Here is a 112716-nt window from a genome sequence, read left to right as displayed (position 1 = left end):
CCTCCTCCAGCAGCTGCTTGATCATGCTGCCGATCCGCATCACCTTGGCCGGCTGCTCGACCAGGCGGGTCGGATCCTCACCCTGACCCTCCTCGGTCTGCACGGTGCCGATCGGCCGCCCGTCCGGACCGACCACCACCACGGTGCCGGAGTGGCCGGAGTCGTCGGGGCCGGGCTGGTCGTTCTGCTCAGCGGTCATGGGGTCCATTTTTACCCAGGAGGTCCGGCCCACGCCGCCCGGGACCGACTCCCCTGGACCGAACCACCCGGGCGGGGCGCGCTACCGTCGCGCCATGTCTGCCGACCCACGCGCCGTGCTGACCCGGCCGGCGCCCGCGCCGGACCGGACGGTGGCGTACGGCGACCACCCCGACCAGGTCGCCGACCTTCGCCGCCCAGCCGGTTCCGGGCCGGCCCGGCCGCTGGTCGTCGTGGTGCACGGGGGCTTCTGGCGGGCCGAATACGACCGGCGGCACACCGGACCGCTGGCCGCCGCGCTCGCGGCCGACGGGTACCCGGTGGCGCAACTGGAGTACCGACGTACCGGGCAACCGGGTGGTGGCTGGCCGGGCACGTTGACGGACGCCCTCGCCGGGATCGCGGCGCTGCCGGCGCTGGCCGCGCCGGCGCTGCCCGGTCGGGTGAGCGGGGCCGCGCCGATCCTGATCGGTCATTCCGCCGGTGGCCACCTGGCGTTGTACGCGGCGGCCACCGCGCCGTCGACGGTGGGTGGGGTGCTGGCCCTGGCCCCGGTGGCCGATCTCGCCGAGGCGTACCGGCTGGACCTGGACTCCGGTGCGGTCGCCGCGCTGCTCGGCGGCGGTCCGGGGGATGCGCCGGACCGGTACGCGGCGGCCGATCCACGATCATTGGTACCGATGCCAACACGCACGGTAGTGATGCACGGCTCACTGGACGAACAGGTGCCGGTCTCGATGAGCCGGGACTTCGTGGTGGCAGCTCGTACCGTGGGATCCGATATTTCCCTTGTCGAGCTGCCCGAATGCGAGCATTTCGGGCTGATCGATCCGGAGTCCTCGGCTTGGCCCCGAGTGCTCGATGCATTGCGGTCCCTGCACGATGATCACTAGCCATTGACGCAGCGTCGCCGAGCAGGTAGAACGCCGGAGGGGCGCTGTTCGCCCTGCAACGCTCCTGGGAAGGAACTCGGTGTCGCAGATGAATCGCAGGCGGGCGCTCCAACTCCTGGCCGCGCTCGGTACGACCGGATTCGCCACCGCGTGCGGCTCCGACACCGAGGCTCAGCCGACCCCCACCAAGAGCCCGATCAAGATTGGTCTGATCGCACCGAAGGGCGGCGGCTTCAAGTCCATCGGTGACGACATCACCAACGGCTTCCAGCTCTTCCTCGACCTGCACAACCAGCAACTGGGCGGGCATCCGGTCGAGCTGCTCACCGCCGACGAGGGCGAGACCGCCAAGACCGGCAAGGCCGCCGTCGACCAGCTCCTCAAGCAGAACGTGCTGGCGCTCACCGGCGTGGTCAACTCGTCGGTGATGGTGGGTATCCGCGACACCATCGAGGACGCCCGAATCCCGCTCATCGGGTCGAACGCCTCACCGAGCAGCCTGCAGAGCGTCGTCTACATCTGGCGTACCTCGTACGTGCTGGACGAGGCCGGGCGGGCACTCGGCCGCTACCTGCGCGACCAGCTCCCGGCGAACGGCCGGATCGCGATCATCGTGCCGGAGAACGTGGGCAGCCCGGACGTCGTGCGGGGCTTCAAGCAGGAGTTCGGCCCCACCGACCCGCGCATCGCCGACCCGGTGACCAACACCAGCCCCACCCCGAACCCGAGCAAGACCACCTATGTGGCGGACATCGAGAAGGCGCTGCGCAAGAACCCGACCGCTGTCTTCTGCTTCTTCGCGGGTGCGGCCGCCGTCGAGTTCATCAAGCAGCTCCGCGACCAGTTCTCCGGGCCCGTGTACGCCCCCGGCTTCCTCACCGAGGGCGCCGTGCTGGATAGCCTGGGCCGGGACGCGCTGGGCATCCAGACCGCCCTGAACTACTCGGCCGACCTCAACAACACGTCGAACCGGGTCTTCGCCTCGGCGTACCGCAAGAAGCACCAGAGCACGCCGACGACCTACGCGATGGCGTCGTACGACGCGGCCCAGGTGCTCGACCAGGCCATCCAGCTGACCGGCGGAACGCCCACCCCGCAGCAGGTCAACCTGGCGCTGGGCAAGATCGGCCAGATCGACAGCCCGCGCGGCATCTGGCAGTTCAACCAGCCGCGTACCCCGCAGCAGAAGTGGTACCTGCGGGAGGTCCAGCAGGACGGTCAGGTCATGTCGAACGTGCTGATCAACGAGCTGGCCACGCTGGGCTAGAGGCTGTCGGGACGAAGCAGGGGCCGGCCTCCCCACGGGAGGCCGGCCCCTGCCGTACTCGGCGCTGTTCGGGTCAGTGCCGCAGTTCGGCGATGCAGCACTTCACGCTGCCGCCGCCCTTCTTCAGCTCGGCCAAATCGACCGGCACCGGCGTGTAACCGGCGGCCTTGAGCTTGCCCGCCAGTCGGGTGGCCTCGCTGTTGAGCACCACGTTCGCGCCGTCGCTGACCAGGTTGAGCCCGAAGGACAACGCGTCCTCGTCGTCGGCGATCACCGCGTCCGGGAAGAGCTGCGTGAGGACGCGCTGACTGGCCGCGGAGAACGCGCCGGGGAAGTAGACGATGTTCGCGTCGTCGAGGGCGGCGAGCGCCACGTCCAGGTGGTAGAAGCGCGGGTCGACCAGCCGCAACGACACCACCGGCCGACCCAGCGCCTCCTGCGCCTCGGCGTGTGCCGGAATCTCGGTACGGAAGCCGTGCCCGGCCAGGATGAGTCCGCCGTGCGCCTCCGGCACGTACGCGAAGTCGCCCTCGCCCTCGTTGGTCTCGTTCGGGGCGAGGAAACGCCAACCCTGCTGCTCGTAGAACGCGTGGTGCGCGGCGGCCTCGGCGGTCCGCTGCTCGTGCTTGAACCGCGCGCCGTAGACGCTGCCGTCGACCACGAAGGCGCCGTTGGCGGCGAACACCATGTCGGGCAGCCCCGGCTCCGGCGTGAGCAGGTGCACCTCGTGGCCGAGACCGACGAGCGTGTCGCACAGCCGGTCCCACTGCTTGACGGCCAGTTCCCGGTCGACCGGGGTGGTCACGTCCATCCACGGATTGATCGCGTACTCGACCGCGAAATGCTCGGGCGAGCACATGAGATATGTCCGCTTTCGCGGGACTCGCTGCTGGTTCACGGTCACCAAGAGTAGGTATCGTTGAACTTTGGTAACAGCCACAACCATTGCTTCCCAGAGGCGGAACGTTGCAGATAGACGCCGTTGACCAGCGGATCATTGCGTTGCTTGTCGCCGACGCCCGCGCGTCGTACGCCGACATCGGCACCCGGGTGTCACTCTCCGCCCCGGCAGTCAAGCGCCGGGTCGACCGACTGCGCGCCACCGGCGTCATCCGGGGATTCACGGCTGTCGTCGACCCGGCCGCCGTCGGCTGGACCACCGAGGCGTTCGTCGAGCTGTTCTGCGCCGGCCGGACCACCCCGGCGCAGATCGGCGTGGCCGCCCGCCGACACCCCGAGGTGGTCGGCGCGTACACCGTCTCCGGCGAGGCGGACGCGCTGGTGCACCTGCGTGCCGCCGACATCGCCCACCTCGAGGCGGCCCTCGAGCGACTGCGCGCCGAGTCGTTCGTGACGTCCACCCGCAGCACCATCGTGCTGTCCCGGCTGGTCGAATCCCCCGGCGTCGGGCCGTCCACCGGCGCCTGACCGTCCGCCGCCCGGCTCGGCCCGCAATGCGCGGCTTGACCTCAAGTCTGGTTCAGGTGTTGGACTCGTGGCGGCATGGCACGACACGAGGGGGAAGTGATGCGGGCGATCTGGCTACGTGAGTTCGGCGGTCCCGAGGTGCTGACGCCCGGCCCGGCGCCGGATCCGACGCCCGGCCCCGGCCAGGTGTTGATCGACGTCGCGCACGCGAACGTCACCTTCGTCGAGACGCAGCAGCGCTCGGGGCGTCCCGGGCCGAACCGGTACACCCCGCCGCTGATCCCCGGCAACGGCGTCGGCGGCGTCATCACCGCCGTCGGGTCGGACGTCGACCCGGCCCGCATCGGGCAACGGGTGGTCACCGCCACCGGCGGCGCCGGCGGGTACGCCGAACAGGTCGCGGTGGACGCGTCCGCGCCCATCGACGTGCCGGCCGGGCTGGCGCTGGACGCGGCCGTGGCGCTGCTCGCCGACGGGCGTACCGCCACCATGCTCGTCGAGGCGGTCGGCGTCCGCGCCGGCGACCGCGTGCTGGTCGAGGCCGCCGCGGGTGGGGTGGGGAGCATGCTCGTCCAGATCGCGAGGCGGGCCGGCGCACACGTGATCGGCGTGGCCGGTGGACCGCGCAAGGTGGCCCTGCTGCCCGGGCTGGGCGCCGACGTGGCGGTCGACTACCTACGGCCGGGCTGGGCCGATGGCGTCCGCGACGCGGTGGGCGGGGTCGACGTGGTGTTCGACGGCGTCGGCGGTTCGGTGGCCAGGGCGGCGTTCGAGCTGTTGAACCCGGGCGGCCGGATGATCAGCTACGGGCTGGCCAGCGGCGAGTGGTCCCCCGTCACACCGGATGCCGCCGCCGAACGCCAGATCACGCTGATCCGGCCGGACGTGCCGCCCGCGCGGCTGCGGGCGTACACCATCGGGGTCCTGGGGGCTGCGGCGGCCGGGCAGCTCCGGCCGCTGGTCGGCCAGCGCTTCCCCCTCGAACGCGCCGCCGACGCGCACGCCGCCATCGAGGCGCGCGCGACGGTCGGCAAGACCCTGTTGGACGTGGCCTAGAGGTACATGCCGGTGCGGTGCTGGGAATCGTCACTCCGGACCGGCTTGTCGCCCTCGCCGAAGAAGCGCTTACCGCCGAACTCACCGTGCAGGCGATCGTCCAACTCGTCGGCGAGACCGGTCATCACCTGCACCGCCAGCATGAGATGGGTCGCCTGGAAGTTACGGCCGAAGACCGGGATGGAGGCCCAGACCGTGTCGTCGGCGCAGTACAGGCGACCGATCGGCATGCGGTTGGTCAGCTCCGACAGCTTGACGTAGAGCCGTTCGGTCGGCTCGACCTCGGTGAGGACCGGGGAGAGGACGTCCACCAGCGGCGGATTGTCCCGCACCCGCACGAAGACCATCGCCGAGCCGGCCCGGATGGTGATGTCGCCGTCCGAGTCGATCTGCAACCGCTCGGCGTCGGACTTCAACATCGTGGACACGACGGTACGGACGCGCTCCGGCAGGTCCAGCACGTCGTCCCGGTCGGCGGACGCCTCGGCCAACGCCTCCTGAAGGTCCCCCTCCACGTCGGCGTCCGGGCCGAACTCGCTGCGCGCGGTGCCCAACGGCTCGACGGCCAGTGGCTCGCCGTCGGCGTCGTGCACCAGGTAGACGAGGAAGGCCGGGTGGGGTGCGCCGTACACGTCGCGCAGCGTCCGGGACAGCAGCGGGGCGATCCGGTTGGCCTCCGCCACCGTGCCGTCCAGCCCGAACGCGCCGCCGGAGCCGGCCACCACGCCGGGCGGGGACCAGCCGAGCGCCACCATGTCCGCCACGGCGGCACGGTCCAGCCGGTAGCCCTGCGGCAGCGCCGCGTTACCGACCGCCCGAGCGGAGAGACCGCCGTCGTCGGTCGCGTCGACGCTGATCGAGTAGACGGCGTCACCCGTACCGGAGGCGGTGGGATCGAGGGTCAGTTCGAGGTGCGCGCCGGCCGGTAGCTCCCGTAGCCGCAGGGCGAGCATCCGGGCGAACTCCCGCCAGGCCTCCGTCACCTTGGCCCGCAGATCGGTGGTGCTGGGGTCGTCGAGCAGGATCGACTCCGCCGGCTCGGGTGTACCGCCGGGCTCTGAATCCGACGCCGAGGGGTGGTCAGCCGTCATGATCGCCTCCGTCCGTTCCGATCACCCTACCCACGGTCCACTCGGCTCGAATCAGCCCGGACCGGGATCGGACACCCGGCGCCGTGACACCCGCACGGGGCGCGGCGGTCAGGAGGTGGGGTCGGCGAGTTCGGCGTCGAGCCCGACCGGCCAGTCGGCCGCGAGGGCACTGAGCCGGGCCGCGGCGTCCGCCGGATCGGCGCCACGACCGACGGCCAACCCCAGGAGGTACGCGCTGACCGGCGCACCCGGTCGCACCACCTGGTGGGCGACGTCGCGGGCCAGGTCCAGCACCGCCGGAACCGGCACCTCGGCCGGGTCCAGACCCACCTCGGCGCAGGCCGCCGTGACCCAGTCGTCCAACACCGTCATCGCACCCACTCCTCCGCCCGGCGTACGTCCTCGTCAGTGTCGCAGTCGAACCAGGGCGGCGGACCGGCACCGGCCCACGGCACGTCGTGGATCGCCAGACCGGCCAACAGCGCCCGCATCGAAGCACCGGCCGGACTGCCGCCCCGCTCGGCGGCCAGCCGCAGCAGCCCGGCCCGCAGCGCGTCGACCCGCCACACTCCGCAGAGCGACTGCCGCCGTCCGTCCGCGTCGACGAAGCACACCCCGTCGACAGCCTCAGGGTGAAGGCCGAGTGCCGGGCTGTCCGCCGGGGCGGCGAGTGCCGGGGTGTCCGCCGGGGCGGCTGGTGCTGGCCTCCCCGCGGCGGTGAGGTGGGTGAGCAGGTCGCCGATCGCGGCGCGGGTGAGCAGCGGCAGGTCGGCGGCGAGCAGCGCGACGAGCGTCGTGTCGGGGTCGAGCAGCGCCAACCCGGCCGCCGTCGCGGCGACCGGCCCGCCTCCGGGCGGATCCTCGCGCGTCACCCGTACGTCGTCCGGCACGTCGTCAGCGGGCCCGACCAGCACCCGCGGCGCGGCGTCCCCCACCGCGGCCAGCACCCGGTCGCGCATCGAGCGACCACCGACCGGCAGCGCGGGCTTGTCCACCCCGCCCATCCGGCGGGCGGCCCCACCCGCGAGCACCACGGCGGCGTACGTCCCCATCCGGTCACGGTAGCCGTGCCGGCGCTCGGCCGCCGGGCGCTGCGGGGTGCCTGATGGGCGGCGGCCGTGCGGGCCGGCCGGGGCGGGGTGCAGGATGGCGGGATGGGACGGGCGACTGACCGACGGCGCGTACTGCGGATCGACCTGGACGCGGCCGACGGACGCGCAGCCGTCAGACGGCCTGACACCCTCGCTGTGGAGGAGCCGTTGGAGATCCGGGTCGGCCCGGCCGGTCCGGACCGACGCAAGCCGCTCGCCGTCACCATGCGCACCCCCGGAGACGACCTGGACCTGGCGATCGGCTTCCTGCTGACCGAGGGGTTGATCCGGTCCACCGACGACGTGCTGACCGCTCAACTCTGCTCCGGCGCGGAGACTCCGAACACGTACAACGTGGTGGACGTGGTGCTGGCCCCCGGCGTCCCGGAACCAACCACCGACCCGTCCCGGAACTTCTACACGACCAGCTCCTGCGGGGTCTGCGGCAAGGCCAGCATCGACGCGGTCCGTACCCGCTCGCTGTTTCCGGTCGTCCAGGACCCGCTCGTCGTACCGGCCACGCTCCTCGCCGAGCTGCCCGGCCGGCTGCGGGCCGCCCAGCACGCCTTCGACCGCACCGGCGGGCTGCACGCAGCGGGACTGTTCACCCCGGCCGGAGAGCTGGTGACACTGCGGGAGGACGTGGGCCGGCACAACGCCGTGGACAAGGTCATCGGCTGGGCGGTGCGGGAACGGCACCTGCCGTTGACCGGGCACCTGCTGCTGGTGTCCGGCCGGGCGAGCTTCGAGTTGACCCAGAAGGCCTGGATGGCGGGACTGCCGCTGCTGGCGGCAGTGTCCGCGCCGAGCACCCTCGCGGTCGAGCTGGCCGAGGAGGCGGGGATGACGCTCGTCGGATTCCTGCGCGGCCGGACCATGAACGTGTACGCCGGCCCACAGCGGATCACCATCGAGCAGCCGACCTGACCCGGGTCAGCGGCGGCCACGTCGACGTCGCTTGCGGGGGCGGACCACGCCGGGCACACCGACCGAGGGCCAGCCGTCCAGTTCGGAGGGGGGTACGCCCCGCCGGAGCAGGTCGTCCAAGAGCAGGGCCAGCGAGTATTCGGGGTGCAGGCTCAGCGTCCGTTCCAGCGCGACCGCCGCCAGGGCCCCCTGACCCGCCCGCCACGCCGCGAACGCCAGGAGCGCGCCGGGCGCGGCGGTCAACTCCGGCTCGGCCCGGCGCAGCACGTCCGTCCAGAGGTCGATGTCCCGCTCGCGGCCGTCGGTCCGTTCCCAGGCGTGGTCGCGGACCGGCAGGTGCCCGAGGAGCAGGCTGAGCCAGGCCACCTCGTCGTCGTCGAGCCGCTCACCGCGCCGCTGTCGTCGTTGCGCGTCGCGGACCGCCGTCACCCCGGCGGAGCGTACGGCCCGCCCGCCCAGCAGGTCGCTGGCGGGCGCCTGCTCGATCAGCTCGATTAGCCGTCGCTCGGCCCGGACGGTGGCCGCCCGCAGCGCCTCGCGGGCCGGGCCGGCCACCGGCGACACCTGCGCCACGAGGGCCGCCCGATCGGGGAGGGCGACCTGACCGGCGAACACGGCCGACGCGGTCACCGCATTGGCCTGCGGGTCGTAGCGCCGACCCTCGGGCGGGCAGCAGTCCACCTCGGTGCACAGGTAGGACCACCACCGGCCGTCGGTCACCCGCAGCGCGTCGAGCACCTCCAGGCCGGCCGCCGTCAGGGCGGCGCGCACCGCGTCCACGCTCGGGGTCACCCTCTCGGGTGACCCGTAGCCCACCACGGTGGCGGCGTCCGCGCCCTGCCGGTGGATCACCCCGGCCAGGTGCCGGGCACGGTCGACCGGATCCGTCGCCGGCTCGGGCAGGTCGGCGCGGGCGGCGAAGATGATCTGTCGACCGCGCAGCGCCACCGCGACCACGCTGTCGGCCGGGTGGAAGCCGAGCAGGTACGGCACGGCGGCGATCAGATCTGCGGGCGAGCGGACGGAGAGCTTCGGACGTTCGGTCGAGGTCATGCAGGAAGGCTGCGTCCGAGCCGCGGAGCCTTCCAGACCCTGTGGATGACACGCGACTTATCCACAACTACGGAGCGTATTCCCAGAGGTAGAAGCGATTCGATGTGCTCACAGGACACCGTGGTGTCATGGGCAGCCGCTACCGTGCGCTGATGGACCTGGCGTACCTGCGCGCGCACCCGGCACACCTGCCGACGTTCCGGACCCACCAGCGGCTCCGGGAGACGCCGGTCGCCGGAGGCGACATCTGCGCCGCCGCCCGGCTGACGCTGGACGACGGTCACTCGGTCTTCGCGAAGTCCTGGCCGGAGGGGTCCGACCGGCCGGCACCCGAGGGCTTCTTCGCTGCCGAGGCCGCCGGGCTGCGCTGGCTGCGGGAGGCCGACGCGATCGGCGTACCCGAGGTGATCGTGGCGTTGCCCGACCTGCTGGCGCTCGACTGGGTGGAGCCCGGCGAGCCGACGCCGCAGGCCGCCGATCGCTTCGGTCGGGAGTTGGCCGCCCTGCACCGGGCCGGCGCGCCTGCCTTCGGCGCGCCGTGGGACGGCTTCATCGGTGCGCTTCCTCAGGACAACACCCCCGACGACGGCCCCTGGTCGACGTGGTTCGCGCGGCGGCGACTCGTTCCCTACCTACGCCTGTCCGTCGACGGCGGTGCGCTGACCAGCAGCGATGCCGCGCTCATCGAACGGGTGATCGGGCACGTCGGTGAGTTCGGCGGGGACGAGCCGCCGGCCCGCGTCCACGGCGACCTGTGGCCGGGCAACGTGCTGTGGGGCATCGACGAGCGGGCCTGGCTGGTCGACCCGGCGGCGCACGGCGGGCACCGCGAGACCGACCTCGCCCAACTGGCGCTCTTCGGTGGTGTCGCGCAGCTGGACCGGGTCCTTGCCGCCTACCGGGAGAGCTGGCCGCTGGCCGACGGTTGGCGCGAGCGGGTGCCGCTGCACCAGCTGCATCTGCTGCTCGTGCACACCGCGCTCTTCGGCGCCGGTTACCGCGATGCGGTTGTCCGGGTCGCCCGAGCCGCCCTGGTCGGCGTCGAGCGCGCTACGGTCGACCGGTGAGTGTCGACCGACGTACCGACGGCGTCCTCGTCGACCGGTACGGCCGCATCGCGCGGGACCTGCGCGTCTCCCTAACCGACAAGTGCAACCTGCGGTGCACGTACTGCATGCCGGCCGAAGGGCTGCCCTGGTTGGCCGGCCCGGAGCTGCTCACCGACGAGGAGATCGTCCGGCTGATCCGGGTGGCCGTCGAGCAGCTCGGCGTGACCGAGGTGCGGTTCACCGGCGGGGAGCCGTTGATCCGGCCCGGCCTGCTCGGCATCGTGGGCGCGGTCGCCGCGCTCGATCCGCGCCCCCGGATCTCGCTCACCACGAACGGCATCGGCCTGGACCGGCTGGCGCCCGCGCTGCGGACGGCCGGCCTGGACCGGGTGAACGTCTCGCTGGACACCCTGGACGCGGCCCGGTTCGCCCAGCTCACCCGCCGTCCCCGCCTCGACGCGGTGCTGGCGGGGCTCGCCGGGGCGGCGGCCGCGGGTCTCGACCCCGTGAAGATCAACTCAGTCCTGATGCGTGGGGTCAACGAGGACGAGGCGCCGGCCCTGCTCCGCTTCGCGCTCGACCACGGCTACCACCTGCGGATCATCGAGCAGATGCCGCTGGACGCGCAGCACGGCTGGGACCGGAGCACGATGGTCACCGCCGAGGAGATCCTGGCCTCCCTGCGTACCCAGTTCGACCTCAGCCCCGACCCGGCCGAGCGCGGCGCGGCGCCCGCCGAGACCTGGCTGGTCGACGGCGGCCCGGCCCGGGTCGGCGTGATCGCCAGCGTCACCCGGCCCTTCTGCGGCGACTGCGACCGAACCCGGCTGACCGCCGACGGCCAGGTGCGCGCCTGCCTGTTCGCCACCGAGGAGTCCGACCTACGGGCGGCGCTGCGCGACGACGCGACCGACGACGAGTTGGCGCAGCGGTGGCGTACCGCGATGTGGGGCAAGCGGGCCGGGCACGGCATCGACGACCCCACCTTCCTCCAGCCGACCCGGCCGATGTCCGCGATCGGGGGTTGAGTCGTGGAACCGAGGCCGTTGACCGTCCGCTACTTCGCCGGGGCGCGGGCCGCCGCGGGCCGCTCGGAGGAGGTCACGCCTGCCGGCCGGTCTCTCGACGACCTGACGGCCGAGCTGTCCCAGCGGCACGGCGACCGACTGGCCGCCGTGCTGCGGGTGGCCAGTTTCCTCGTGGACGGCGTCACCTGCCATGATCGTCGGGCACCCCTGCCGGGCGGGGCCACGATCGATGTCCTACCCCCGTTCGCGGGCGGCTGAGGGGGCGCGCACATGTTGGCGGTTCTAGGGTTCATGGGCGTACTGGCCCTGGTCACCGGGCTGATTCACCTCTACCTGTGGAAGCGTCTCGTCCGGGACACGACGACGCCGGGTCGCTGGCGGCGGGTCGGCGGGATCGCCGCCGGAGTGCTGGCGGTGCTCGTACCGGTCACCCTCGTCGGCACGCAGGCCGGCCTCTACTGGCTCGCCTGGCCGGGCTACGTGTGGCTCGCCGTCATGTTCTACCTGCTGGTCACGCTGGTCGTGCTGGAAGTGCCGATGCTCATCGCGCGTCTGGTGCTACGCCGCCGGGTGACCGTCGCCGAGCCGACCACCGCCGCGCCCGAGCCGGTGCTGGTCGGGGCCGCCGGGCCCGCCGATCCGCCGGCCGCCGGCGCGGTCGCGGCACCGGACCACGACCCGGCCCGTCGCCTGCTGCTGGCGCGCGGCGCGGCCATCTTCGCCGGCCTCACCGCCACCGGCATCACGGGGTACGGCGTCCGCACGGCGCTCGGCCCGCCCCGCCTCGACCGGGTGCGGATCCCCCTGGCCAAGCTTCCACGCAGCATGGACGGCCTGCGTATCGCCACCGTCTCCGACATCCACCTCGGCCCGCTGCGCGGCCGGGCACACACCGAACGGATCGTCGCCGCGATCAACCGCCTCGACGCGGACCTGGTCGCGGTCGTCGGTGACCTGGTCGACGGCTCGGTCGCCGAGCTGGGCCCGGCCGCCGCGCCGCTGCGTGACCTGCGCTCCCGGTACGGCAACTTCTTCGTCACCGGCAACCACGAGTACTACTCGGGGGTCGAGGAGTGGGTCCAGGAGGTGGACCGGCTCGGCCTGCGGGTTCTGCAGAACCGCCGGCAGGAGATCCAGGCCCGGGGCGGTGTGCTCGACCTGGCCGGCGTCAACGACCTGAACGCGGACCCCAAGGGCACCGGCCTGGCCGCCGGCCCGGACTTCGAGGCCGCCCTGGGCGACCGCGACCCGAGCCGCCCGGTCGTCCTGCTCGCACACCAGCCGCTCGCCGCCAAGCAGGCGGCCCGCTACGGCGTCGACCTGCAGCTTTCCGGGCACACGCACGGCGGGCAGCTGATGCCGTTCAACCTGGCGGTCCGTCTTCAGCAGCCGGTGGTGAGCGGGCTCGGCGAGGTCGACGGCACGAAGGTCTACGTGACCAACGGCGCCGGTTTCTGGGGTCCGCCGGTGCGGGTGGGCGCCGAGCCGCAGATCAGCCTCGTGGAGTTGCGCTCGGCATAGCGGAGGTCACGTCCGCGCGTGGCGGAAGGCGGGCCGCGTGGCGGGCGTGACAGGATGCGGCGTGCCCCCGTTCAGTGACGTACCCCCCGGTGGCCTTGCGCCCTTCGTCGCGGACCTGCACATCCACTCGAAGTACTCGCGCGCGTGCAGCCGGGACCTGACCCTGCCGACCCTCGGATGGTGGGCGCGGCGCAAGGGCATCGCCCTGCTCGGCACCGGCGACTTCACCCACCCCGCCTGGTACGACCACCTGGTGGAGGCGCTGCGCCCGGCCGAGCCGGGGCTCTACCGGCTCAGCCCGGAGACGGAGCGCGACATCGCCCGCCGGCTGCCGCCGCGACTGGCCGGTACGACCGACGCGGACGCGGTCCGTTTCATGCTGAGCGTGGAGATCTCCACCATCTACAAGCGGGACGACCGGACGCGCAAGGTGCATCACCTGGTCTACCTGCCCGATCTGGAGGCGGTGGCCCGCTTCAACACCGCTCTGGGGCGGATCGGCAATCTCGGCTCCGACGGCCGGCCGATCCTCGGTCTGGACTCGCGGGACCTGTTGGAGATCACGCTGGAAGCCAGTCCGGACGGGTATCTCGTGCCGGCGCACATCTGGACGCCGTGGTTCTCCGCGTTGGGCTCGAAGTCCGGCTTCGACGCGATCGCCGACTGCTACGCCGATCTGGCCGAGCACATCTTCGCCGTGGAGACCGGTCTGTCGTCCGACCCGGCGATGAACTGGCGGGTCGGCAGCCTGGACGGGTACCAGCTCGTCTCCAACTCGGACGCGCACTCGCCGCCGGCCCTCGGTCGGGAGGCGACCGTGCTGACCGGCGAGCGGGACTACTTCGCCGTCCGGGAGGCGCTGCGCACCGGTGTCGGCCTGGCCGGCACCATCGAGTTCTTCCCCGAGGAGGGCAAGTACCACGCGGACGGGCACCGGCTCTGCGGCGTCAACTGGTCCCCGGAGCGGACCCGGGCCGCCGGAGGGCTCTGCCCCGAGTGCGGCAAGCCGCTCACCGTGGGCGTCCTGAGCCGCATCGAGGAGCTGGCCGACCGACCCGACGGGCACCGCCCGGCGCACGCCCGGGACGTCACCCACCTGGTGCCGCTCGCCGAGATCCTTGGTGAGATCAACAAAGTGGGCGCCCGTTCGAAGAAGGTCGAGGGGCGGCTCAACGAGCTGCTCGCCGCGCTCGGCCCCGAGTTGGAAATTCTGACCACGACGCCGCTGTCCGACATCGCGCAGGCCGGCGGTGAGCTGCTCGCCGAGGGCATCGGTCGGCTGCGGCGGGGCGACGTACGCCGGGTGCCGGGTTACGACGGCGAGTACGGGGTGATCACGCTGTTCGATCCGGCGGAGCTGGGCACGGGCGCTGGCACGGCGCAGGAGACGCTGTTCGACGTACCCGTGTCGGTGCCGTCGCAGCGACGTCCGGCGGAGCCGGCGGCTCGCGCGACGGCGAAGCGCCCGGCGGCGGCCAAGGCGGAGTCGAAGCGCAAGCCGGCCCCGCCTCCCGCGCCACCGATCGCGCCGCCGCCGTCGCCGCACGAACCGTTCGAGCCGATGCTCTCCGGTATGGAGGAGGTCGGCACCGGCCTGCTGGACCGCTTGGACGCGATGCAGCGGGTGGCGGCGTCCGCTCCCGGCGGACCGCTGCTCATCGTGGCCGGACCGGGCACCGGCAAGACCCGGACGCTGACCCACCGGATCGCGTACCTCTGTGCGGAGCTGAACGTCTTTCCCGAGCACTGCCTGGCGATCACGTTCACCCGCCGTGCGGCCGAGGAGCTGCGGCACCGCCTCGACGGGCTGCTCGGTCCGGTCGCCGAGGACGTCACCGTGGGCACGTTCCACGCGCTGGGGTTGACCATTCTGCGGGAGAACGCCGACGCGGCGGGCCTGCCGGCCGGCTTCCGGATCGCCGACGACGTCGAGCGGGCGGCGGCCCGGTCGGAGGCGGGTGACGACACCGCCGGCTACACGGCGCGGCTGCGCAAGCAGGACCTGGTCGACCTGGACGAACTGGTCACCCTGCCGGTGGAGCTGCTGCGCGCGGACCGCAAGCTGGTCGAGCGGTACCGGGACCGCTGGCGGTGGATCTTCGTCGACGAGTACCAGGACGTCGACGCGGTGCAGTACGAGCTGCTGCGGTTGCTCAGCTCCGCCGACGGCAACCTCTGCGCCATCGGCGACCCGGACCAGGCGATCTACTCCTTCCGGGGCGCCGACGTCGGCTACTTCCTGCGTTTCTCGCAGGACTTCACGGACGCCCGGCTGGTCCGGCTCAACCGGAACTACCGCTCGTCGGCACCGATCCTGGCCGCCGCCGTGCAGGCCATCGCGCCGTCCTCGCTGGTCCAGGGCCGGCGACTGGATCCGGCCCGGCTCGACCCGGAGGCCCCGCTGGTCGGCCGATACCCGGCGTCGTCCGTCGCCGACGAGGCCGACTTCGTGGTCCGGACCGTCGACGAACTGGTCGGCGGGCTGTCCCACCGATCGCTGGACTCGGGTCGGATCGACGGCCGGTCCACCACGCTGTCATTCTCCGACATCGCCGTGCTGTACCGCACCGACGCGCAGGCCGCTCCGATCGTGGACGCCCTGACCAGGGCCAACATCCCCGTGCAGAAACGCTCGCACGACCGGCTTCGGGACCGGCCCGGGGTGGCGGCGATCGCCCGCGAGCTGCGGCACGCCGACGGGTTGGCCGGGTCGCTGGCGGCCCGGGTGCGGCTGGCCGGCCAGACGGTCGCCGAGCGGTTCGCGGTACCCACCCTGGATGGCACGGGTAGCGGGGCCCGCCCGGAGGACGTGCGCTCCGCGGTGGATCTGCTGACCCCGCTGGCCCACCGCTGCGGCGACGACCTGGAGGTGTTCCTGTCGCAGCTGGCCACCGGCGCCGAGGTGGACGCGCTCGACCCGCGCGCGGAGGCGGTCACCCTGCTGACCCTGCACGCCGCGAAGGGCCTCGAATTCCCGGTGGTGTTCCTGGTCGGCGCCGAGGACGGGCTGCTGCCGCTGCGCTGGCCCGGCTCGACGCCCGACGAGGACGCGGTCGCCGAGGAGCGCCGGCTCTTCTTCGTCGGCCTGACCCGGGCCCAGGACCGGCTGTACGTCAGCCACGCCGCCCGCCGTACCCGGCACGGCGCGGAACGCGACTGCACACCCTCGCCGTTCCTCGCCACGATCGATCCGGGCCTGTTCGAACGGTTCGGCGAGACCGAACCCCGCCGCCCCAGGGACCGCCAACTCCGCCTGATCTGAGCCCCGGCGGGCGCGGAGGCCAGGTGGCACGTTGAGCGTGATGCCTCAGAGGCATCAAGATGACTCAGAGGCATCACGCTCTTTCGGGCGGGCCGGCGGGAACGCGCCGTGCCGGGCATGCCACAACCTCAGCCAAGGAGCACGCCGAGCCACGCGCCGGCGAGCAGGGCCGGCCCGAGCGGGAGCAGGGTGTCGCGGCGTACCCGTCGCGTGGCGAGCAGGCCGACCACCAGCCCACCCTGTAGCAGGTGCGCCAGCAGGAGCCCGGTGAGCAGGGCGTCGTGTCCCAGCCAGCCGAGCGGCAGTCCGAGGACCACGGCGAGCTTGACGTCCCCGAAGCCGAGCCGGGATCTCGGCAGCAGGGCGAGCAGCACGTGCGCCGCGCCGCAGAGAACCGCACCGACCAGAGCGCCGACGAGACGCCCCGGAGTGGCGGCCAGCAACGCCGTCCCGGTCAGGCCGCCGAGGGCCAGCGTGCCGGCAGCAGCGACCAGTGGGTCGGGCAGCCGCAGGCACCCGAGGTCGACCACGGCCAGCACCAACCCCACCACCGCCACCGCGACAAGGACCGGCAGCGCCGGGTCGTCGCGCCGCACGGTGGCGAGCCCCACGAACACCACGACCGCCACCGGCGGACAGAGCCAGGCCGACCCGATCCGCCGCGCCGGCGGATCGACGAACCGCCGGGCCAGTGAGGGTACGACCAGACCGACCAGACCGCCGAGCAGCGCCACCCCCACCAGCGCGGCCGCCGACATGGGCCGGACGTTACCGGCGGGCTCCCGCCCGCGCCGCCCCCGATCGTGGAACCGCTGCCTTGCGGCGTGGGCGTTCGGTGCTCACCACCAGGGCCACCCCGGCGACGATGACCGCCCCGCCGAGCAGCACCTGCGGTGTGATCGGCTCGGCCACGAGCAACGCGCCGAGCGCCACCGCGACCGCCGGGTTCACGTACGCGTACGTCGACACCAACGAGATCGGCGCGCTCTGCAGCAGCCAGACGTACGCCGTGAAGGCCACCAACGATCCGGCCACCATGAGATAGGCCAGCGCCAACCAGGACCGGGCGCTGACGGCCGACGGGTGGAAGTCACTCAGTTCGCCCCGGCCGGCGGCGACCACGGCCAGGGCCAGCGCTCCGGCCGCCATCTCGTACACGGTCGCCACAAACGGGTCGGCGGGCATTCCGATCCGGCCCGACAGGAACGACCCGAAGGACCAGGCGGCGGCTCCCGCCACCACCGTGAGAGCGCCGACCAGTGGCACCGCGTCCGAGGTACCGGCCGGCAGCACCAGCAGCACCAGACCGACGAAGCCCACGGTGACCCCGGCGAACGTCCAGAGCGGCGGTCGGTCGCCGGTGACCGACCGCAGCAGCACCACGAGCAGGGGCACGGTCGCCACCAGCAGGGCGGCGACGCCGGAGGGCAGCGCCACCCCGGGCGGCCCGGACTCGGCGAGCACCACCAGCCCGTTGCCGCCGGCGAGCAGGAGCACACCGACCAGCGCGGCCGAGCCGAGCTGTCGAGGCCGCACGCGGAGGGCACCCGGGCCTCGGCGTAACCGCAACACCACCGCCAGCACCAGACCGGCCACCGCGAACCGCATCGTGGCGGACAGCAGCGGCGGCAGCGTCTCCACCGTGATCCGGATGGCCAGATAGGTGGAGCCCCACAGCAGGTAGACCACGATCAACGCGGTCCAGACCAGGCTTGGCGCGGCGTCGGCGCGGCGGCCGGATGCGGCGGCGGCGCTCGGTGGAGGTGAGCTCATCGGTGGACCACGCTACGGTGACCTCGGAGTCGGCGTCGCGCTTTGGTGGCCGGCCTCTCACCACTTGTGCAGGAGGGCGGCATGACGAACTACGGACCACCGGGTGAGGGCTACGGACGCCCGTGGCGTGGGCAACGCCCCGACGAGACGCCCAACCGGCCGCCGCAGCAGCCCTATCCGCCGGCCGCGGAGCCCTATCCGCCGGCGGTCCAGCCTTACCCGGTGGCGTCGCAGCGGCCCGGACCCTACGGCGACGGCCCGTACGGCGGCGCACCGGCGGCGCCCTATGAGGGCGGCCAGTACGGGGGCGGCCAGCACGGAGGCGGCCAGCACGGAGGCGGCCAGTACGGGGGCGGCCAGCACGGAGGCGGGCAGTACGGAGGCGGCCAGTACGGAGGCGGCCAGTACGGGGGCGGCCAGTACGGGGGCGGGACGGAGACGCCGTACGGCGGCGGGGCCTCGGAGCCCTACGGCGGCGCGTACCCGACCGTCGACGGGAACCCGGCTTACGGCCCCGGGCCCTACCAGCCCGACGGTGACGGCCCCGAATCCGGGCCGCCGAGGCGCGGACGGGGACCGCTGATCGCGGTGCTGGCGGTCGTTCTGCTGCTGGTGGTGGCCGGCGGCGCGTACTGGTTCCTGCGGGGATCGGACGATCCGGCGCCGACCACGGCCGCGCCAAGCGGCTCGGCCGCCGCGGCGGAGCCCACCGCCGGTGTGACCGAACCGGACGAGCCGGCGCCGAGCGCCGCGGCGCCGGAGTCGTCGGCCGATCCGCGGTTCGTCAAGGTCGGGCAGTGTGTACGCAACGACGGCGTATCGGGCGGCAAGCCCAAGCTGCTGATCAGCGGCTGCGCGCCGAAGTCGTACGAGGTGCTACGCCGCGTCGACGGCGCGACCAGCGGTGAACGCGACGCCGAGGCCAAGTGCGCCAAGGTCGAGGGCTACACGAACTGGTACTTCTTCGATAGCGAGCTGGACACTCTCGACTTCGTGCTCTGCCTCAAGCAGCGCTGACCACCCACCCTGGGGATGACATGACGACCTACGGACCACCGGGTTCCGGGCAGCCGGACGACCCGTACCAGCGTCCGCCGACCGGCCCCGGCGGCCCGCCACCGGTCGATCCGACGCTCCCGCAGTGGGGGCCACCACCTGAGCCCTCGCAGTGGGCTCCGCCGCAGCAGCCGGCGCAGTGGAACGCTCCGCCGCAGCAGCCGACGCAGTGGAACGCTCCACCGGGCCAGCCGGCGCAGTGGAACGCTCCGCCGGGGCCGTTCCCGCCCGCCCCCGGTCAGCCGGGAGCACCGTTGGGCCCGCCGCCGCCCGGCGCGTACCCGATGCCGCCCGCCGCCCCCGCCGGTCGCAACGGCCGCAAGGTCGCCCTGATCGTGGGGTTGGTCGTGTTGCTTCTGCTCTGCCCCTGCCTCGGTCTCGTCGGCTGGGCGGCCTGGCGGATCGCCGACTCCGACAGCGACGTCACGCCCGTGCCGTCGGCGAGCGCGCCGGTCGTTCCTCCCGGCCTACCCAGCGATGCGCCGAGCCAGGTCGCGCCGTCGCAGGACGAGGAGGAGGAGTTCGCCAAGGGCGACTGCGTGGTCAACGACGGCAGCGAGGACGACGCGGAGCTGCGCAAGGTGCCGTGCGGCCCGAACACCTACCAGGTGCTGCTGCGGATCCCGGCGACCACCGACGGGGACCGGTGCGAGACGCTCGCCCCGCAGGCGACCGCGAACTACGTACACGACAACTCGATCGACCTGTTCGACTACGTGCTCTGTCTGAAGAAGCAGTAGACGATTCCCGAAACTAGGGCTGTCTAGCGTGGACGCTAGACAGCCCTAGTTTTGTCTCGACGACCCCGACACGCCGTAGCCTCATCTATCCATATCTAGCTTCCCAGCTAGAGGGCCCGATATTCTGCGATGCGTGGATCCGGTCCGCAACCCGTACGCCCCCGGCGCCGGTCAGCGCCCACCCGAACTCGCCGGACGGGGGCGCGAGCTGGACGTGTTCGACATCGTGCTGGAACGCATCGCCCGCGGCCGGCCCGAGCGCAGCCTCATGCTCACCGGGCTGCGCGGCGTCGGCAAGACCGTCCTGCTCAACACCCTGCGGTCACAGGCGATCAACCGGCTGTGGGGCACCGGCAAGATCGAGGCTCGTCCGGACCAGTCACTGCGCCGCCCCGTCGCCGCCGCGCTGCACATGGCGGTCCGCGAACTCGCCCCACGCCACCGCGCCCCAGACCGGATCGACGCCTTCCTCGGGGTGCTCAAGGCGTTCGCCCAGCGGTCCACGCCGACAGGCCGCGGGGCCACGCCCAAGCTGCGCGACCGGTGGCAACCCGGCATCGACGTACCCGCCGCCAGTGGCCGGGCCGACTCCGGCGACATCGAGATCGACCTGGTCGAGCTGTTCAGCGACGCCGCCGACGTGGCCAGCGACGTCGGCACCGGCATCGCGCTCTTCATCGACGAGATGCAGGACGTCGGGCCGGAGGACGTCTCGGCGCTCTGCGCCGCCTGCCACGAGCTGTCCCAGATCGGCGCCCCACTGATCGTCGTCGGCGCCGGGCTGCCCCACCTACCGGCCGTGCTCAGCGCCGCCAAGTCGTACTCCGAGCGGCTCTTCCGCTACCAGCGCATCGACCGGCTCGACCGGATCGCCGCCGACCAGGCGCTCTGCGCGCCGGCCGAGCGCGAGGAGGTGGAGTACGAGCAGAAGGCGCTCGACCTGCTCTACGAGAAGTCCGGCGGCTACCCGTACTTCGTCCAGGCGTACGGAAAGGCGACCTGGGACCACGCGCCGCGGTCGCCGATCACCGCGGCGGACGTCCGGGTCGCCGCGCCCGAAGCCGAGGCCGAACTGGCGGTCGGGTTCTTCGGCTCCCGGTTCGAGCGGGCCACCCCGGCCGAGCGTGAGTACATGCGGGCGATGGCCACGCTGTCCCTGGTGGAGGGCGAAGCCAGCGGGACGGTACGCGACGACATGGACGCCGCCGTGCCCACCGCCGAGATCGCCCGCGCCCTCGGCCGCAAGCCGGCCAGCCTCTCCCCGGCCCGGGACGCGCTGATCAAGAAGGGGCTCATCTACTCCGGCGAGCGGGGCACGGTGGCCTTCACCGTTCCACACTTCGGCCGCTACCTGCGCACCCAGCCGGCCTGACCCCGCGACCGGTCGGCCCGACGGGCGCGGTGGCGGGCCGGCGAGTCAGACCTGGGACCAGGGCGCGGGGAAGACGACCTCGCCGCGCGGCGGCGGGCCCTCCTCGCTGGTGGACGGCGGCAGCACCAGCGCCTGCCAGGGTTCACCCAGACCGGCCCACGGGCTGCTGAGACCCAGCTCGGTGGCCGGCCCGAAGCCGAAGCGCCGGTAGAAGGCCGGGTCACCGAGCACCACGACCACCCGCTCACCCAGTTCGGTGGCGGCGTCCAGGGCGGCCTGCACCACCGCGCTGCCGTGTCCGACCCGCTGTCGGTGCGGCGCCACGGCCACCGGTCCGAGTGCCAGGGCCGGCACCACGGCACCGCGTTCGGGCCGTACCCGGACCCGGGTGAGCAGCGCGTATCCGACGATTTCCCCGCCGTACTCGGCGACCATGGCCAGTTCGGGCAGCCAGGCGTCGGTGCCGCGCAGGTCGTCGACCAGTCCCACCTCCGGCGGCGTCTGCACGTCCGGGCGGGCGAACGCCGAGGCCAGCACCCGTCGCACCGGGCCGGCGTCGGCCGGGTTCTCGGGGCGGAGCCGCAGCGTCGTCACCCGCGCGACCTTACCCGTCACGCCCCGTCCATCAGCGATGGTCGCTCGATTCGGCGTGGCGCGCGCGGCCGCGGATCGATCCGGATCCGCCGGTTGACCGGGTAGTAAACGCCGCGAGGGGGTATGACTGATCCATGACGCCCGTACGCTCCCTCGCCCGCGCCATGCTGAGCGGCATCTTCGTGATCCAGGGATACCGCAACCTCCGCAACCCGCACCGCCTGGCGGAGACCGCCAAGCCGGTGACCGACAAGGTCGCGCCGTTGCTGCAGAAGGCGCACCCGAAGTTCCCCACCGACACCGAGTCGTTGATCCGGCTCAACGCGGCGACGCAGGTCGGGGCGGGGCTGATGTTGGCCACCGGGCGGTTCAGCCGGCCCGCCGCGCTGGTCCTCGCCGGCACCCTGGTGCCCGTGACCATCGCCGGGCATCCGTTCTGGAAGAACGACGACCCGATCGCCAAGAACAACAACCAGATCCACACCCTCAAGAACCTCGGGCTCCTCGGCGGTCTCCTCCTCGCGGCCGTCGACACCGAGGGCAAGCCCGGCGTGCGCTGGCGTACGGGTCACCGCATCGGCCACTCTCGACGTTCCATGCAGCGGGCGGTGCGCACCGCCCGTCGCGAGGCGCGGATCGCCGTCCGGTCGGCGGCCACCGCGCGTCGACTCCCAGGCTGACCTGCCTCGATGCCTCTCGTTGTCACCCCCACCCCCCGCTAAGGCCGCGAATTACCTGAACCACCCGGTAGGCGTTAACGCGGTGGAAATGTCAAAAACATGTGTGGGATCGGACACGGTCGCATAACGCGGGAGGCATTGACGTGAGGCGCCGTTCTAGGCTCCGTGCAGGACCTGGACGGGTAGGACGACCTTGGTACGGGGGTGGCCACGCCATGCCGACGACTGTCGGTAGACGGGCGGACCGCCTCGCCCCAGTTCAGCGCATGACCCGGGGGATCGATCGCAGGAATGTCGTGCGGGGCGCCGTCGTGGTCGCCGTCGCCTACGCCGCGTGGCTCGCCATCGGCGAGTTCGGGCGGCCGTACAACTTCTTCGATATGAAGATCTACCATGGCGCGGTGGTGTGGTGGGCGAGCGGTCACGAGCTCTACGAGTTCATCGCGCCCGGCACCACGCTCGGTTTCACCTACCCGCCGTTCGCCGGACTCGTCATGTTGCCGATGGCACAGTTGCCGATCGGCGCGGCCGGGATGGTCAACGCGCTCGCCAGCATCGCCGCGCTGGCCCTGGTGCTGGCCGGGCTGCTGCGCCCCATCGTGGACCGGTTGGCGTGGCCACTGTGGTTCACCGTGGCCCTGGCCGTCCCGCTGGCCGTCGCCATCGAGCCCAGCCGCGAGACCCTGGGCTACGGCCAGGTCAACCTCCTGCTCTTCGCCCTGATCATGGCGGACCTCATCGGGCTGCGGTGGCGCTCCCGCCGGGGCACCCACTACGCCGCGACCGACGGTCCGCTGCTGCGCTTCGTCTACGGTGGCGCCTGGGCGGGCGCCGGCATCGGCCTGGCCACCGCCGTCAAGCTCACCCCGGCGCTGTTCATCGCCTATCTGCTGATCACTCGGCAGTGGCGGGTGGCGGCCACCGCGATCGGCACGGCGATCGGCGTGACCATCGGTACCTTCGCGATCGTCGGCGACGAATCACGTACCTACTTCGGCAGCGTGCTCTGGCAGACCGAGCGCGTCGGCGCGGCCGACATGACGCCGAACCAGTCGCTCGCCGGCCTGCTGGCCCGCCTGTACGACTCGATCGAGACACCCGGCCTGCTCTGGCTCGCCTTCTCGGTGCTGATCCTGGCGCTGGGCCTGTCCCGGGCGGCCAGTTCACGCGCCGAGGGCGACGAGCTGACCGCGTTCACGCTTGTCGGACTGACCGCCAACGTGATCAGCCCGATCTCCTGGACGCACCACCTCGTCTGGGTGATCCCGGCGATCATCGTGCTGGCCGACGCCGCCGTACGCCGCCGCGAGGCCAGCCGGGGTCTCCCGCAGCGCACCGGCCAGGGGCCGGCGTTCGGTGGCCTGAGCGGCCTGAACGCCCTTCGCCCGCCGATCTGGTATCCCACGCTGACCGGGCTCCGGCACGGCGTCGCCGCTGTCGGGCTCTACCTGCTGTTCCTCATCTCCCCCATCTGGCCGTACGAGCACCAGTTGCCGGAGGTGTCGCACTACCAGGACGGCCTGTTCGGGGCGCTGATGGAGAACTCGCTGGCTCTCGCCCTGATCGTGCTGGTCGCGGCCCTGCCCTGGCGGCCCGGCGCTGAGCCGGCCTTCTACGGGGAACGACTCGCCCGAGCAGTGGTGGTGAACGGCCGCCGCTAGGGTCTGTTTCAGAAGAACTGGCCGGCCTAGGGCTGTGGCCCGGTCAGGGGCAGTTGACCCACTCCTCGGTGCCGTCGGCGAAGACCTGCCGCTTCCAGATGGGCAAGCGGGCCTTGGCCTCGTCGACCAGTCGGGCACACGCGGTGAAGGCGGCGGCGCGGTGCGCCGTGCTCACCGCGGCGACCAGCGCCACGTCACCGATGGCCAACGGGCCGACCCGGTGCGAGACCGCCACCGCGTAGACGTCGGGGTCGGCCGCGATCTCGGCGGCGACCTCGCGCAGCACCTGCGCGGCGCTCGGGTGTCCCTCGTAGTCCAGGCTCACCACCGCACGCCCGTGGTCGTGGTCGCGGACGACGCCCTGGAAGGAGACGACCGCGCCGGCCCGACGGTCGGCGACCGCCGCCTCGTGGGCGGCGAGGTCCAGGGGCCGGTCGGTGACCTCGACGACGGTGATCGCCGGCGCGGTCACGACGCCCGCTCCCCGGGCAGCAACGGCAGCGGCACGATCGGCACCCGGTCACCCTGCGCACCGCTGGTGCCCGGTCGGATGACAGCGAACCCGTCGGCGCCCGCGAGGCCGCGCAGCATCGCCGAACCGACGTGCCGCACCGGGTACGCCGTGCCGGCGGCCCGGTCCAGCCGAACCAGCGCCAGGTGGGTGTGGTCACCGCGCCCGGGCACCGCCTCGGCCAACGTGGCGTGCGGCAACACCGGCATCGAGCGACCCGCGAGGCCGGCGAGCAGCGGCGCGACCAGTGACACCAGCGCGACGATGGCGGACTGCGGATTGCCCGGCAGGCCGGCGACGAACCGGACCCGCCCGTCCGGATCGGCCAGCCGGGCCAACAACATCGGGAAGCCCGGCCGGACCGCCACCGTGTTGACCACGTAGTCGGCGCCCAGCGCCTCCAGGGTGGGGTGCAGATGGTCCACCGGACCGTGCATCGTGCCGCCGGTGGTGCAAACCAGGTCGGCGGTGGTCAGCGCCGTACGCAGCGCCGCCACGTGCGCGGGCAGCGTGTCCGCCACCGGCCCCACCACGTCCGAGGGGCGGACGTGGCACCCGTACCGCCGCAGCCACGCCGGCACCGCTGGGCCCAGCGCGTCCCGCACCCGACCCGCCGCGGGCGGACCCGCCGTCAGCAACTCGTCGCCGAAGACCAGCAGCGCGGCGCGCGGCGCGCGCCGGACCCGCAGCGTGTCGTGGCCGCAGGAGGCGGCCAGGCCGATTACCGCCGGGTCGACCGGCGTGCCGACGGGCAGGAGCTCCTCATCGGCGTACGCCTCCTCGCCCGGCTGCCGCCACTCCGGCGTGCGCCGGGGCGTTCCGCTGACCAGACCGTCGGCGACGGTTGACTCCTCGACGCGCAGCACGGCGCTGGCGCCCTCCGGGACCATCGCTCCGGTCGCGATCTCGACGGTGGTGCCGTCGTCGGTGAGCGGCCCGGGAGTGTTGCCGGCCAGTACCCGGCCGACGATCCGCCACGGCCCGTCGCCCCGGACGGCCCAGCCGTCCACGCTGGAGGTCGGAAACGCGGGTAGGTCGGTGCGGGTGGTCAGGGGCTCGGCCAGGGTCAGTCCGTCGGTGTCGACCAGCGGCCGGGCGACGGCGGGCAGCGCGGCGGCCAGGCCTACCGCGTACACCCGGGACCGCGCCTCCTCCCACCCGGCCGGCGGGGGCGCGGCGACCTGGGCCACCGTTGGTGTGGTTTCCGTTCGCACCGACCGAGCCTATCGGCACGGACGGACAGCCGGCGCGCTCTGACGACGCGAGACGGGTTGCGGGCCGTTCGGTGATCGCTGCGGCGCGGCTGGCTGGGCAGGTTTCGCGCGTGCGGTCAGTGGTCGCCGCCGCGCAGTTGGTCGACGGTGTGGCTGAGGATCGGCCCCAGCACGGCGAGGCCGTCACGGGCGCCGCCCGTCGAACCGGGCAGGTTGACCACCAGCATCCGGCCGGCCACCCCGGCCAGCCCTCGGGACAGCACCGAGGTGGGCACTCGCTCCCGACTGTGCGACCGGATCGCCTCGGCGATGCCGGGGATCTCGTAGTCCAGCAGGGCCCGGGTCACGTCCGGCGTCCGGTCGGACGGCGTGACGCCGGTGCCACCGCTGGTCAACACCACGTCGACACCGTCGCTGACGGCCTCCCGCAGGGCGTCGCCGACGGGCTCACCGTCGGGCACCACCACCGGATCGTCCACCTGACAGCCCAACTCACGCAGGCCCGCGACGAGCAGCGGACCGCTGGTGTCGGCGTAGACGCCGGCCGCCGCCCGGTTGGACGCCACGATCACCCGGGCCCGGATCACGGCCGGTCCTCCGGCCGCACCCACTCGCCGGTCTTGCCGCCCTCCTTGCGCAGCACCCGGACCGCCTCCACCGAGGCCGCCGGGTCGACCGCCTTGACCATGTCGACAAGCGCGAGGCCGGCGACCGCGACGGCGGTGAGCGCCTCCATCTCGACTCCCGTCCGATCCGCCGTGCGGGCGGTGGCGGTGATCTCCACGGTGTCGGTCGTCAGCCGCAGGTCGACGGTGACGCCGTGCAGGGCGATCGGGTGGCAGAGCGGGATCAGCTCCGGGGTGCGTTTGGCCCCCATGATTCCGGCGAGCCGGCCCACCGCCAGCGCGTCGCCCTTGGGCAACCCGTCCCGGTGTAGCAGGTCGACGACCTCTTCGGTGGTGCGCAGACGGCCCGCCGCGACGGCCAGCCGCCCGGTCACCGCCTTGCCGGAGACATCGACCATGCGGGCCGCGCCGGCACGGTCGACGTGGCTGAGCTGCGCGGGTTCGGTCACGGCGCTGAGCCTATCGGGGCGGTACGACGCTCGGACGCTCAGAAGGGGTGACGGCACAGCGGCTCGCCGGGTGCGACGGCGCCTCCACTGGATCGTCACCCCTTCCTGGCCCGACCCGTCACCGGAGTCGCTGGGGGGTGACCCGGTGACGGGCGTGTCTCGACGACCTGGTTCTGCCCAGGGGCAGAACCTCCCCCGTTCGTCGATACGTGGGAGAAGCTACCGAGCCCGGCGATAAGAAATCGATAAGCGACGTGTGGGCAGGTCAGCGACCTGTCTCGTCGTCCAGCCCGGCGAGGCGACGCTCCACGTCGAGGCGTTCCGGCACACCCATCCGGCGGAAGATGGCGAGCGCCCGTTCCCAGTGCCGCCGGGCCTCGGCCGGATCGATGCTGGCGAAGTGTTCGCCCAGCCCGGCCAGCGCCCGTCCCTGCTCGTGCGGGTGGGCGATCCGGGTCGCCAACCGCAGCGCCTCACGGTGCGTCTCGGCTGCCTCGCGGTCCCGCCCACGTGCCCGCAACGTGCTGCCCAGTTCGTTCAACGCCGCCGCCTCGACGTGCCGTTCGCTCGAACCGACCGCCAGGCTGCGGGCCAACTCGTGCTCGTGTTGCGCCTCCGCCAAACGACCCAGACCGCGATAGGCGACACCGAGGTCCAGGCGTACCTCCGCTTCTCCGTAGCGGTGGCCGGTACGGTCGCGAAGCGCCAGCGAAGCCCTGAGGATCCTGATCGCCTGGGGGAGGTCCCCCTTACGCGCGCGTACCGCCCCGATATGGCTGAGGGCGTTGAGCACGTGGAACTCGCTCGAAGTCGTCCGGGCCCAGGCCAGATGACGGCGATGCATCCACAGCGCCTCTTCGTAACGACCCAGTGACATCAGGGCGAGACCGACATTCGCTAACGCCATCGGTGCCCCGACATTGCCGTAGTCCCGGTAGTCACGCAGACGTTCCTTACCGAGCGCCACAGCTTCGCTGAGATGACCGCTCCAGTAATAGACGGGGGCAAGATTGGCCTGGTAGCGAGCCGTACCCAGCCTGTCCCGCGATTCCTTGGAAAGCTCGACCGCGCGGGTCAGATGTTCGAGCGCCCTCCGATTGTCGCCGGTCTTGACGTAAGCGGATGCAAGGTAATTGTGCATCAGCGCCGTCGGCTCGGTGTCGCCCGTCGCCTCGGCCGCAGCCAGCCCATGCTGGTGCGTCGTGACGATGTCCTCGAAGTACCCGCGGATGTAGCAGAATCGCCACAGGGCGCGGGCCAGTCGCCAAGCGTGTTGATGAAAGCCCGACTCATGGGCTGACACCACCATCGTCACCAACTCCGCCCGTTCCGCCTCCAACCACTCGGCACTCGGCTCGCCGAGGGTCTCGAGCAGTTCGGGTCGGTCGAAGGCAAGATGTTCTACCTGGCTTTTGATGACGACCGGCTCGATGGTCTCGGCGATCCGCAGTGCCGCCTCCAGGGCGAAGCCGAACAGTTGGGCCATGGCCGACCTGCGGTCCTGCGGGGAATCGAGGCGAATGCACAGCTCGACCGAGTACTGACGCATCAGGTCGTGTAAGCCGTACTGCCCCGACTTCAGGTCCTGGGCGAGGTGTCGGTCCGTGAGGTCGTCGAGAGCGGCATGAGCTTGTGCCACCGTCAGTCCGGTAAGCGCCGCGACCGTCGTTGAGCTGAAGCGATTACCGGGATACAGGCCCAGAAATCGAAAGACCCGCTTCGTCGACTCGGGAAGAGGTTCGTACGAGGTGGCGAACGCACCGGTGACGGTGGTGTTCTCTCCGCCCAGATGAGGAAGAACCGACGTGGCGGTGGCCATCTGTGCCGCGAGATCCGCCAACCGCCAACCGGGCCGGTGAGCCAGTCGGGCTCCCGCCAGGCGAATCGCCAGCGGAAGGTGGCCGCACCGCCGGACCACCTCGACGGCCGCTGCCGGCTCGGCGTCGATCCGTTCCCGCCCCACGCTCAGCGCCAACAGGTCGACGCCCTCTTCGGGCGACATGACCGGCAGGGACTGAGACGTTCCGAGATCAGGATGGGTGAGACGTCGTCGTGACGTGACCAGGACGACGGCGGTCGGCTCGATCGGCAGGAGGGGAAGGATCTGGTCGCTGCTGGCGGCATTGTCCAAAATGATCACCGACCTGCGGAGGGCCAGCTCGCGTCGCCAGAGTTCCGTCCTGTCGTCCAGGTCAACCGGTATCCGCTCGGACGGCACTCCGAGCTGGCGAAGCAGGACGACCAGGGCCGACGCCGGTCCCACCAGTTCCTTCTCGCCATGCCCGCGCAGGTCGACGTACAAGCGGGCGTTCGGGTACCGGTCGCTCAGTCGACGGGCCAGGTGCACGGCGAGGGTCGTCTTGCCGCTGCCGGCCATCCCGTCGATGAGGTGCACGGCCGGGACGCGGTCCTCGACACGCCGCGTCTCCGCCAGTAATCGTGCCACCGCGGCCTCGCGACCGACGAAGTCGGTGACCGAACGGGGCAGATGATCCACCGTGGCGACCACGCGTCTTGGCGGGGCCGTCGGGTGTCCCGCCGGCCCCGGGGCGGACGTCACCAGTCGTCCCACCCGGGCTTCGCGGTCGGCGACGACGACGGATGCCAACTTCGGCGTCTCGGCGACGATCAGGCCGCGGAGGTCTTCGAGGTTGTTTCCCGGGCTCACGCCCAACTCCGTGACCAGTTGCCGACGAATCTCGTCGTACACGACAAGCGCCTCGGCGCTGTCACCGCGTTCGTGCAGGGCCCGCATGAGCAGGAGGTACGTCGGTTCCCGGAGCGGATGGCGAGCAGCCACCTCCCGCAACGACGGAATCGCGAGATCGTCCCGCCCGGACCGCAGGTGCACCTCGGCGAGGAGTTCCACCGCCAGTAGCCGCTCCTCCTCGACCGCTACGGTTCGAGCCGTCAGGACGGGGCCGAGCGGTAGGCCGGCGAGCATGGAGCCCTGCCACCGGGCCAACGCACGGCCCAGTAGTTCTGACGCCCGCGCCAGGTCGCCGGCGCCCAGAGCGTTCCGGCCCGCGTAGAGCTCCTTCTGGAAGCGGAAGACATCGATCACATCCGGTCGCACGGTGAGTCGATAGCCGTTCCCCTGCCGTACGAGAGTCGCGTCCGCGAGCGCCAACGTCTCGAACTCCCGGCGAAGATTTGCCGCGTAGGTCCGCACATTCGCTACGGCGGATCGCGGAGGGCGCTCCACCCACAGCTCGTCTATGAGATCGGTCAGCGTCACCAACTGGCCCGGTTGAACAGCGAGCATCGCGAAGACTACCCGTTGTTTCGGTGTGCCCAGGTGCAACTTGTGGTCAGCAAGCAGCACCTCCACGTCACCGAGCAGGTTGATCTTCAACCGTTCCCCCGAATTCACATCCATCGGTGTTTAGCTGATCACACTGGGAAAGGCTATCGGCGTCCACAATTCGGAACAGCCCCTCGACCAGACCCCCCAAACCCACACCGACCAGGCAAGAAAGACCAGATTCTGCCCGACCGGATTGAGCCTGAACCCGAACTGACGGATAGGCCGTCCGCACACCGTCGCCAGACTAGGGAGGAGGTGGCAACGCCGATAGCCTCTCAGCAGGGCGCAAGCTGCGAACCGCCAGTGCAGTACGACCGCGCTCCGCTCAGGCGGCATGGACAGACCGTCACAAAGCTCGCCAGCTTGGCTAATGTTGCGTATACCGACATTTATTGCTACTAAAACCGCGTAGCTCCTCTTAGGCTCCCCGTCACGAGAACGGTTCCGGAATACGGAAACGGCCGGACGAGTGGAGGGGGCATGCAATGCGCGGCAGCGACTGGTACTGACATCCGGGTGACACTGAGCGGTAAGCTCCCGTCGTCAACAGGTAACTGTCGGCGACGACGGGAGCTTCATGGGCCAGGGGTCACCGCAGAGTCCCAGGACAGATCGGCAGCTTCTGCTGCTCGTCGGTCTCATCGTCGTCATGGCAATCGTCCCCACAGTCGTCGCCGGGGCCGACGTGTCGACCCGTCCGCCCGACTCCGTGGGCGACGGCGCGACGTTCGTGGCGCTGACCTTCATGACTGCGCTCGGCACAATCGTCATGGCGCCTATCCGTATCCGCTCCACCACCCACGCCATCACCTGGGTCGAGACGGCGATCGTGATAGGGCTCGCCGTCGCACCACCCTCCTGGGTGGTCCTGGCAACGGGCGCCGGCGTCGGTGTGGGGTCGGTAATCATGAAGCTGCCAACGATCAAGGCAGCTTTCGCAGTCAGCAAGAACATCCTGGTGGCCGGTGGGGCGGGCGTCGCCACCGTGGCCGTCCACTGGCAGTGGCCGTCCGCCGGCGTGGTCGAACTGGCCTCCCTGCTCGGTGTGATCTACCTGGTAGCGGCGCTGCTCGACGATCTGCTGGCGATCCCGGTGATCGCGCTGGCCACCAGCACGCCCATTTCGCGGCAGTTCCTGAACAACCTTGACCTCCGCATCGCCGGCTTCGGCGTGCGCTTCATCGTCGCCTTCTGCACGCTCCTCATCCTCCGGGAAGATCCCCGACTGCTGCTCGCTGTCCCGCCACTGATGTTGAGCCTGCACCTCGCCTACTCCGCACGTATCCGGGGTCGCACCGAACAGCAGGCGTGGCAGCGACTCGCCCGCACCACCGACGCGCTCAACGTGGTCGACCTGGACAACGTCCTCACCACGGCCGTCACCCAGGCCGCCGAACTGTTCTCCGCCGACGAGGTCGAGATCGAGCTCCGCGACGGTGGTCGCACCGTCCGGGGCGCCACCGGTGGCATCACCTTCGACGGGCCGACCGACACAGCCACCGAGGTGGACGGCACCGTCGTGCCCACTCCGCTGGAGGGCCACGACCGCTCCGTCGACATCGGCGTCCTGCGCCTACGCTTCCGTGGGCCGGTACGGCTGTCCGAGCGGGAGCAGTACACGCTGCGGACCTTCGCCTCGGCGCTCTGCACGGCGGTCCGTAACGCACAGGCGTACGCCGAGCTGGCCCGGGTGGCCGACGAGCACGCGTACGCCGCCGCGCACGACGCCCTCACCGGCCTCGCCAACCGGCGGCAGTTGCTCGATCAGGGCACCGAGCAGCTCAGTGCCCGGCACGCCGACGGGGTGACCGCTCTCGTGCTGATCGACCTCAACCACTTCAAGGAGGTCAACGACACCCTCGGCCACGCTGCCGGCGACCAGGTGCTGGTCCAGGTCGCCGACCGGCTGCGCGGGGCCGCCCAGGCGAGCGACCTGGTGGCCCGCCTCGGCGGCGACGAGTTCGCCGTACTCCTGCGCGGGCTGCCGGCGCCGGCGGTGGCCGCGCACCGGGCCGACACGCTGCTGGCTGCCCTGCACGAGCCGTTCGAGCTGGACGGGATGCGGATCAGCGTCGAGGCCAGCGGCGGGATCTCCGTGGCCCCGGCCAGCGGTGGCATGGCCGAGCTGCTGCGCCGCGCGGACGTGGCGATGTACCAGGCGAAGCGGGCCGGACAGCGGATCTCCACGTACGCGCCGACCCGGGACACCGCCGACCTGAACCGCCTCACCCTCGGCGGTGACCTGCCCCGCGCGGTCGCCGACCACGAGTTCATCGTCAACTTCCAACCCATCGTCGACCTGGGCACCGGCGAGGTGACCAGCGCCGAGGCGCTGGCCCGCTGGCACCACCCCACCCACGGGCTGATCGACCCGCTGCGCTTCCTGGAGGCGGTGGAACGCTCGGGAATGCTGCCAGCCTTCGCCGAGGCCATCCTCGACCAGGCACTGATGGCCGCCGCCGACTGGCGTGACGCCGGCTTCGACGTGCCGGTGGCGGTCAACGTCTCGCCGCGCAGCCTGCTCGACGCGCGCTTCCCCGGCTCGGTACTGGCCCGGCTGCGCGCCCACGACCTGCCGCCCGAGCGGCTGGTGCTGGAGCTGACCGAGACGTTGACGCTCAGCCAACTCGACGTGGTCGACCGGGTCCTCAGCCGGCTGCGCGACGAGGGCGTCCGGTTGGCGCTGGACGACTTCGGCACCGGCTACTCCTCCCTCTCGCTGCTCTCCCGGATACCCGTGCACGAGTTGAAGATCGACCGCAGCTTCGTCACGACCATGGAGAGTTCGGCCGAGGCCGCGGCCGTCATCCGCTCCACCCTCGACCTGGGCCGCAGCCTCAACCTTGCGGTGGTCGCCGAAGGCGTGGAGAGCGAACCGCAGCGGCGGGCCCTCTGGGAGCTGGGCTGCTCGGCCGGTCAGGGCCACCTGTTCGCCCGACCGATGCCCGCCGGGACCCTGCTCGCCACGATGCAGCGCGGCTCGGGGGGCCAACCCGGGACGCTGGCGCCGCCGCTGCACGACACCGGCGCGGTGATCCGCCTCAACCAGACCCGCCGCCAGGCCGGTCGCTCCCGCCCGGACCGCCACCTCCCGGCCTGACCGGGCACCTGCGCACCGACCAGGCTGCGGCCGGACGGCCAGCTGGGTGAGCAGCGAGATCTGCCAGACTGGCGGCCGTGACCGCCGACGCCCCGACCGCCCTTCACCAGCGCTGGCGGACGCTCGACACCGCCGCCGGCGGACTCGCCCTCGACCTGGGTCTCTACACCGTGTCGGCCCTGTTCGCGGCGATCACCGCGAGCACGTCGACCCTCCTGCCGCACCGGGCCTGGGGTGCCGTCGCCGCCGTCGGCTACCTGGTCGCGACGATGGCGGTGATCGTCCAACTCGTGCTGCGCCGACGCAGCCCCCGGCTGGCCGGCCTCGCCTCCCGCTGGGTGGTGACGGGTTTCGCCTGGGTGACCACCGCACTGGTACCCGTGCTCTGGCAGAGCATCGAACGGGCCAACGGACGCACCGACCGGGCCCAGGAGGAAGTGCTGGTCGTCGAGCAGGCCGGCATCCGACTGCTCGACCATGCCACGCCGTACCTCGGTCGGGACGCGATCGCCGCCCTGCCGCCCGGTGAGCAACTGCTCGGATACACGCCGTACCAGCCGGGCATGGCGATGTTCGGCCTGCCCCGAGCCCTCGTCGACGTCTGGTGGACCGACGCCCGGGTGTGGTTCGCGCTGGGCACCGCGCTGGCGCTCGCCCTGGCCGTGGTCGCGCTGCGCGCCGCGCAAGCCACCCTCGACGCGAAACAGCGGCGGGACGCCGCCCTGCTGCGGGGAGTGCAGGCCGCCACCGTCCTGCCCGTCTGCGCGCTGACCCTGGCCACCGGCGGCGACGACCTACCCGTACTCGCGCTCTGCCTGCTCGCCCTCGCGCTCGCCGCCGCCGGACGGCCGGGCCGGGCCGGTCTCGCGGTCGGCCTGGCCGGCGCGCTGAAGCTGTTCGCCTGGCCGATCGCCCTGGTCCTGATCGTCTGGGGTCTGACCCGGCGAGCCGGCGCCCGGGTCGCGGCCGGCGCGATCGGGCTACCCGTGCTCGCCCTGCTCCCGGCGTTGCTCGTCGACCGCGGGGCCCTCACCGAAAACGTGCTGCGCTTTCCCCTCGGCCACGGCCTGGTCACCAGCCCGGCGCAGTCTCCGTTCCCCGGCCACCTGATCGCCACCACCCTGCCGGGAGGCCGGCTGATCGCCGCCACCCTCCTGGTCGCGGCCGGCGCGGCCATCGCCGTCCGGCTCGCGCGACGCCCGCCCGGCACCGCCGCGACCGTCGCTTCGATCTGCGGGTACGGGCTACTCGCCGCCATCGCCCTCATGCCCTCCACCCGGTTCGGTTACCTGCTCTACCCGGTGGCGCTGCTCGTCTGGGCACCCGCGGTGCACCGCCCGGAGTCCGCACCCACCACCCCGACGCCCGAGCACCTGCCCGGTCGGGCCACATCGGCGTAACCGGCGGGCGAAACGACGTCGCACGGCGTACACCTGAGGGCATGACCACCTACCGCGACCGCGCCGAGGCGGGCCGGGTGCTCGCCGAACGGCTCACCGCCCTGGTCGGTGACCCGGACGCCGTCGTCCTCGGCCTGGTCCGCGGCGGCGTACCGGTGGCCCAGGTCGTCGCCGAACGGCTCGGCGTCCCCCTCGACGTGCTGGTCGTCCGCAAGCTCGGCATGCCCTGGGCGCGGGAGGTCGCCTTCGGCGCGCTCGGCCCCGGTGGCGTGCAGGTGCTCAACGACGCGATCGCCAGCCGCCTCGGCAGCAGCGACATCGCCGAGGTCAGCCACCGCGAACAGGTCGAGTTGGAGCGCCGCGAGCGGCTCTACCGGGGCGGTCGCCCACCGCTGGACCTCACCGGACGCGTCGCCGTGATCGTCGACGACGGTCTGGCCACCGGCGCGACCGCCCGTGCCGCCGTCGAGGTCGCCCGCCGGCTCGGCGCCCGCCGCGTCGTGGTGGCCGTGCCGGTCGGCGCCCAGGAGGCGTACGAGCTGCTGGCCGCCGAAGCCGACCAGGTCATCTGCGCCCAACGCCCGCCGGAGTTCGGCTCGGTGAGCGTCTACTACGACGACTTCCACGAGGTCTCCGACGACGAAGTCATCGCGGCGCTCACAGCAATCGCTTAGGTCGACCGGGTACCGTCGGGTGATGAGTGACCTCATCTGTCCCAAGTGTCGCGGCGAGATGCGCCAGTACGAGCGCAGCGGCGTCGTCATCGACCAGTGTGGCGAGTGCCGGGGCATCTTCCTCGATCGCGGCGAGCTCGAGAAGCTGTTCGAGGCAGAGGCCAACTGGAGTCGCCAACAGGCCGGGCCGACCGCGCCGGCCCAGCAGCCGGGCGGTTACGCGCCCCCACCGCCGCCGCCCGCCCAGCACCAGCCCGGTTACGGCGCCGTCCCGCCACCGCCGCCCCCGCCGCCCGCGCACGGCTACCCGCCGGCGCCTGCCTATGGCCACCAGCAGCAGCAGCACTACGGCTACCACGGCCACTACCGGCACAAGAAGCGCAAGAGCTTCCTCGACGAGATGTTCGGCTGAGCCCAGCCGAGTCTTCCTGCCCGGGTCGATCCACGTCGACCCGGGCAACGCCGCGAGTGATTGGCTGACCCGGCGGTCCGTGCGAGGCTGCATCGCATGACCGCCACCCGGCACGACGAGGCCCTCGCCGAGGCGTACGACGGCATCACCGCAGTGGTCGACGCCCTCGACAACGCTGACCTGCAACGGGCCACCCGATGCCAGGGCTGGCTCGTCGCCGACCTGCTCCTGCACGTGCTCGGCGACGCCCAGCGGGCACTGGTGGCCCTGGCCAGCCCGGTCGACGGTCCGGCAGACGTGGACGACGTCTCCTACTGGCGGGGCTTCCCGGGCGGCGACGAACAGGCAGCCCGGCACGCCTGGTGGATCCGGCGGTCGGCGTCCGCCTTCGACCGGCCGACGGCCATCGTCCGGCTGTGGCGGGAGACCGCCCCGGCGGCGGTCCACGCCGCCGGGTTCGCGGACCCCGAGGGGTACGTGACCACACAGGGCCACGTGCTGCGCGTACCCGATCTCCTGGCGACCCTGACCACCGAGGCCGTGGTGCACCACCTGGACCTCACGGTGGAGCTGCCGGCCGCGCCGCCGCCCGGACCGCTGGCGGTGCGCGTGGCGGTGTCCACAATGGATGGCCTGTTGAGCGACGACGCCGTACGCCCCGCCGGGTGGGACGACCAGGAGTTCCTGCTGAAGGCGACCGGCCGGCTGCCGCTCACCGACCGGGACCGGCTGGAGTTGGGCGAGGCGGCGGGCTGGTTCCCTCTGCTGGGGTGACGTAATGCACCATGGACACATGGATTCTTCAACCGACCTGCTGCCGAAGATCGGTGCGCCGGCCACCCGCGCCTTGCACAACGCCGGTTACACGACTCTGCGCGAGCTGGCCGGGGTGCCCCGTAAGGAGCTGGCCGCACTGCACGGCATGGGCCCGAAGGCGCTCGACATCCTCCAGGCCGCTCTTGAGAAGCACGACCTCAGCCTGGGGTGATGCCTGTCTCCAGCCGTTGCCTCGGGCGATTCGGCCGGCGGCGGATTGGCGAGCCGTACGGCGCCCCGCGGACGCCGATCATCCGATGGCCATGTCCACGAATCGCGAGAGGTGCAGTTGGGCTGCGACCGTCACCGTGTCGGTCGGGCCATTTCGATGCTTGGCAACGATGAAGTCCGCTTCGCCCGCCCGCGGTGACTCCTTGTCGTAGTAATCGTCGCGATGCAGCAGGATGACAACGTCCGCATCCTGCTCAATTGAACCCGATTCACGCAAATCGGACAACTGCGGACGCTTGTCGGTGCGCTGCTCCGGGCCACGGTTGAGCTGGCTGACCGCGATGACGGGGCACTCGACCTCCTTGGCCAGCAGCTTGAGGCCACGGGAGAGGTCGGCGACCTCCTGCTGGCGGCTTTCGGTGCGTTTGGGCGAGGTCATCAGCTGGAGGTAGTCGACCACGATCATCTTGAGGTCGTGCCGCTGCTTGAGTCGGCGGGCCTTCGCGCGAATCTCCATCAGGTTCATGCTGGGCGTGTCGTCGACGAACAACGGCGCTTCGCTGATCTCACCCATGCAGCGGGCCAGCTTGGTCCAGTCGTCGTCGGAGAGCTGCCCGCTGCGCAGCACGTGCAGCGGCACCCGCGCCTCGGCCGAGAGCAGTCGCATGACGATCTCGACCTTGCTCATTTCCAGCGAGAAGATGGCAGCGGCCTGGTTGGCGCGAATGGCGGCATTTCGGGCAAAGTCCATACTCGCCGTAGATTTGCCCAAACCGGGCCGCCCGGCCACAATGATCAACTGCCCCGCGTGCAGGCCGTTGAGCAGCCGGTCCAGGTCGCTGAAGCCGGTCGGCACGCCCGTCATCACGCCGCCCTGCGCGCCCACCGCCTCGATCTCGTCCAGCGTCGGCTGGAGCATGTCGGCCAGGATCGCGAAGTCCTCGCTGACCCGGCGTTCGGTGACGTCGTAGACGGCCTGCTGGGCGAGATCCACGACGTCGTCGACGTCGCGGCTGCCGCCGCTGGCGGTGCCGTAGCCCAGCTGCACGATCTTGGTGCCGGCCTCGACGAGCCGACGCAGCACGGCACGCTCGCTGACGATGCGGGCGTAGTACGAGGCGTTGGCGGCGGTGGGAACGCTGGCGATGAGGGTGTGCAGATAGGGAGCGCCACCGATGCGGGCCAGGTCGCCCGAGTCGGTCAGGGCGGCGGCCACGGTGATCGGGTCTGCCGGCTCACCCCGACCGTAGATGTCGAGGATGGTGTCGAAGATGGTGGCGTGCACCGGCCGGTAGAAGTCGTTGGTCTTGAGGATCTCGACGACGTCGGCGATGGCGTCCTTGGAGAGCAACATGCCACCGAGGACGCACTGCTCGGCAGCGACGTCCTGGGGTGGAGTCTTGTCGAACTGTCCGTCCCGCTGCACGGGTGGCTGGCCGTTGCCGGACCGGGCCTCCGCCCGCATGTCGTCGGTGACCGACACCGGTCCCCCCTCCACTGCGTCGGATCCGTCCCAGCATTACCGCCCGGGTACGACAGTTCTCCCGACCGAACCGGTCGATCGGGGGCCATCGCGCCGGCGGTCGAGGGCCAACCATACGGACCCCGAGGTCAGCGACTCAACAAGCACGGTGGACGAGCCTCGGGACAACCTGTGGACGCCGGTGGGCGAGCATGTGCGCAGGGTGTGCACAGCCTGTGGACAACCGCTGGGGAATTCTCGGCCGCAGGTCGTTGACCTGGCGATATGCGGTCCCCACCCTGTGGAGGAGAATATTTCGGTCGGTTCTTTTACACGATCTTCCCGTACTATCTCCAGCGAACGGCTACACCTGGACAGCGGATCACGCTTTGGGTTCAGAAGGGTCACACTCCGGCCGTGAGTTACCGGGACTGGGGACGCGGGGAGGGCAGCCCGCGGGAGCGTCCGTCAACCGCCTCGTGGGGTCAGCCCGCGCTGCCCGCTCCGGCCGATCCGTACGACGAGGACGCGCCCTACCGCACCTCCAGTCGGCGGCGTGCGCGGGACCGTGGGCAGGACGAGCCGGTCGACGCCTACCTGCCGCGGTGGGCGCTGGAATCGGGGGTCCAGCGTGCCGACGGTGGTGGACGACACGCCGCGCCCGACGAGGCACAGGACGAGGTGGAGCCGGAGCGTCCGAGCTCCGGCGCCGGTTGGCGCAGCGCCGAGACGACGGGCAGACGCCGGGCTGACGCGAGCGGTCGGCGCGAGCAGCGGGCGATCGGTGCGAGCGGTCGGCGCGAGCAGCCGGCGATCGGGGCGGGTGGTCGGCGCGAGCAGCCAGCGATCGGCGCGGGCCCCGAATCGGACCACACCCGGGAGTGGACGCTCGACCGTCCCCAGGAGCAGGGCTATGCGGGCCGCCGACGCGCCGACTCGGCGGAGGAGGAGCCGGTCTCCGGTGCGGCCGCCGACCGTCGTCCCCGTCGTGCGCCGGCCGGTCGTCCGCAGGTGATCTGGTCCGGTGGGGACCTGGAGGCCGGCCCGGCCGAGGCGACGTCCCGCCCGGAGGTGAGCCGACCGACGCGGCGCAGCCGGCGCGCGGCGGAGGAGTCGTGGACTCGTCCGGCGGTCGATCCCTGGGAACGCGGGTCGGAGCGGCCGGCGGAGCCGGATCCGTCGTACGCGCCCGCGGTGGACCCGTGGGACGCGTCGGGCGTGCACGCGTGGCCGCCGCCCGGCCCGGACACCACGGACCTGAGCGGGCAGTGGTCGCAGGGGGAGAGTGTCGGTGGTTGGGAGCGGTCGGACCGCACCGGCCAGTGGGAGCGGTCTGCGGTCGAGGACGACCAGTGGGACCGGACGCTGCCACCCCGCTCGGATCGACTGACGGAGGGATGGCCGAGCCGGGACAGCGGTTTCTGGCCCGGTACGCGGTTGTCCGGTGACGATCCGCGCTGGATGGACACCACGACGACGTCGGCGCCTCGGTCGCCGGTGGTGGGTTACACCGCCCCGCGACCGCGTAGTGCGCCCGTACCCCCTTCCGGCACCGTGCGTCGGGCGGACCGGTCGCCGGTCGGTACGGCGGCGGTGCGGCGGCGGGTCGAGTCGGTGGCGGCGGGCGGCTGGGCGCGGCGTCTGGAGGATGACCTCCTCGACCCTGATCCCGGTGGGTCGGTCCGGCCGCTGCTGTACACCACCGCCTGCTACGTGGTGCCGGCCGTGCTGATCTTCCTGTGGTTGCTGACGCTGGACGGGCAGGCGCCCGCCGGTTGTGTCACCGACATCTCCGGGGGTGGCTGCGACTCCGCACGGTCCCGTGCGTTGGAGTCGTTGCTCGCCGGTTCCCCGCGTTTCGGGTTGGCGCTGGTGAGCAGCCTGGTGGTGGCTGCGCTGCTGCGGCGGGTCGGCACGACGTGGCGGTCGGCGACGATCGCGCTCGCCGCGGCGGTGGTCGGTGGTGGTCTGTCCACGGTGCTGATCAGCGCGGTGACCGGTCAACCGATCGGCTGAGGCTGGCGAGCCGGATCACTTGTGGCGTATGCGCGAAGGCCCGCACCGATCGCTCGGTGCGGGCCTTCGTCGTGGTCCAGCGGGTCGTCAGCCCTGAACGACGTTCAGGTTGAACGACGCGGTGACCTCGGGGTGCAGCTTGATCTTCACCGGGTAGGTGCCGGTCGACTTGATGTGACCGGGCACCTCCAGCCGACGACGGTCGAGGACCGGACCGCCGGCGCCCTTGACGGCGTCGACGATCTCGGCCGAGGTGACCGAGCCGAAGAGCCGCCCGCCGTCGCCGGCACGGGCCTTCAGGTTGACCTTGAGACCCTCGAGCTGGCCCTTGACCTCGTTGGCGTGGTCGAGGTCGCGGATCTCACGGGCCGAGCGGGCCCGCTTGATGACCGTGACCTGCTTTTCCGCGCCCTTGGTCCAGGCGATCGCGAAGCCCTGCGGCAGCAGGTAGTTACGGCCGAAGCCGTCCTTGACCTCGACGATGTCGCCCGGGGCACCGAGGCCGGACACTTCCTGAGTCAGGATGATCTTCATATCGGTGCCTCCTCTCAGCGGGCCGTTGCGGTGTACGGCAGGAGCGCCATCTCGCGGGCGTTCTTGACCGCGCGGGCGATCTGCCGCTGCTGCTGCGAGGTCACGCCGGTGACCCGCCGAGCGCGGATCTTGCCGCGGTCGGAGATGAACTTGCGCAGCAGCGCCGTGTCCTTGTAATCGATGTAGGTGATCCCGTCCTTGTCGAGCGGGTTCACCTTCTTCTTAGGCTTGCGAAGTGCCGCAGCCTTGGCCATTGACCTTGCTCCTGGTTTGCGATCGCGGGCGCTCGGCGCCATTAGAACGGAGGCTCCTCGTCGAAGTTGCCGCCCGAACCGGCACGCGCGGGAGAGGGTGCGGCCGAAGCCCAGGGGTCGTCGAAGTTGCCTCCGCCGCCACCCTGGCCACCACCACCGCCGCCACCACCGAAGCCGCCGCCACCGCCACCGGAGCGGGACATCTTCTGCACCTTCGCCGTGGCGTAGCGCAGCGACGGGCCGATCTCGTCGACCTCAAGCTCGATGACGGTGCGCTTCTCACCCTCGCGGGTCTCGTATGACCGCTGACGCAGCCGGCCCGAGACGATCACCCGAGCGCCGCGCTGCAGCGACTCGGCGACGTGCTCGGCGGCCTGCCGCCAGACGGTGCAAGCGAGGAACAGCGGCTCGCCGTCCTTCCACTCGCCCGACGCCTTGTCCATGAATCGGGGCGTCGAGGCGATACGGAACTTGGCGACCGCAGCCCCGGAGGGGGTGAACCGCAACTCGGGGTCATCGGTCAGATTGCCGATGACCGTGATGGTGGTGTCTCCTGCCATGACCATCTCCTCGCGCACTCAGCGTCTCGTCGTACAGGCTCTCAGAGCCGTACGACAGAGTCGCGGAGGCTGATCCGGGCGAACCGGGTTGAATGCCGGACAGAATGCTTAGCGCATCTCCGGCCGGATGACCTTGGTGCGCAGCACGGACTCGTTCAGCCGGAGCTGACGGTCCAGCTCAGCCACGGCAGCAGGCGTGGCCTGCAGGTCGACGACGGCGTAGATGCCCTCGGCCTTTTTGTTGATCTCGAACGCGAGGCGCCGGCGGCCCCACACGTCCGTCTTCTCAACCGAGCCACCCGCGGTCCGAATCACGTTCAGGTACGTGTCGAGCGACGGGGCGACGGTGCGCTCCTCGAGGCTGGGGTCGAGGATCACCATGATCTCGTAATGACGCAAGACGTGCTCACCTCCTGTGGGCTAAGCGGCCACGGTCCTTCCGTGGCAGGAGGTCGTGCGTCGCTGCCCGCACGTGCCGGGGGAACCCGGCCGGACGCGGACAACCTGACCAGGATACCCGGTCCGGACGATCATGCCCGGGGTGGTCGGGCCAGTGCCCCGGACATGCCGACGGGGGCCCGCCGCCCGACCGTCACTGGTCGGTGGCGAGCCCCCGTCAACGAGGCCGCGGAGCGTCCCGTCCGCATTCCTTGGGTGGGACCTGGGGAGGAACGACCACACCGATGAGGTTGGACCGGAGACGCCCCGCGGAGCTTTATCGTGTTGTTATCTGACGATACAACGGGTGTCGTCCCGTGTAGGGCGAAAAGGCAGAAATTTCCGAGATTGTGGATCCGGGCCGATCTGGCACTACGACGGGTCTCCCCCCGCGACGCCGGGCCGCGCCGCAGGGGTGACCTCGCTGTCGGGCCGACGAACACCCGCTGGCCGTACCCGGGCACCTCGTCGCGCCCAGCCCCGGGCCCCGCTCGTCGGATCCCATCCCCTCAACGATCGTCCGACGGCCGGAGTGACGACATCGCGCCGACCGTCAGCACACCCGCCGTGGTCCCGACGTAGGCTCGCTGCCATGCGTATCGGAGCCCACGTCGATTCGACCGACCCGCTGGCGGAGGCAGCAGCACGGTCCGCCGACACCGTGCAGTTCTTCCTCTCCGACCCGCAGGGATGGAAGGCACCCAAGCCTCGGGAGGACGCCGAGCGGCTGCGGGCCACCGACGTCGACCTCTACGTGCACGCGCCGTACGTCATCAACGTGGCGACCCTCAACAACCGCATCCGGATCCCCAGTCGCAAGCTGCTGCTCGGGCACGCGACCGCGGCGGCCGAGATCGCCGCCAAGGGCCTGATCGTCCACGGTGGGCACGTCAACGCCGGAGACGACCTGGCGGTCGGCTTCGACAACTGGCGCAAGACCTTCGCGTACGCGGCCGACTCCGGCGGGTTCGGCGTGCCGGTCCTCATCGAGAACACGGCCGGCGGCGACAACGCGTGCGCCCGCCGGCTGGACGCGCTGGCCCGGCTCTGGGACGCGGTCGGCGACTACGAGGTCGGCTTCTGCCTGGACACCTGCCACGCGTACGCCGGAGGTGAGGAGCTCCTCGGCCTCGTCGACCGGGTCAAGGCGATCACCGGCCGGATCGACCTGGTGCACGCCAACAACTCCAAGGGCGCGTTCAACTCGGGGCAGGACCGGCACGACAACCTCGACGGCGGGACGATCGACCCGGAGCTGGTGGTGGCGGTGATCCGCGCCGCCGGGGCGCCGGTGGTCGTCGAGACCCCGGGCGGCGTCGAGGGCCAGGCCGCCGACATCGACTTCCTGCGCCAGCAGCTCCCGACGGAGCGCCCGGCAGCATGACGACCGGCCAGTCCAAGCCGGGGAAGGCTCGGCCCGCGTCCACCGGCGACCAACCCATCCGATCGGCCGCGCCGCCCACCGGTGACACCCCGGCCGCCTCGCCCGGAACCACCACGAACGGCGCGACCCGCGACGACCCGGCGCAGGGGAAGGCTCGCACGAGCGCCAGCACGGCCGCGAGAAGCGCCGCCGACGAGCAGGCCGCGAACACCGCCGGCACGGCCGCGACGGGCACCCCCGGCAGGAACGGTCGCGCCAGGGGCGGCGCGGAGAAGGCCGACAAGGCCACGACCGTCGGTACGACCAGCGACGGCGAGAAGAAGGCCGACGACGCCAGGGACGCCACCGCCAAGGACGACGAGTCGACCGCGAAGGCGACCGACGAGGCCAAGCCGGTCGACCCCGACCGCTGGGAGGCGTTCGCCTCGGCACCGGAGCCCCGGCCCAGCTGGCTCACCCGGGCCGCCCGCCCGGTGGGCCGCTCCCTGGTCCACGAGTGGACCCTGGCGGCCCTCGCCTCGTTGGCGCTGGCCGTGCTGATGACCTGGCCGACGCTGCGCTACCCGCGCTACACCCTGCCGCAGGACACCTGGGACCCGAGCCTCCAGGCGTGGCAGATGGCCTGGTCCGGCCACATCCTGCTGGCCGACCCGGCCCGCCTGTGGCAGTCGAACACGTTCTTCCCGGAGCTGTGGAGCTTCGCGTTCTCCGACACGCTGCTCGGCTACGCCCCGGCCGGGATGCTCGGCAGCGGCCCCGAGGACGCGGTGCTGCGCTACAACATCATGTTCGTGCTGGCGCACGCGCTCGCCACGCTCGGGGCGTACGCCCTGGCCCGGCAGCTCGGGGCCGGCCGGATCGGCGCCGCCGTCGCCGGGGTCGGCTACGCCTACGCGCCGTGGCTGCTCGCCCAGGCCGGGCACCTGCACGTGCTCTCCAACGGTGGCATCCCGCTGGCCCTCGCGATGCTCGCGCGGGGGCACGGCTGGTCGCTGCGCCACGGCTACCGGCCCGAACGACGGCACGACGGCTGGGTGTACGGCGGTTGGCTGGTGGCGGCCTGGCAGATCAGCCTCGGCTTCGGCATCGGCCTGCCGTTCGCGTACTTCCTGGCCGCCGCCGCGCTGGTCGCCGCCGTGCTGTTCGGAGTGAAGTGGCTGCGGTCCGGTCGTACCCTGCCGTTCGGCCGCCGGCTGCTCGTGGCCGACCTGGTCGGCGGGTTGTTCTTCGCCGGGGTGGGGGCGCTGATGGCGTTCCCGTACTTCCAGGTGACCGAGCTGCACCCGTACGCCGAGCGGACCGTCGACGACATCTCCATCTTCTCGCCCCCCGCGTCCGGCTTCGTGACCGCGCCCGCGGAGTCGCGGATCTGGGGTGGGTTGCACGAGGGTGCCCGCGCGGCGCTGCCGTTCCATGCGGAGATGACACTGCTGCCGGGTTTCGTGCTCTACGCGCTGGCGTTCGGCGGGCTGTTCTTCTCGGTCTGGCGGCTGCGACACCGCCTGTTCCTGCTCGGCGGTGTGCTGGTCACGATGGTGTTCGCGATGGGCACCCGCTTCTTCGACGGCACCTTCACCTACGTGCCGCTGTTCGAGCACGCGCCGGGCTGGAACGCGCTGCGTACCCCCGGACGGTTGATGCTCTGGATCACGTTGCTGCTCGCGCTGCTCGCGGCCGGCGCGGTCACCGCCCTCACCGACCGGGTCCGTGAGCTGGCCGCGCAGCGGGTGCCGTCCTGGCCCGGCCCGTGGCTGCGGATCGCCACGCTGTTACCGCTGCTGCTGGTCGCCGTCGAAGGGTTGAACGCCACCCCGCATCCGGTGGTGCCGAGGCAGCCCGCCGCGATGCGCTCGGCGGAGGGTCCGCTGCTCGTGCTCCCCAGCGACCAGGGCATCGACCAGCACGTCATGCTCTGGTCGACGAGTGGGTTCCCGGACGTGGCGAACGGCGGCAGCGGCTTCACGCCCCGGCAGCTCGACGAACTCCGCCGGGCCAGCCAGTCGTTCCCCGACCAGACCAGCGTCAACTACCTGCGGACGTACGGCGTGCGGACGGTGGTGCTGCTACGCGACGAGGTGCCCGGCACGCCATGGGAGATCACCATCGACGCGCCGGTCGAGTCGCTCGGCATCACCCGCCAGGAGGTCGGCGACGCCGTGGTGTATCGGCTCTGATGCGCTCGCCCTGCTGGGGCGGTTTGCGGGGGAGCCCGCCCGGCTCCGGGCGGTCAGGCTTGATCCCTGCGCCGGGCGGGCTCCCCCCGCAAACCTGACGTGGGTTCGGCGCGTCAGGTCCTGGGGATCAGGTGGCGGTGGCGGTGGCGGTTTCGGGCTCCGGGTCGGGATTGGTCGCGGGGCGGCGCCAGCGGTCCAGCCAGGGGGCGTCCGGTGCGCCGTCCAGTACGCCGCCGTCCGGGTCGTCGGCGTAGGTGGCGCGTACCGCGTCCTGCTCCGGGTGCAGGATCTCCCGCACGACAAGCACGCACAGGGTCACCACGGTCGCCAGCCGCAGCGTCGAGGCCAGCACGAACACCCCTTCGGGGAAGACGGGACGGCTGGTCGCCGCGCCCAGCAGCTCACCGTAGAAGGCCACGAAGTAGCAGACCTCGGCGAGTTGCCAGGCCAGGAAGGCACCCCACTTCGGCCGGGCCAGCACCACCAGCGGCAGCATCCAGAGCACGAACTGCTGGGACCAGACCTTGCTGAAGATGAGGAACGCGGCGACCACCAGGAAGGCGAGCTGGGCGAGCCGCGGCCGGCGCGGGGCCCGCAGCGCCAGCACCGCCACGCCGATGCAGGCCAGCCCGAACAGGGCGTACGAGATGGTGTTGAGGGTCGGGATGTTGGTGTTCAACCATTCGAACGGGCCCTGCTCGCCGGGGTCGTTGCCGACCTTGCCGTCGAGGTAGCGCCCGATGTACCAGAGCGTGCCCCAGTCGATCGGCCGAGTGGTGTTCAGCTCGAAGAACCGACCCCAGTTGTCCGGGTTGGCGCGGTAGGCCGGCAGGTTCACCAGCACCACGGCCACCACCGCCGCGCCGAGCGCGGTGAGCGCGGCGCGGAGCCGGTTGGCCCGCAGCGCCAGGACGAGGATCGGCCCCAGCAGGAACAGCGGCCAGAGTTTCGCCGCGCCGGCCAACCCGAGCAGCATGCCGGCCACCACCGGTTGTCGCCGGGCCCAGGCCAACAGACCGAACGCCGCCAACCCGATGGCGAGCAGGTCCCAGTTGACGGTGGCGGTGAGCAGCAACGCCGGGGCGAGCGCGAACAGGGCGGCGTCCCAGGGTCGTCGTCGGCGCAACGCGAGGATCACCGCGACGGTGGCCACGGCGAGCGCGCCCAGCACGAGCGCGTTCAGGTTGTAGAACCACTGACCCTGGTTGATGCTCGGGTCCCCCTTGCCGATCGCGTGCACCGGCAGACCGAGGGCGCCCATGAAGTAGCCGGTGAGCACCGGGTACTCCACCGGGTGATCCCGGTAGGGCACCTTGCCCTCGTTGAGGCCCTCGGCGTAGTAGAGGGCGAGGACGTCCGTGTAGCAGAACCGGTTGTACTGGACGTTGTTCTGCCACGCGCCGTCCTGACACGGGGACTTCTGCACCCAGTGCAGCGCGAGCGTGAGGCAGGCCAGCGCCAGGACGATCCGGACGGCGGTCCAGAATCGTCGTTCCTGCCCGGCCGGCCGGTCCAGTGCCGTCGCGTGGTCGCCCAGCGGTCCGCCGATGGCGCCGGACAGGCCGCGAACGAACCCGTCGGAGCGGGACGGGTGGTCGGTGGTTCCGGCGTCGTCGATGCCGGGCGTCGACTGGGTGCTCATAGAGAGGCATCCTGCCGTACTCGCAGCGGTGCGTCATGTACTCGTGTACCCGTCGAGGTCACAACCCGCACCGTCGACAAGCGACAAGTGCCCGGTGCCACTACGTCAACCGCCGGCCGGACAGGTCGTCCGGCCGGCGGCGGCGGGTGCGCTGTGGCTCTTGTTCCAGGGTGCTCAGTGGCAGGTCGGGTGGCGGTTAACCGTTCGGACCGCCGGGACCACCGGGACCACCCGGCCCACCCGGCCCACCCGGGTTGTTCCCGCCGGGGTTGCCGTCGTTGCGGGGGCAGAACGGATTGGTCAGCGGGTCACACGGCTGCCCCGGCTGGCCGGGCTGACCCGGGGGCGGCGGCGGTGGCGCGGCCGGCTCCTTGCCGTTGCCCTTGGTGATGTCGCCCTCACCGGTGACGGTGGGCAGGGGGATCTCCTCCTGACCCTTGAGGGCGGTGTTCATGTACTTCTCCCAGATCGGGCCGGGAAGGGTCGAACCGCCGATGGGCTTACCGCTCGCGAGACGGATCTCGGGCTTCTTGATGTCCCGACTGCCCACCCAGACGGCCGTGGCGATCTGCGGGGTGTAGCCGACCGTCCAGGCGTGCGCGTTGTCCTTGCTGTTGTACTCCCAGGTGCCCGTCTTGGCGGCGGCCTGGCGGCCGCCTTCCAACGAGAGATTGTTGGGCGCGGGAATCTGCTTCAGGACCGCGGTGACCTCGTCGGTGACCTTCTTGTCGATCCGCTGCTCGGGCTTGATGCGCTCGCTGCCGACGACCTTCCACTTACCGTTGCTCTTGTCCTGCTGCTCCACCTTGATGACGAAGTGCGCCTTGATGTACTTGCCGTCATTGGCGAACGTCGCCATCGCGTTCGCGTGGTCGAACACGGTGAGCGGGTACTTGCCGAAACCGGTGTAGTTGTCGAACGGATTCGGCCCCTTCTTCGACAGGTCGAACGCCTGCGGCGGGTCGACTCCCCACATGGTGGTCACGCCGGCCTTGTGCGCCATGTCGACCACCTTCTCGGCGCCGATCTCCTTGGTGACCCAGTAGAACGGCACGTTGTACGACTGGATCGTCGACTCTTCGAGGGTGCAGTACTTGCCGCACTTGAGATTGGTCCGGCCGGCGTTACCGATCGCGACCTTGGAACCCTCGGGCTTGTACGGCGTGGGGTCCCAGTGCGACTTCACCGAGATGCCCGCCTCGATCGCGGCGGCCAGGGTGTAGACCTTCATCGACGAGCCCGGAGCGTGACCGCCGGCCAGGTCGCCGTTCTTGTCGGTGTTCTTGCCGGCGTAGTCGAAGTCGGCGCCACTGTCACCGCCGTAGTAGGCGAGCACCCGGCCCTTCTTCGGGTCGATCGAAACCACCGCCGCCATCAGGTTCTTGGGCTGGTCGTTGAGCTCCGAGCCCTTCTTCGACTGCATGGCGACGTTCTCGGCGGCCGTCTGGAGCTTCGGGTCGATGGTCGTGGTGATCCGGTAGCCGCCGTCGCGCAGCGCGTCGACACAGCTCGTCTTACCCTCCGCGCCGCTGTCGGAGCAGAGGCCCATCGCGTCCATCTCCTGACGGACGTAGTTGATGACGTTGCCCCGAGGGCTGTCGACGCCGAAGCCGTTGCCGCCCTTCTTCGGTGGCAGCACCTTCGGGTACGCGATCGGGGCGGCGGGGTCCAGCCACTTCTCCTTCTTCATCCCGTCGATCACGTAGTCCCACCGGGTCTTCGCGTCGGTCGGGTTGACCGCCGGGTCGTAACCCTTGTGGGTGTCGGTCGCCACCGGCTGCTTGATCAGCGCCGCCAGGACCGCGCCCTCGGCGGGCGTGAGCTTGATCGCCGGCTTGCCGAAGTACGTCTGTGCCGCCGCCTCGATGCCGTACGCGCCACGTCCGAAGTAGATGACGTTGAGGTAGTGCTGCATGATCTCCGGCTTGCTGTACGCGTCGTTCAGCTTGGAGGCGAGGATGGCCTCCTTGACCTTGCGGCCGTACGTGTCGTCCTGGAGATTCTCGAACGCGTTGCGGGCGTACTGCTGGGTGATCGTCGACGCGCCCTGCTTGTCACCGTTGGAGACGTTGTTCCAGGCGGCACGGACGATGCCCTTGTAGTCGACGCCGGAGTGCCGGTAGAAGTTCCGGTCCTCGGCTGCGGCCACCGCGTGCTGCACGTGCTCCGGAATCTGGTCGATGGTGACGAAGGTGCGGTTCTCGCTGCCCAGCCTGGCCAGTGTGGTCTTGCCGTCCTTGGCGTACACCGTGGTGGACAGCGGCAGCGGCAGTTCCTCGGGCATGACCACGTTTGTCGAGTAGTAGGTGAACCCGACCACGCCGGCACCGGCGAGCATGATGAAGACGGCGAACCCGGCGATCAGCAGGTTCATCCGCTTGCGCTTCTTGGCCCGCGCCGCCGCGGCGGGGTCACCCGCGCCGCGACCGCCCCGGCCACCGCGACCGGGCCCGTTCGGTCCGCCCGGGCCATTCGGACCGCCGGGACCACCCGGCCCGCCGGAGACCGGCGAGACGCTCGCCCGGGCGACCGCGGCACGGCCACCCACCGACGCGGAGCCGACACTGGCCCGGCCCGCCGAGGCGGCGCCGACGGCGGCGGTGCCCACCCGGGCCCGACCGGCGGGCGCTCCCGGCGCAGGGGACACCGGGACGGAGGCCCGTCCGGCGCCGGCGCGACCCGCGGCCGCACCCGGTGCCGGCGACACCGGCACCGAGGCCCGACCGCTGCGGCCGGGCGTGGCCGAGCCCACCGACGCGGATCCGGCGGCAGCGCCGGGGGGCGGCACGGAGGCCGAGCCACCGACCGACGCGCGACCGCCGGCGGCTCTCGGTGTCACCGAGGCCCGGCCGGGGGGCGCCGCGGGCTCCGCGGAGGACCAACCGCCCGCGCGGGAGTCACCGCCGGGTCTGCGGTACGCGTCGTCCGCGCCCGGTCCGGGGTCACCGTCCGGGCCCGGGTACTGGGCCCGACCGCGCGCGGAGCTGGGATCGCCGTACGAGTTCATTCTTCACACCCTGCCGGTCGCGGTGGGGCGCGACAGCGCCGCCACCGGGTTGCCGTGAGTTGCTTCACCCGGACCGCCGGCACGAGGGTGCCGGTTCGCCAGGGTCATTGCCGAATCAATCGGGCTAATCGGACCAACGAGTGGTCGGCCGTCCCGGGTCATGTCCCCAGCCCCGGAGCCGGTCCAACCCGCTGAGATCACCGTTGCGCCTCTCGCCTCCGCCGACCCACGCCTTCGGTGGCCGCGGCGTCCTGCCCGTCAGCGCCAACACCGTCGCCGTCGCCGGTGAGACCGTCCCGGCCGAGCAGGTACTGCTCGACGAGATGGTTCCAGTCACAGCCGAGGCACACCTCCACCACGAAGACCTGGAACTCACGTAGCGTCATCGCCAGTACGGGCAGCTCGGCGAGCGTCCGGGCCTGTCCGGCGGACTGCTTGAGTTCGTCCCCGTAAATGTAGTGGACCAGGGTCAGATTCTCGCTGCGACAGATGGGGCAGCGCAGGTCGGTCGGCTCACCGTGGAAGCGTGCAGCGTTCTTCAGGTACGGCGACGCGTCACACACGTCGTACGTACCGATGCGGCTGGCCATCAGCTCACGCAGCACTGCTCGCTTCTGAAGCGAGTAGTCGACGATCTGGCGCTGCGTACGCATGCGGTGAAGGGTACGCGGTCCGGCCCGACGAGGCGACCACGGTCACGATGCGTGACGGAAGCACCCCGGAACGGGGGTTTGCCCTGGCCGGCGGCAGCCGCTAACGTGCGATGTATCGGTCCGATACATCGCGGCGGTTACCGCTCCGCGCCGGAGGGTAAAGGGAGGGTGGCCCGTGCTCGAATTCGCCATCCTCGGCCTCCTGCAGGAGTCTCCGATGCACGGCTATGAGCTGCGCAAGGAGTTGACCGCCAAACTCGGCGCGATCCGGGCGGCGATCAGCTACGGCTCGCTCTACCCGACCCTGCGCAGGTTGCAGGCGGCGGGCTGGATCACCGAAGCCGCCGAGACACCCGCCACCGCCGAGGAGGTTCCCGCGCTGACCAGCCGACGAGGTCGGGTGGTCTACAAAATCACCGCGGAGGGCAAGGAACGCTTCGCCCAGCTCATCGCACAGGCCGGGCCCGAGACGTACGACGACACGGGTTTCGGTGTGCACTTCGCGTTCTTCGCCCGGACCGACCAGGCGACCCGCCTGCGCATTCTGGAGGGTCGCCGCCGCAAGATCGAGGAACGTCGTGAAGGCCTTCGCGACGTGCTGGGCCGGGCGGCCGAGCGCCTCGACGCTTACACCTTGGAACTGCAGCGCCACGGCCTGGACGCCTGTGAGCGTGAGGTCCGCTGGCTGGAGGAGCTCATTGCCAACGAGCGCTCCGGCCGAGCCCCGACGGTCCCCCACCTGGGGACAGCCGGTGGCCGACGAGAAGACAACAGCCCGCCTCCGCCTGGAGAGACCAGGAAAGAGCGGCCGTGACAGAAAAGAAGGAGGCAGACGCTATGGGCTCCGTCCGCGTCGCCATCGTCGGTGTGGGTAACTGCGCCTCGTCCCTGGTTCAGGGCGTCGAGTACTACCGCAACGCCGACCCGAACGACCGCGTCCCGGGTCTCATGCACGTCACCTTCGGCGACTACCACGTCTCTGACGTTGAGTTCGTCGCGGCGTTCGACGTCGACGCCAAGAAGGTGGGCATGGACCTCGCGGAGGCGATCGTCGCCAGCGAGAACAACACCATCAAGCTCTGCGACGTGCCGCCGACCGGCGTGTCCGTGCAGCGCGGCCCGACCTTCGACGGTCTGGGCCAGTACTACCGCGAGATCGTCGAGGAGTCCGACGCCACCCCGGTCGACGTGGCCCAGGCGCTGCGCGACGCGCAGGTCGACGTCGTCGTCTCCTACCTGCCGGTCGGCTCCGAGCAGGCCGACAAGTTCTACGCCCAGGCCGCGATCGACGCCGGTTGCGCGTTCGTCAACGCCCTGCCGGTCTTCATCGCCTCCGACCCCGAGTGGGCGCAGAAGTTCACCGATGCGGGCCTGCCGATCGTCGGCGACGACATCAAGAGCCAGGTCGGCGCCACCATCGTGCACCGCGCGCTCGCGAAGCTCTTCGAGGACCGCGGTGTCGAGCTGCTGCGCACGTACCAGCTCAACTTCGGCGGCAACATGGACTTCATGAACATGCTGGAGCGCAACCGCCTGGTCTCGAAGAAGATCTCGAAGACCCAGTCGGTGACCTCGCAGATCCCGCACGAGATGAGCAAGAGCGACGTGCACATCGGCCCGTCGGACCACGTGCCGTGGCTGGACGACCGCAAGTGGGCGTACATCCGCCTGGAGGGTCGCTCCTTCGGCGACACCCCGCTCAACGCCGAGCTGAAGCTCGAGGTGTGGGACTCGCCGAACTCGGCCGGTGTCATCATCGACGCCGTCCGGGCCGCGAAGATCGCGCTGGACCGCAAGATCGGCGGCCCGATCCTGTCGGCCTCGTCGTACTTCATGAAGTCCCCGCCGGTGCAGTACGCCGACCACGACGCCCACCAGGCCGTGGAGGAGTTCATCGCCGGCGAGGTCGAGCGCTGACCCGCTGAACCACCAGCACGGCCGAGGGTCGGGTCCGACAGGACCCGGCCCTCGCCGCGTTCGGGCACTGCCGGTGCGGCGATCGGTGGCAGCCCAGCAGCACCCTGTTCGGCGTGTCGCGTCGCTCAGCAGCCAACGAGCAACGAGTCAGGACCAGGCCTGCCGCAGAGCCACCCCCGCCTCCAGCTCCAGCAACCTGACCTTGCGCGGCAGGCCGCCGCCGAAACCGACCAGCTTGCCGCCCGCGCCGACGATCCGGTGACACGGCACGATCACGGGGATCGGGTTGCGGTTGCAGGCCACCCCCACCGCCCGTGCCGCTCCGGGATCGCCGACCAGCCGCGCCACCTGGCCGTACGTCAGCGTCTCGCCGTACGGAATGCGGGTCATCTCCCGCCACACCGCCCGCTCGAACTCGGAGCCGCGCGGGGCCGACAAGGGAACCGTGAACGCGGTCAACGCACCCGCGAAGTACGCCCGCAGCTCGGCCACGACCTGCCGGGACAGCGGATCGCCCGGCTCCTCGACGGCCGTGTCCACCCGACCGAAGTGGGCTCCGCACACACTCGTGCCATCGGTGGCCACGGAGAATTCCCCGATCGGCGAGTCGAGCACAGTCCAGCGCACAAACCCATTGTCCCCCGCGACGAGGCAAAGTTCCGCTGCCGCTCGGCGTCTGAACTACGGAGGTGGGCGGTGGCGGAGGTCGACGGGGAATTCACCACGTTCGTTGAGGAGCGGGGTGCCGCCCTGCTGCGCGTCGCGTACGCGCTGGCCGGGAACCAGCACGCGGCGGAGGACCTGCTGCAGAACGCGCTGGCGAAGGCGTACGCCCGCTGGCCGCGGATCAGGGGCGATGCCGAGCCGTACGTCAAACGCATCCTCTACCACGATCAGGTGTCCGGCTGGCGACGACGAGCGCGGCGCAGTGAGGTGCCCGTGGCCCAGGTGCCGGAGCTGGCGGCAGCCGACGACGACGGCAGCGAAACGGATCTGCGCCTGCTGCTGCTGGAGGCTCTGCGGGCGCTGCCGCCACGGCAACGGGCCGTGCTGACGCTGCGCTACCTGGAGGACCTGAGCGTCGAGCAGACCGCGGCACTCCTCGGCTGCCGGGCCGGAACGGTCGCCAGCCAGAGCTCCCGGGCGCTGGCCCGGCTCCGACGCCTGGTGCCGGGGTTGGACGAGCTGACCGACCGCCCGGGGGTGACGCGATGACCACGCATCTGGACGAGATGCTCCGCCGGGCCGTCCGCGACCTCGCCAACGGCGCCGCACCCGCTCCGGGCCTCGCCGGCCAGGCGCTCAGCCGGGGTCGCCGGCTGCGCCGTCAGCGACGACTGGTCATCAGCGCGGCGGCAATGGTCGCGATCGTCGCGACGGCCGTGCCATTCGTGCTGCTCCGACCCCGACCGGCCCCGAACCCGGCGACGCCGCCCCCGACCGTGACTCCCTCACCCTCGATCACGGCGTCGCCCTCGATCCGGCCCACCCCGGGAGCGAACTGGGCTGCCGCGCCGCTGGTGCTGCCCGGTAACTGGGTGGTGACCCGGGCACAGTTCGCCGGCGGGTCGGGCGGCGGATTCCTGCTGGACCGGAGCCGGGGCCGCTACGTGCCCACCGACCGCTACGACGCCATCTTTCCCGCACCTGCCGGGTCTCTGGTGGCGGTCATCGAGGAAGACCGTCCACGCGAGGTCGGCCTCGTCGACATGGCCACGGGAAAGACCCGCTGGCACGAGGTCGGCCGTGCGCTGAACCGCCCGACCTGGTCACCGGACGGTCGCCGCCTCCTGTTCACCACCACCGCGCTGGACCACTTCGGCTTCGTCGTGGTCGAGCGGAACGGCACGAAGCGTACCCACGAGGTGTCCCGGAAGAATTACTTCTGCACCGACCAGTGCTCCTTCGTCTGGACCCGGGACGGCCGGGAGGTGGCACTGCCACAGACCGCCCAGGGCAAGCCACGGTCCGAGGCGGTCCGGCACCCCCGAAGTGGCGTGCAGATGTTCTCCGCCGACGACGGACGACCGACCCGGTCGGAGCCGCTACCTGGCGATCCCGCCGGACCGTGGGCCTGGTCGCCGGACGGGCGCCTGGTCGTCGTGCAGGGCCAACAGGAGCCGCTGCTGGTGGAGACCGCCACCGGGCGGGTCGTCAATCCGCTGCCGGTCGCCGACGCCGCCTGGGTCGAAGACGACCGACTGCTCTACCGGCAGCCGTACCAGGGTGACGTCGTGCTGGCCGACACGACGGGGCGCGAACTCGTCCGCCAGCCGCTGCCCGAACAGCTGTCCGAGTTGGAGGTGAGCGTGGCGCCTCGTTGAGCCGATCGACCGTTCATCGGCGTTGCGCGGCGTCGATACCGTGCAGGTCGTGGCCACGGGGACGCTCATCTTTCTGATCATCGGTGGGGCCGGCGTCGCGGTGCTGGCGCTCGCCCTGCTCGGTAGCGGGCTGCTCCACTTCGGACACCCGGACGTGGACGGCCCGATCTCCACCGAGACGGTCGCCGGCTTTGCCGGAGCGTTCGGCTTCGGCGGAGCGATCGTGAACGAGTTGCTGGGTGCCCGTACCCCCGGGATGATCGCGGGCGCGGCGGCCGGCGGTGTGCTCGCGGCCGTGCCCACCGCGTGGCTGGCGTCGCGCTTCAGTCGGGCGGCGCGCAACATGCGCACCGACGCCACCCCCACCCGCGACGACCTGGTCGGCGCGCTCGGCCTGGTCGTCACGCCAGTGCCCCTCAACGGGTACGGCGAGGTGCGGGTACGCGTCGCCGGCCAGCCGATCAAGCTCAACGCCCGCGCCGACCAGCCGATCCCGCTCGGCGCGCAGGTCTTCGTCGTGCAGGCGCTGAGTGAGACAAGCGTGCACGTCGAGACGTACTGATTCCTTCTCGTAGACAGGACCCCCCTTCATGCCCCTGTTGATAGCTGTCGTGGGCGCGGTCGTCCTCGCGCTCGTCCTGGTGTTGTTCGTGCTGTCCCGGATCAAGGTGGCCGGGCCGAATGAGGCATTCATCGTCACGGGCCGCAAGGGACGCACCACGCACACCGCCGACGGCGGCCGGTCGACCGACACCTCCGGGCAGAAGGTGGTGCTCGGCGCCTCGGTCTTCGTGCTCCCGGTGGTGCAGAAGCTCCAGTCGCTCGACCTGTCCAGCCGACGGATCGACGTCGGCATCCGGGGCGCGGTCAGCAAGCAGGGCATCCGTGCCGACCTGCACGGCGTGGCGATCGTCAAGGTCGGCGGCACCGAGGACGCGATCCGGGCGGCCGCCCAGCGGTTCCTGCACCAACAGGACGAGATCGACAATTTCACCCGGGAGGTGCTGGCGGGCGCGCTGCGTTCGATCGTCGGCCGGCTCACCGTCGAGGAGGTCATCCGGGACCGGGCGGCGTTCGCCAGCGCCGTGGCCGAGGAGGCCGAGCACTCGATGACCAACCAGGGTCTGGTGCTCGACACCTTCCAACTCCAGGACATCCTCGCCGAGGGCTCCTACCTGCAGGACCTGGGCCGCCCCGAGGCCGCCCGGGTGCTCAAGGACGCGGCCATCGCCGAGGCGCGGGCCCGGCAGCAGGCCGAGCAGGAGCGGCTGCTCGCCGAGGAGGCCATCGCCGAGGCGAACCGCAACCTGGCCCTCAAGCAGGCCGGCATCCAGGCGGAGATCGACGCGGCGAAGGCCAGGTCGGCCGCGGCCGGGCCGCTCGCCCAGGCGGAACGGGACCAGGCCATCCTCTCCGAGCAGCAGAAGGTGGCCGAGCGCAACGCCGAGCTGAAGCAGCGCCAACTGGACACCGAGGTGCGCAAGCCGGCCGACGCCGCCCGGTACAAGGTGGAGCAGGAGGCCGAGGCGGCCCGCAACGCGGCGGTGCTCAGCGCGGACGCGCAGCGCCAGGCCGTCATCGCCGCCGCGCAGGCCTCCGCCGAGCAGGCGCGGCTCACCGGTGAGGGCGAGCGGGCCCGACGGGCGGCCCTCGCCGAGGCGAACGCGATCGAGGGCGCCAAGGAGGGTGAGGCCGAGCAGCGGCGGCGTTCCGCGATCGCCGAGGCCGTCGAGCGCGAGGGTCAGGCCGAGGCGGCGGCCATCCTGGCCCGGGGTGGGGCCGAGGCCGACGCGATGGCGCGCAAGGCCGAGGCGTTCGCCGCGTACGGCGAGGCCGCGGTGCTGGACCTGCTGGTCAAGGTCCTGCCGCAGGTCGTCGAGGCGGCCAGCGCTCCAATCGGGGCGATCGACAAGATGACGGTCATCTCCACCGACGGCGCGTCGTCGCTGACGAAGTCGGTGGCCGGCAACGTGGCGCAGGGTCTGCAGCTCGGCAGCGACCTCACCGGCATCGACCTGGCCGGCCTGCTGGCCCGCCTCGGCTCGGCATCCACGAACGGAGCAACCAAGCCCACCCTCGACGCCTGAGGCGTAAGGAAGGGCCCCCTATACAACGCCAGGCGATAACAGGGGGCCCTTCCTTACGCTTTGCCGGCGTTCGGTGGGGCTCGGCGCGACCGGGGGTGGGGCAGGTTAGGGGATCAGGCCTTCGGCGCGGGCCCAGCGCAGCAACTCCGCCTCGGCGGCGTCGCGGTCCAAGGGGCCGTGCTCCAGGCGCTGTTCCTTGAGGTGCTTCCAGGCCCGCCCGACGATCGGCCCCGGAGGTACGCCGAGCAGCTCCATGATCGCGTTGCCGTCCAGGTCGGGGCGTACCCGGGCCAGATCCTCATCGGCGGCGATCCGGGCGATCCGCTCCTCCAGCGCGTCGTAGTCGGCGGCGAGCTGGGCCGCCTTGCGACGGTTGCGGGTCGTGCAGTCCGAGCGGGTCAGCTTGTGCAGCCGGGGCAGCAGGTCACCGGCGTCGGCGACGTAACGGCGCACCGCCGAGTCGGTCCACTCGCCCCGGCCGTACCCGTAGAAGCGCAGGTGCAGCGCGACCAGCGCGGTCACCTTCGCGGTGATCTCCTTGGGGTACCGCATCGCCTTCATCCGGGCCTTGGTCAGCCGGGCGCCGACCACCTCGTGGTGGTGGAAACTGACCCGGCCGTCGGACCCGACGGCCTTCGTCGCCGGTTTGCCCGCGTCGTGCATGAGGGCGGCCATCCGCAGGACGAAGTCGCAGCCCTCCTCCTCGTAGGAGACCGCGTTCTCGACCACCGTCAGCGTGTGCTCGTAGACGTCCTTGTGCTGGGCGTGCTCGTCGATCTCCAGCTTCAGCCCGGTCAGCTCCGGCAGGAACCGTTCGGCCAGACCGGTGTCGACCAGCAGACGCAGCCCGGTGATCGGGTCCGCGCCGCAGAGCAGCTTGGTGAACTCGTCACGGATCCGCTCGGCGGTGATCCGGTCCAGGTCGGCGGCCATCTCGGTCATCGCGACGTGCACGTCCGGGTGGACGGCGAAGCGCAGTTGGGCGGCGAACCGGGCGGCCCGCAGCATGCGCAGCGGGTCGTCGCCGAAGGATTCCCGCGGGGTGCTGGGGGTACGGATGACCTGCGCCGAAAGGTCGGCCAGCCCACCGTGCGGATCGGTGAAGCGGTGGTCCGGCAGGCTGACCGCCATCGCGTTGATGGTGAAGTCGCGCCGCTTCAGGTCCTCGTCGAGGCTGGTGCCGTACACCACCACCGGGTTGCGGCTGACCTGGTCGTACGACTCGGCGCGGAAGGTGGTGACCTCCAGCCGGAGGCCGTCGCGCTGGGCGCCGATGGTGCCGAACTCGCGGCCGGTCTCCCAGATCGACTCGGCCCAGCCCTTGATGATCCGCAGCGTCTCGTCGGGGTGGGCGTCGGTGCAGAAGTCGAGGTCGTCGCCGAGTCGGCCGAGCAGCGCGTCGCGTACCGAACCGCCCACCAGGTGTAGCTCGTGGCCGGCACGGACGAAACGGCGGCCCAGCTCGTCGGCGACCGGGGAGACCCGGAGCAGTTCGGCGACGGCGTTGCGCTGCGCGGCGGTGAGGTCGCGGCGGTCGGCGGCGTGGGGAGCGGAGGCTTCGGACATGGGATCGCCAGCCTATCGGGCCGGGGTGTGATCCGATCCGCCGGGCGCGGGTAACGGGTGCGGGTTGACTAAGGTCTGTGACGTGCGGGTCGGTGCCCGGCTCGACGTACCCCTGGGAGGCTGGAGATGAGCGGCGGGCTCTACCGCAGCGCGAACGCCGCGCGGGACGGTGGTGCGGGAGCCAACATCCGCCCCTCCGACGGCGCCACCTTCATCTCCGCCGAGCCGCTGAACCAGCCGGCCATGGAGTCGACCGCTCCGCCGCAGGAACAGGTGGGCGAGACGAGCGCCGCGGCCAACAGCGCGGTGATGGCGATCGGGAGCCTGGTCAGCCGGGGTACGGGCTTCCTGCGCACGCTCGCGCTGACCGCCGCGCTCGGCGGCGCGCTGGTAGGTGACGCCTACACGACCGCCCAGATCCTGCCCGGGATGGTGTACGAGTTCCTGCTCGGCGGCATCCTCACCAGTGTCCTGATCCCGGTGCTGGTCCGCCGCCGCAAGATCGACAGCGACGGCGGACAGGCGTACGCCCAGCGGTTGCTGACCCTCGCGGTGCTGGCGCTGGCCGCGGCGGCGCTGGTGGCGGTGGCCTTCGCCTCCGTGCTGACCTCGCTCTACGCCAGCAAGAAGACCGGGGCGGACTTCCGGGATCTGGTCACGGCGCTGTCGTACCTGATGTTGCCGATGATCTTCTTCACCGGTCTCAGCGCCCTGATCAGCGCGGTGCTCAACACCCGGGGGCACTTCGCCGCGCCGATGTGGGCGCCGATCCTGAACAACATCGTGGTGATCGCCACGGCGGGCCTCTACATCGCGATCTTCGGCGCGACGATCGTCAAGCCGGACGAGATGACCACCGGCCGGATCCTGCTGATCGGCGGCGGCACCCTGGTCGGTGTCGCCATCCAGGCCGCCGGACTGCTGCCGGCCCTGCGCAAGGTCGGCTTCCGCTGGAAGCTCCGATTCGACTTCCGCACCCTCGGACTGCGTGAGCTGGGCCGCCTGGGCGGCTGGATGTTCTGCTACGTCGCGGTCAGCCAGGTCGGCCTGATCGTGCTGTTCAACCTGCTGAACAGGGCGGGCAAGGAGAACGCCGCCGGTCCGCTGATCTACAACAACGTGTTCCTGCTGCTGATGATGGCGCACGGCATCATCGCCGTCTCGATCATCACGGCGTTGATGCCCCGGATGAGCGCGGCGGCCGCCGACGGCCGCTACGCCGACGTCGCCGCCGACCTGTCCCGGGGCACCCGCACGGTCTCGGCGGTGCTCGCCCCGATCGCGGTCTGCTACGCGGTGCTGGCCACCCCGCTGGCCGTGACGCTGTTCCGGTACGGCGCGTTCACCGACGAGAACGCCGCCGACACCTCACTGGTGCTGCTCCTCGCGGCCCTGGCACTGGTGCCGTTCGCGATCAGCCAGCTCTTCACCTTCGCCTTCTACGCCCTGCCGGACACCCGCACCCCGGCGCTGATCAACATTCCCGTGGTCGCGCTGCGGATCGGCGTGCAGGTGGTGCTCTACGTCGCCTTCGCCGCGCACTTCGCGGCGGCCGGGATGATGATCGGTAACGCCGTGTCCTACCTGGCGGCGGCGTTCGCCTCCGCGTGGCTGCTGCGCCCCCGGATCGGCCGGATCGGGATGGGCGCCATCCTGCGTACGCTCGGCCGGGTCCTCGTGGCCGCGTTGGGGGCCGCCCTGGTCGGCCTGCTCGTGGTGAGCCTGCTGCCCGGCGGCGACACGCCGAGCTGGATACAGGCCGTCCTTCAGCTCGTGATCGGTGGCGCCGTGATCGGCGGGACCTACCTCGGGCTCGCCATGGCGCTGCGGATCGGAGAGATCACCGAGGTTGTCGGCATGGTCCGTCGGCGTCTCGGTCGTTGAGCCGCACCCACAGTCTCGGCCACACGGAACGTGACCGGCGATCACCAGCCTGGGGATGTCCCTGTGGATAACTCCGCGATTCACCGGTCAGCCGCCGGATCGGCCTGTGGATAACCAGCCGTACGGCTGAGCGTGGGCGTCCGATCGGCGGGAAACCGGCTGGTGGACGAGGGCGGCACGCCCGGCCCGGCCCCGACGTCGGTCACTTGTGGTGAAGCCGTAGATTAGCTAGTACATGTGCCAGCAACGTGGCTGACAACGGTCGTAACCGGACGACTTCCCCGATCCCCGGCACCCCGCCGGGTACGGCAAGAAGATGACATGTCGGGGAGACGGGCAACCCGGGTAAGGTCGCTCTCGACGGGTACGGCAGGCGCCGACACCGGTTGGCCGGTTCCTTCAACGGCAGAGCGGGAAGCCACATGCCCAGCAGTACGGGTCCATCGATCGACACGATCACCGAGGGAGGACGGGTGACCCAGGTCGGCGAGGGTCAGGAGGCGGACGAGAGCGCTCCTCCGATCATGACCTTCGGTGCTCCCACGGCCGGTGAGATCCTCGCCGAGCGTTACGAGCTGGTCGAGCACATCAACAACGACAGCGCGGGTCGGCTGGTCTGGCGCGGGGTCGACGTCATCCTGCGCCGCCCTGTCGCGGTGGTGCTGCGCTACCCGGGTGGCGACTCCGCCACCGAGATGCTTCAGGCGGCCGTCGCGGCCAGCCGGGTCATCCACCCCAACCTCGTCGGCGTGTACGACGCCATCGACGAGGCCGAGCGGGCGTACGTGGTCCGCGAGTGGGTGGACGGGCAGTCGCTGCGCGATCTGGCCGCCGATGGTCCGCTGGACCCGGCTCGCGCCACCGCTGTCGGCAACGCCGTCGCCAGCGCGCTGGCCGCGGTGCACGCCACCGGCATGGTGCACGGCAACGTCCACCCCGGCACCGTCATGATCAGCGATGATGGCCGCGTGGTCCTGGCCGACGCCCGCACCGACGGCGACGACAGCCAGGAGAGCGACATCCGGGCGGTCGGCGGCGTCCTCTACTTCGCGCTGACCGGTCACTGGCCGCACACCGAGGCGCCGCTGCGCGGGGCCACCGCCGGTCACGGGCGGGCCGCCATCCCCGACGCCGTCCGGGACGCCGGAGCCGCCCTCGCGGCGCCCCGCCAGGTGCGGGCCGGTGTGCCCGCGTACCTGGACGACCTGACGATGGACCTGCTCGACGCCGACATCGCGCCGCCGTCGTCCGACGTGCTGGCGGCCGAGTTGGCCCGGCTGGACGTGCCGGCCGAGGAGGAGCACTACCTCGACAACGGCGGGCCGCTGCGGTTCACCGCCGAGACCGGGGAAGAGCCGTCGCCGCTGGCCGCCGCGGGCGGTCGCAAGGTCGCCATCGGCATCGCCGGTCTGCTGGCGGTCGCGCTGGTCGGCCTGCTCATCGGCATCAGCGCGCTCGGCGGTGACGACAAGGACCCGCAGGAGACCGCCGGGGCGACGCCGAGTGCCAGCGCTCCGGCCGGCGAGGCCACCCCGGCCGCCGCCACGGTGCGCAATCTCAAGGTGCAGGACATCCGGATCATCGACCCGGACAGCGCCCCGCGGGACGAGCTCGACGGCGCCAAGAAGATGACCGATGGCGACAACGACAAGGGTTGGGAGACCGACCGCTACCCGAACGCCACGTACGGCAACCTCAAGTCCGGCATGGGTGTCTGGCTCGACCTGGGCGCCCCGCACACGGTGAAGTCGGTACAGGCCGTGCTCTCCGGTCGAGGCGCCACCGCGAAGCTGCTCGCCGGCACGACGACCTACCCGGCGACCTCCAACGGCGACAAGTCGATGGTGTCGAACTACAAGACGGAGATCGGTGTCCTCAAGGAGCACGACGGCACCACGATGACCTTCAACGGTTTCGACGCCGACCAGAAGTACCGGTACCTGCTGCTCTGGTTCACCGAGTTGCCGCCCAACGGCGACGACGGCGGCTTCAAGCTGGGAGTGCAGGAGATCACGGTCCAGGGTTCGTGAGCCGCACGGCACGCCCCGGACACCGCATCAGCCGGACGCGGTGATGGACGGGCGCGACGCGGCAACGGATCTGGAGCTGCTGCGCGCCCACGTCGCCGGCGACCGGGACGCCTTCGCGGCCCTGTTCCACCGGCACCGCGATCGGCTCTGGGCGGTGGCCCTGCGGACCCTCGGCGACCGTGAGGAGGCCGCCGACGCGCTCCAGGACGCCCTGCTGTCGGCGCACCGCGCGGCGGCCCGCTTCCGTGGTGACTCCGCCGTCACCACGTGGCTGCACCGGATCGTGGTGAACGCCTGCCTGGACCGCATCCGCCGCCGGCAGGCGCACCCCACGGTGCCGCTGCCCGACGGCAACCGGGCCGACGGGTCGGGCACCGGCGGCGTCGAGCCGGCCGCGCCCGTGCAGGACCACGACACCGCGCTCGTCGTTCGCGCGGCGCTCGCCGCGCTTCCGGTCGAGCAGCGGGCCGCCCTGGTACTGGTGGATGTGCAGGGCTACCCGGTGGCCGAGGTGGCCCGCATCCTCGGGGTCGCCGAGGGGACGGTGAAGAGCCGGTGCGCCCGGGGCCGGGCCCGGTTGGCGGTGCTGCTCGGGCACCTCCGCCCCCCGCCGACGCGCCCCGGACCGGTCGAACCGGACGTGCCCGACGTCACGACGGGGAACCCACGCCCGGCCGAGGGCGTCGGATCGGGGTCGGTTCGCATCCGGCAGGACGCCAATCAGGAGGACACGTGACGACCGAGGAGTTCCGGGAGGTCGACGCCGACCTGCTCGCTGACTACCTCGGCGGAGCGTTGGACGGCACCCCGCAGCAGGCCCGGATCGCCGAACTGGTGTCCACGGACCCGGCCTGGGCTGAGGCGTACGCGCTGCTGGCCTCCGCGGTGACGCAGGTCCGCAGCGACCTGACCCGGTGGGCCGAGCCCGCACCGGAGCTGCCGTCCGCCGTGGCCGAACGAATCGCCGCCGCGCTGGTGGCGGCGGACACCCCGCCGGCCGACGCCACACCGGTGACCGTGCCGGCGCAGGGTGGACGTCGGCCCACCACCTCGTTCCCCGCCGAGTCGGGGCGCGGCCCCACCGGCCCGGGTCGTCGGCGGCGTCGCTGGGTCCGCGCCGCCACCCCGGTGGCCGTCGCGGCCGCCGCCGTCGTCGCGGTCGGTCTGGGGCTCAGTCACCTCTCGACCAACACCGCGGACAGCGGTGCCATGGAGCGTCCGGTCAACGCGCCTCGTGACCTCGCCGCCGGCGGGACGGTCCGCACGTCCGGCCCGACCCTGCACAGCGGTACCGACTACACCCCGCAGAGCCTCGGCGGCACGCCGAGCCCGTCGTCCCCGTTGCTGGGTTCGAGCGGCAGTGGCCCCCGTGAGCAGCCCGGGGCGGACACCGGAGGTGAGCGACGACCTTCCCCCGACGGGTCGAATCAGCTCGCCCGGCTCACCACCGAGGCCGCGTTGAGCACGTGCCTGTCGTCCGTGGCGGCGGAGCACGGCTCGGGTCCACTCGCCGTCGAAATGATCGACTACGCGCGGTTCCAGGGCGAGCAGGCGCTCGTCATCCGGTTCACCGACGCGACCGGATCGCGCTGGGCCTGGGTGAGCGGCGCCGAGTGCGGCGTACCCGGGTCCGGCTCGGACAGCCGGTATTCCGCGCGGGTAGGGTGAATCCGCAGCACGATGAGCGTCCACGTGACCTGACCCACCGGTTGCCCGGTTCGGGAATCCCCGCTTCGTACGATGACGTTCTGGAAGTCAGCTGCCGGCACCCCCCAGGCGTCGGCACTCGGATCAGCATCGGTGCGCGCGCCGACGCCGAACACACACAACTCGGGAGACGGCAGTGGACGAGGTCCGCAACCTGATCATCATCGGCTCCGGCCCGGCCGGTTACACGGCGGCGGTCTACGCGGCGCGCGCCAACCTCAAGCCGCTGATCATCGAGGGCTCGCAGTCCGGCGGCGCGCTGATGACCACGACCGAGGTGGAGAACTTCCCCGGCTTCGCCGACGGCATCCTCGGCCCCGAGCTGATGGACAACATGCGCAAGCAGGCCGAGCGGTTCGGCGCCGAGTTCCTGACCGACGACGTGACGCGGGTCGAGCTGGTCGACACCGGCGACGCCGGCTCGGGCGCGACGAGCACCGTGTGGGTCGGCGAGACCGCCTACCGCGCCCGCGCCGTGATCCTCTCCACCGGTTCGGCCTGGCGTCCGCTGGGCGTGCCGGGCGAGCAGGAGTACCTGGGCCACGGTGTTTCCTCGTGCGCCACCTGTGACGGCTTTTTCTTCCGCAACCAGCACATCGTCGTCGTCGGCGGTGGTGACTCGGCGATGGAGGAGGCCAGCTTCCTCACCCGCTTCGCCGACTCGGTGACCATCATCCACCGACGCGACTCCTTCCGGGCCAGCAAGATCATGGCCGACCGGGCGCTGAGCAACGAGAAGATCAAGGTCGAGTGGAACAGCACCGTCGAAGAGGTCCTGGGCGCTGACGGCAAGGTCACCGGCGTACGGGTCCGCAACGTACACAGCGGCGAGACCAAGGTGCTGGACGTGACCGGCGTGTTCGTGGCCATCGGCCACGACCCCCGCAGTGAGCTGTTCCAGGGCCAGGTCGAGCTGGACGACGAGGGCTACGTGAAGGTCCAGGCCCCCAGCACCCGGACGAGCGTGCCCGGCGTCTTCGCCGCCGGTGACGTGGTCGACCACACCTACCGCCAGGCGATCACCGCGGCCGGCACCGGCTGTGCCGCCGCGCTCGACGCCGAGCGGTTCATCGCGACGCTCAGCTGAAACAGGAAACACATCCCGGAGGAGGGCAATAGTGGGAAATACCAAGGCGGTCACGGACGCGAGTTTCGTCGCCGACGTGCTGCAGGCCGACAAGCCGGTGCTGGTGGACTTCTGGGCCGAGTGGTGCGGGCCGTGCCGTAAGGTGTCGCCGCTGCTCGAGGAGATCGCGGGCGAGATGGGCGACCAGGTCACCATCGTGAAGCTCAACATCGACGAGAACCCGGAGACCGCCCGGGCCTACCGGGTCATGTCGGTGCCGACCCTCACCGTCTTCAAGAACGGCCAGCCCGTGCAGTCGATCGCCGGCGCCAAGCCGAAGGGTGAGCTGGTCCGGCTCATCGAGTCGGCCCTCTGATCAGCGCAGACACCACCGAACCCCGTGCCCGCTCGTCGGGTGCGGGGTTCGGTGTTTTTCCCGGCCCGAGCCCGTCACCGGTCCGGAACGCATAGCCTCAAGCTCAGGCCGCCGCCCGGCCAGCCAGACTCGTGCAGAGGGGGTCGTGCGTGCGTCCGATCCGACCCGGAGACCGGGGACCTGCGGTCACGGAGATCCGTACCATCCTCACCGGCCTCGACCTGCTCGCCGCCGCCGGCCCGCACAGCGACGAGTTCGACCTGGACACCGAACGCGCGGTCCGCGCGTTCCAGCAGTCGCGGGGGCTCAGCGTGGACGGCCGGGTCGGCTCGGAGACCTGGGGCGCGCTGGAGGCCGCACGCTGGCGACTCGGTGCCCGCACCCTCTACCACGCGGTCCCCGAGCCGCTCACCGGCGAGGATGTCCGGTCGCTGCAGGAACGGCTGCTGGAGATGGGGTACGACGTCGGCCGCGCCGACGCCATCTACGGCATCCGGACGTCCCGGGCCGTGGCCCAGTTCCAGCGCGAGGTGGGTCTCACGCCCGACGGCTCCTGCGGCCCGCACACGATGGACGCGCTGCGCCGGATCGGTCGCAAGGTCGTCGGCGGTCGCCCCCAGTGGTTGCGCGAGTCCGACGCGATCCGCCAGTCCGGACCGGCGCTGGTCGGTAAGACGGTGGTCATCGACCCCGGCCACGGTGGCACCGACCCCGGGATGGTGGTGCCGGACGGCCCGCTGCGCTGGACGGAGGCCGACCTCGTGCACGACCTGGCGAGCCGGCTGGAGGGACGACTCGCAGCGTCCGGGGTCCGGGTTCAGCTCACCCGGGGTCCGGCGCCCGACGCGTGCCTGCCGGACACCGACCGGGCGTTGCTGGCGAATTCGCTCGGCGCCGACGTGTTCATCTCCCTGCACCTCGACGGGCACGCCAACCCGGACGCGGAGGGGGTGGCGACCTACCACTACGGCACCGACAACGGGGTGACCTCGGCGACCGGTGAACGGTTGGCGGGTCTGGTGCAGCGGGAGATCGTGGCGCGGACCGGGCTGCGGGACTGCCGTACGCACGCCAAGGCGTGGGACCTGCTGCGACTGACGAGGATGCCGGCGGTCCGGGTCGAGGTCGGCTACCTCACCTCGCCCGTGGACCGCGCCCGGCTCGTCGATCCCCGCTTCCGCGACCGGGTGGTGGAGGCGATCGTGGCCGCCGTCCAGCGGATGTACTACCCGATCGAGCGGGACGTGCCGACCGGCTCGCTCGACGTCAGCGAACTGCGTGCGGTCGTGGCCGCCGGCACCGTGGTCGACTGATCCCGCTCAGCCACCGGTGGAGCGGGTGGCCGGGGCGGGCCGGACCGGCCGGAGCAGCGTCTCCGGGCTCATCGAGCCAAGCAGCTTCTCCAGCGCGTACTCGACGTCGGACTTCCAGCTCAGCGCGGTACGCAGTTCGAGGCGCAGCCGGGGAAAACGGGGATGCGGACGTACCGTCTTGAAGCCGACGGAGAGGAAGAAGTCGGCCGGTGCCACGCAGCCGCCGGCCGGATCGTCGGCGTCACCGAACTTGGCGTCGCCGAACGCCTCGATCGCCTTGATGCCACGCTTCGTCAGGTCCCGTGCGACACCCTGCACCAACATCCGGCCCAACCCGCCCCCGGCGAACGCGGCGACCACGTTGGCGGTCATCAACAGCGCGGCATCGGCCGAGACCGGCGACGTCGGGAACGCCATCGAGCGGGGAACGTAGGCGGGTGGCGCGTACATCACGAAGCCCGCCGGCATCCCGTCGACGTACGCGAGCTTGCCGCAGGACCCCCACTCCAGCAGGGTCTGGGAGACCCACGCCTCCTTCTCCAGGCCCGGGTCACCGGCGGCGCACGCCCGGTCCGCGGAGACCGGATCAAGCTCCCAGTAGACGCACTGGCGGCAGGGGCGCGGAAGATCCTCCAGCGTGTCGAGGGTCAGGCTGACCAGACGTCGCGACATATGGCGCATCCCCACAATAGGCTCGGTGGTGAGACCGGCACGGAACGACAGCGCCGCCTTCCTGCCCCCGACGAGCGATCGTACGCCGCCGATCGACCGTACGGGAGGGGATGCGCAGATCCCCACCCCCGGCCGCAGGGTCCGCCATGTGGTCGATCCGTTCCGGCACGGCGGCAACCAGGCCTCGGCGGACTAGGATCGACAATCGGTGTGCCGCCGCCATGGACACGAGCAGGCGGGGTACCCGGGGCGGTAGCCACCCGAGCAGTGATCGAGGTGAGGTCATGACCGGCACGACACTCGACGACTACACCGACCGGTATGCCCGGCGCGTGCGCGGGATGACCGCCTCCGAGATCCGAGCACTCTTCGCGGTGGCCAGTCGACCGGAGGTCGTGTCGCTCGCCGGCGGCGCCCCGTACATCGCCGCGCTGCCGCTCGACGCGGTCGGCGAGATGCTGGGCAGGCTCGGCTCCGAGCACGGGGTCACCACCCTCCAGTACGGCATCGGCCAGGGCACCCTGGAGCTGCGCGAGCGGATCTGCGAGGTGATGGCCCTCTCCGGCATCGACGCCGCGTGCGGCGCCTCCCCCGAGGACGTGGTGGTCACGGTCGGCGGTCAACAGGCGCTCGACCTGGTCGCCCGGCTCTTCCTCGACCCAGGCGACGTGGTGCTCGCCGAGGGCCCGACCTACGTGGGCGCGCTCGGGGTGTTCCAGGCCGCCCAGGCACAGGTGGCGCACGTGCCGATGGACGCCGACGGGCTGATTCCCGAGGCGCTGGAGACGGCCATCGCCGACCTCGCCCGGGCCGGCCGACGCGTCAAGTTCCTCTACACGATCCCGACCTACCAGAACCCGGCTGGCGTGACGCTCAGCGAGGAACGCCGCGAGCGCGTACTCGACATCTGCGAACGCGCCGGCCTGCTCGTGGTCGAGGACGACCCGTACGGCCAACTGGGTTTCGAGGGTGAGGCCCCGGCGCCGCTGCGGGCCCGGCGGCGCGACGGCGTCTTCTACATCAGCACCTTCTCCAAGACGTTCGCTCCCGGCCTGCGGGTGGGCTGGATCCTGGCGCCGCACGCGGTCCGCGACAAGATCGTCATCGCCAGTGAGGCGCAGATCCTCTGCCCCAGCGTCTACGCCCAGTCCGCCGTCTCCACCTACCTGGGCACGATGCCGTGGCGGCAGCAGCTCAAGGTCTACCGCGAGGTCTACCGGGAACGCCGTGACGCCCTGCTCGACGCGTTGGCCGATCTGATGCCCGAGGGCACCAGCTGGACCACCCCGGCTGGCGGGCTCTTCGTCTGGGCCACCCTGCCCGAGGGCCTGGACTCCAAGGCCATGATGCCGCGCGCCATCGCCGCCCGGGTCGCCTACGTGCCCGGCACCGGCTTCTACGCCGACGGCACGGGCACCGACGCGATGCGGCTGAACTTCAGCTTCCCGCCTCCGGAGCGCATCCGCGAGGGCGTACGCCGGTTGGCGGGCGTCATGGAGCAGGAACTCGCGACGCGGCGCGTCTTCGGTGCCGTCGGCGGTGTCGCCGGCCGCCGCGGCCGGCCCGGCTCCGACGTGCCGGGTCCCGACTTGGCATGATGCCGGCATGGGTACGACCGCTGCCGAGCGCTTCTCCGTGACCGATTCCGCCGTCGCGGCCGACCTGCGAGTGCTGGTCCTCGCGGGCGGACTCTCCTACGAGCGGGACGTGTCGTTGCGCTCCGGTCGGCGCGTGCTCGACGCCCTGCGCGCCGTCGGCGTCGACGCCGAACTGCGGGATGCCGACGTGGCCCTCCTGCCGTCCCTGACCACCGATCCGCCGGACGCCGTCGTGATCGCTCTGCACGGCGCGACCGGCGAGGACGGCTCACTGCGAGGAGTGCTGGACCTGTGCGGCATCCCGTACGTCGGCTGCGACGCCCGGTCCTCCCGGCTCGCCTGGGACAAGCCCTCGGCGAAGGCGGTGCTCCGCGAAGCTGGCATCCCCACCCCCGACTGGGTGGCCCTGCCGCACGACCGTTTCTCCGAACTCGGGGCGGTCGCCGTGCTGGACCGCATCGCCGACCGGCTCGGCCTGCCGTTGATGGTCAAGCCGGCGCAGGGTGGCTCCGGTCTGGGCGCCGCCGTGGTCCGGGACGCCGCGTCCCTCCCGGCCGCGATGGTCGGTTGCTTCGCGTACGACCCGACGGCCCTCGTCGAGCGGTACGTGCCCGGGATCGACGTGGCGGTCTCCGTGATCGACCTGGGAGACGGTCCGCAGGCGCTGCCACCGGTGGAGATCGTGCCGCGCAACGGCGTGTACGACTACGCCGCCCGCTACACCGCCGGCCGCACCACCTGGCACGCTCCGGCCCGGTTGGAGCCGGAGGTGGCCGCTTCGGTGGCCGACGTGGCGCTGGCCGCGCACACCGCGCTCGGTCTGCGGGACCTCTCCCGGGTCGACGTGATCGTGGACGCTGAGGGCCGTCCGCACGTGCTGGAGGTCAACGTCTCGCCCGGCATGACGGAGACCTCACTGCTGCCGCTGGCCGTCCAGGCGGCCGGCCTGGACTTCGGCCGCCTGCTCGGCTCACTGGTCAGCCGGGCCGCCGCCCGCCACCCGTCCTGACCCGACCGATCGGGTACCTTCGGGCACCCCTCGTGACACCCTGCACGCCCGTGAACCTGGTCCTCGATCGCGCACGGGGTAGGTGAGCAGGCACCTGGTGGAGAGCCGGAGCGGTACCGGCTGGTGGCGGCGTTCGCGGCGGCCGAGCGCGCTCCAGGCAGCAACCGGTGAGCAGCGTCAGAGATCGTCGGGTTCGTGTCGGCTGATCCGCGTCGCCTGGTCCTCCTGCACGTGGCGGGCAGTCTGCAGGAAGTGAAGGATCGTGGCGAGCTGGTCGAGGCTGTACTCGGCAAGCGCTTGCGCTCCGGCGACACCGACCGGTGCGTATATGTCTCGCTCAGCGGCGCGAGCCGCGTCGGTCGCGGCAACGAGGACGCGTCGTCTGTTGTTCGGGTCGGAGATCCGGTTCGCGAATCCGGTGCGCTCAAGTCGGTCCATGACAGTGGTTGTGGCGGCCGGGCTGAGTTTCAGGGCCTGGCTGAGTTCGCCAGCCGACAGGCAACCCTCGCCGGCCAGAAGCAGGTCCAACGCTCGCAGGTCCGTTCGGTTGAGCTTGAGGGTGGCGGCGGCGGCCTCGTCGAAAGCGTCGAAGCTCTGCTGCAGCAGCCGAAGTTCGGCGGCCACCAAGCCGACCAGTTCATGTTTCGACACTCGAAGACTCCTGCTATCGTAAGGTTCGACCATCGAATAATACTAGAGGGGTGTAGCCATGGCTACCGAAGACCACGAGATCACAGCTCTCTTCCACCGCCTCAAGCAGGCCTGGACGGACAACGACGCTGTCGCCTACGCAGCCTGCTTCACCGAAGACTCCGACTACGTCTCGTACGACGGCACCCGCGCCATCGGGCGAAAGCCGATGCAACGCGCCCACGACCAGCTCTTCCGGGGTGTGCTCGCCGACTCGGCACTCGTCGGTGACATCGAATCCATTCGCTACCTCAGCCCCGACATCGCCATCGTCCATGGCACCGCCTCGGTCCAGATGCCGTGGCGTTCTCAACTACCGAAAAGGCGCCTGTCCCGCCAGACTCTCGTTGCGGTCCACACGCCCGAGGGATGGCGGTTCACCGCGCTGCACAACGGCCGCGTGCGACCGGTCACCATCCCAGCCCCGGACTCCGTGCCTTCCCGACTCGCCCGAACCATGGTGAGGCTCACCCGTGCGCTCGGCATCGGCAGCAAGGCTGCGGTCCACGCAGATTAGGCAGGCAACCACCGCGACGGAGTCCCGACATGGGGGTCGTGAGTCACCGCCGGCACTACCGAGGCCATTCGGATCTCCGCGATCCGCGCGTCTGACGCTGTAGTCAAGCGTCGCCGTCCGGCCGCGACGGGTCAGCGGGGCGCGGTGTCGAGAGGCGGCTGAGTGTCCAGCGCGAGAGACGTAACTTGGCGGCTCGGGTTTGTCCGGCACCGAGCCGGATGCGAGCGTCGGTGATCTGCTCAGGGCTCGGCGCGCGAGGGCATTTCCGAGCGTTGGTCCGCACCCGGCATTGCCGCCGCCCGCCGCGGCGAGCGTGGGGGTGGCTCGACATCCGGACTGTCGTCCGCCAACCCCCACGCGCAACCGGTGATCAGCGCGGTGCGCTCACGCCGGGCGGGGTGGCTCCGCCGTCGCTGGCGTCGTCGGCGGGGGGCCTCCGCTGGGCTGGGACGACCGGAATCCCCGGTGCCGGATCCTCGGCGTCGCGTTCCGGCTCCGAGGTCGTCGTGCCGTCGGCGACCGACTCGACCGCAGGGGCATCGAGTACCGGGCTGACGGGCGACTTCGGCTCGGACGCTGTGGCGGCTGTCGAACCGTCGGCGTCGTCAGCGATGGCCGTTACCGGGTCGCCGCTGTCCACAGACTGGTCCTCCGCCGCAGCCGGCGACTCGGAACCGAGGTCGTCATCGACGTTGCCGTCTGCGTCCTCGACTGGCTCGGGAATCTCCTCGGCCGCCTCGATGACAGACACGGCGTCATCCTGAGCGGCTGCGGCATGCGCGGCCGCCGCCGCGGACTGGGCCAGCAGACTCGACGGGGCCTGCCACTGGATGCGGGGCGGCTCGGCCAACGGTCGGCCACCGAACTCGGCGAGCCAGGCGGCGACGAGCGCCAGATTCTCCCGCCACTGCTCCTCGGAGATCGGCGGCAGGATGGAGTCCCACAGGGACAGGAAGGTTCCCCGTAGTTGGAGCCGACCGTACGGCCGGGCGAGGAACCACATGTGCAGGTGGGCGGAGCCGTCGCCCCACCGGTTCACGTGCACCCGCGCCACACCGTCCAGCGACCGGATGGCCCGCTCGAGACGAACCGTCATCACCCCCAGCTCGGCGGCGAGCAGGTTCGGCAGGTCACCCAGGTCCAGGTGGCTCCGCGATTCGAGGATGAGCACCATCGGCAGGCCGGTCGGCCGGTCCATGGCACGGACCCGCCACCGCTCTCCCACCCAGATGTAGGCGTCGTCGGGTGCGTTGCAGGCGGTGCATTCCCGGAGACCCTCGCCCTTGCGGGGCGGTTCGACCGGGACCGGTTCTTCGAGCTGCTTCACCCGCAGCTCGCCCTCGAAGGGAAACGAGGGCCACTGGGTGAAGTCCGGGACTGAGGGAGGGGTGTCGCGCACGACGCTGACCCTAACCGAGTCTGGCACCGCTGTCCCTACCTGTTCGACCGGTTCCAACCGCCACGATCAGCGTCCGACGTCGATCGCCGGGGCCCGTCGTCGTCGGCCGGCGAGTCGATATCCACAGGCTGCCGAGGGCGTCCATACATGCGGTCATCCACAGGCTGTCACCCGCTTTCACGCGGCGTTTCACGTGAAACGGGGGGTGCCTGTGGACAACGGGTGTGGATAACTTTTCGGCCCCTCGATCGTTGCCCGCCCGCCGGCCGGTCGCGCTCCGGACCACCACTCCCGGCGGTGCCGGCATGCGTGGGTGCCCTCGCCCGCCGAGGGGCGTTTCACGTGAAACGCGATGACTTGGCCGCGGAGCCGGACGCCGCGACCCGGGCCCCGCAAGCGGTGGCCCGCGCGCCGCCTGAGCGGGTCGCTGCCGCCCTCGGGCGGCAGAGGGGACCTCCCCGGCTCACCCGGCCGCCTGGGACGCCCTCGTGGGCCGTGGCGGGTGAACGCGTTCGGCCGGCACCTCGGCGACGCCGGGTCGAGATCCAAGAGCCGCTTCGGGCGCCGGTTTCACGTGAAACGAGGCCGTACGCGCGAGGGCCGCGCCCCCTGGAGAGGCGCGGCCCTTGACGGAAGATCGCGGACGTCAGTCCTGCGACCCCTCCTCCGGTACGCCGATGATGCCGACGATCCGTTCCAGATCATCCACGGTGGCGAACTCGATGGTGATCTTGCCCTTGCTCCGACCGATGTCGACCTTCACCCGCGTGTCGAAGCGGTCCGACAGACGGTCAGCGAGATCCGACAGGGCGGGCGCGTGGGGCTTCGGTCGCCGCTTGGCGGCCGGTCCCTTCGCCGGGCCGTCGTTCAGCGTCAGAGCCACGATCTCCTCGGTCGCCCGTACCGACAGCCCTTCGGCGACGATCCGCAACGCCAGCTGTTCCTGGGCCTCGGAGTCGTCGAGGCTGAGCAGAGCGCGGGCATGGCCGGCGGAGAGGATGCCGGCGGCAACCCGGCGCTGCACCTGGGCCGGCAGGTTGAGGAGCCGGATCGTGTTGGAGATCTGCGGCCGGCTGCGGCCGATCCGACGGGCCAGTTCCTCGTGGGTGGCGCCGAACTCCTCCAGCAACTGCTGGTACGCGGCGGCCTCTTCCAGCGGGTTCAGGTTGGCGCGGTGGATGTTCTCCAGCAGCGCGTCCCGGAGCATGGCGTCGTCGCGGGTGTCCCGGACGATGGCCGGGATATTGTCCCGTCCCACCGCCTGGGCCGCGCGCCAACGGCGCTCGCCCATCACCAGCTCGTACTTCTCGTCGTCGAGCTGGCGCACCACGATCGGCTGCAGGAAGCCAACCTCCCGGATGGAGGTCTTCAGCTCCTCCAACGCCTCCTCGTCGAAAACCTGGCGCGGCTGCTTCGGGTTCGGCATGATCGCGTCGACCGGGATCTCCGCGAACCGAGCGCCCGGCACGGGGCTGAGCTCGGGCTCCGGTTGGTGGGCGGCGGCGCCTACCGGGGCCGTGTGGAGGGCAGTGGGGGTCACGCCCTCGTCAGCGTCGACGCTCCCGTTCTCCGGCTCGGCAGTCACGGTGCCGGCGGCACCCGGCACGGGCCCGGTCGGGATGAGAGCCCCCAGGCCCCGCCCCAGACCGCCCCGAGGGCGGTTCTTCATGCCACGCCTCCCAGCGACTCGTCCCCACTACGCATTCCGGCCCACCGGCTCCTTGACGCCCCGCTCGGCGATCTCCTGGGCGGCCTCGAAGTAGCTCGTGGCGCCCCGCGAACCGGGATCGTAGGTCATGACCGACTGGCCGTAGCTGGGTGCCTCCGACACCCGCACGTTGCGGGGGATGACCGCCTGGAGCACCTTGTCGCCGAAGTGGTTCCGGACGTCCTGCTCGACCGCGTCCGCGAGGCGGGTACGACGGTCGTACATGGTGAGCAGGATCGTGGAGACGTCGAGCTTCGGGTTGAGGTGTTGCCGTACCAGGTTGATGTTGTTGATCAGCTGGTTGAGGCCTTCCAGCGCGTAGTACTCGCACTGGATCGGAATCAGCACCTCCTGCGCGGCGACCAGGGCGTTGACCGTCAGCAGGCCGAGCGAGGGCGGGCAGTCGATGAAGACGTAGTCGAACTGGCCCGGGTAGGCGGCGATGGCACGGTCGAGGCGCGACTCGCGGGCCACCACGGACACCAACTCGATCTCCGCCCCGGCGAGGTCGATCGTGGCCGGTACGCACCACAGGTTGGGGATGCCCTCGACCGCCTGCGCCACCTCGGCCAGCGGCACGCTGTTGATCAGGCAGTCGTAGACGTCTGGAATGCCGGTGTGGTGGGGCACGTTCAGACCGGTCGACGCGTTGCCCTGCGGGTCCAGGTCGACCACGAGCACCCGGTTACCGTGCAGGGCGAGCGCCACCGCGAGGTTGACCGTGGTCGTGGTCTTACCCACGCCACCCTTCTGGTTGGCGACGCACATGACCCGGGTCCGGTCCGGTCGAGGCATGGTCACCTCGCCACTGGGATTCAGGATCTGCACGGCGCGCATCGCCTCCATAGCCAACGGTGGGTCATCCTCTTCGCGCGTCGGGGTTTCACGTGAAACGTACGTGGGGTCGGTCGCGACCGCCGCCAACGACTCGGTCGACGCGACCGGTACGTCGGGAACCACCGGCGTGGCGTCGCGCGCCGCTGCGGCGGTGGGCTGGTGGGGCACGGCGGACTCGAAGCGCACCGCCGCAGCTCTGTTCCGCCGGCCCGGCGTCTGCCGCACGTCGGCGGCATTCGCGGGTCGACTCGGTCCGTCGGCCGCCCGCCGACCGATCGTCGGCTCCGGCCCGATGGTCGGAGCCACCGCCTCGTCCGGTGCGGAGAACACATCGTCGTCCACCGGAACCGACGCTCCGGCGACGCCGGGGGACCAGCTCGGGTAGTCGGTTTCACGTGAAACAGGGTCGCTGGTTGACCCGGTCACGCGTGGATCGTCGTACCTGCCGTCGTCATGCACCTGTCATCCCTGCCCGCTTCGGATGGTCGGTCCGCGCCCCGGTCAACTTGGCCACACCCGCGTTCGCACCCCGGAGCGTACGGCCCCTCGGGAGCGGTCGGAGTCCGCGACGTCCGTCGGCCGCTCCACATTATCGACGCGCGGCCAGCCTACGGCGGACGGGCGTGGCCGGTCCACGTCGGGTTCTCATTCCGTCGTCCATCCGTACCGATACAACGAGGCAAACCGTCGACCGGACGCCCGATGGCGCCATGGTCAGCGGCGGCGAGTCCGCCCGCCGCGCGAGCGCTTGCTCGCCGCCGGTCGGGCCGGGCCGACCATCCGCTCCCGGACGATCTCCACCACCGTGGTGGGTGGGTCGATCACGCCGACGCCGCAGAGGTGCACGGCGGCCTCCCCGCCGCCGAGCCGTTCCACGACGGCAGCGTGCTCCTCGATCTCGGCCGCTGCGGACGATCCCTTGAGGGCAAGCAGTCGTCCACCGCGCACGGCGAGCGGTAGGCACCAGGCGGCCAGTCGGTCCAACGGCGCGACGGCGCGGGCGGTCACCACGTCACCGCTGATCGGGTCCCGGCCGCTCGACCCACTGGCGGCCTCGTCGGCGCGGCCACGGAACACCCGCACCGATCGGGTCAGGCCGAGCCGCTCGACGATCTCGATGAGGAACGACGTGCGCCGCGCGAGCGGCTCGATCAGCGTGACCGTCAGGTCGGGACGCGCGATGGCCAACACCAGACCGGGCAGCCCGGCGCCGGAGCCAACGTCGAGCACGCTCGCGTCGCTCGGAATGCGCTCGACCACGGCGGCACAGTTGAGGAGGTGACGGTCCCAGATCCGGGGCGCCTCCCGCGGGCCGATCAGACCGCGGACCACGCCGTCGGTGGCCAGCAGTTCGGCGTACGCGGCGGCGATGTCGAGCCGGTCACCGAAGAGGGTCAGCGCGGCCGGAGCCAGTTCGGGCGGCAACGCGGCATCGGCCGGCGACGGCGGACTCCCGTTCGCCGCGTCGTACCCCGCCGGGCTGTCGCTCCGGACAGCCGACGGCCCGGACGGCGTACCGCCCGGGCCGGTCACGGCATCAGCCGCGGTGTCGTCGTGGGTCAACGGAGTCAGTCCGCCGGCCGTACGACGATGCGACGGTTCGGCTCGACGCCCTCCGACTCGCTCGCCACGCCGGCCATGGCGTTGACCACGTCGTGGACGCACTTGCGCTCGAACGCGTTCATCGCCTCCAGGCGCACGGGCTCGCCGTACTCCTTCACCTTCTCGACTGCGTTCTTGGCAACGGCGGCGAGCTCCTTGCGACGGTTCGCCCGGTAGCCACCGACGTCGAGCAGCAGGCGGCTCGGCGTACCGGTCTGCCGGAAGACGGCGAGCCGGGTCAGCTCCTGGAGCGCATCCAGGGTGGCGCCACGCTGGCCGACCAGGTTCTGCAGCCGGGAGCCGACCACCTCGACGACGGGACGGCCGCTGGCCACCAACTCGTCGATGTCGCCGTCGTAGTCGAGGATGTCGAGCAGTCCCTCGACGTAGTCGGCCGCAATCTCGCTCTGCCGGAACAGGTCGCTCTCGCCCGCGCTCTTCTTCTCACGACCACCGGCCGGGGCCTCGGTGGCGTCGTCGGCCTCGGTGTCGTCGCCGTCCACCTCGATCGTCGCGGTCTCCTCCTCGTCCAGGGACTGGTCGGCGCGGGGGATGCTGGTCTCGGTCACGGTCTCATCTCCGTACTCGCTCGGCCGGACCGTCGGGTCCGCTGGTTTCCCGGGGCCGGCGGGAGGTCGCCGGTGCCCACGGGCACGTCTGTACGGGCAGTGTCGCCCGTGACCGCGCCGTGCGCGGCCGGTTCCGCCCGGCGCCGGCCATACGGCGGCTGCGCGGTGCGGGGCCCGGGCCGTCGCCGGTTGCCCGGCGACGGCCGCACGGCGGTCAGCCCTGCCGCTTGGCGGGGCGGCTCTTCTTCGGGTTGGCGGGCTTGGCACCCGGCTTCGGGCCGGCAACCTTCGGCGCGGCGGCCTTGACGGGCGCGGCCGGGGCGGCCTTGCCACGCCCGAAGAGCCCACCCGACTTGGCGGGCTGCACCGGATTGCGGCTGGCCGCGGGGGCGGTGGCCTTCTTCGCGGTCACCGGCGGCGGGAACTTCCGCAGCACCCACTGCTGCTGGCCGAGGGTGAAGAGGTTGTTCGTGACCCAGTAGATGATCACGCCGATCGGGAAGATCGCCCCCGAGATCAGCAGCGAGGCCGGGATGCCGTAGAGCATCAGGCGCTGGATCATCCGCTGCTGCGGGTCCTCGGCCCAGCCGGTCTTGAGGATCATCTGACGGCTGGTCAGATACGTGGTGGCGATCATCACCAGGACCAGGACACCAGCAATGATCTTCGTGGTGTTGCCGTTGGCGTTGAGCCGCGCCAGTTCGTCGGCGGTGGAGCCGAACTTGCCAGCGAGCGGGGCCGTGAAGAGCTTCGCGTGAGAGGCGCTGTTGAACTGATCGACGGTCCAGCCGTAGATCGTCTTCTTGTCCTCGGGCTTGAACGGGTCGAGCCGCCGCAGCACGTGGAAGAGGCCGAGGAAGACAGGGATCTGGAGGAACATCGGAAGGCAGCCCATGAGCGGGTTGGCCTTTTCCTTCCGGTAGAGCTCCATCATCTCCTTCTGGAGCGTCTCCCGGTCACCCTTGTGCTTCTCCTGCAGCTCCTTGACCTTGGGCTGGAGCGCCTGCATCGCCCGCTGCGACTTGATCTGCTTGACGAAGACCGGGAACAGGATCACCCGGACGGTGACCACCAGGAAGATGATGGACAGGATCCAGGCGAAGTTCGTGCCGACCACCGCGCCGACCGGCACCCCGATGGCGTCCCACGCCGAGTGCCAGGTCAGCAGGATCCACGAAATCGCGTAGTAGATCCAGTCGAGACTCAGACTCAATTCGGGGCTCCAGTCACATCAGCACGACGGCGGCTGCCCGGCTCCGGAACCGGGTCATGTCCACCAGGGTGAAAGGGGTGGCAGCGCAGCAACCGGCGGACCGCCAGCACGACTCCCCGGAACGGGCCGTGCCGCACGAGCGCCTCCTGGGCGTACGCACTGCACGACGGGTAGAACCGGCAGCGTGCCGGCAGTGCCGGACTTATCCACCGACGGTACGCGATGATGGGCGCGATCAGCACCCGGGCACCTGTCGACGGCGGGCGTGTGGCGGTCGGATCGGCACTCACCGGGGCCGCCTCTCCCGTGGCGACCGGGCAACCGCGATGGCGGCGTCCAGGTCGGTGGTGAGCCGGGCGTACGACGCCTCGGCCGCGGCGGGCAGTGCTCGGACGACCAGGGTGCTGCCGTCGGGCAACGCGTCCAACCGTTCCCGGACCAGCGCCCGAAGTCGGCGCCGGACCTTGTTGCGGACCACCGCGTTGCCGACCGCCTTGGAGACGACGAAGCCGGCGCGGGCCGGAGCGGAGGGCTGCTCCGCGCCAGGCTCCCGCGCCGGCTCCGGCGAGGTCGTTGTGCTGTGGTCGGTGGCCGAAGGCATGGTCAGGTGGACCACGACGGCACCTCGGCCGACGCGTCGGCCACCGCGAACCGCTGCGGCGAAGTCAGTGCTGCGCCGCAGTCGCTGTGCGGCGGCCAGCACGACTGCCCACGTCCCCCGGACCAGCCCGGTCGGCTCAGGCCGACAGGGTGGTACGACCCTTGGCGCGGCGGCTCGAGAGGATGGCACGGCCGGCACGGGTGCGCATGCGCAGCCGGAAGCCGTGGGTCTTCGCGCGCCGGCGGTTGTTCGGCTGGTAGGTGCGCTTGCTCACGTCAGGCTCTCCGTTTTCGTACGCGCCCCGCGCGACGGGATCGCCGGGGTCCTGGGGTGGTCCAGGCCACCTCGACGATGGCCACCGTTCGGCGCTGCCCGGCGGAGCGGGACCGACGGTGCGGGGAAACGACCGCGGGCAGCAAGCACCCATCACCCTAGCAGAGGGCGAGAGAGCAGCCGCTCCAGCCTACGCAGGGGTGCAATGACCGTCAAACATCCACAGCGAGGAGGTCGGGACGCGCCCGGGACCGAAGGGGCGGTTTTCGCTGATGCCGACAAGGTCGCTGGGGCGTCGCCGGTTGATGGGGCAGGGACAACGCTGTTACCGTGCCCGATTGCGGTGAGCGTCGGATGCTCCGGTCGTCGCGCGCAGGCAAGACCGGACACGCTGGTGAATCGTTCGGCACGGTGAACCCGCTTCAACGGCCGTCCAGGCAGGGGCAGGTCCCGCGCCCGGGGGCGGCCACAATCGGTCGGTGCACAGGCTGTGGATAACCTGTGGACGAGCGCTGGTCAGTTGTCCGGGTGGGTGATGTTCCACCCGTGCACGCGGCGGGCCCGGGACGGGCGGCTGGCAGACAGCGGCGGCCGGGAGCAGAGGCGAGGGGGTGGCACGACGGTGGCCGGTACGACCGACCTTGCCGCGGTGTGGTTGGCGGCGACCGACGAGCTCGCCGACGAGATCATCTCCGCCCAGCAGCGCGCCTACCTCCGGTTGACCCGGCTGCGGGCGATCGTCGAGGACACCGCGCTGCTCTCGGTACCGGACGCGTTCACCCGGGACGTGATCGAGTCACGGCTGCGCCCGGCGATCACCGAGGCGCTGACCCGCCGACTCGGCCGGCCGATCCAGGTTGCCGTGACCGTACGCGTGGCGGAGGACGCCGCCGGCCGCCCGGCCGGCACCGTCTACCGCAGCACCCCGGAGCCTGGACCACTCGACGTCGACGAACCGCAGTCGGGCCCGCTCGGGAACGAGTACGCCGGACGGTCCGTGGCGAACGAGGGCATCGGTGACCAACTCGGGCCACGGCTGCCCGAGACCGCCGCCCCGCCGGCGCCGGCGGGTCCACCCCCCGCGCCGGTCGTCGACGCGCACCGGCCGGGGCTGATCCCGGCCAGCCGGGACGGGCAGGAGGCACTGTTCAGCACCGCCTTCGTCGAGCCGACGCGGTCGCCCCGACCGGCGCACGAGCGGCGCGGGTACGACGAGCAGGCGGCCCGACTCGATCCGCCCGGCCCCGACACCCGGCCGTACGAGCCCCGCTACCGCGAGGACGCCACGTCCCCCCGGGACCAGCACGTGATCCGTCCCCTGCCCCGCGACGGCGGAACGGACAGCGGCCCGGGTCGCAGCGGGATGGATCATCGTCCCGGCGGGCGTGACGAGCGCCGACTGCCCGGCGCCGACACCGGTGGCAACCGGTTGAACCCGAAGTACATGTTCGAGACGTTCGTCATCGGCTCGTCCAACCGGTTCGCCCACGCGGCGAGCGTGGCGGTGGCCGAGTCGCCGGCGAAGGCGTACAACCCGCTCTTCATCTACGGGCACTCCGGATTGGGCAAGACGCACCTGCTGCACGCGATCGGGCACTACGCCACGACGCTCGGCAACGCCCGCTCGGTCCGGTACGTCTCGACCGAGGAGTTCACCAACGACTTCATCAACTCGCTCCGGGACGACAAGACCAGCGCGTTCCAGCGGCGCTACCGCGACGTCGACATCCTGTTGATCGACGACATCCAGTTCCTGGAGAACCGCGAGCGTACGCAGGAGGAGTTCTTCCACACCTTCAACACTCTGCACAACGCCAACAAGCAGATCGTCATCACCTCCGACCGGTCGCCGCGTCAGCTCGCCACCCTGGAGGACCGGATGCGAACCCGGTTCGAGTGGGGACTGCTGGCCGACATCCAGCCACCGGATCTGGAGACGCGGATCGCGATCCTGCAGAAGAAGGCGGCACAGGAGCGGATGTACGCCCCGCCTGACGTGCTGGAGTTCATCGCCTCCCGGGTGTCGAACTCGATCCGGGAACTGGAGGGCGCGCTGATCCGGGTGACGGCGTTCGCCAGCCTGACCCGGTCGACTGTCGAGCTGTCCCTGGCCGAGGAGGTGCTCCGGGACTTCATGCCCGACGGCGCCGGGCCGGAGATCAACGCTGACCAGATCATGGCGTCCACCGCCGACTACTTCGGGGTGAGCCTGGAGGATCTGCGTGGCCAGTCCCGCTCGCGCGTCCTGGTCAACGCCCGCCAGGTCGCCATGTACCTGTGTCGTGAGCTGACCGAGTTGTCGTTGCCGAGGATCGGGCAGGCCTTCGGTGGCCGGGACCACACCACTGTGATGCACGCGGACCGCAAGATCCGCCAGCAGATGGCCGAGCGGCGCTCGCTCTACAACCAGATCGCCGAGCTGACCAACCGGATCAAGCAGAACACCTGAGGGGTACGACGCCGCACGACTCCCGGGACACGCCCGGCCGGATCTCCGGCCGGGCGTTCTTCTTGACGCCGCAACGCCGCGACCCGACTCCGGACGGTGCTCGCTTCGGCATCGGCGGCACCGATTTCGCCGCCCGACGAGGACTTCGGCTTGACCCTCGACATGGTGTAGGCCACAGGATCGGTGCCGTGTCCACCTCGAAGCTCACTCGTTGTCCACAACTCGTTATCCACCGTCGGTGGATAACTACGGTCGGTCCCGCCTCAGTTACCCACAGGCTGTGGAGAAACCCTGTGTACGACGCTGTGGACGCCTGGGGACAACGCCGAAGTTATCCACCGATGATCGTCAAGGTGTGTACGAGCTGTTGAAGGTTCTGGGGACAACGCCAATGGTGATCTTCTCGGCTGTCCACAACCTTGGGGAGAAAGTCGGTGGATTACCGGTGGACAACCGGTGGACAACGGTGGACAACCGGCCCGCGCCGCCGGGTTGTGGACAGGTGACGCGGTTTCACACCCGGTTCTCCACAGCCAACCCACCGGTGCATAACCTGTCTGAGCTGGGCAGACCCGAGTTCTCCACAGTTTGCACAGGTGCGATGAAGACGATGGGTTATCTCTTCTAAGAGAACAAAAACCAATCATCACCGTTGGGCTTTCTGTGGATCGGGCCGAACGCTGCCGGACAGGCCGGTCAGCATCGACACGATCCATGGGGTCGGGCGCACAGCCGATGTCCCCGCGCCCTAAGGTGCGATGGACACCCGCACGGTCGGGCGGGACGGTAGGCAGCCGTCGGCATGAGAGAGTTGTCGCTGACGTCGACGCGGAGGCATTGATGAAGTTCCGAGTGGAGCGCGACGCGCTCGCCGAGGCCGTGGCGTGGACCGCGAAGAGCCTGCCCAACCGGCCGTCCGTACCGGTGCTCGCCGGGGTGATGCTCCGCGTCACCGACGGCAACCTGCGGGTCTCCGGTTTCGACTACGAGGTCTCCAGCCAGGTGACCGTCGAGGTGCAGGGTGACGCCGACGGCGCCGCGCTGGTCTCCGGCCGCCTGCTCGCCGAGATCACCAAGGCGCTGCCGGCCAAGCCGGTCGACATCGCCGCGGTCGGCGCCCACCTCGAGCTGGTCTGCGGCAGCGCGCGGTTCACGCTGCCCACCATGCCGGTGGAGGACTACCCCGCCCTGCCCGAGATGCCGCAGAGCGCCGGCACCGTCGACGCCGCGGCCTTCGCCACGGCGGTCGCCCAGGTGGCCATCGCCGCCGGCCGGGACGAGACACTGCCGATGATGACCGGCGTCCGCGTCGAGCTCTCCGGCAGCACGCTGTCGATGCTCGCCACCGACCGGTACCGGCTGGCGCTGCGCGAGATCCAGTGGCGACCCGACGACCCCGAGGTCAGCATCAACGCGCTGGTCCCGGCCCGCACCCTGAACGACACCGCCAAGGCTCTCGGTCCGCTGGGCGGCGAGGTCACCCTCGCCCTCGCCCAGGGCGCGGCGGGTGAGGGCATGGTCGGCCTAGCCGGTGGCACCCGTCGCACCACGAGCCGGTTGCTCGACGGCGCCAACTACCCGCCGGTGCGCTCGCTCTTCCCAGCCACCCACAACGCCGAGGCGCGGGTGTCGGTGAGCACGCTGATCGAGGTGGTCAAGCGGGTCGCCCTGGTGGCCGAGCGCACCACGCCGGTGCTGCTCAGCTTCAGCGCCGACGGCCTGGTGGTCGAGGCCGGCGGCTCCGAGGAGGCACGGGCGAGCGAGGCGATGGAGGCCACCTTCACCGGTGACGCGCTCACCATCGGCTTCAACCCCCAGTACCTCATCGACGGCCTGGCAAACCTGGGCGCGCAGACCGCCATGCTCTCGTTCGTCGACGCTTTCAAGCCGGCGGTGATCTCACCCGCTGGCGAGGATGGTGAGGTCATTCCGGGGTATCGGTACCTCATCATGCCGATCCGCGTCTCTCGCTGATCGGCCCAGCAACACCAGATCCACGGAGGTAGGAACAAATGCAGCTCGGCCTGGTAGGACTCGGCCGGATGGGCGGCAACATGCGCGAGCGGTTGCGGGCTGCCGGCCACGAAGTGGTCGGATTCGATCACAACCCGCAGCTGAGCGACGCGGCTAACCTCGCCGAGCTGGCACAGAAGCTCGAATCGCCGCGTGCCGTATGGGTCATGGTGCCCGCCGGCGTCACCGATGCCACGATCGACGAACTCGCCGAGGTGCTCGGGGACGGCGACATCATCATCGACGGCGGGAACTCCCGCTTCAGCGACGACGCTCCCCGTGCCGAGCGGCTGAACGCGCGCGGTATCGGCTACGTGGACGTCGGCGTCTCCGGAGGCGTCTGGGGCCGGCAGAACGGCTACGGCCTGATGGTCGGCGGCGCCCAGGAGCACGTCGACCGGCTCATGCCGATCTTCCAGGCGCTCAAGCCCGAGGGCGAGTTCGGCTTCGTGCACGCCGGCCCCGTGGGCGCCGGCCACTACTCCAAGATGGTGCACAACGGCATCGAGTACGGCCTCATGCACGCCTACGCCGAGGGCTACGAGCTGCTGACCGCCTCCGAGCTGGTGACCAACGTGCCCGGCGTGTTCAAGTCGTGGCGCGAGGGCACGGTCGTCCGCTCCTGGCTGCTCGACCTGCTGGACCGGGCTCTCGACGAGGACCCGGAGCTGGCCGACCTGAGCGGCTACACCGAGGACACCGGCGAGGGGCGCTGGACGGTCGACGAGGCGGTCCGGCTCGCCGTACCGCTGAACGTCATCACCGCCTCCCTGTTCGCCCGGTTCCAGTCGCGACAGGACGACTCGCCCGCCATGAAGGCCGTTTCCGCGCTGCGCCAGCAGTTCGGCGGCCACGCCGTCCACAAGCGCTGAGCGGTATCCACAACCTGTGTATGTCCGCCGGCTGGAACTTGTCGACTTCCGCTCGTACGAGCGGGTCGCCGTCGACCTCCAGCCGGGGGCGAACGTCCTGATCGGCGCCAACGGTGTCGGCAAGACCAACCTCGTCGAGGCGCTCGGTTACGTGGCGACCCTGGACTCGCACCGGGTCGCCACGGACGCGCCGCTGGTCCGGATGGGCGCCTCCTCGGCGGTGATCCGCTGCGCGGTCGTACACGACGGGCGCGAACTCCTGGTCGAGCTGGAGATCGTGCCGGGGCGGGCCAACCGCGCCCGACTGGGCCGATCGCCCGCGCGACGGGCGCGCGACGTGCTCGGGGCGCTGCGGCTGGTGCTGTTCGCCCCGGAGGACCTGGAACTGGTCCGGGGCGATCCGGCCGAGCGTCGCCGCTACCTCGACGACCTCCTGGTCAACCGGCAACCCCGCTACGCGGGCGTACGCGCCGACTACGACCGGGTGGTCAAACAGCGCAACGCCCTGCTGCGTACGGCGTACCTCGCCCGCAAGACCGGCGGCTCCCGCGGCGGCGACCTGGGCACCCTCGCGGTGTGGGACACCCATCTGGCCCAGCACGGCGCGGAGCTGCTCGCCGGCCGGCTGGAACTGGTCGCCGCGCTCACCCCGCACGTCGCCAAGGCGTACGACGCGGTGGCCGCCGGCCGGGGCGCGGCCGGCATCGCCTACCGGCCGACGGTCGAACTGGCCGAACCGACCACCGACCGGGCCACGCTCGCCGAGGCGCTGGCCGCCGCGCTCGCCGCCTCGCGGTCCGCCGAGATCGAACGGGGCACCACGCTCGTCGGGCCACACCGGGACGAGCTGGCCCTGTCGCTCGGCCCGCTGCCGGCCAAGGGGTACGCGAGTCACGGCGAATCCTGGTCGTTCGCGCTCGCGCTGCGACTGGCCGGGTACGACCTGTTGCGCGCCGACGGCATCGAACCGGTCCTGGTGCTCGACGACGTCTTCGCCGAGTTGGACGCCGGTCGTCGGGAACGGCTGGCGGAACTGGTGGGCGGGGCGAGTCAACTGCTGGTCACCTGTGCCGTGGACGACGACGTTCCGGCCGCGTTGCGGGGCACCCGTTACCAGGTCGGCGAGGGGACGGTACGACATGTCGGATGAGCCAGAGACCCGGCCGGCGCGCGGCACGTCCACCGGCAGCGGCCGGCAGGCCGGGGATGCCGCCGGCGGGCGTACTCCACCTGCCGGGGCGACCGACGGGCAGCCGGAGGGGCCCAGCGGCCCGGAGTTGGCGCGGGCGGTGCTCGACGCCGCGCTGTCCCGCCGCCAGGCGGCGGCGCGCACCCGGCGTACCTCCGGCGGTGGCGCTGGCGCCGACGGCGCTGGCGGCTCGGGACGGCGGCTGCGTGGCTACTCGGGCCCGGGGCCTGACCCGCGCGACCCGCAGCCCCTGAGCGCGGTGCTGAACCGGCTGGTGAAGGCGCGGGGCTGGCAGCAGCCCGCGGCGGAGGCCACCGTGTTCGGCGCGTGGGAGCGGGTGGTCGGCGCGGAGGTCGCCCAGCACAGCCGGCCGGTCAAGCTGGAGAACGGCGAGTTGACCGTGGAGGCGCGCTCGACGGCCTGGGCCACCCAGTTGCGGCTGCTGGCCGGCTCGTTGCTCAAGCAGATCGCCCAGGAGGTCGGCCACAACGTGGTGCGCAAGCTGCACATCCACGGGCCGGCCGCGCCGTCCTGGCAGAAGGGTCCACGGCGGGTACGCGGGCGGGGACCGCGCGACACGTACGGCTGAGCCGGCCTGCTCAGCGCCGCCGCTGCGCCTCCCGGGCCGCACGCTTTCGCTCGCGCTGCTCCTGCGTGTAGCGCTTGCGCTCGGCCAGGTCACGTTTCCACGCCTCGCGGGCGGCCGTCGAACCGCCCTGCACCGCGCCCTGCACGCCGTCGGCCGGCCCGGCGAGGTGCCGGAAGGCCCAGCTCAGGAGTCGACCGCCCTCGCCGGGTGCTCTGGTGGTAGCGCCGTCCTCGCTCATCTGCCGCCCCTCCCACGTGCCGTCGCTCTAAGGTTGCCGCACCAATGGTTGGTGTACCAACGATCGGTACGATAGTTGCCGTGCGCGAGGAGAGCAACCGATGAGCGACCAACCGCAGGGCACCGATCCGCTGGCGCTGGAGCAGCAGGTCTGCTTCGCCCTGTCGGTTGCGGCCCGCAGCGTGGTGGCCGTCTACCGGCCCCTGTTGGAGCCGATGGGCCTGACCCACCCGCAGTACCTGGTGATGCTGGCGCTCTGGCAGCACGCCCCGCTGTCCGGCCGTGACCTCAGCCGCCTGTTGCAGCTCGACCCGGGCACCCTGTCACCCCTGCTCAAGCGGCTCGAAGCGGCCGGCTACCTGCGCCGGGAACGGGACGCCGCCGACGAGCGCAGCCTCGCCGTCACCCTCACCGCCAGCGGCATGGCCCTGCGCGCCCAGGCCGAGCGGATCCCGGCCGCGATCGTCCAGCGCCTCGGACTGCCCGTAGAGGACCTGCAACACCTGCACGCGGCGCTCACTCAGGTGATCGCCGCCGCCAACCGCCCCGCCGGCCCGGAGGTTCAGGCGTCGGCGTAGACGGCGAAGCCGCGCTCGGCGCACCGCCGGTAGAACGCCGCCAGCACGCCCAGCTCCGCACAGGTGAAGTTCCACTGCGGCGGATCACCGCTCTCGTCGCGCAACGCGTCGAGCCGGGTGTCCAGCCAGCGCAGCTGCTGCTCCGCCAGCCGACCGTCGCCGAGCAGCGACCGCAGCACCGTACTCACCGAGTCGAAGGTGACCGTCTCGCCGTACTCCCGGTGCCCGGCCACGAACCGTTCGATGCCACCGGCGATCCAGGCGCAGCCGTCCGGGTCGATCACCGGGTCCTCGTCCTCGGCCGCGGCGTCTGTGGCGTACAACACACCTTCGAGGCCGAGCAGGAGATCCACCAGCTCGGTGTACGCGGTCGCCCGGACGGTGCCGGTCTTCGCGATCAGCTCGGCCAGCGCCGCCGTCGGCGCGGAGATCCGTGGCAGGTCGACGATCTCGCCGAAGTCGACGAACTCGGCCGGCGCCACCGGATCGTAGAAGCGGCCGGTCCGCGGCCACTGCACCGCGACGTTGTCCAGCCCCATCTGTCACCTCTTAGAGAGCACGTGTCGGGTCGATCGGGTCGATCGTCCCGGTTCCGGCCGGTAAAGATCAAGGCCGCTTCCGGGGCGCCGCAAACGTACGGCACGGACGATCCGACCGCGACCCCCGACCCGCCCGAGCGCGGGTCAACCTGTCTGGGGGCGGCGCGTCCGAACAGGGCGTGGCGTGTGGGGGGAGTCGAGGGTAACGGGGTTCTGCCGGCTACGGACATCTCAGCCGCCTCGTTGAGGGTGCCGAGTGGTGGTTCTGTCCCCCGCGCACAGTAGGATTGACAGCGAGACGAAGACCCGGTGCGGGCGAGCGACGGGGCCGGTGGCCCCAAGTCATTCTCCACCCCGGGTCGAGCCGATCGCGATCCGCGGGCGACCGCGGCGACCGGCGCGTTCGACCCGCTGTCCGGAGATCTCCGGCACCGGTCCGCGCGCCGACGTCGCGTCATGTCCCGCCGAACCCGCGCCCGACGCGCCCCACCGGCGCCGACGACGCGAGAAAGTGGCCGAGGGTGGCAGCGCAGGACAAGCAGGAGTACGGCGCAGAGTCGATCACCGTTCTCGAGGGGCTGGAGGCGGTCCGCAAGCGGCCCGGTATGTACATCGGGTCCACCGGCGAGCGCGGTCTGCACCACCTCGTCTGGGAGGTCGTCGATAACGCGGTCGACGAGGCGATGGCCGGCTACTGCGACACCATCGACGTGGTGCTGCTCGCCGATGGTGGGGTCCAGGTCACCGACAACGGCCGTGGCTTCCCGGTCGACCTCCACCCGAAGCTCAAGAAGCCGGGCGTCGAGGTCGCACTGACCGTGCTGCACGCGGGTGGCAAGTTCGACGGCAAGGCGTACGCGGTCTCCGGCGGCCTGCACGGCGTCGGCGTCTCCGTGGTGAACGCGCTGTCGACGAAGATGGCAGTGGTGATCCACAAGTCCGGCTTCGTCTGGCGGCAGCAGTACACCAACTCCAAGCCATCCGCGCTGGAGAAGGGCGAGACCACCGACCGCACCGGCTCTGCGGTTTCCTTCTGGCCCGACGCGGACGTCTTCGAGACGATCGACTTCGACTTCCAGACCATCTACCGACGCCTGCAGGAGATGGCCTTCCTCAACCGGGGCATCACCATCCACCTGCTCGACGAGCGGGTCCCGGAGGACGAGGACGGCAAGACCCGCGAGGTCACCTTCCGCTACGACGGCGGTATCGCCGACTTCGTCCGACACCTCAACGCCTCCAAGAACCCGATGCACAAGACGGTGGTCGAGTTCGAGGCCGAGGAAGAGGGCATGTCCCTCGAGATCGCCATGCAGTGGAACGAGTCGTACGGCGAGTCGGTCTACACCTTCGCCAACAACATCAACACGCACGAGGGCGGCACCCACGAGGAGGGCTTCCGGTCCGCGCTGACCAGCGTGGTCAACCGGTACGGCACCGATAAGAAGCTGCTCAAGGGCGACGAGAAGCTCTCCGGCGAGGACATCCGAGAGGGCTTGGCCGCGATCATCTCGGTCAAGCTGACGAACCCGCAGTTCGAGGGCCAGACCAAGACCAAGCTGGGCAACACCCCGGTGAAGAGCTTCGTGCAGCGGGTCTGCAACGACCGGCTGGTCGACTGGTTCGACCGCAACCCGGCCGAGGCCAAGACGATCATTCAGAAGGCCTCCCAGGCCGCCCGCGCCCGGATCGCCGCGCAGCAGGCCCGCAAGCTGGCCCGACGCAAGTCGCTGCTGGAGTCCGGCTCGATGCCGGGCAAGCTGGCCGACTGCCAGTCCACCGACCCGCGCGAGTCCGAGGTCTTCATCGTCGAGGGCGACTCGGCCGGTGGTTCGGCCAAGCAGGGTCGCGACCCGCGCACCCAGGCGATCCTGCCGATCCGCGGCAAGATCCTCAACGTGGAGAAGGCGCGGATCGACCGGGTCCTCAAGAACAACGAGGTCCAGGCGCTGATCACCGCGCTCGGCACCGGCATCCACGACGACTTCGACATGGAGAAGCTGCGGTACCACAAGGTGGTGCTGATGGCCGACGCGGACGTCGACGGCCAGCACATCCAGACCCTGCTGCTCACCCTGCTGTTCCGCTTCATGCGTCCGCTGGTCGAGCTGGGGCACGTCTACCTGGCCGCCCCGCCGCTCTACAAGATCAAGTGGAACAAGAAGGGCGACGACGCTCAGTACGCCTACTCGGACCGGGAGCGGGACGGGCTCATCGCGCTGCGCCAGCAGAAGAAGCCGAACGCCAAGCCGGACGACATCCAGCGGTTCAAGGGCCTCGGCGAGATGAACTATCCCGAGCTGTGGGAGACCACGATGAACCCGGCGACCCGCACCCTGCGTCAGGTCACGCTCGACGACGCTGCAACCGCAGACGAGTTGTTCAGCGTCCTGATGGGTGAGGACGTCGAAGCCCGCCGGTCGTTCATCCAGCGCAACGCCAAGGATGTGCGGTTCCTGGACATCTGACGGACGTCGACGGGCCAGCCGGGCAGCACCTGGCTGGCCCGCCGGTCCACAGAGTTATCCACAGCTTGACGGCTATCCACAGCCGTTATCCACAGCACGAAAACGACTCTGAGTCTGATAAGGGTATACAGTGACCGATTCCCCCGAGTCCACACCGAACGAGCCCGAGGTCCCCACCGAGGCCATCGCCGCGGTGGTCGCGCACGACCGGATCGAACCGGTCGGGCTCGAGGTGGAGATGCAGCGCTCCTACCTCGACTACGCGATGAGCGTCATCGTCGGGCGCGCGCTGCCGGACGTCCGGGACGGGCTCAAGCCGGTCCACCGCAAGATCCTCTACGCCATGTTCGACTCCGGCTACCGGCCGGACCGCGGCTACGTGAAGTGCTCCCGCGTCGTCGGCGACGTGATGGGCCAGTTCCACCCGCACGGCGACTCGGCGATCTACGACGCGCTGGTCCGGATGGCGCAGCCGTGGTCGCTGCGCTACCCGCTGGTCGACGGCAACGGCAACTTCGGCTCGCCGGGTAACGATCCGGCTGCCGCCATGAGATATACCGAGTGCAAGCTCGACCCCCTCGCGATGGAGATGCTGCGGGACATCGACGAGGACACCGTCGACCTGCAGGACAACTACGACGGCCGGGCCAAGGAGCCCACCATCCTGCCGTCCCGGATCCCCAACCTGCTGGTGAACGGCTCCGAGGGCATCGCGGTCGGCATGGCCACCAAGATCCCGCCGCACAACCTGCGCGAGATCGGCGCGGCGGTGCAGTGGTGCCTGGAGCACCCGGAGGAGGACGAGGAGACCACCCTCGAGGCGCTGCTCGGCATCGTCAAGGGCCCGGACTTCCCGACCCACGGTCTGATCGTCGGCACGACGGCGATCCAGGACGCGTACCGCACGGGTCGTGGTTCGATCCGGATGCGGGCCGTGGTGGAGGTCGAGGAGGACAAGCGGGGTCGTCCCTGCCTGGTCGTCAGCGAGCTGCCCTACCAGGTGAACCCGGACAACCTCGCCGAGCGGATCGCCGAGCTGATCAAGGAGGGCAAGCTCGCGGGGATCGCCGACATCCGCGACGAGTCCTCCGGTCGTACCGGTATGCGGATCGTGCTGGTGCTCAAGCGCGACGCGGTCGCCAAGGTGGTGTTGAACAACCTCTACAAGCACACGCAGCTTCAGGAGACGTTCGGCGCCAACATGCTGGCGCTCGTCGACGGGGTGCCGCGCACGCTCAACCTGGCACAGTTCATCAGGTACTACGTCGAGCACCAGATCGACGTGATCCGTCGGCGGACCGCGTACCGGCTGCGCAAGGCCGAGGAGCGGGCACACATCCTGCGCGGCCTGGGCAAGGCGCTGGACGCCCTGGACGAGGTGATCGCCCTGATCCGGCGGTCGCCGACGGTGGACGACGCCCGGCAGGGCCTGATCCGGCTGCTGGAGATCGACGAGATCCAGGCGACCGCGATCCTGGACATGCAGCTGCGCCGGCTCGCCGCCCTGGAGCGGCAGCGGATCATCGACGACCTGGCGAAGCTTGAGATCGAGATCGCCGACCTCAAGGACATCCTCGCCAAGCCCGAGCGGCAGCGGAAGATCGTCTCAGAGGAGCTGGGCGAGATCGTCGCCAAGTGGGGCGACGACCGGCGTACGCAGATCATTCCGTTCGACGGCGAGGTCTCGATGGAGGACCTCATCGCCCGGGAGGACGTGGTCGTCACGATCACCCGGACGGGGTACGCCAAGCGGACGAAGGTCGACCTGTACCGCTCGCAGCGGCGGGGCGGCAAGGGCGTCAGTGGCGCCACGCTGCGGCAGGACGACATCGTCAGCCACTTCTTCGTATGCTCCACGCACGACTGGATCCTGTTCTTCACGAACAAGGGCCGGGTGTACCGGGCCAAGGCGTACGAGTTGCCGGAAGCCAGTAGGGTAGCCAAGGGCCAACACGTGGCCAATCTGCTCGCCTTCCAACCGGATGAGCAGATCGCGCAGATCATCGAAATCCCGGACTACCAGGTAGCCCCCTATCTGGTACTGGCCACGAAGAACGGCCTGGTGAAGAAGACGCGGCTCGAGGAGTTCGACTCCAACCGTTCCGGCGGCATCATCGCGATCAACCTGCGCGATGAGGACGAGCTGGTCGGTGCTGCTCTGGTGGCGCCGGAGAACGACCTGCTGCTGGTCTCGAAGAAGGCGCAGGCGATCCGGTTCAACGCCTCGGACGAGGCGCTGCGGCCGATGGGTCGGGCCACCTCGGGCGTGATCGGCATGCGCTTCACGGACGACGATGTCCTACTCGCCATGGAGGTCGTCCGGGACGGTCTGGACGTCCTGGTGGCCACGAACGGGGGATACGCGAAACGTACCCCGATCGAGGAATACCCGGTGCAGGGCCGGGGAGGTAAGGGCGTGCTGACTGCGAAGATCACCGAACGGCGCGGTGGTCTGGTCGGTGCGGTGGTGATCGACCCGGACGACGAGTTGTTCGCGATCACCAGCAACGGTGGTGTCATCCGGACTCCGGTGAAGCCTGTACGCCGTACGCGTGACCGGAACACAATGGGGGTCAAGCTGATGGACCTCCCGGACGGCGTGACTATCGTGGCGATTGCTCGCAATGCCGACGAGCCTGACGAACAGGACTAGTTGAATGACGGAGACACAGGCGAAGTCGGGGAACACGGGGACCTCGGCCAACCCGGTCGACGAGGAGGCCGCCAAGGGCGGCACACCAGCGACCGGCCGCGCGGCCGTGGGCCGGGCCACGGTTCCCGCCGACGCGCCTGCCCCGAAATTCACCCGGGCTCCCGGCATGACACCCCCGCCGGAGCAGCCCGGCGAGGACGCGGGATCGGGTGACACCAAGGCCGAGAAGTCGGCCGGTGAGGCAGCGACGTCCACCGGGGCGGCCCCCACGGCGGCCGCCCCGAACCCGGCGCGGCCGACGACCACGCAGCCGATCAGCACCCGACCCGGTCAGGCGACATCGACCGGGGCTACTGGCACGCAGCCTCGGATCACACCGGGCATGACGCCGCCGGATCCGGGGCGTACGTCCACCGGTGGTCGCCCCGTGAGCGGTGGCGGTCTGCCGCCGGGGATCGGCAACCCGTCGGCCGTCGGGGCTGCCCGGGTCGGCGAGGCGGTCCGCGCCGCGCGGAGCTCGGTCAGCTCGGCGGCGTCCCGTGGGCCGCGCCGGGCCCGGCTGAACCTCAAGCGGATCGACCCCTGGTCCGTGATGAAGTTCGCGTTCGCCGTCTCGGTGGTGCTGTTCATCGTCGTGGTGGTCGCCACGTCGGTGCTCTACCTGGCGCTGGACGCGATGGGCGTGTTCCAGAGCGTCAACGACAGCCTCAGCGACCTGGTCAACGCGGGTGGTGGGCAGAGCACCAGCGGGTTCCAGATCACCGCCAAGGGCGTGATCCTCAGCTCGGCGCTGATCGGCCTGGTCAACGTGGTGCTGTTCACCGCGCTGGCCACGCTGGGCGCGTTCGTCTACAACGTCTGCGCCGACCTGGTCGGCGGGATCGAGCTGACGCTCGCCGAGCGGGACTGAGTGTGACCGGGGCGTCGGGGCCTCCGCGGAATGCGGTCGCTCCGACGCCCCGTACTCAGGTAGGTTTTGCGGGCGGCGACGACCCGGATCGCGCAGTCGGACCCCGATTTGGGGCCGGCGCGGCGGATGGGTTAATCTTGCTCGTCGCTACGCGGGGCTATAGCTCAGTCGGTTAGAGCGCAGAGCTGATAACTCTGAGGTCGATGGTTCGATTCCATCTAGCCCCACCGCACATCGTCCGACGGTAGTCGAGCGCAAGGGGTTGCCCCATGTTCAAGAAGCTGCTGATCCTGGCCGGCGTCGTCGGCGTGGCTGCCGTCGTCTTCAACAAGGTCAAGGCCGCCAACGACGAGCGCGCCCTCTGGCACGAGGCGACCACCGCGCCCGACCTGCGCTGATATCAAGATGGCGGCGATTTGGTCGCCGTCGTTGCGGGGCCCTAGCTCAACTGGCAGAGCACTGCCTTTGCAAGGCAGGGGTTAGGGGTTCGAGTCCCCTGGGCTCCACCAGCGCTTTCTTCGGCTGATCTCGGCCCTCGGTACAGCCAACCGGTCTGCGCTACGGTGCTCGCTGTGATCCGGCAAACCATGGCGGCCTCCGTAGACAAGCCGAGCGAGGTCGAGGCGGCTGAGGCCTGGTTGAACGCCAACCGAGACGCTCTCACCCACGCCGAAGAGGATGGCGGCTGCGGCTGCTGCGTCCGGGCCTGGAAGTTGGAAGGGCCTGCCGAGCTGTTGGCGACGATCCCCTACGAGGTCTCGGCCTCCTCCGACTGGGATACGGCCTAGCCGCTTCCTGGAAGCAGACCGACGGGTCGCGTCGCGGGCCCTACCACGACTCCCCGGCTGCGCCCGGCGGGAAGCGCCGCCCACCGCCACGCCGCCTCAGGCAGTCGAACCCTTCGACGTCTCACCGTGAGTGGTCATGGGTCGACGTGTGAGGTCCATTGCCTCGACTGCCGTTACCAGTGGCGCCAACTCGGGGTTCTTGGCGGCGTCGTCCAGCGCTTTCCGCAGGGCGGTGTCGTTGGTCGGCCGGGCCTCCCGCAGGAGCTTCAGGCCGGCGTCGGTGACGTCGGTGTAGATGCCGCGGCGGTCGGTCGGGCACAGGTAGCGGGAGAGCAGGCCACGGTCCTCCAGACGGGCGACCAGGCGGGTGGTGGCGCTCTGGCTCAGCACCACGGCGTCGGCGACCTGCTTCATCTGCAGATGGCCGCCTGCGCGGTCGTGCTGGCGGCTGAGCACGTCGAGCAACGAGTACTCCCGCACGCTGAGGTCGTGCGCGGACTGCAGAGCGCGCTCAAGGTGTGCCTCGATCCTGCCGTAGAGGAGGGAGAGGGCTGCCCATCCGCTGGCGAGGGCGGTTAGCGCGGGATCCGTGGCGGTCATGGTCCGGGTCTTCCTTTGGGGCGGGAGTTTCAGGGTAGGCCTGTTCCGGGAATGTCAGCTAGCGCCTACATCAGGCCCTTGCAAGCAAGTTTGGTGGCCGTCGCTGGATTCTCCACCCGGCCGCCGAACCGATCAGCCTGGTTCCTCGTGGAGCCGCCCGAACCTGGGCGTACCCGTTGAGGTGCCGGGCCACAGCGAAAGGTGCGTCATGACCGTCTCCGGCACTCCGATGAACCTCACCCGGGCCGCCCACGTCGGGATCTCAGTCTCGGATCTGGACGCCTCGATCGCGTTCTATACCGCTCTCACCGGGCGGGAACCTGTGGCGGAGGGGACCATGGGCAGCGTGCGGTTCGGCATTACGCAAGGGCTGCCTACCGCGAAGCTGCGATACGCGACGATCAACCTGGACGGTCTCGGCATCGACCTGATCGAGTTCCAGGAGCCGGTCGGGGAACGCACGAACGGCATGGCGAACCGCCCCGGCTCCATGCATCTCTGCTTTCGGGTCGACGACTTCGACGCCGTGTACCAGCGGATGAAGGAAGCCGGCTACGACTTCCTCGGCGACGACTACACGTTCATCGCGGGCGAGGTCACCCCTGAGGCGGCGCTCGGCACCAAGGTCGCCTACTTCTCCGATCCGGACGGCACGAACCTGGAGATCATCGAGCCCAAGGGCGGCTTCGCGGGCTAGACAGCGGGCCCGCACCTCGCCGCCGATGGTCATCCGGTGCGCGGTTCACGGCAGGCGGGACTCACCTCTGGACGTCCGGAGGCGGGTCCCGCCTGCCGTATGGGCGACCCGCAGGATAATCGCCGCCGTCGGCGAGGGCCGTTCCCACAGTGGATCCTCGCCTGGGCGCCTCGACGAACTCTTCGGGCCTACCGCCAATTTGGCCGCTGACGACGACTCCGGTGGCCGCGACGGGTCGCTGACCTGCGCAAAGAAGCGCCCGGCCCGACGATGTGTCGGGCCGGGCGCGTCCGGATCGAGCTACGCGACGAAGCGGGAACGGCGACGGCGTGCGATCACGAAGCTCGCGCCGCCGACGAGCAGGAGCGCGCCGCCGATGCCGGCCACGGTCGCGGTGTCGGCGCCGGTCACGGGCAGTCCGCCACCATCACCGCCGGCAGCGACCGGGCTCGTGGAGGTGGCCGCAGTCGGCGCGACGGTCGACGTCGCGCTCGCCGTGGGCGTGGGCTGCGTCGTCGTCGGCGACGTCGTCGGCGTCGGCGTCGGGGTGGGCTGCGCCGCGCAGTCGAGCGCACGGGCGGCGTACAGGCCCTCGTTCAGGTAGGCCAGGTAAGGGTCGACTGTTTCGGCGTCGAGCGTCTTCTGCGCGGCCTCCTTCACCTTGGGGCCGGCGCCGGTCATCGTCTGGCCAACCTTGATCCGCAGATCGATCGTCCAGACGGCCTGTGCGTCGTTCTTGAGCCAGGCGCGCAGATCCTCCGAGGTGCCGTCCAGCCGCTTCTGGGTGGCGTCCGGCAGGGTGGTCAGGGACTCCTTCTTCGCCGTGGCCTGGATCTGGTTGGCCAGCACGCGGAGCTGGGTTGCCGTGGCGGTGTCCAGGTCGAAGGTGAACAGCTCACGGATGTCCGTGAACGTCTTGCGCTCGACCGTCTGGCAGTTCTGGTCGAGCCCGGGCGACGCGCTCTGTGCCATCGCCGGCGCGGCCGGAACCATGAAGGCCAGCGCTATCGCGATGCCGGCCGGGATCTTGCCTCGCATGTGGATCGTCCTCCCCGTTGTCAATCAAAGCCTGCGGATACTACCGCCCACGGGCGTAGCGCATGGCCCCGCGTTTACCGGGACGGGAGGCGGGGATCCGCGATCGTGCGCATCGACGTGAACGAACCGAACTCGGCCGAGAATTTCTGGGAAGGGATGCGGGAGGCGGCCGCTGCCGCTACCCGGCACCAGGACGACGACCTGCTCGCAGCGGTCGTCAAGATTGGCAGATCCGCGCTGGCCCAGGGCGTCGAACTCGTGCCATCCTCCGGATTCTTTCTCGCGTGTCCGGTGTGCAGCGCCGCGTCGGGGCAGCACTGCATCAATTCGCCCGGTCACCCCCTTGGCGACGACAGACTTCATCCGGAACGCATCGAGTTGGCCGAGAAGGCGATGCGGGGGGAGGTGCCGCTCCCCGGGCCGCTGCGGTAATGGCGTGTCGGCTCGCGGGTCGTCCTTGTCAGGAGCGGGAGCGCCGCGCGCGCGTCAGCCGTTGGAAGCGCGGACCTGCCCGGAGCCACAGGAGCGACACCGCCAGTCCGATGGCTCCCATGGCGACGACGACCCCTCGGGACAGTTCGGTGTTGACCGGTTCCGGCATGCACCGGGACGGGGCGTAGTCGATGGTGAGTTGCTGGTGCAGCGGCGGTAGTCGCCGGTCGGGAAACGACCGTTCGTAGATGCCGCAGGTGGTGGGCCCGTCAACGGCGTCTACCCGCAGCAGCACGTAGGGGCCGTCGGCGGTCCGGGCCGGTTCCACCGCGATCACCGTCGCCGGCGTCAGCACGCCGACGGGTGGGGGCGGCTCGCGGTCGTCGGTGGCACCCAGCAGTATCAGCAGGCCGCAGGGCAGCAGCAGCGCCAGCGGAAGACTTGGCCAGGCCTTCGGACGAGTTCCGTTGGCCAGGAACGACGGCATGCCGCCAGGCTAGTCAGCGAGATCAATGATGCCCGAGCCACCGGTCAGCGCTGCCGTCAGTCGCCGTCGACGGGCTGGGCGAGGTCGGGTCGGGCTGCCGGGAGATGCGCGACCAGCCTGGTGAGCGCGCCGTTGGCGAGGGTGGCGCCGAGCGCCGATCCGGCGCCGATGGTCCAGCCCACCGGCCCGAGCGGGGTGCAGCCGAAGAACTGACTCACACCCGGCGTCTGCACCACCACGACGAGCACTCCCAGCGACGCCGCCGTGGACGCCAGCACCGCCGGGCTGGTGCCTCCGGCCAGGATGGTCTGGCCGAGTTGGGTGCCGACCAGTGAGACGAGAGCGACGGTGCCGGCCCGGCGCTGCCGCCCGGTGTACCGGGCCAACGTCCAGCCGACCGTCGCGCCCAGCGTGGTGGACGCCGCGCGTAGGCCGATCTCCCTGCTGAGGGTCTCACCGAGGGACGCGTCCGGGCCCTCCCGAAGCAGTCCGTCGGTGCGGTCCGCGGCGGGTGGCCGGACCGCGATGGCCAGCGCCGGGGCCAGGTCGGTGAGCAGGTTGACCAGCAGCAGTTGCCGGCCGGTGAGGGCCGAGCGGCCGGTCGCCGCGGCGCTGAGCACGCTGAACGCGATCTCGCCGAGGTTGCCGCCGACGAGGATGCTCAGCGCGTGCCGGACCGAGGACCACATGGCACGCCCCTCGACCAGGGTGGCGATGATGGTCTCCAAGCGGTCGTCGGTGACCACCAGGTCGGCGGCCGCTCGGGCCGCCGGTGTGCCACGTTGGCCGAGGGCGATGCCGACGTCGGCCAGCCGGATCGCCGGGGCGTCGTTGGCGCCGTCGCCGGTCATCGCCACGGTCCGCCCGCACTTCTGCAACGCCTGGATGATCCGTACCTTGTGGGTCGGGGTGCAGCGGGCCACCACGTCGGTGGTGGCGAGCCGTTCGGCGAGCGCCTCGTCGTCCAGTTGGTCGAGTTCGGCGGCCGTGACCACCCGCTGCTCGTCGTGCTCGCTGATGGTGGCCGCGATGGCCTCGGCGGTGGCCGGGTGGTCACCGGTGATCATGATGGTGTGCACGCCCGCCTGCCGGATGCGGCGGACCGCCGGGGCGGCGCTCTCCCGGACCCCGTCCGCGAGCGCCAGGAACCCCACGAAGGTCAGCCCCCGGACCTCGGAGTCGGTGATCTGCGCGGCGTCCACCTGGCACTCGGCGACAGCGAGGATCCGGTGCCCGGCGCCCGCCCGGTCGGCCAACACGCGCTGAAGTTCCGCGCGGCCGGCGTCGTCCAGCGGCTCCCGTCGGCCGTCGGTACGCCGGTTCACGCACCGTGGCAGCACCGTCTCGGGGGCGCCCTTGACGCTCAACAGCAGGCGTCCGTCGGTCTCGCCGACGGTGGCGTGGTAGCCGCGGGACGGCTCGAACGGCAGCCCGCCGACCGCGCGCCAGCCGGTCGCCCCGGTCTGCTCGACAACCTGAGCCGTGGCGGCGCCCCGCCGAACCGCCCGGTCGGTCTGCAACGCCAACTCTTCCGGATCGGCCGCCGCCGGGGTGGCCCGCAGCGCGGTGGCGAGAGTCGACCGCAGGCGGTCATCGAGCCGGTCCACCGGCGCGTACCGGTCGCCGACCCCGTCGCCGACCCCCGCGAGGAGCAACTTGCCCTCGGTGAGGGTGCCGGTCTTGTCGAAGCAGAGCACATCCACCCGGCCCAACGCCTCGATGGTGCGCGGATTGCGGACCAACGCGCCGTGCTCGGCGAGGCGTCGGGCCGCCGCCAGTTGCGCGGCGCTGACCAGGAACGGCAGCCCCTCCGGCACCGACGCCACGGCCAGGTTCGCGGCGGTCGCCGCCGTTTCGGCCAGGGGTACGCCCCGGAGCAGTCCCGCCCCGGCGACGGCGATCGCCGAACCGGCGGCCAACGGGATGGCGGCGCTGGTCAACGAGCCGAGTCGAGCCTCCACCCCGCTCGTCGGGGGCGCCTGGCGGACCAGCGCCAGACTGCGGCCGGACTCGGTGTCGGCCCCGGTCGCCACCACGACGGCGGTGCCGTGGCCGGCGGCGACGGTGGTGCCCTCGTACAGCATCGAGTGGCGGTCGGCGATGGCCGCGGCGACGACCGCCCGGTTGCTCTTGGCGACCGGCAGCGACTCGCCGGTCAGCGACGACTCGTCCGCCTCCAATCCCACCGATTCGAGCACCCGGCAGTCGGCCGGTACCGAGTCACCCGGTTCGAGGGTGATGACGTCGCCGAGCACCAGGTCCTCGGCCGCGACGACCTGCTCGGCTCCGTCCCGGCGGACCCGGGCGGTCACCGCCGAGCGCGACAGCAGCTCCGCCAGCGAACGTTCGGTGTTGCGCTCGTGCACGGCGCCGACCAGTGCCGACCCGCCGACGACGCTGCCGACCAGCGCGGCGTCGACGAGCGAGCCGAACGACGCGGACAGCACCGCCCCGGCCGCCAGCACGGGTGTGAGTGGGTTGGACAGCTCGTCCAGGAACGCCCGCAGCAGCCCACCACCGCTGGGCGTGCCGCCGCCCGTGCCGTTGTCGTCATGCCGGCGGTGCGCCTCCGCGCTGGTCAACCCGTCGGGTGTGGTGTCCAGGTGGTCCAGCACGGTCCGTACCGGCATCAGGTGCCAGGCGGTCGCCACCGGCGCCGGCGCGTCCGACCGGTCGGGTAGCCGGTGGGCCCGCCAGACCCCGTTCGCGAACGCCAGCGCGGCCGCGCCGTTGACCGCCACGAGGGCCCGATGTGGCAGTTGGGCCGGCGGCGCGGTGAACGCGCCCAGCGCACCCAGTCCGGTGCCCGCCATGGCGAGCCGGATGTTCTGCTGGGTCATCCGCCGGGCTGCCCCGGTCGCCTCGACCAACAGTGCCACCACCCGAAGGTCGGCGCCGACCAGCAGGTGCGCTCCCCACGGGGGCAACTCCTCGGCGGCCGACATGCCGAGCCCGCAGTCGGACGCGCCGAGCGCCGCCCGGTCGCCGGAGACCAGCATGACCACCGCGCCGTCGCGCTGGAGCGCGCGTACGGAGTCGGCCAACCGGTCTCCACCGGGCAGCAGCGTGTCGGCGAAGTCGTACCGCTGCTCGTCGCCCCCGGCCACGACCAGCCTCAGTCCGGCGTGCCGCGCAGCGGCGGGTAGACCGTCGACTCCGGGCGCGGGCTCCGGTTCGACCCGCAGCAGCGCGGCCAGTCGTCCCGCGTTGGTCAGCCCGAGCAACTGCCCGCCCGCCGTACGCAGCCGCTCGCCGTCCGGTACGTCGCCGCGGGCGTCCTCGGGCAGCCGGTCCAGGGGTGCGAGCCGCCAACCGTCGAACTCCCGCACGGTGGTCGGGTCGGCGGGGTCGAACAGCTCGAACGCCCGCTCCGCCACCTCGTCGACGTCCGCGTCGGCGGCCGGGGCCAGATCGGCGAGTACGCCCCGCTCCGACCCGAGCATTGCGGCGTCCAGCACCAGCGTGTCGATCCGGTCCAACTGCCGCAGCACACTGCGGTCCATCGCGATCACCCCGCGCCGGGCGAGGACTCGGCCGAGCTGCGCCGCGTACCCCTCCCGTCCGCTGCCCGGGGCCTTCGGTAGCGCGGAGAGTCCCAGCGCGGCGGCCCGTTTGGGTCCGGCGAGCGGCGTCGCCGCGGCTGCCGCCGCCGCGCCCGCGGTGAGCACCCGGTTGATGTAGCGCTCGACCGGGCCGCCCGGTTTCGGGCAGGGGCGCTCGACCGCCGGCCACCGGGCGGTGGCACGTTCCGGGTCACCGGTCAGCCGTGGCTCGGCCTCCTCCCAGGCGGCGAGCTGGGCCCGCGCCTCGCCCCACTGCACCATCCGTTGGGCGCCGTCGAGGACTATCCCCGTCCACCTGCCGGTCAGGCCCTGCACGACGGCTTCGGCCAGCGGGAAGATGACGTCGGCGCGGGGGTCGGAGCGCAGTCGTCTACCGACGAAGGCGTGCAGTTTCGGTTGCAGGTCGGCGGCGGCCAGCAGGCCGGCGACCTCACCGGGCAACGGTGTGAACGGCAGGATGCGGGTGGCCGCCGAGATGGTCAGACCCAGCGCGTCCGAGGCGAGCGCGCCGAGGGTGCGCGGCGTACGCGGCCCCTCTTCCGGCGGGTGCGGGGGTGGGATCTCCGGGTCCGGTTCGTGGTCACAGGTCCGCTCGACCCGGCTGATGGCGGCGATGAGGTCGCGCAGCCTCGGCTCGGGGGCCTGCACGGCCACCACGACCCGACCCGAGGGTGCGTTCACCCGGGCCCAGGCGACTCCGGGAAGCCGTTCCAGCGCGGCCTCGACCTGCCGGGCCAACCGGTCGCCGCCGTCCTGGCAGACACCGTGTACCTCGATGTGGTGGCGGCCCGGGCGCGACCAGACCCGGCGTCGGCTGAGGCCGGCGGTCCGGGCCAACCGGGTCGCGGCCGACCCGACGGTCCGGGACGCCTCACCGACCAGGTGCGGTACGCCGATGGACGGCAGGAGGCGGCCGGCGGCACGACCCGCCGCCGTCATCGAGGCGTACGGCCGGACGGACGCCGACCCGACTCCCCGTTGCCGATTGTTGTGCCGTCGGTCATCTCGTCCTCCCGCCGCCCTCGCGTCCGGCGGCCTGGCTTCCCGACCTGGCGTCCGTTATGCCCCTCGGCGGACCGGAACTTTGCGCGGCGGGCTGCGCATGGACGGGGTGGCCGGTGGAATCCGACGACCAGCACCGGACACGGGGAGGCCGGAATGAGCACGCTGACGCGACACCTCAACGGTTCACGCGAGAACGTCCAGATGTACAGCCGGCGGGTCGAGTTGCCCATACTGGGCGAGGTGGCCGTACCGCCACCGGGCAAGGTCGCCTACTACGCCGGGCTCGGGGTCCTGGCCGCGTTGCAGGTGATCGAGTGGCCGCTCGCCTTGGTGATCACCGCCGGGCATCTCCTCGCGGACCAGCACTTCTCGGGACTGGTACGCGGCGTCGGGGAGGCGATCCAGGAAGCCTGACGAGATCCGGGTCACGCCCCGGTTGACATGAATCCGGGTTGAGGTCGCAGGCTCGGTGCATGTCGAGCCGAACCGCCACCCTCGCCCCAGCGCCCGTCGGGCTGTTCACGTCTCGGCTGCGGGCGATGACGGTCGGCAGCGTGGCGCTGGTGTCGCTGCTCGCCTTCGAGGCGCTGGCGGTGGGCACGGCCATGCCGACCGTGGCGCGCAGTCTGGACGGCCTGGCGTTGTACGGCATCGCGTTCGGCGGCCCGTTCGCCGCCGGTGTGCTGGCGATGGTCGTCTCCGGCATCTGGTGCGACGCGCGGGGACCCCGGGGGCCGATGTGGCACGGCGTCGCCTGGTTCGTGGTGGGACTGCTGATCGCCGGTACGGCGCAGGCGATGGCGGCACTGGTGGTCGGCCGGGTGGTGCAGGGCTTCGGCTCCGGGCTGCTCTCGGTCGCGCTCTACGTCATCGTCGGGCAGGCGTACCCGGAGGAACTGCACCGGCGGATCTTCGCCGCGTTCGCGGCGGCGTGGGTCGTACCCTCGCTGGTCGGGCCGGCGCTGGCCGGGCTGATCGTCGAGTACCTGGGCTGGCGGTGGGTCTTTCTCGTGGTTCCGGCGGTGGCCGTCCCGGCGGTGCTGCTGATCCAGCCGGGCCTGCGGTCGCTCGACGCGACCGTGGCGACGCGGCCGCCGGTCGGCGCGGTCGCCCGCATCGGTTGGGCCTGCGGGGCGGGCGCGAGCGCCGCACTGTTGCACATCGGGGGGCAGCAGCGCGGCGTGGCGGCCCTGACGGTGATCGCGCTCGCCCTGGCCGGTCTGGTGATCTGCGCTCCGCGCCTGCTACCAGCCGGGTTCCTCCGGGCGGGCCGGGGGCTGCCCACCGTCGTCGGTCTGCGGGGTCTGGCGTCGGCGGCGTTCGTCGGCGCCGAGGTGGTCATCCCGTTGATGCTGTCCCGGGAGCGGGGACTGTCGCCGACCGCCGCCGGGCTGGTCCTCACCGTGGGCGCGCTGGCCTGGTCGGTGGGCTCCTGGATACAGGGCCGAATTCCGGTGCCGGCCTCCCGGGCCAGCCTGCCGCGCGTCGGCCTGTGCGCGATCACGGCCGGTACGGCGACGGTGGCGCTGGCCGTCCGACCCGAGGTGCCGGTGGCCGTCGCCGTGCTGGGCTGGGCGGTCGCCGGGCTCGGCATGGGGCTGCTCTACCCGTCGTTGTCGGTGCTCACGTTGGAGCTGTCCGCACCCGGTGAGCAGGGCCGCAACAGCTCGTCGCTGCAACTGGGCGACTCCCTCTTCGCGGCGACCGTGCTGGCGCTCACCGGCGCCGTTCTGGCTGCGGGGAGCGCGCCCGGCCCGTCGAGCTATCTGGTGACGCTCGTGGTGGCGGCTGGTCTGGCGTTGTTCGGCGCGTTGCTGGCCGGCCGGGTGGTGGTGCCGGGGAGTACCCGGCCGGGCGGGTGATCCACCGCCGATTCGGCGCATCGGTCCCGGTCGGGCGTCAGGATGGCAGCGGTGAGCTTCCTGACCGTCCTGCCGCTGGCCGTGGTGATGGTCGCCGGGACCCAACTGGTCGTGGCGATCTTCCTCGCCTCGTCCGACCGGCCCCGGGCCGCGTCGTCCGGCTTCCTCGCCGGCGCCGGACTGGTGGTGGTCGCCGGCGTGACGGTGAGCTGGTTGCTGACCCGGGTGCTGGGCGGGCTGGCGAACGACGCCAGCACGGCCGCCCGCAAGGTCGACAGTGGTCCGGCCATCGACCTGGTGGTCCTCGCGCTGCTGGTGGTCATGGCCGTGGTGATCTGGGTACGCCGCGACCGCTCCGGGCCGCCACGATGGCTGGGCAGCGTCAGTCACGCCGATCCGCGCTGGGCGGCGCGTACGGGCGCGCTGCTCTTCGTGGTGACACCCACCGACGACCTCACCATGGCCACGGTGGGCGCGACCGTGGCCCGGCACGACCTTCCGTGGTGGCACCTGGTGCCGTTCGTGCTGCTCACCGTGCTGCTGCTCGCCGTGCCGCTGCTGGCGCTGGTGCTGCTCGGGTCGAAGGCCGCGCGGGTGCTCGCCCGGATGCGGAGCTGGGCCGAGGGGCACGCGTGGATCGTCAACGAGATCGTGATCGCGTTCTTCGCGCTGCTCACGGTGTTGGACCTGGTCAAGTCGAGGTGAGGTCCCGGTGCCCCGGACACGTACGGGGGAACCGCGCGGAGATGAGAGATGCGCCGGTTCACGTTCGTCTTACGGTGACGCCATGTTCGTTGTCGTCACCACGGTGATCCTCTACGTCTTCGGTTTCGTGTTCCTCTACGGCGTGATCCGGCTGGGCGTCCGGCACGCGCTGGAGGACCTGGAGCTTCAGCGGGCCCGGGCCCGACGCGAAGAGGAGCTGGCGGCCGACCGCGACCGCTCGTTCATGCGCAACAACGCGTTCCTCGCGGGCAGTTGAGCCGCGACGTGGACGTGGCGTCGCGGGACGTCGCCGGTGTCGACGGGCGATCCGGCGGCACGGGTGCGAGGATCGCATCCGTGATGGGAACGTTGAAGACCGAACCGGCCCGTGCCCGCCTCGATCTGCTCGCCCCGCCGGTCGCGGAGGCCATCGCCCAGTGGCCCGCCGAAGCGCCGGTCGACGTCGACGACGTGCTGGTCGCGCCGATCGACGCCGACCTCGCCGACACGGCGGAGTTCTGTGCCGCGTACGAGGTGGGGTTGGACGTGTCGGCCAACTGCGTCGTGGTGGCCGGCAAGCGCGAGGGTGTGGTCCGTTACGCGGCCTGCATCGTGCTGGCGACCACGCGGGCCGACGTGAACGGGGTGGCCCGCAGGGCGCTGGACGTCCGCAAGGCGAGCTTCGCCCCGATGACCGACGCGGTCGAGTTGACCGGCATGGAGTACGGCGGCATCACCCCGATCGGGCTGCCGGCGCAGTGGCCGATCCTGGTGGACGCGCGGGTGATCGCCACCCCGCACGTGATCATCGGGTCCGGCGTACGGCACAGCAAGATCGCGCTGCCCGGACCGGCGCTGGGCGCACTGCCCGGCGCGCAGGTGGTGGAAGGCCTGGCCAGGCCGGCCTGACCAGGCATCAGCATCGATACCGTTGCACGTGAAACATCACGCCTGACCGGCAGCGGCCTCCCGCTGTTCGACCTCGGCCAGCGCGGCGAGCAGCGTGGACGTCTCCTGGGCGCCGCTTAGCGCGTACTTTCCGGCCAGCACGAACGTCGGCACGCTGGTGATGCCCAGGTCACGGGCGGCGGCCAGGTCGGCGGCGAGTTCCGCGGTCCGCTCGTCGGAGTCGAGGACGGTCGCGCTCGGTGGCATAGCCGACCAGCCGGTGCGCGTCGAAGGTGTTCGCGGCCACCGCGTGGTCGTAGTCCAGCCGGAGCCCGTCGCCCGCCGCGACCTGGACCACCCGCTCGACCATCTGCCGCGCCCGGTCGGGACCGCCGAACTTGTCGGCCAGCGCGTCGACCACCGGGAGCGGTTCGGGCACCGGCGACGGGTCGAGCTGGAACGGCCGGTAGCGGACGGTCACCTCACCGTCGTAGCGGGCAAGTGCCTCGTCCAGGCGACGCTTGCCCAGGTAGCACCACGGGCAGACCACGTCCGCGTAGATCTCGATCTCCATGATCGGTGGCAACTGCCCGCTCAGCCGAGTTGTTCCCGGACCTGCCGCTTGAGCCGGCCCAGGATCGCGGTGCCCCCGCGTACCCGCAGCGGACTGATCGCCTGGGCCAGGCCCATCCGCTGGTAGAGATCGTCCGGAACCGCCAGCACCTCCTCGGCGCTCGCGCCGGCCAGCCCCTCGGCGAGGATCCCGGCGAACGCCCGGGTGGTCGGCGCCTCCGGCGGGCAGTCGAAGAGCGTCTCGACCACCCCGTCCGGCGTCACGGTGGCGCGCAGGAAGAACGCGGTCTGGCACTCGGGCACCTGCTCCATGCCCTCGCGCGCGGTGTCGTCGTCCGGCAGCAGGGGAATGACGTCCGCGTACTCCAGCAGCATCTCCAACACCAGGTCGCGCGGCGCGGCGGCGAACTCGTCGACGATCTCGGCCAGTCGGGCCGGCATGTCAGCCATGAGTCGAGGCTACCGCTGGCGCCGACGGCTCACGTGGTCGGCGACTGTTCGCTGATCTCACTCAATGCGCTGGTCGGGTCGAGCTGCATGGCCAGGTCACCGAGCGAGACGATGCCCACCAGCTTGCGGTCGCTGTCGCAGACCAGCACCCGCCGGATACCCCGGTCCCGCATGAGCGCCGCGGCCTCCCCGGCCGTGCAGTGCTGCTCGATCATGACCACCTCGCGGGTGACGATCGAGCCGATGGTGGTCGACGCCGGAGACGCGTTCTCGGCGACCGCCCGGACCACGATGTCCCGGTCGGTGAGCATGCCGGCGAGGGTGGCGCCGTCGGTGACCACCACGTCGCCGATGTCCGCCTCCTTCATCACCCTGGCCGCCTCGTCCAGGGTGGTCTCCGCCGACAGGTACACGACCTGCTTGGTCATCACGTCGCTGACCCGGTAACCGGTCATGAGATCCTCCGAAGACGCTTCACCCGATCCGACTGCACTACCCCGTGACGCGGCGGCTACACCAGGTTCGCACGCTCGCGGCCGACCTCGTCGACGATCCGCTCCACCACGGCGTCCACCGGCAGTTCCGTCCGCCGGTCACCGGCCCGCTCGCGCAGCTCGACGTACCCGTCGCTCAGACGGCGGCCGACCACGACGGCGCGCGGGATGCCGATCAGCTCGGCGTCGGTGAACTTCACCCCGGCCGAGACGTGCGTGCGGTCGTCGACCAGCACGCGCACGCCAGCGGCGGCCAACCGCCCGCCGAGGTCCAGCGCCGCGTCGAGCTGCGGGCCCTTGCCCGCCACCACCAGGTGTACGTCGCACGGCGCGACCGCCGCCGGCCAGCGCAGCCCATGCTCGTCGTGGTGCTGTTCGGCGATGGCCGCGACCGCTCGGGAGATCCCGATGCCGTAGCAACCCATGGTGGGTCGGACCGGCTTGCCGGCCGGCCCGAGCACGTCGACGGCGAACGCGTCGGTGTACCGGCGACCGAGCTGGAAGATGTGCCCGATCTCGATGCCCCGCCGGATGGTCAGCTCGCCGTCGGCGCAGTCGGGGCAGGCGTCGCCGGCACGTACCTCGGCCGCCTCGATCGTGCCGTCGGGCGTGAAGTCCCGGCCGCAGACCACGTCGGTGGCGTGCCGACCCGGCTCGTTCGCGCCCGTCAGCCATGCCGAGCCGGTCACCACCCGGGGATCGACCAGGTAGCGGATGCCCAGCTTGGCGAGCACCTGCGGGCCGAGGTAACCGCGTACCAGCTCCGGATGGTCGGCCCACTCCTCGAAGACCGTCACCTGCGCCGGCTCCAGCGCGGCGGCGAGCCGCTTCAGGTCGACCTCCCGGTCCCCGGGCAGCCCGACCACCAGGGGTTCGGCGCGGTCCGCCCCGGGCTGACGCACGGTCAGGACGACGTTCTTCAGGGTCTCGGCGGCGGTCCAGTCGTCGCGGTCACCCAGCCGCCGGCTGTTCGCCAGCTCGACCAGGCTGGCGATCGTCGGAGTCTCCGGGGTGTCGTGCACCTGCGCCGCCGGCTTGGCGTCGAGGTCGCCCGCAGCGGGCGCGCGGGTGACGACCGCCTCGGTGTTCGCCGCGTAGTCGCAGGCGGTACAGCCGACGAAGGTGTCCTCGCCGACCGGCGTCGAGGCCAGGAACTCCTCCGACGCCGAGCCGCCCATCGCGCCGGACATCGCGTGCACCACCGTGTGGTCCAGGCCCAGCCGATCGAAGATCCGCTGGTACGCCGCCCGGTGCCGGGCGTACGCATCCCGCAGGCCCGCCTCGTCCAGGTCGAAGGAGTACGCGTCCTTCATCAGGAACTCCCGGCCGCGCAGCACACCGGCCCGGGGCCGCGCCTCGTCGCGGAACTTCGTCTGCACCTGGTAGAGCGTCACCGGGAAGTCCCGGTACGAGGTGAACACGTCCTTGACCAGCAGCGCCGCCATCTCCTCGTGGGTGGGCGCCAGCAGGTGCTCGGCGCCGCGCCGGTCGGCGAGGGTGAAGAGGAGGTCGCCATACTCCGTCCACCGGCCGCTGGTGCGGTACGGCTCGGCGGGCAGCAGCGCCGGGAAGTGCACCTCCTGGTCGCCGATCGCGTTCAGCTCTGCGCGCACCACCTCGGTGATCCGGTCCAGCACCAGCTTGCCCAGCGGCAGCCACGTGTAGCCGCCCGGCGCGGCGCGGCGGATGTACCCGGCGCGCAGCAGCAGCCGATGGCTCGGCACCTCCGCGTCGGCCGGATCCTCGCGCAGGGTCCGCAGCAACAGGGTCGACATGCGTAGCAGCATTCGCGCAGCCTAGGGCCGGGCTGATCGTCCAGGCGACCCAATTCGCCCAGCGCGCCACCGGCCGGCCAGTCTCGTCGCGGTCGTCGAAACTGACCCGTCCGGGCGGCAACCACCGTTGCCCAGGGCGACGTCTGGAGAAGCATCATGTCTCTCCCGCACCACTACCCCAAGGATCGGCACGTGTGGACCCTCTGCTGAGTGAGTTCGACTCGTTCGTCCGTACCCGTACCCCGGCGCTGTTGCGCTCGGCCTACCTGCTCACCGGCGACCAGCACCTGGCCGAGGATCTCGTCCAGTCGGCGTTGGCCCGGACCCACCGCTCCTGGAGCCGCCTGCACCACAGCGGCAACGCCGAGGCGTACACCCGCAAGACCATGTACCACCTGCAGGTGTCCTGGTGGCGCCGCCGTCGGATACCCGAGTCGATGCCGGGCGACCTGCCCGAGCCACGCGGAGGCGGCTCGACCCCCGACCACGCCCACCAGACCAGCCTGCGACTCACCCTGCGGGCGGCGCTGGCGAAGCTCTCCCCGAAACAACGTGCCGTGCTGGTGCTGCGGTTCTTCGAGGACCGCACCGAGGCGGAGGCCGCCGACCTGCTCGGTGTCACGGTCGGCACCGTGAAGAGCCAGACGGCCAAGTCCCTGGCCAGGTTGCGCGCCGTGGCACCCGAGCTCGCCGAGCAGTACGTCCTGGAAGGAAGCAACCGATGAACGACGAGCGCCTCCGGCTCGACCTGGCTGCCCTGGCCGACGAGGTCACCTCGGTTGACCTGCGGGACCGTACGCTGCGCACGTCCCGCCGGCTCGGCGTCCAGCGCGCGGTGGCCACCTCGGCCGCTGCTCTGGTGCTGATCGCGGCGGCGGCCGGCACCGCGTTCGCCATCCGGCCGGACCAGTCCCCGAACCCGCTGCCCGCGGACGGCCCGTCGGTCACCGCAGCGCCGAGGCAGTCGCCCGCCTCGACGCCGTCAGTCAGCGTCGACGCCCCCGGCAGCCCGCCGCCCAGCAGTGGGTCCGGCACGAACGCCTCGGCCGTAGAGTTCGGGAAGCTCTTCTACGGCCGCTCCTCGGGGGTCGACGCCAGGAACGCGAATCTACGGTCCTGGCGCCCGGGGGACAGTGTGGTGCGACTGGCGGCTCTGCCGGACCCCGCGGCGTCGATCCGCGCGAACATCTCGCCGAACGGGCACCGGGTTGCCTGGGTGCAGCTCGACGCCGACGGCAACACCAACCTCTACACGGCCAACGTCGACGGCTCAGACCGGCAGCAGATGCGCAAGGAGGTCGAGCAGACCTGCGTCAACCCGGTCTGGTCGCCGGATGGGCGGTACCTGCTGTTCCGCGAGTGGGATCCGACGGTTGGGCCTGGCCGGGTTGGGGTGCTGGACACGCAGTCACCCAAGAAGACCGTGCGCTGGTGGGCCAACAAGAACACGGGATGTGGTGCTCGTTGGTCGTCTGACGGCGAGGTCATCGCGATGATCAACACCGATGGTGGTGTGACCCTCTTCGACAGCAGCGGCAACCGGAAGCGGGACATGCCGGGGCTGGGCCCGACGGGCACCTGGCGAAACGGGGACGTCACCAGCCTCTCGCCGAATGGCGATCGCGTCGCCCTGTACCAACCCGACCCCGGCAGCGAGTACGGGAACGTCGGCGTGGTGCGCGATACCCGAACGGGCGAGGAGATCCGACTGCCACTCGAGGGCCGAAAGTCGCGGCAGGTGTTCTTCCGCACTGACGGTTCGATGGTCGTGCGGGTCCAGTCCGGCAGCGGGTACGCCGTGCTGTTGGTGGACGAGAACGGCAAGAAGATCGCCGAGACCGCCGAACCGGCCAGCCTGAAGGACATTCGGATCCTCGCCGTCGTGAACTGACGACGGGCGGGAAAGGGCGGGTCATCCTCGGGTGGCCCGCCCTTTTGAGGTCCGCGTGACGGTCGTCGTCACGGCGTTGATCACGGCTGGTGAGCTGCCTCTTCGCGCTGTCATCCGGTGCCGGGAAGGCGGCCCTCGCAGCGCACGTCCGGATCGACCACCGGCCGGCGGGGCATCATCCAGTCCAGGGCGGTCTCCTCCACCGGCCAACCGCCCACCGATACGAGGCTGTACGGCACCGCCGCCGCCTGCGGGCAGAGGACCTGCGACTCGACCCAGTCGTTGGGCAGGAACCGCACGGCGGCCGTGCGGTCCAGCACGATCGTCGACGTGTCGGTGACCGTGATGAGCGCCCCGAGCACCACCTCCCGGCCGCCCTCGGCCGTACCGTCGCGGGCCGCGGTGCCAGCGCTCGCCGCCGGGGACGTCGAGGCAGGCGTCGGGCTCGTGGTCGGGCTCGGGGTCGCCGTCTCGGTGGTGTGCTTCGGAAGCACCTCGATCGCGGCGGTGGGCAGCACCGGCACCCGGAGGAAGACCGCGCCCATCACCACGGGGAGCACGGCGGCGACCGTGAACGCCAGGCCGTGGGTCAGCGTCGGGGCGATCCAGTCGGGGATCGGGCCGGTGAGCAGCAGGGTGGCGGCGGGCGGGACCGCCAACAGGGCGGCGGTGGCCAGCTCGCCCTCCCGGTACGCCGTCCAGATCGCCGGGCCGAGCACGCTGTACGCCAGGACCGCCGCCGCCAACGGCAGGGCCACGCTGACGAACAGGATGCGCATTGGCTGATCCGGGTGCAGGTAACGGGTCCGCAGCGCCAGCAGCCAGAGGCCGAGCATCAGCAGCGACGGTAGGAAGCGGAGCTGCCAGGTGAGCGCCCCCAGCGCGACCGCCGCGCTGATCACCCACCCGGGGGTACGTGCCGTCCCCGAGGCGAGCAGTGAGCGTTCCGGGTCGAACCGGTCAGGAGCGCTGAGCCGGAGCAGTCGACCGAGGACGCCGAAGGTGAGCACGACGACGGGGAACGCCCACACCAGGGCGATCAGGAGGGCGCTGAGCAGGCCGAGCGGGCTGACGTACTGGACCAGCAGCAGCATCGTGGACATGTCCTGCTGGCTGAGCTGCCAGAGCCGCAGCACCAGCAGGAGGACGGGGAAGGCGGGTAGGAGGGTCAGCAGCCACTGTTGCGCCTGCCGCGCCCCCGCCATCCGACGCGGGCGAACGGCCCAGTGTGAACCGGTGACGACCCGGGGTGCGCCGGGGGCGGCAGGGCGATCCTCTCCCACGGCCACTGTCGCACCTCCACCTTCCTCGGATCGGGTTGCTGCTGCTCCGCGACCGGCTGCGGGAGGTTGTATCCCTGCTGCCATCGGAGGTTGGCGTTGAACGCGTTCTCCCAGGCCGAGTTCTCCTCGTCCTTGGCCGACTCGTAGAGAGCCAGGTCGACCAGGTCGAGCAGGGCCTTGTTGGGG

105 protein-coding genes, 2 tRNA genes and 2 pseudogenes (2 of these 109 running past the window's edge) are annotated in these 112716 nt (G+C 71.2%); 62 read left to right on the top strand and 47 right to left on the bottom strand.

The genetic code is table 11. The features are described from left to right. Positions 1 to 208 carry the 5' portion of a bacterial proteasome activator family protein gene (locus ACIBTX_RS05600; RefSeq protein ID WP_357131456.1) on the bottom strand. Its footprint begins 383 nt before the window's first position, so 208 of the gene's 591 nt are visible here — the first part of the coding sequence; its start codon is at positions 206 to 208; its stop codon lies off the left edge, out of view. An 85-nt stretch (positions 209 to 293) separates the two neighbouring features. Between ACIBTX_RS05600 and ACIBTX_RS05595 the strand changes: the two genes are divergently transcribed. Beyond that, positions 294 to 1091, top strand: a complete 798-nt coding sequence (locus ACIBTX_RS05595) for an alpha/beta hydrolase family protein (protein ID WP_396832082.1) — start codon at positions 294 to 296, stop codon at positions 1089 to 1091. A gap of 79 nt (positions 1092 to 1170) precedes the next feature. Further along, positions 1171 to 2358, top strand: coding sequence for an ABC transporter substrate-binding protein (locus tag ACIBTX_RS05590; protein ID WP_357131451.1), 1188 nt, complete (start codon positions 1171 to 1173; stop codon positions 2356 to 2358). A gap of 73 nt (positions 2359 to 2431) precedes the next feature. Here the strand turns inward: ACIBTX_RS05590 and ddaH are convergent, their stop codons facing one another. Continuing rightward, positions 2432 to 3265 carry a dimethylargininase gene (gene ddaH, locus ACIBTX_RS05585; RefSeq protein WP_396832081.1) on the bottom strand — a complete coding sequence of 278 codons (834 nt, stop codon included), beginning with the start codon at positions 3263 to 3265 and terminating at the stop codon, positions 2432 to 2434. A 59-nt stretch (positions 3266 to 3324) separates the two neighbouring features. Here ddaH and ACIBTX_RS05580 point away from each other — a divergent pair, with 59 nt between their 5' ends. Both ACIBTX_RS05580 and ACIBTX_RS05575 read left to right on the top strand, forming a co-directional pair. Next, positions 3325 to 3786: an Lrp/AsnC family transcriptional regulator gene (locus ACIBTX_RS05580; RefSeq protein ID WP_354814963.1), complete on the top strand. Its 462-nt coding sequence runs from the start codon at positions 3325 to 3327 to the stop codon at positions 3784 to 3786. 99 nt (positions 3787 to 3885) lie between these two features. Further along, positions 3886 to 4842, top strand: coding sequence for a zinc-binding dehydrogenase (locus tag ACIBTX_RS05575; RefSeq protein WP_396832080.1), 957 nt, complete (start codon positions 3886 to 3888; stop codon positions 4840 to 4842). Here the strand turns inward: ACIBTX_RS05575 and ACIBTX_RS05570 are convergent. The 3 genes from ACIBTX_RS05570 to ACIBTX_RS05560 all read right to left on the bottom strand — a co-directional run bounded on the left by ACIBTX_RS05570 (position 4839) and on the right by ACIBTX_RS05560 (position 6985). After that, positions 4839 to 5933 (bottom strand): T3SS (YopN, CesT) and YbjN peptide-binding chaperone 1, encoded by a 1095-nt coding sequence (locus tag ACIBTX_RS05570; protein WP_357171774.1) that lies wholly within the window; start codon positions 5931 to 5933, stop codon positions 4839 to 4841. The two genes, ACIBTX_RS05575 and ACIBTX_RS05570, sit on opposite strands and share 4 nt — an antisense overlap. 108 nt (positions 5934 to 6041) lie before the next feature. After that, a complete protein-coding gene (locus tag ACIBTX_RS05565) occupies positions 6042 to 6305 on the bottom strand; it encodes a DUF6457 domain-containing protein (RefSeq protein WP_357131438.1) in 264 nt (87 codons plus the stop codon). Beyond that, positions 6302 to 6985, bottom strand: a complete 684-nt coding sequence (locus ACIBTX_RS05560) for an NTP transferase domain-containing protein (RefSeq protein ID WP_357171773.1) — start codon at positions 6983 to 6985, stop codon at positions 6302 to 6304. Before ACIBTX_RS05560 ends, ACIBTX_RS05565 begins: the two co-directional genes overlap by 4 nt. A gap of 102 nt (positions 6986 to 7087) precedes the next feature. Between ACIBTX_RS05560 and fdhD the strand changes: the two genes are divergently transcribed. Beyond that, positions 7088 to 7951, top strand: a complete 864-nt coding sequence (fdhD, locus tag ACIBTX_RS05555) for a formate dehydrogenase accessory sulfurtransferase FdhD (RefSeq protein WP_396832079.1) — start codon at positions 7088 to 7090, stop codon at positions 7949 to 7951. 6 nt (positions 7952 to 7957) lie between these two features. Here fdhD and ACIBTX_RS05550 read toward each other — a convergent pair whose 3' ends face one another. Beyond that, the gene (locus tag ACIBTX_RS05550) at positions 7958 to 9004 is read right to left on the bottom strand and encodes a DUF4192 domain-containing protein (RefSeq protein WP_357131429.1); all 1047 of its coding nucleotides are present in this window, start codon (positions 9002 to 9004) and stop codon (positions 7958 to 7960) included. 152 nt (positions 9005 to 9156) lie between these two features. On the opposite strand from ACIBTX_RS05550, the gene ACIBTX_RS05545 reads away from it, so the two are divergent. The 5 genes from ACIBTX_RS05545 (at position 9157) to ACIBTX_RS05525 (ending at position 15864) form a co-directional block, all read left to right on the top strand. Then, complete coding sequence (locus ACIBTX_RS05545; RefSeq protein WP_357131812.1) at positions 9157 to 10071, top strand: fructosamine kinase family protein; 915 nt, start codon at positions 9157 to 9159, stop codon at positions 10069 to 10071. Beyond that, positions 10068 to 11081, top strand: coding sequence for a GTP 3',8-cyclase MoaA (gene moaA / locus ACIBTX_RS05540; protein ID WP_357131425.1), 1014 nt, complete (start codon positions 10068 to 10070; stop codon positions 11079 to 11081). Before ACIBTX_RS05545 ends, moaA begins: the two co-directional genes overlap by 4 nt. A 3-nt stretch (positions 11082 to 11084) precedes the next feature. After that, positions 11085 to 11339: a MoaD/ThiS family protein gene (locus ACIBTX_RS05535; protein ID WP_355048625.1), complete on the top strand. Its 255-nt coding sequence runs from the start codon at positions 11085 to 11087 to the stop codon at positions 11337 to 11339. A 12-nt stretch (positions 11340 to 11351) separates the two neighbouring features. Further along, entirely contained in the window at positions 11352 to 12602 is a 1251-nt protein-coding gene (locus tag ACIBTX_RS05530; protein WP_357392275.1) for a metallophosphoesterase, read from the top strand. A 61-nt stretch (positions 12603 to 12663) separates the two neighbouring features. Next, entirely contained in the window at positions 12664 to 15864 is a 3201-nt protein-coding gene (locus ACIBTX_RS05525; RefSeq protein WP_396832077.1) for a UvrD-helicase domain-containing protein, read from the top strand. Between the two features lie 128 nt (positions 15865 to 15992). On the opposite strand, the gene ACIBTX_RS05520 is transcribed toward ACIBTX_RS05525, so the two are convergent. Then, entirely contained in the window at positions 15993 to 16622 is a 630-nt protein-coding gene (locus tag ACIBTX_RS05520) for a prepilin peptidase (protein ID WP_357171771.1), read from the bottom strand. A 10-nt stretch (positions 16623 to 16632) separates the two neighbouring features. Next, positions 16633 to 17637 carry an EamA family transporter gene (locus tag ACIBTX_RS05515; protein WP_357171770.1) on the bottom strand — a complete coding sequence of 335 codons (1005 nt, stop codon included), beginning with the start codon at positions 17635 to 17637 and terminating at the stop codon, positions 16633 to 16635. 519 nt (positions 17638 to 18156) lie between these two features. Between ACIBTX_RS05515 and ACIBTX_RS05510 the strand changes: the two are divergent. The 3 genes and pseudogenes from ACIBTX_RS05510 to ACIBTX_RS05500 form a co-directional block, all read left to right on the top strand. Continuing rightward, positions 18157 to 18654, top strand: a pseudogene (locus ACIBTX_RS05510) (flagellar basal body protein FliL); the annotation flags it as partial. 368 nt (positions 18655 to 19022) lie between these two features. Beyond that, positions 19023 to 19433: a hypothetical protein gene (locus ACIBTX_RS05505; RefSeq protein ID WP_357131809.1), complete on the top strand. Its 411-nt coding sequence runs from the start codon at positions 19023 to 19025 to the stop codon at positions 19431 to 19433. Positions 19434 to 19566: 133 nt separating this feature from the next. After that, complete coding sequence (locus tag ACIBTX_RS05500; protein ID WP_357131410.1) at positions 19567 to 20805, top strand: ATP-binding protein; 1239 nt, start codon at positions 19567 to 19569, stop codon at positions 20803 to 20805. Positions 20806 to 20850: 45 nt separating this feature from the next. Here ACIBTX_RS05500 and ACIBTX_RS05495 read toward each other — a convergent pair whose 3' ends face one another. After that, positions 20851 to 21399 carry an N-acetyltransferase gene (locus tag ACIBTX_RS05495; RefSeq protein WP_357131806.1) on the bottom strand — a complete coding sequence of 183 codons (549 nt, stop codon included), beginning with the start codon at positions 21397 to 21399 and terminating at the stop codon, positions 20851 to 20853. 134 nt (positions 21400 to 21533) lie between these two features. Here ACIBTX_RS05495 and ACIBTX_RS05490 point away from each other — a divergent pair, with 134 nt between their 5' ends. After that, complete coding sequence (locus ACIBTX_RS05490; protein WP_357131407.1) at positions 21534 to 22079, top strand: DoxX family protein; 546 nt, start codon at positions 21534 to 21536, stop codon at positions 22077 to 22079. A gap of 215 nt (positions 22080 to 22294) precedes the next feature. Continuing rightward, on the top strand, positions 22295 to 23740 hold the full coding sequence (locus ACIBTX_RS05485; protein ID WP_357131404.1) for a glycosyltransferase 87 family protein: 1446 nt from the start codon (positions 22295 to 22297) through the stop codon (positions 23738 to 23740). A gap of 43 nt (positions 23741 to 23783) precedes the next feature. Here the strand turns inward: ACIBTX_RS05485 and ACIBTX_RS05480 are convergent, their stop codons facing one another. From ACIBTX_RS05480 to ACIBTX_RS05460, 5 genes are all read right to left on the bottom strand, one after another. Continuing rightward, positions 23784 to 24212 (bottom strand): molybdenum cofactor biosynthesis protein MoaE, encoded by a 429-nt coding sequence (locus tag ACIBTX_RS05480; RefSeq protein ID WP_355048616.1) that lies wholly within the window; start codon positions 24210 to 24212, stop codon positions 23784 to 23786. Then, positions 24209 to 25465, bottom strand: coding sequence for a molybdopterin molybdotransferase MoeA (locus ACIBTX_RS05475; RefSeq protein WP_396832076.1), 1257 nt, complete (start codon positions 25463 to 25465; stop codon positions 24209 to 24211). Before ACIBTX_RS05475 ends, ACIBTX_RS05480 begins: the two co-directional genes overlap by 4 nt. A gap of 116 nt (positions 25466 to 25581) precedes the next feature. Further along, entirely contained in the window at positions 25582 to 26052 is a 471-nt protein-coding gene (locus ACIBTX_RS05470) for a MogA/MoaB family molybdenum cofactor biosynthesis protein (protein WP_357131399.1), read from the bottom strand. Beyond that, positions 26049 to 26540, bottom strand: coding sequence for a cyclic pyranopterin monophosphate synthase MoaC (gene moaC, locus ACIBTX_RS05465; protein WP_357131396.1), 492 nt, complete (start codon positions 26538 to 26540; stop codon positions 26049 to 26051). Before moaC ends, ACIBTX_RS05470 begins: the two co-directional genes overlap by 4 nt. Before the next feature lie 265 nt (positions 26541 to 26805). Further along, on the bottom strand, positions 26806 to 29895 hold the full coding sequence (locus tag ACIBTX_RS05460; RefSeq protein ID WP_396832075.1) for an AfsR/SARP family transcriptional regulator: 3090 nt from the start codon (positions 29893 to 29895) through the stop codon (positions 26806 to 26808). Between the two features lie 529 nt (positions 29896 to 30424). On the opposite strand from ACIBTX_RS05460, the gene ACIBTX_RS05455 reads away from it, so the two are divergent. The 6 genes from ACIBTX_RS05455 (at position 30425) to ACIBTX_RS05430 (ending at position 36421) form a co-directional block, all read left to right on the top strand. After that, positions 30425 to 32947, top strand: coding sequence for an EAL domain-containing protein (locus ACIBTX_RS05455; RefSeq protein WP_357131393.1), 2523 nt, complete (start codon positions 30425 to 30427; stop codon positions 32945 to 32947). Positions 32948 to 33024: 77 nt separating this feature from the next. Further along, on the top strand, positions 33025 to 34347 hold the full coding sequence (locus tag ACIBTX_RS05450; protein WP_357392265.1) for a glycosyltransferase 87 family protein: 1323 nt from the start codon (positions 33025 to 33027) through the stop codon (positions 34345 to 34347). 41 nt (positions 34348 to 34388) lie between these two features. Next, positions 34389 to 35021, top strand: coding sequence for a phosphoribosyltransferase family protein (locus ACIBTX_RS05445; protein WP_357131387.1), 633 nt, complete (start codon positions 34389 to 34391; stop codon positions 35019 to 35021). A gap of 22 nt (positions 35022 to 35043) precedes the next feature. Continuing rightward, the gene (locus ACIBTX_RS05440) at positions 35044 to 35433 is read left to right on the top strand and encodes a zf-TFIIB domain-containing protein (protein WP_357131384.1); all 390 of its coding nucleotides are present in this window, start codon (positions 35044 to 35046) and stop codon (positions 35431 to 35433) included. 96 nt (positions 35434 to 35529) lie between these two features. Continuing rightward, positions 35530 to 36207, top strand: coding sequence for a maleylpyruvate isomerase N-terminal domain-containing protein (locus ACIBTX_RS05435; RefSeq protein WP_396832074.1), 678 nt, complete (start codon positions 35530 to 35532; stop codon positions 36205 to 36207). 19 nt (positions 36208 to 36226) lie between these two features. After that, the gene (locus tag ACIBTX_RS05430; RefSeq protein WP_357392260.1) at positions 36227 to 36421 is read left to right on the top strand and encodes a helix-hairpin-helix domain-containing protein; all 195 of its coding nucleotides are present in this window, start codon (positions 36227 to 36229) and stop codon (positions 36419 to 36421) included. A 78-nt stretch (positions 36422 to 36499) separates the two neighbouring features. On the opposite strand, the gene dnaB is transcribed toward ACIBTX_RS05430, so the two are convergent. Next, the gene (dnaB, locus tag ACIBTX_RS05425; RefSeq protein WP_357131374.1) at positions 36500 to 37903 is read right to left on the bottom strand and encodes a replicative DNA helicase; all 1404 of its coding nucleotides are present in this window, start codon (positions 37901 to 37903) and stop codon (positions 36500 to 36502) included. A 396-nt stretch (positions 37904 to 38299) separates the two neighbouring features. Between dnaB and ACIBTX_RS05420 the strand changes: the two genes are divergently transcribed. After that, the gene (locus tag ACIBTX_RS05420; protein WP_357171766.1) at positions 38300 to 39898 is read left to right on the top strand and encodes a hypothetical protein; all 1599 of its coding nucleotides are present in this window, start codon (positions 38300 to 38302) and stop codon (positions 39896 to 39898) included. Between the two features lie 87 nt (positions 39899 to 39985). Here ACIBTX_RS05420 and rplI read toward each other — a convergent pair whose 3' ends face one another. The 4 genes from rplI to rpsF form a co-directional block, all read right to left on the bottom strand. Further along, positions 39986 to 40432, bottom strand: a complete 447-nt coding sequence (rplI, locus tag ACIBTX_RS05415) for a 50S ribosomal protein L9 (RefSeq protein WP_007453817.1) — start codon at positions 40430 to 40432, stop codon at positions 39986 to 39988. A gap of 14 nt (positions 40433 to 40446) precedes the next feature. Then, positions 40447 to 40686 carry a 30S ribosomal protein S18 gene (gene rpsR, locus ACIBTX_RS05410; protein WP_007073789.1) on the bottom strand — a complete coding sequence of 80 codons (240 nt, stop codon included), beginning with the start codon at positions 40684 to 40686 and terminating at the stop codon, positions 40447 to 40449. A 41-nt stretch (positions 40687 to 40727) separates the two neighbouring features. Further along, the gene (locus ACIBTX_RS05405) at positions 40728 to 41264 is read right to left on the bottom strand and encodes a single-stranded DNA-binding protein (protein ID WP_357131366.1); all 537 of its coding nucleotides are present in this window, start codon (positions 41262 to 41264) and stop codon (positions 40728 to 40730) included. A 90-nt stretch (positions 41265 to 41354) separates the two neighbouring features. After that, on the bottom strand, positions 41355 to 41645 hold the full coding sequence (rpsF, locus tag ACIBTX_RS05400) for a 30S ribosomal protein S6 (RefSeq protein WP_007453836.1): 291 nt from the start codon (positions 41643 to 41645) through the stop codon (positions 41355 to 41357). Positions 41646 to 42276: 631 nt separating this feature from the next. On the opposite strand from rpsF, the gene ACIBTX_RS05395 reads away from it, so the two are divergent. Together ACIBTX_RS05395 and ACIBTX_RS05390 are read left to right on the top strand one after the other, a co-directional pair. Beyond that, positions 42277 to 43068, top strand: coding sequence for a deoxyribonuclease IV (locus ACIBTX_RS05395; RefSeq protein WP_357131363.1), 792 nt, complete (start codon positions 42277 to 42279; stop codon positions 43066 to 43068). After that, positions 43065 to 45242, top strand: coding sequence for a hypothetical protein (locus tag ACIBTX_RS05390; RefSeq protein ID WP_396832073.1), 2178 nt, complete (start codon positions 43065 to 43067; stop codon positions 45240 to 45242). The genes ACIBTX_RS05395 and ACIBTX_RS05390 overlap by 4 nt, the downstream gene beginning before the upstream one ends. A 127-nt stretch (positions 45243 to 45369) precedes the next feature. On the opposite strand, the gene ACIBTX_RS05385 is transcribed toward ACIBTX_RS05390, so the two are convergent. From ACIBTX_RS05385 to ACIBTX_RS05375, 3 genes are all read right to left on the bottom strand, one after another. Next, positions 45370 to 46884: a glycosyltransferase family 87 protein gene (locus ACIBTX_RS05385; protein ID WP_396832072.1), complete on the bottom strand. Its 1515-nt coding sequence runs from the start codon at positions 46882 to 46884 to the stop codon at positions 45370 to 45372. Between the two features lie 196 nt (positions 46885 to 47080). Next, positions 47081 to 49891 (bottom strand): transglycosylase domain-containing protein, encoded by a 2811-nt coding sequence (locus ACIBTX_RS05380; protein ID WP_396832071.1) that lies wholly within the window; start codon positions 49889 to 49891, stop codon positions 47081 to 47083. 197 nt (positions 49892 to 50088) lie between these two features. Beyond that, positions 50089 to 50544: a DUF5318 domain-containing protein gene (locus tag ACIBTX_RS05375; protein WP_357131351.1), complete on the bottom strand. Its 456-nt coding sequence runs from the start codon at positions 50542 to 50544 to the stop codon at positions 50089 to 50091. A gap of 175 nt (positions 50545 to 50719) precedes the next feature. On the opposite strand from ACIBTX_RS05375, the gene ACIBTX_RS05370 reads away from it, so the two are divergent. Both ACIBTX_RS05370 and ACIBTX_RS05365 read left to right on the top strand, forming a co-directional pair. Next, positions 50720 to 51358 carry a PadR family transcriptional regulator gene (locus tag ACIBTX_RS05370; protein ID WP_355048596.1) on the top strand — a complete coding sequence of 213 codons (639 nt, stop codon included), beginning with the start codon at positions 50720 to 50722 and terminating at the stop codon, positions 51356 to 51358. A gap of 23 nt (positions 51359 to 51381) precedes the next feature. Beyond that, entirely contained in the window at positions 51382 to 52461 is a 1080-nt protein-coding gene (locus ACIBTX_RS05365; protein WP_357131347.1) for an inositol-3-phosphate synthase, read from the top strand. Between the two features lie 147 nt (positions 52462 to 52608). Here ACIBTX_RS05365 and ACIBTX_RS05360 read toward each other — a convergent pair whose 3' ends face one another. Beyond that, a complete protein-coding gene (locus tag ACIBTX_RS05360; RefSeq protein ID WP_357131344.1) occupies positions 52609 to 53088 on the bottom strand; it encodes a methylated-DNA--[protein]-cysteine S-methyltransferase in 480 nt (159 codons plus the stop codon). Between the two features lie 69 nt (positions 53089 to 53157). Here ACIBTX_RS05360 and ACIBTX_RS05355 point away from each other — a divergent pair, with 69 nt between their 5' ends. Genes ACIBTX_RS05355 through ACIBTX_RS05340 form a run of 4 tightly spaced genes read left to right on the top strand, consistent with a single transcriptional unit; the run spans position 53158 to position 56872 of the window. Beyond that, positions 53158 to 53676, top strand: coding sequence for a SigE family RNA polymerase sigma factor (locus ACIBTX_RS05355; protein WP_357131341.1), 519 nt, complete (start codon positions 53158 to 53160; stop codon positions 53674 to 53676). Continuing rightward, positions 53673 to 54785, top strand: a complete 1113-nt coding sequence (locus ACIBTX_RS05350; RefSeq protein WP_396832070.1) for a hypothetical protein — start codon at positions 53673 to 53675, stop codon at positions 54783 to 54785. The genes ACIBTX_RS05355 and ACIBTX_RS05350 overlap by 4 nt, the downstream gene beginning before the upstream one ends. A gap of 40 nt (positions 54786 to 54825) precedes the next feature. After that, complete coding sequence (locus tag ACIBTX_RS05345; protein WP_357131797.1) at positions 54826 to 55347, top strand: hypothetical protein; 522 nt, start codon at positions 54826 to 54828, stop codon at positions 55345 to 55347. A 28-nt stretch (positions 55348 to 55375) separates the two neighbouring features. Next, the gene (locus tag ACIBTX_RS05340; protein ID WP_357131335.1) at positions 55376 to 56872 is read left to right on the top strand and encodes an SPFH domain-containing protein; all 1497 of its coding nucleotides are present in this window, start codon (positions 55376 to 55378) and stop codon (positions 56870 to 56872) included. 105 nt (positions 56873 to 56977) lie between these two features. Here the strand turns inward: ACIBTX_RS05340 and ACIBTX_RS05335 are convergent, their stop codons facing one another. Beyond that, a complete protein-coding gene (locus tag ACIBTX_RS05335; RefSeq protein ID WP_357131332.1) occupies positions 56978 to 58438 on the bottom strand; it encodes a CCA tRNA nucleotidyltransferase in 1461 nt (486 codons plus the stop codon). A gap of 126 nt (positions 58439 to 58564) precedes the next feature. On the opposite strand from ACIBTX_RS05335, the gene murJ reads away from it, so the two are divergent. The 7 genes from murJ (at position 58565) to ACIBTX_RS05300 (ending at position 66814) form a co-directional block, all read left to right on the top strand. Further along, positions 58565 to 60322, top strand: a complete 1758-nt coding sequence (gene murJ / locus ACIBTX_RS05330) for a murein biosynthesis integral membrane protein MurJ (RefSeq protein WP_357171755.1) — start codon at positions 58565 to 58567, stop codon at positions 60320 to 60322. 422 nt (positions 60323 to 60744) lie between these two features. Next, on the top strand, positions 60745 to 62352 hold the full coding sequence (locus ACIBTX_RS05325) for a protein kinase family protein (RefSeq protein ID WP_357131326.1): 1608 nt from the start codon (positions 60745 to 60747) through the stop codon (positions 62350 to 62352). Between the two features lie 43 nt (positions 62353 to 62395). Beyond that, positions 62396 to 63088 carry an RNA polymerase sigma factor SigM gene (gene sigM, locus ACIBTX_RS05320; RefSeq protein ID WP_357131323.1) on the top strand — a complete coding sequence of 231 codons (693 nt, stop codon included), beginning with the start codon at positions 62396 to 62398 and terminating at the stop codon, positions 63086 to 63088. Beyond that, entirely contained in the window at positions 63085 to 64020 is a 936-nt protein-coding gene (locus ACIBTX_RS05315) for a hypothetical protein (protein WP_357392250.1), read from the top strand. Before sigM ends, ACIBTX_RS05315 begins: the two co-directional genes overlap by 4 nt. 175 nt (positions 64021 to 64195) lie before the next feature. Continuing rightward, positions 64196 to 65146 carry a thioredoxin-disulfide reductase gene (gene trxB, locus ACIBTX_RS05310; protein ID WP_357131317.1) on the top strand — a complete coding sequence of 317 codons (951 nt, stop codon included), beginning with the start codon at positions 64196 to 64198 and terminating at the stop codon, positions 65144 to 65146. 31 nt (positions 65147 to 65177) lie between these two features. Next, complete coding sequence (gene trxA / locus ACIBTX_RS05305; RefSeq protein ID WP_007453873.1) at positions 65178 to 65501, top strand: thioredoxin; 324 nt, start codon at positions 65178 to 65180, stop codon at positions 65499 to 65501. 149 nt (positions 65502 to 65650) lie between these two features. Beyond that, positions 65651 to 66814, top strand: coding sequence for an N-acetylmuramoyl-L-alanine amidase (locus ACIBTX_RS05300; RefSeq protein WP_357131314.1), 1164 nt, complete (start codon positions 65651 to 65653; stop codon positions 66812 to 66814). Between the two features lie 6 nt (positions 66815 to 66820). On the opposite strand, the gene ACIBTX_RS05295 is transcribed toward ACIBTX_RS05300, so the two are convergent. After that, positions 66821 to 67486, bottom strand: coding sequence for a GNAT family N-acetyltransferase (locus ACIBTX_RS05295; protein ID WP_074315552.1), 666 nt, complete (start codon positions 67484 to 67486; stop codon positions 66821 to 66823). Positions 67487 to 67770: 284 nt separating this feature from the next. On the opposite strand from ACIBTX_RS05295, the gene ACIBTX_RS05290 reads away from it, so the two are divergent. Together ACIBTX_RS05290 and ACIBTX_RS05285 are read left to right on the top strand one after the other, a co-directional pair. After that, positions 67771 to 69084, top strand: coding sequence for a PLP-dependent aminotransferase family protein (locus tag ACIBTX_RS05290; RefSeq protein WP_357131310.1), 1314 nt, complete (start codon positions 67771 to 67773; stop codon positions 69082 to 69084). A gap of 7 nt (positions 69085 to 69091) precedes the next feature. After that, entirely contained in the window at positions 69092 to 70093 is a 1002-nt protein-coding gene (locus tag ACIBTX_RS05285; RefSeq protein ID WP_357131307.1) for a D-alanine--D-alanine ligase, read from the top strand. 177 nt (positions 70094 to 70270) lie between these two features. Here ACIBTX_RS05285 and ACIBTX_RS05280 read toward each other — a convergent pair whose 3' ends face one another. After that, the gene (locus tag ACIBTX_RS05280) at positions 70271 to 70777 is read right to left on the bottom strand and encodes a MarR family transcriptional regulator (RefSeq protein ID WP_357131304.1); all 507 of its coding nucleotides are present in this window, start codon (positions 70775 to 70777) and stop codon (positions 70271 to 70273) included. Positions 70778 to 70802: 25 nt separating this feature from the next. Here ACIBTX_RS05280 and ACIBTX_RS05275 point away from each other — a divergent pair, with 25 nt between their 5' ends. After that, positions 70803 to 71300, top strand: a complete 498-nt coding sequence (locus tag ACIBTX_RS05275) for an SgcJ/EcaC family oxidoreductase (RefSeq protein ID WP_396832069.1) — start codon at positions 70803 to 70805, stop codon at positions 71298 to 71300. A 370-nt stretch (positions 71301 to 71670) separates the two neighbouring features. Here the strand turns inward: ACIBTX_RS05275 and ACIBTX_RS05270 are convergent, their stop codons facing one another. From ACIBTX_RS05270 to rpmH, 9 genes are all read right to left on the bottom strand, one after another. Next, positions 71671 to 72699: a hypothetical protein gene (locus ACIBTX_RS05270; protein WP_357171751.1), complete on the bottom strand. Its 1029-nt coding sequence runs from the start codon at positions 72697 to 72699 to the stop codon at positions 71671 to 71673. 646 nt (positions 72700 to 73345) lie between these two features. Next, the gene (locus tag ACIBTX_RS05265) at positions 73346 to 74368 is read right to left on the bottom strand and encodes a ParB/RepB/Spo0J family partition protein (protein ID WP_357131295.1); all 1023 of its coding nucleotides are present in this window, start codon (positions 74366 to 74368) and stop codon (positions 73346 to 73348) included. Positions 74369 to 74395: 27 nt separating this feature from the next. Continuing rightward, a complete protein-coding gene (locus ACIBTX_RS05260) occupies positions 74396 to 75703 on the bottom strand; it encodes an AAA family ATPase (RefSeq protein WP_357131292.1) in 1308 nt (435 codons plus the stop codon). Between the two features lie 255 nt (positions 75704 to 75958). Further along, positions 75959 to 76657, bottom strand: coding sequence for a 16S rRNA (guanine(527)-N(7))-methyltransferase RsmG (gene rsmG, locus ACIBTX_RS05255; protein ID WP_396832136.1), 699 nt, complete (start codon positions 76655 to 76657; stop codon positions 75959 to 75961). Between the two features lie 155 nt (positions 76658 to 76812). After that, positions 76813 to 77415 carry a R3H domain-containing nucleic acid-binding protein gene (locus ACIBTX_RS05250; protein ID WP_357131289.1) on the bottom strand — a complete coding sequence of 201 codons (603 nt, stop codon included), beginning with the start codon at positions 77413 to 77415 and terminating at the stop codon, positions 76813 to 76815. A 214-nt stretch (positions 77416 to 77629) separates the two neighbouring features. Then, the gene (yidC, locus tag ACIBTX_RS05245; RefSeq protein ID WP_357131790.1) at positions 77630 to 78622 is read right to left on the bottom strand and encodes a membrane protein insertase YidC; all 993 of its coding nucleotides are present in this window, start codon (positions 78620 to 78622) and stop codon (positions 77630 to 77632) included. A 2-nt stretch (positions 78623 to 78624) separates the two neighbouring features. Next, positions 78625 to 78918, bottom strand: coding sequence for a membrane protein insertion efficiency factor YidD (gene yidD / locus ACIBTX_RS05240; protein WP_357131286.1), 294 nt, complete (start codon positions 78916 to 78918; stop codon positions 78625 to 78627). Beyond that, complete coding sequence (gene rnpA / locus ACIBTX_RS05235; protein ID WP_357131283.1) at positions 78915 to 79331, bottom strand: ribonuclease P protein component; 417 nt, start codon at positions 79329 to 79331, stop codon at positions 78915 to 78917. The genes yidD and rnpA overlap by 4 nt, the downstream gene beginning before the upstream one ends. Before the next feature lie 34 nt (positions 79332 to 79365). Then, complete coding sequence (rpmH, locus tag ACIBTX_RS05230) at positions 79366 to 79503, bottom strand: 50S ribosomal protein L34 (RefSeq protein ID WP_007453904.1); 138 nt, start codon at positions 79501 to 79503, stop codon at positions 79366 to 79368. 534 nt (positions 79504 to 80037) lie between these two features. Between rpmH and dnaA the strand changes: the two genes are divergently transcribed. The 5 genes from dnaA to ACIBTX_RS05205 all read left to right on the top strand — a co-directional run bounded on the left by dnaA (position 80038) and on the right by ACIBTX_RS05205 (position 86614). Further along, positions 80038 to 81951 (top strand): chromosomal replication initiator protein DnaA, encoded by a 1914-nt coding sequence (gene dnaA, locus ACIBTX_RS05225; RefSeq protein WP_396832068.1) that lies wholly within the window; start codon positions 80038 to 80040, stop codon positions 81949 to 81951. 840 nt (positions 81952 to 82791) lie between these two features. Then, on the top strand, positions 82792 to 83925 hold the full coding sequence (gene dnaN / locus ACIBTX_RS05220; RefSeq protein ID WP_357171746.1) for a DNA polymerase III subunit beta: 1134 nt from the start codon (positions 82792 to 82794) through the stop codon (positions 83923 to 83925). 38 nt (positions 83926 to 83963) lie between these two features. Further along, positions 83964 to 84836, top strand: coding sequence for a phosphogluconate dehydrogenase (NAD(+)-dependent, decarboxylating) (gnd, locus tag ACIBTX_RS05215; protein ID WP_357129275.1), 873 nt, complete (start codon positions 83964 to 83966; stop codon positions 84834 to 84836). A 16-nt stretch (positions 84837 to 84852) separates the two neighbouring features. Beyond that, a complete protein-coding gene (gene recF / locus ACIBTX_RS05210) occupies positions 84853 to 85986 on the top strand; it encodes a DNA replication/repair protein RecF (RefSeq protein WP_396832067.1) in 1134 nt (377 codons plus the stop codon). Continuing rightward, positions 85976 to 86614, top strand: coding sequence for a DciA family protein (locus ACIBTX_RS05205; protein WP_357129281.1), 639 nt, complete (start codon positions 85976 to 85978; stop codon positions 86612 to 86614). The genes recF and ACIBTX_RS05205 overlap by 11 nt, the downstream gene beginning before the upstream one ends. A gap of 10 nt (positions 86615 to 86624) precedes the next feature. On the opposite strand, the gene ACIBTX_RS05200 is transcribed toward ACIBTX_RS05205, so the two are convergent. Then, a complete protein-coding gene (locus tag ACIBTX_RS05200) occupies positions 86625 to 86852 on the bottom strand; it encodes a hypothetical protein (RefSeq protein WP_357129284.1) in 228 nt (75 codons plus the stop codon). Between the two features lie 100 nt (positions 86853 to 86952). On the opposite strand from ACIBTX_RS05200, the gene ACIBTX_RS05195 reads away from it, so the two are divergent. Then, on the top strand, positions 86953 to 87429 hold the full coding sequence (locus ACIBTX_RS05195; protein WP_357129287.1) for a MarR family transcriptional regulator: 477 nt from the start codon (positions 86953 to 86955) through the stop codon (positions 87427 to 87429). Here the strand turns inward: ACIBTX_RS05195 and ACIBTX_RS05190 are convergent. Next, positions 87414 to 87968: a hypothetical protein gene (locus ACIBTX_RS05190; RefSeq protein WP_357129290.1), complete on the bottom strand. Its 555-nt coding sequence runs from the start codon at positions 87966 to 87968 to the stop codon at positions 87414 to 87416. The genes ACIBTX_RS05195 and ACIBTX_RS05190 overlap by 16 nt on opposite strands. A 521-nt stretch (positions 87969 to 88489) precedes the next feature. On the opposite strand from ACIBTX_RS05190, the gene gyrB reads away from it, so the two are divergent. From gyrB to ACIBTX_RS05155, 7 genes are all read left to right on the top strand, one after another. Beyond that, complete coding sequence (gene gyrB / locus ACIBTX_RS05185) at positions 88490 to 90436, top strand: DNA topoisomerase (ATP-hydrolyzing) subunit B (protein WP_357129293.1); 1947 nt, start codon at positions 88490 to 88492, stop codon at positions 90434 to 90436. Positions 90437 to 90566: 130 nt separating this feature from the next. Beyond that, positions 90567 to 93089 (top strand): DNA gyrase subunit A, encoded by a 2523-nt coding sequence (gene gyrA / locus ACIBTX_RS05180; protein WP_357129297.1) that lies wholly within the window; start codon positions 90567 to 90569, stop codon positions 93087 to 93089. Positions 93090 to 93093: 4 nt separating this feature from the next. Further along, a complete protein-coding gene (locus tag ACIBTX_RS05175) occupies positions 93094 to 93999 on the top strand; it encodes a DUF3566 domain-containing protein (protein ID WP_357129300.1) in 906 nt (301 codons plus the stop codon). Positions 94000 to 94152: 153 nt separating this feature from the next. Beyond that, positions 94153 to 94226 (top strand) — tRNA-Ile (locus tag ACIBTX_RS05170). A 42-nt stretch (positions 94227 to 94268) separates the two neighbouring features. Continuing rightward, complete coding sequence (locus tag ACIBTX_RS05165; RefSeq protein ID WP_007453934.1) at positions 94269 to 94397, top strand: DLW-39 family protein; 129 nt, start codon at positions 94269 to 94271, stop codon at positions 94395 to 94397. 35 nt (positions 94398 to 94432) lie between these two features. Continuing rightward, positions 94433 to 94508: transfer RNA gene (locus tag ACIBTX_RS05160), tRNA-Ala, on the top strand. Between the two features lie 78 nt (positions 94509 to 94586). Next, a complete protein-coding gene (locus tag ACIBTX_RS05155; protein WP_357129304.1) occupies positions 94587 to 94787 on the top strand; it encodes a hypothetical protein in 201 nt (66 codons plus the stop codon). A 96-nt stretch (positions 94788 to 94883) separates the two neighbouring features. Here ACIBTX_RS05155 and ACIBTX_RS05150 read toward each other — a convergent pair whose 3' ends face one another. Further along, complete coding sequence (locus ACIBTX_RS05150; RefSeq protein WP_357129307.1) at positions 94884 to 95387, bottom strand: MarR family transcriptional regulator; 504 nt, start codon at positions 95385 to 95387, stop codon at positions 94884 to 94886. Between the two features lie 208 nt (positions 95388 to 95595). Here ACIBTX_RS05150 and ACIBTX_RS05145 point away from each other — a divergent pair, with 208 nt between their 5' ends. Continuing rightward, on the top strand, positions 95596 to 96084 hold the full coding sequence (locus ACIBTX_RS05145; RefSeq protein ID WP_396832066.1) for a VOC family protein: 489 nt from the start codon (positions 95596 to 95598) through the stop codon (positions 96082 to 96084). Positions 96085 to 96384: 300 nt separating this feature from the next. On the opposite strand, the gene ACIBTX_RS05140 is transcribed toward ACIBTX_RS05145, so the two are convergent. Further along, positions 96385 to 97122 (bottom strand): LPXTG cell wall anchor domain-containing protein, encoded by a 738-nt coding sequence (locus tag ACIBTX_RS05140; RefSeq protein WP_396832065.1) that lies wholly within the window; start codon positions 97120 to 97122, stop codon positions 96385 to 96387. 105 nt (positions 97123 to 97227) lie between these two features. Here ACIBTX_RS05140 and ACIBTX_RS05135 point away from each other — a divergent pair, with 105 nt between their 5' ends. Next, positions 97228 to 97554, top strand: a complete 327-nt coding sequence (locus ACIBTX_RS05135) for a hypothetical protein (RefSeq protein ID WP_357171742.1) — start codon at positions 97228 to 97230, stop codon at positions 97552 to 97554. Positions 97555 to 97582: 28 nt separating this feature from the next. On the opposite strand, the gene ACIBTX_RS05130 is transcribed toward ACIBTX_RS05135, so the two are convergent. Both ACIBTX_RS05130 and ACIBTX_RS05125 read right to left on the bottom strand, forming a co-directional pair. Then, a complete protein-coding gene (locus ACIBTX_RS05130) occupies positions 97583 to 98041 on the bottom strand; it encodes a hypothetical protein (RefSeq protein WP_396832064.1) in 459 nt (152 codons plus the stop codon). A gap of 56 nt (positions 98042 to 98097) precedes the next feature. Continuing rightward, positions 98098 to 102543: an HAD-IC family P-type ATPase gene (locus ACIBTX_RS05125; RefSeq protein WP_396832063.1), complete on the bottom strand. Its 4446-nt coding sequence runs from the start codon at positions 102541 to 102543 to the stop codon at positions 98098 to 98100. Positions 102544 to 102762: 219 nt separating this feature from the next. Here ACIBTX_RS05125 and ACIBTX_RS05120 point away from each other — a divergent pair, with 219 nt between their 5' ends. The 5 genes from ACIBTX_RS05120 to ACIBTX_RS05100 all read left to right on the top strand — a co-directional run bounded on the left by ACIBTX_RS05120 (position 102763) and on the right by ACIBTX_RS05100 (position 106085). Then, positions 102763 to 103023, top strand: coding sequence for a hypothetical protein (locus tag ACIBTX_RS05120; RefSeq protein WP_396832062.1), 261 nt, complete (start codon positions 102763 to 102765; stop codon positions 103021 to 103023). Positions 103024 to 103082: 59 nt separating this feature from the next. After that, positions 103083 to 104471: an MFS transporter gene (locus ACIBTX_RS05115; RefSeq protein WP_357392223.1), complete on the top strand. Its 1389-nt coding sequence runs from the start codon at positions 103083 to 103085 to the stop codon at positions 104469 to 104471. A gap of 51 nt (positions 104472 to 104522) precedes the next feature. Continuing rightward, positions 104523 to 105176, top strand: a complete 654-nt coding sequence (locus tag ACIBTX_RS05110; protein WP_357129331.1) for a GAP family protein — start codon at positions 104523 to 104525, stop codon at positions 105174 to 105176. A gap of 82 nt (positions 105177 to 105258) precedes the next feature. Continuing rightward, positions 105259 to 105453, top strand: coding sequence for a hypothetical protein (locus ACIBTX_RS05105; RefSeq protein WP_357129333.1), 195 nt, complete (start codon positions 105259 to 105261; stop codon positions 105451 to 105453). Between the two features lie 83 nt (positions 105454 to 105536). Further along, complete coding sequence (locus tag ACIBTX_RS05100) at positions 105537 to 106085, top strand: YbaK/EbsC family protein (protein ID WP_357129854.1); 549 nt, start codon at positions 105537 to 105539, stop codon at positions 106083 to 106085. Between the two features lie 36 nt (positions 106086 to 106121). Here the strand turns inward: ACIBTX_RS05100 and ACIBTX_RS05095 are convergent. The 4 genes and pseudogenes from ACIBTX_RS05095 to ACIBTX_RS05080 form a co-directional block, all read right to left on the bottom strand. After that, positions 106122 to 106638: pseudogene (locus tag ACIBTX_RS05095) on the bottom strand (DsbA family oxidoreductase). 20 nt (positions 106639 to 106658) lie between these two features. After that, a complete protein-coding gene (locus ACIBTX_RS05090; RefSeq protein WP_357129339.1) occupies positions 106659 to 107087 on the bottom strand; it encodes a SufE family protein in 429 nt (142 codons plus the stop codon). Between the two features lie 29 nt (positions 107088 to 107116). Then, entirely contained in the window at positions 107117 to 107542 is a 426-nt protein-coding gene (locus tag ACIBTX_RS05085; RefSeq protein WP_357129342.1) for a CBS domain-containing protein, read from the bottom strand. Positions 107543 to 107598: 56 nt separating this feature from the next. After that, positions 107599 to 109368 carry a proline--tRNA ligase gene (locus ACIBTX_RS05080; RefSeq protein ID WP_396832061.1) on the bottom strand — a complete coding sequence of 590 codons (1770 nt, stop codon included), beginning with the start codon at positions 109366 to 109368 and terminating at the stop codon, positions 107599 to 107601. 182 nt (positions 109369 to 109550) lie between these two features. Between ACIBTX_RS05080 and ACIBTX_RS05075 the strand changes: the two genes are divergently transcribed. Both ACIBTX_RS05075 and ACIBTX_RS05070 read left to right on the top strand, forming a co-directional pair. Then, positions 109551 to 110081, top strand: a complete 531-nt coding sequence (locus ACIBTX_RS05075; protein WP_357129348.1) for a SigE family RNA polymerase sigma factor — start codon at positions 109551 to 109553, stop codon at positions 110079 to 110081. After that, positions 110078 to 111247 carry a hypothetical protein gene (locus tag ACIBTX_RS05070; RefSeq protein WP_396832060.1) on the top strand — a complete coding sequence of 390 codons (1170 nt, stop codon included), beginning with the start codon at positions 110078 to 110080 and terminating at the stop codon, positions 111245 to 111247. The genes ACIBTX_RS05075 and ACIBTX_RS05070 overlap by 4 nt, the downstream gene beginning before the upstream one ends. Before the next feature lie 110 nt (positions 111248 to 111357). Here ACIBTX_RS05070 and ACIBTX_RS05065 read toward each other — a convergent pair whose 3' ends face one another. Together ACIBTX_RS05065 and ACIBTX_RS05060 are read right to left on the bottom strand one after the other, a co-directional pair. Further along, positions 111358 to 112452, bottom strand: a complete 1095-nt coding sequence (locus ACIBTX_RS05065) for a hypothetical protein (protein ID WP_357129354.1) — start codon at positions 112450 to 112452, stop codon at positions 111358 to 111360. After that, positions 112416 to 112716, bottom strand: the end of a protein-coding gene (locus tag ACIBTX_RS05060; RefSeq protein ID WP_357129357.1) for a transporter substrate-binding domain-containing protein. Its footprint extends 839 nt past the window's final position; the window shows 301 of its 1140 coding nt (coding positions 840-1140); its start codon lies off the right edge, out of view — the gene reads right to left on this strand; it ends in the stop codon at positions 112416 to 112418. The genes ACIBTX_RS05065 and ACIBTX_RS05060 overlap by 37 nt, the downstream gene beginning before the upstream one ends.

It is taken from the genome of Micromonospora sp. NPDC049359 (assembly GCF_044466585.1).
Lineage (GTDB): Bacteria > Actinomycetota > Actinomycetes > Mycobacteriales > Micromonosporaceae > Micromonospora.
Note: the sequence above shows the minus strand (reverse complement) of the source record. Positions and strands in the feature narration are given on the sequence as shown.

What these genes read in the sequence shown, in the direction of transcription:
- ACIBTX_RS05595 (WP_396832082.1), top strand. Translation starts at nt 294, where the DNA reads ATGTCTGCCGACCCACGCGCCGTGCTGACCCGGCCGGCGCCCGCGCCG.
- ACIBTX_RS05575 (WP_396832080.1), top strand. Translation starts at nt 3,886, where the DNA reads ATGCGGGCGATCTGGCTACGTGAGTTCGGCGGTCCCGAGGTGCTGACG.
- ACIBTX_RS05570 (WP_357171774.1), bottom strand. Translation starts at nt 5,933, where the DNA reads ATGACGGCTGACCACCCCTCGGCGTCGGATTCAGAGCCCGGCGGTACA.
- ACIBTX_RS05565 (WP_357131438.1), bottom strand. Translation starts at nt 6,305, where the DNA reads ATGACGGTGTTGGACGACTGGGTCACGGCGGCCTGCGCCGAGGTGGGT.
- ACIBTX_RS05560 (WP_357171773.1), bottom strand. Translation starts at nt 6,985, where the DNA reads ATGGGGACGTACGCCGCCGTGGTGCTCGCGGGTGGGGCCGCCCGCCGG.
- fdhD (WP_396832079.1), top strand. Translation starts at nt 7,088, where the DNA reads ATGGGACGGGCGACTGACCGACGGCGCGTACTGCGGATCGACCTGGAC.
- ACIBTX_RS05550 (WP_357131429.1), bottom strand. Translation starts at nt 9,004, where the DNA reads ATGACCTCGACCGAACGTCCGAAGCTCTCCGTCCGCTCGCCCGCAGAT.
- ACIBTX_RS05545 (WP_357131812.1), top strand. Translation starts at nt 9,157, where the DNA reads ATGGACCTGGCGTACCTGCGCGCGCACCCGGCACACCTGCCGACGTTC.
- ACIBTX_RS05530 (WP_357392275.1), top strand. Translation starts at nt 11,352, where the DNA reads ATGTTGGCGGTTCTAGGGTTCATGGGCGTACTGGCCCTGGTCACCGGG.
- ACIBTX_RS05520 (WP_357171771.1), bottom strand. Translation starts at nt 16,622, where the DNA reads ATGTCGGCGGCCGCGCTGGTGGGGGTGGCGCTGCTCGGCGGTCTGGTC.
- ACIBTX_RS05515 (WP_357171770.1), bottom strand. Translation starts at nt 17,637, where the DNA reads ATGAGCTCACCTCCACCGAGCGCCGCCGCCGCATCCGGCCGCCGCGCC.
- ACIBTX_RS05490 (WP_357131407.1), top strand. Translation starts at nt 21,534, where the DNA reads ATGACGCCCGTACGCTCCCTCGCCCGCGCCATGCTGAGCGGCATCTTC.
- ACIBTX_RS05485 (WP_357131404.1), top strand. Translation starts at nt 22,295, where the DNA reads ATGCCGACGACTGTCGGTAGACGGGCGGACCGCCTCGCCCCAGTTCAG.
- ACIBTX_RS05455 (WP_357131393.1), top strand. Translation starts at nt 30,425, where the DNA reads ATGGGCCAGGGGTCACCGCAGAGTCCCAGGACAGATCGGCAGCTTCTG.
- ACIBTX_RS05445 (WP_357131387.1), top strand. Translation starts at nt 34,389, where the DNA reads ATGACCACCTACCGCGACCGCGCCGAGGCGGGCCGGGTGCTCGCCGAA.
- ACIBTX_RS05440 (WP_357131384.1), top strand. Translation starts at nt 35,044, where the DNA reads ATGAGTGACCTCATCTGTCCCAAGTGTCGCGGCGAGATGCGCCAGTAC.
- ACIBTX_RS05435 (WP_396832074.1), top strand. Translation starts at nt 35,530, where the DNA reads ATGACCGCCACCCGGCACGACGAGGCCCTCGCCGAGGCGTACGACGGC.
- ACIBTX_RS05430 (WP_357392260.1), top strand. Translation starts at nt 36,227, where the DNA reads ATGGATTCTTCAACCGACCTGCTGCCGAAGATCGGTGCGCCGGCCACC.
- rplI (WP_007453817.1), bottom strand. Translation starts at nt 40,432, where the DNA reads ATGAAGATCATCCTGACTCAGGAAGTGTCCGGCCTCGGTGCCCCGGGC.
- rpsR (WP_007073789.1), bottom strand. Translation starts at nt 40,686, where the DNA reads ATGGCCAAGGCTGCGGCACTTCGCAAGCCTAAGAAGAAGGTGAACCCG.
- ACIBTX_RS05395 (WP_357131363.1), top strand. Translation starts at nt 42,277, where the DNA reads ATGCGTATCGGAGCCCACGTCGATTCGACCGACCCGCTGGCGGAGGCA.
- ACIBTX_RS05390 (WP_396832073.1), top strand. Translation starts at nt 43,065, where the DNA reads ATGACGACCGGCCAGTCCAAGCCGGGGAAGGCTCGGCCCGCGTCCACC.
- ACIBTX_RS05385 (WP_396832072.1), bottom strand. Translation starts at nt 46,884, where the DNA reads ATGAGCACCCAGTCGACGCCCGGCATCGACGACGCCGGAACCACCGAC.
- ACIBTX_RS05380 (WP_396832071.1), bottom strand. Translation starts at nt 49,891, where the DNA reads ATGAACTCGTACGGCGATCCCAGCTCCGCGCGCGGTCGGGCCCAGTAC.
- ACIBTX_RS05375 (WP_357131351.1), bottom strand. Translation starts at nt 50,544, where the DNA reads ATGCGTACGCAGCGCCAGATCGTCGACTACTCGCTTCAGAAGCGAGCA.
- ACIBTX_RS05365 (WP_357131347.1), top strand. Translation starts at nt 51,382, where the DNA reads ATGGGCTCCGTCCGCGTCGCCATCGTCGGTGTGGGTAACTGCGCCTCG.
- ACIBTX_RS05350 (WP_396832070.1), top strand. Translation starts at nt 53,673, where the DNA reads ATGACCACGCATCTGGACGAGATGCTCCGCCGGGCCGTCCGCGACCTC.
- ACIBTX_RS05340 (WP_357131335.1), top strand. Translation starts at nt 55,376, where the DNA reads ATGCCCCTGTTGATAGCTGTCGTGGGCGCGGTCGTCCTCGCGCTCGTC.
- ACIBTX_RS05335 (WP_357131332.1), bottom strand. Translation starts at nt 58,438, where the DNA reads ATGTCCGAAGCCTCCGCTCCCCACGCCGCCGACCGCCGCGACCTCACC.
- murJ (WP_357171755.1), top strand. Translation starts at nt 58,565, where the DNA reads ATGAGCGGCGGGCTCTACCGCAGCGCGAACGCCGCGCGGGACGGTGGT.
- ACIBTX_RS05325 (WP_357131326.1), top strand. Translation starts at nt 60,745, where the DNA reads ATGCCCAGCAGTACGGGTCCATCGATCGACACGATCACCGAGGGAGGA.
- sigM (WP_357131323.1), top strand. Translation starts at nt 62,396, where the DNA reads ATGGACGGGCGCGACGCGGCAACGGATCTGGAGCTGCTGCGCGCCCAC.
- ACIBTX_RS05295 (WP_074315552.1), bottom strand. Translation starts at nt 67,486, where the DNA reads ATGTCGCGACGTCTGGTCAGCCTGACCCTCGACACGCTGGAGGATCTT.
- ACIBTX_RS05290 (WP_357131310.1), top strand. Translation starts at nt 67,771, where the DNA reads ATGACCGGCACGACACTCGACGACTACACCGACCGGTATGCCCGGCGC.
- ACIBTX_RS05285 (WP_357131307.1), top strand. Translation starts at nt 69,092, where the DNA reads ATGGGTACGACCGCTGCCGAGCGCTTCTCCGTGACCGATTCCGCCGTC.
- ACIBTX_RS05280 (WP_357131304.1), bottom strand. Translation starts at nt 70,777, where the DNA reads ATGGTCGAACCTTACGATAGCAGGAGTCTTCGAGTGTCGAAACATGAA.
- ACIBTX_RS05275 (WP_396832069.1), top strand. Translation starts at nt 70,803, where the DNA reads ATGGCTACCGAAGACCACGAGATCACAGCTCTCTTCCACCGCCTCAAG.
- ACIBTX_RS05265 (WP_357131295.1), bottom strand. Translation starts at nt 74,368, where the DNA reads ATGAAGAACCGCCCTCGGGGCGGTCTGGGGCGGGGCCTGGGGGCTCTC.
- dnaA (WP_396832068.1), top strand. Translation starts at nt 80,038, where the DNA reads ATGTTCCACCCGTGCACGCGGCGGGCCCGGGACGGGCGGCTGGCAGAC.
- dnaN (WP_357171746.1), top strand. Translation starts at nt 82,792, where the DNA reads ATGAAGTTCCGAGTGGAGCGCGACGCGCTCGCCGAGGCCGTGGCGTGG.
- gnd (WP_357129275.1), top strand. Translation starts at nt 83,964, where the DNA reads ATGCAGCTCGGCCTGGTAGGACTCGGCCGGATGGGCGGCAACATGCGC.
- ACIBTX_RS05205 (WP_357129281.1), top strand. Translation starts at nt 85,976, where the DNA reads ATGTCGGATGAGCCAGAGACCCGGCCGGCGCGCGGCACGTCCACCGGC.
- ACIBTX_RS05200 (WP_357129284.1), bottom strand. Translation starts at nt 86,852, where the DNA reads ATGAGCGAGGACGGCGCTACCACCAGAGCACCCGGCGAGGGCGGTCGA.
- ACIBTX_RS05195 (WP_357129287.1), top strand. Translation starts at nt 86,953, where the DNA reads ATGAGCGACCAACCGCAGGGCACCGATCCGCTGGCGCTGGAGCAGCAG.
- ACIBTX_RS05190 (WP_357129290.1), bottom strand. Translation starts at nt 87,968, where the DNA reads ATGGGGCTGGACAACGTCGCGGTGCAGTGGCCGCGGACCGGCCGCTTC.
- ACIBTX_RS05175 (WP_357129300.1), top strand. Translation starts at nt 93,094, where the DNA reads ATGACGGAGACACAGGCGAAGTCGGGGAACACGGGGACCTCGGCCAAC.
- ACIBTX_RS05165 (WP_007453934.1), top strand. Translation starts at nt 94,269, where the DNA reads ATGTTCAAGAAGCTGCTGATCCTGGCCGGCGTCGTCGGCGTGGCTGCC.
- ACIBTX_RS05155 (WP_357129304.1), top strand. Translation starts at nt 94,587, where the DNA reads ATGGCGGCCTCCGTAGACAAGCCGAGCGAGGTCGAGGCGGCTGAGGCC.
- ACIBTX_RS05150 (WP_357129307.1), bottom strand. Translation starts at nt 95,387, where the DNA reads ATGACCGCCACGGATCCCGCGCTAACCGCCCTCGCCAGCGGATGGGCA.
- ACIBTX_RS05145 (WP_396832066.1), top strand. Translation starts at nt 95,596, where the DNA reads ATGACCGTCTCCGGCACTCCGATGAACCTCACCCGGGCCGCCCACGTC.
- ACIBTX_RS05140 (WP_396832065.1), bottom strand. Translation starts at nt 97,122, where the DNA reads ATGCGAGGCAAGATCCCGGCCGGCATCGCGATAGCGCTGGCCTTCATG.
- ACIBTX_RS05130 (WP_396832064.1), bottom strand. Translation starts at nt 98,041, where the DNA reads ATGCCGTCGTTCCTGGCCAACGGAACTCGTCCGAAGGCCTGGCCAAGT.
- ACIBTX_RS05125 (WP_396832063.1), bottom strand. Translation starts at nt 102,543, where the DNA reads ATGACGGCGGCGGGTCGTGCCGCCGGCCGCCTCCTGCCGTCCATCGGC.
- ACIBTX_RS05120 (WP_396832062.1), top strand. Translation starts at nt 102,763, where the DNA reads ATGAGCACGCTGACGCGACACCTCAACGGTTCACGCGAGAACGTCCAG.
- ACIBTX_RS05115 (WP_357392223.1), top strand. Translation starts at nt 103,083, where the DNA reads ATGTCGAGCCGAACCGCCACCCTCGCCCCAGCGCCCGTCGGGCTGTTC.
- ACIBTX_RS05105 (WP_357129333.1), top strand. Translation starts at nt 105,259, where the DNA reads ATGTTCGTTGTCGTCACCACGGTGATCCTCTACGTCTTCGGTTTCGTG.
- ACIBTX_RS05100 (WP_357129854.1), top strand. Translation starts at nt 105,537, where the DNA reads ATGGGAACGTTGAAGACCGAACCGGCCCGTGCCCGCCTCGATCTGCTC.
- ACIBTX_RS05090 (WP_357129339.1), bottom strand. Translation starts at nt 107,087, where the DNA reads ATGGCTGACATGCCGGCCCGACTGGCCGAGATCGTCGACGAGTTCGCC.
- ACIBTX_RS05085 (WP_357129342.1), bottom strand. Translation starts at nt 107,542, where the DNA reads ATGACCGGTTACCGGGTCAGCGACGTGATGACCAAGCAGGTCGTGTAC.
- ACIBTX_RS05080 (WP_396832061.1), bottom strand. Translation starts at nt 109,368, where the DNA reads ATGCTGCTACGCATGTCGACCCTGTTGCTGCGGACCCTGCGCGAGGAT.
- ACIBTX_RS05070 (WP_396832060.1), top strand. Translation starts at nt 110,078, where the DNA reads ATGAACGACGAGCGCCTCCGGCTCGACCTGGCTGCCCTGGCCGACGAG.
- ACIBTX_RS05065 (WP_357129354.1), bottom strand. Translation starts at nt 112,452, where the DNA reads ATGGCGGGGGCGCGGCAGGCGCAACAGTGGCTGCTGACCCTCCTACCC.